Origin of the sequence: Bacillus sp. AFS073361, assembly GCF_002567005.1 — a bacterium.
GTDB lineage: Bacteria > Bacillota > Bacilli > Bacillales > Cytobacillaceae > Neobacillus.
Genome location: NZ_NUZU01000001.1, coordinates 57,672 through 173,014, shown reverse-complemented (window position 1 = coordinate 173,014; position 115,343 = coordinate 57,672). Strand labels below are relative to the sequence as shown.

At 40.3% G+C, this 115,343-nt stretch carries 101 protein-coding genes, 1 pseudogene and 2 riboswitches (2 of these 104 cut by a window edge); of the genes and pseudogenes, 79 read left to right on the top strand and 23 right to left on the bottom strand.

Annotation, left to right across the window (positions count from 1 at the left end; all coding sequences use genetic code 11):
- Window positions 1-1,134, top strand: partial view of a phosphoribosylamine--glycine ligase gene (gene purD / locus COJ96_RS00725; protein WP_098571080.1) — the 3' portion only. The gene continues 141 nt to the left of window position 1, outside the view; 1,134 of the gene's 1,275 nt are visible here — the last part of the coding sequence; its start codon lies beyond the left edge, outside the window; its stop codon occupies window positions 1,132-1,134.
- On the opposite strand, the gene COJ96_RS29530 is transcribed toward purD, so the two are convergent.
- Both COJ96_RS29530 and COJ96_RS00720 read right to left on the bottom strand, forming a co-directional pair.
- Window positions 1,131-1,244, bottom strand: a complete 114-nt coding sequence (locus COJ96_RS29530) for an EYxxD motif small membrane protein (protein WP_373561643.1) — start codon at window positions 1,242-1,244, stop codon at window positions 1,131-1,133. The two genes, purD and COJ96_RS29530, sit on opposite strands and share 4 nt — an antisense overlap.
- A gap of 67 nt (window positions 1,245-1,311) precedes the next feature.
- Entirely contained in the window at window positions 1,312-1,617 is a 306-nt protein-coding gene (locus COJ96_RS00720; protein WP_098571079.1) for a YgaP family membrane protein, read from the bottom strand.
- 171 nt (window positions 1,618-1,788) lie between these two features.
- Here COJ96_RS00720 and COJ96_RS00715 point away from each other — a divergent pair, with 171 nt between their 5' ends.
- The 8 genes from COJ96_RS00715 to pruA all read left to right on the top strand — a co-directional run bounded on the left by COJ96_RS00715 (window position 1,789) and on the right by pruA (window position 13,349).
- Window positions 1,789-3,534 (top strand): adenine deaminase C-terminal domain-containing protein, encoded by a 1,746-nt coding sequence (locus COJ96_RS00715; RefSeq protein ID WP_098571078.1) that lies wholly within the window; start codon window positions 1,789-1,791, stop codon window positions 3,532-3,534.
- Window positions 3,535-3,599: 65 nt separating this feature from the next.
- The gene (locus tag COJ96_RS00710) at window positions 3,600-4,652 is read left to right on the top strand and encodes a DUF3048 domain-containing protein (protein ID WP_098571108.1); all 1,053 of its coding nucleotides are present in this window, start codon (window positions 3,600-3,602) and stop codon (window positions 4,650-4,652) included.
- Between the two features lie 119 nt (window positions 4,653-4,771).
- Window positions 4,772-5,086, top strand: coding sequence for a YerC/YecD family TrpR-related protein (locus COJ96_RS00705; protein ID WP_098571077.1), 315 nt, complete (start codon window positions 4,772-4,774; stop codon window positions 5,084-5,086).
- A 199-nt stretch (window positions 5,087-5,285) separates the two neighbouring features.
- Window positions 5,286-5,969 carry a heptaprenylglyceryl phosphate synthase gene (gene pcrB, locus COJ96_RS00700; protein WP_098571076.1) on the top strand — a complete coding sequence of 228 codons (684 nt, stop codon included), beginning with the start codon at window positions 5,286-5,288 and terminating at the stop codon, window positions 5,967-5,969.
- Between the two features lie 71 nt (window positions 5,970-6,040).
- The gene (gene pcrA / locus COJ96_RS00695; RefSeq protein ID WP_098571075.1) at window positions 6,041-8,317 is read left to right on the top strand and encodes a DNA helicase PcrA; all 2,277 of its coding nucleotides are present in this window, start codon (window positions 6,041-6,043) and stop codon (window positions 8,315-8,317) included.
- Between the two features lie 71 nt (window positions 8,318-8,388).
- Window positions 8,389-10,398, top strand: coding sequence for an NAD-dependent DNA ligase LigA (ligA, locus tag COJ96_RS00690; protein WP_098571107.1), 2,010 nt, complete (start codon window positions 8,389-8,391; stop codon window positions 10,396-10,398).
- Window positions 10,399-10,411: 13 nt separating this feature from the next.
- On the top strand, window positions 10,412-11,569 hold the full coding sequence (locus COJ96_RS00685) for a CamS family sex pheromone protein (RefSeq protein ID WP_098571074.1): 1,158 nt from the start codon (window positions 10,412-10,414) through the stop codon (window positions 11,567-11,569).
- Window positions 11,570-11,801: 232 nt separating this feature from the next.
- Window positions 11,802-13,349, top strand: a complete 1,548-nt coding sequence (gene pruA, locus COJ96_RS00680) for an L-glutamate gamma-semialdehyde dehydrogenase (RefSeq protein ID WP_098571073.1) — start codon at window positions 11,802-11,804, stop codon at window positions 13,347-13,349.
- A 45-nt stretch (window positions 13,350-13,394) separates the two neighbouring features.
- On the opposite strand, the gene COJ96_RS00675 is transcribed toward pruA, so the two are convergent.
- Window positions 13,395-14,225 carry a hypothetical protein gene (locus COJ96_RS00675; RefSeq protein ID WP_257148364.1) on the bottom strand — a complete coding sequence of 277 codons (831 nt, stop codon included), beginning with the start codon at window positions 14,223-14,225 and terminating at the stop codon, window positions 13,395-13,397.
- 143 nt (window positions 14,226-14,368) lie between these two features.
- On the opposite strand from COJ96_RS00675, the gene COJ96_RS00670 reads away from it, so the two are divergent.
- From COJ96_RS00670 to COJ96_RS00630, 10 genes are all read left to right on the top strand, one after another.
- Window positions 14,369-14,596 (top strand): hypothetical protein, encoded by a 228-nt coding sequence (locus COJ96_RS00670; protein ID WP_098571072.1) that lies wholly within the window; start codon window positions 14,369-14,371, stop codon window positions 14,594-14,596.
- Window positions 14,597-14,619: 23 nt separating this feature from the next.
- On the top strand, window positions 14,620-15,606 hold the full coding sequence (locus tag COJ96_RS00665; RefSeq protein ID WP_142332947.1) for a hypothetical protein: 987 nt from the start codon (window positions 14,620-14,622) through the stop codon (window positions 15,604-15,606).
- A 198-nt stretch (window positions 15,607-15,804) separates the two neighbouring features.
- Window positions 15,805-18,219 carry a nitrite reductase large subunit NirB gene (nirB, locus tag COJ96_RS00660; protein WP_098571070.1) on the top strand — a complete coding sequence of 805 codons (2,415 nt, stop codon included), beginning with the start codon at window positions 15,805-15,807 and terminating at the stop codon, window positions 18,217-18,219.
- A 6-nt stretch (window positions 18,220-18,225) separates the two neighbouring features.
- The gene (gene nirD, locus COJ96_RS00655; protein WP_098571069.1) at window positions 18,226-18,546 is read left to right on the top strand and encodes a nitrite reductase small subunit NirD; all 321 of its coding nucleotides are present in this window, start codon (window positions 18,226-18,228) and stop codon (window positions 18,544-18,546) included.
- Between the two features lie 27 nt (window positions 18,547-18,573).
- On the top strand, window positions 18,574-20,022 hold the full coding sequence (gene cobA / locus COJ96_RS00650) for a uroporphyrinogen-III C-methyltransferase (protein ID WP_098571068.1): 1,449 nt from the start codon (window positions 18,574-18,576) through the stop codon (window positions 20,020-20,022).
- Window positions 20,023-20,664 carry a precorrin-2 dehydrogenase/sirohydrochlorin ferrochelatase family protein gene (locus COJ96_RS00645; RefSeq protein WP_257148363.1) on the top strand — a complete coding sequence of 214 codons (642 nt, stop codon included), beginning with the start codon at window positions 20,023-20,025 and terminating at the stop codon, window positions 20,662-20,664.
- 179 nt (window positions 20,665-20,843) lie between these two features.
- Entirely contained in the window at window positions 20,844-22,436 is a 1,593-nt protein-coding gene (gene aceB, locus COJ96_RS00640; RefSeq protein WP_098571067.1) for a malate synthase A, read from the top strand.
- 42 nt (window positions 22,437-22,478) lie between these two features.
- Window positions 22,479-23,762: an isocitrate lyase gene (aceA, locus tag COJ96_RS00635; protein ID WP_098571066.1), complete on the top strand. Its 1,284-nt coding sequence runs from the start codon at window positions 22,479-22,481 to the stop codon at window positions 23,760-23,762.
- Window positions 23,763-23,828: 66 nt separating this feature from the next.
- A complete protein-coding gene (locus COJ96_RS28165; RefSeq protein WP_142332946.1) occupies window positions 23,829-24,059 on the top strand; it encodes a hypothetical protein in 231 nt (76 codons plus the stop codon).
- A gap of 32 nt (window positions 24,060-24,091) precedes the next feature.
- A complete protein-coding gene (locus tag COJ96_RS00630; protein ID WP_180229935.1) occupies window positions 24,092-24,529 on the top strand; it encodes a YueI family protein in 438 nt (145 codons plus the stop codon).
- A gap of 80 nt (window positions 24,530-24,609) precedes the next feature.
- On the opposite strand, the gene COJ96_RS00625 is transcribed toward COJ96_RS00630, so the two are convergent.
- Window positions 24,610-25,062: an OsmC family protein gene (locus COJ96_RS00625; RefSeq protein WP_098571064.1), complete on the bottom strand. Its 453-nt coding sequence runs from the start codon at window positions 25,060-25,062 to the stop codon at window positions 24,610-24,612.
- A gap of 91 nt (window positions 25,063-25,153) precedes the next feature.
- Between COJ96_RS00625 and COJ96_RS00620 the strand changes: the two genes are divergently transcribed.
- Window positions 25,154-25,648, top strand: a complete 495-nt coding sequence (locus COJ96_RS00620; RefSeq protein WP_098571063.1) for a VanZ family protein — start codon at window positions 25,154-25,156, stop codon at window positions 25,646-25,648.
- An 18-nt stretch (window positions 25,649-25,666) separates the two neighbouring features.
- Here COJ96_RS00620 and COJ96_RS00615 read toward each other — a convergent pair whose 3' ends face one another.
- Window positions 25,667-26,323: a lysozyme family protein gene (locus COJ96_RS00615; protein ID WP_098571062.1), complete on the bottom strand. Its 657-nt coding sequence runs from the start codon at window positions 26,321-26,323 to the stop codon at window positions 25,667-25,669.
- 235 nt (window positions 26,324-26,558) lie between these two features.
- Here COJ96_RS00615 and gatC point away from each other — a divergent pair, with 235 nt between their 5' ends.
- From gatC to gatB, 3 genes are read left to right on the top strand one after another with little or no spacing between them, the layout of a single operon-like run.
- Window positions 26,559-26,858 (top strand): Asp-tRNA(Asn)/Glu-tRNA(Gln) amidotransferase subunit GatC, encoded by a 300-nt coding sequence (gene gatC / locus COJ96_RS00610; protein WP_026564693.1) that lies wholly within the window; start codon window positions 26,559-26,561, stop codon window positions 26,856-26,858.
- A gap of 3 nt (window positions 26,859-26,861) precedes the next feature.
- Window positions 26,862-28,319 (top strand): Asp-tRNA(Asn)/Glu-tRNA(Gln) amidotransferase subunit GatA, encoded by a 1,458-nt coding sequence (gene gatA, locus COJ96_RS00605; RefSeq protein ID WP_098571061.1) that lies wholly within the window; start codon window positions 26,862-26,864, stop codon window positions 28,317-28,319.
- Window positions 28,320-28,331: 12 nt separating this feature from the next.
- Entirely contained in the window at window positions 28,332-29,759 is a 1,428-nt protein-coding gene (gene gatB / locus COJ96_RS00600) for an Asp-tRNA(Asn)/Glu-tRNA(Gln) amidotransferase subunit GatB (RefSeq protein WP_098571060.1), read from the top strand.
- 419 nt (window positions 29,760-30,178) lie between these two features.
- Here gatB and COJ96_RS00595 read toward each other — a convergent pair whose 3' ends face one another.
- Both COJ96_RS00595 and putP read right to left on the bottom strand, forming a co-directional pair.
- On the bottom strand, window positions 30,179-30,610 hold the full coding sequence (locus COJ96_RS00595) for a VOC family protein (RefSeq protein WP_098571059.1): 432 nt from the start codon (window positions 30,608-30,610) through the stop codon (window positions 30,179-30,181).
- A 224-nt stretch (window positions 30,611-30,834) separates the two neighbouring features.
- Window positions 30,835-32,316 carry a sodium/proline symporter PutP gene (gene putP / locus COJ96_RS00590; protein WP_098571058.1) on the bottom strand — a complete coding sequence of 494 codons (1,482 nt, stop codon included), beginning with the start codon at window positions 32,314-32,316 and terminating at the stop codon, window positions 30,835-30,837.
- A gap of 226 nt (window positions 32,317-32,542) precedes the next feature.
- Between putP and COJ96_RS00585 the strand changes: the two genes are divergently transcribed.
- Window positions 32,543-33,097, top strand: a complete 555-nt coding sequence (locus COJ96_RS00585; protein WP_098571057.1) for a thioredoxin family protein — start codon at window positions 32,543-32,545, stop codon at window positions 33,095-33,097.
- Window positions 33,098-33,147: 50 nt separating this feature from the next.
- On the opposite strand, the gene plsY is transcribed toward COJ96_RS00585, so the two are convergent.
- Entirely contained in the window at window positions 33,148-33,774 is a 627-nt protein-coding gene (gene plsY / locus COJ96_RS00580; protein ID WP_098571056.1) for a glycerol-3-phosphate 1-O-acyltransferase PlsY, read from the bottom strand.
- A 257-nt stretch (window positions 33,775-34,031) separates the two neighbouring features.
- Here plsY and COJ96_RS00575 point away from each other — a divergent pair, with 257 nt between their 5' ends.
- The 7 genes from COJ96_RS00575 (at window position 34,032) to COJ96_RS00545 (ending at window position 40,203) form a co-directional block, all read left to right on the top strand.
- On the top strand, window positions 34,032-34,670 hold the full coding sequence (locus tag COJ96_RS00575) for a pentapeptide repeat-containing protein (protein WP_257148361.1): 639 nt from the start codon (window positions 34,032-34,034) through the stop codon (window positions 34,668-34,670).
- Between the two features lie 67 nt (window positions 34,671-34,737).
- Window positions 34,738-35,388 carry an RNA polymerase sigma factor gene (locus COJ96_RS00570; protein ID WP_257148360.1) on the top strand — a complete coding sequence of 217 codons (651 nt, stop codon included), beginning with the start codon at window positions 34,738-34,740 and terminating at the stop codon, window positions 35,386-35,388.
- Window positions 35,385-35,906, top strand: a complete 522-nt coding sequence (locus COJ96_RS00565) for an anti-sigma factor (RefSeq protein ID WP_098571055.1) — start codon at window positions 35,385-35,387, stop codon at window positions 35,904-35,906. The genes COJ96_RS00570 and COJ96_RS00565 overlap by 4 nt, the downstream gene beginning before the upstream one ends.
- A complete protein-coding gene (locus tag COJ96_RS00560) occupies window positions 35,903-36,982 on the top strand; it encodes a DUF6677 family protein (protein ID WP_098571054.1) in 1,080 nt (359 codons plus the stop codon). The genes COJ96_RS00565 and COJ96_RS00560 overlap by 4 nt, the downstream gene beginning before the upstream one ends.
- Window positions 36,983-37,066: 84 nt before the next feature.
- On the top strand, window positions 37,067-37,987 hold the full coding sequence (locus tag COJ96_RS00555) for a hypothetical protein (protein WP_098571053.1): 921 nt from the start codon (window positions 37,067-37,069) through the stop codon (window positions 37,985-37,987).
- 183 nt (window positions 37,988-38,170) lie between these two features.
- Complete coding sequence (locus tag COJ96_RS00550) at window positions 38,171-39,112, top strand: diacylglycerol kinase (RefSeq protein ID WP_098571052.1); 942 nt, start codon at window positions 38,171-38,173, stop codon at window positions 39,110-39,112.
- Window positions 39,113-39,315: 203 nt separating this feature from the next.
- Window positions 39,316-40,203, top strand: coding sequence for a cysteine hydrolase family protein (locus COJ96_RS00545; protein ID WP_098571051.1), 888 nt, complete (start codon window positions 39,316-39,318; stop codon window positions 40,201-40,203).
- A gap of 173 nt (window positions 40,204-40,376) precedes the next feature.
- On the opposite strand, the gene COJ96_RS00540 is transcribed toward COJ96_RS00545, so the two are convergent.
- The 4 genes from COJ96_RS00540 to COJ96_RS00525 all read right to left on the bottom strand — a co-directional run bounded on the left by COJ96_RS00540 (window position 40,377) and on the right by COJ96_RS00525 (window position 43,903).
- Window positions 40,377-41,615, bottom strand: coding sequence for an NAD(P)/FAD-dependent oxidoreductase (locus COJ96_RS00540; protein ID WP_098571050.1), 1,239 nt, complete (start codon window positions 41,613-41,615; stop codon window positions 40,377-40,379).
- Window positions 41,612-41,944, bottom strand: a complete 333-nt coding sequence (locus COJ96_RS00535) for a (2Fe-2S)-binding protein (protein WP_098571049.1) — start codon at window positions 41,942-41,944, stop codon at window positions 41,612-41,614. Before COJ96_RS00535 ends, COJ96_RS00540 begins: the two co-directional genes overlap by 4 nt.
- Window positions 41,937-42,212: a (2Fe-2S)-binding protein gene (locus COJ96_RS00530; protein ID WP_098571048.1), complete on the bottom strand. Its 276-nt coding sequence runs from the start codon at window positions 42,210-42,212 to the stop codon at window positions 41,937-41,939. Before COJ96_RS00530 ends, COJ96_RS00535 begins: the two co-directional genes overlap by 8 nt.
- 77 nt (window positions 42,213-42,289) lie before the next feature.
- Complete coding sequence (locus COJ96_RS00525; protein ID WP_098571047.1) at window positions 42,290-43,903, bottom strand: sigma-54 interaction domain-containing protein; 1,614 nt, start codon at window positions 43,901-43,903, stop codon at window positions 42,290-42,292.
- 214 nt (window positions 43,904-44,117) lie between these two features.
- Between COJ96_RS00525 and COJ96_RS00520 the strand changes: the two genes are divergently transcribed.
- The 7 genes from COJ96_RS00520 to COJ96_RS00490 all read left to right on the top strand — a co-directional run bounded on the left by COJ96_RS00520 (window position 44,118) and on the right by COJ96_RS00490 (window position 53,092).
- On the top strand, window positions 44,118-45,293 hold the full coding sequence (locus tag COJ96_RS00520; RefSeq protein WP_098571046.1) for an NAD(P)/FAD-dependent oxidoreductase: 1,176 nt from the start codon (window positions 44,118-44,120) through the stop codon (window positions 45,291-45,293).
- Window positions 45,293-46,330, top strand: a complete 1,038-nt coding sequence (locus tag COJ96_RS00515; RefSeq protein ID WP_098571045.1) for a proline racemase family protein — start codon at window positions 45,293-45,295, stop codon at window positions 46,328-46,330. The genes COJ96_RS00520 and COJ96_RS00515 overlap by 1 nt, the downstream gene beginning before the upstream one ends.
- Window positions 46,327-47,280: a proline racemase family protein gene (locus COJ96_RS00510; RefSeq protein WP_098571044.1), complete on the top strand. Its 954-nt coding sequence runs from the start codon at window positions 46,327-46,329 to the stop codon at window positions 47,278-47,280. Before COJ96_RS00515 ends, COJ96_RS00510 begins: the two co-directional genes overlap by 4 nt.
- Window positions 47,281-47,311: 31 nt before the next feature.
- The gene (gene dapA / locus COJ96_RS00505) at window positions 47,312-48,205 is read left to right on the top strand and encodes a 4-hydroxy-tetrahydrodipicolinate synthase (protein WP_098571043.1); all 894 of its coding nucleotides are present in this window, start codon (window positions 47,312-47,314) and stop codon (window positions 48,203-48,205) included.
- A gap of 24 nt (window positions 48,206-48,229) precedes the next feature.
- Window positions 48,230-49,732 carry an aldehyde dehydrogenase family protein gene (locus COJ96_RS00500; protein ID WP_098571042.1) on the top strand — a complete coding sequence of 501 codons (1,503 nt, stop codon included), beginning with the start codon at window positions 48,230-48,232 and terminating at the stop codon, window positions 49,730-49,732.
- Between the two features lie 156 nt (window positions 49,733-49,888).
- A complete protein-coding gene (locus COJ96_RS00495) occupies window positions 49,889-51,391 on the top strand; it encodes an alanine/glycine:cation symporter family protein (protein ID WP_098571041.1) in 1,503 nt (500 codons plus the stop codon).
- Window positions 51,392-51,610: 219 nt separating this feature from the next.
- Window positions 51,611-53,092 (top strand): nicotinate phosphoribosyltransferase, encoded by a 1,482-nt coding sequence (locus COJ96_RS00490; protein ID WP_098571040.1) that lies wholly within the window; start codon window positions 51,611-51,613, stop codon window positions 53,090-53,092.
- A 203-nt stretch (window positions 53,093-53,295) separates the two neighbouring features.
- On the opposite strand, the gene COJ96_RS00485 is transcribed toward COJ96_RS00490, so the two are convergent.
- Window positions 53,296-53,619: a hypothetical protein gene (locus COJ96_RS00485; protein WP_098571039.1), complete on the bottom strand. Its 324-nt coding sequence runs from the start codon at window positions 53,617-53,619 to the stop codon at window positions 53,296-53,298.
- Window positions 53,620-53,807: 188 nt separating this feature from the next.
- Between COJ96_RS00485 and rlmD the strand changes: the two genes are divergently transcribed.
- The 4 genes from rlmD (at window position 53,808) to COJ96_RS00465 (ending at window position 57,689) form a co-directional block, all read left to right on the top strand.
- Window positions 53,808-55,187 (top strand): 23S rRNA (uracil(1939)-C(5))-methyltransferase RlmD, encoded by a 1,380-nt coding sequence (rlmD, locus tag COJ96_RS00480; RefSeq protein ID WP_098571038.1) that lies wholly within the window; start codon window positions 53,808-53,810, stop codon window positions 55,185-55,187.
- A gap of 181 nt (window positions 55,188-55,368) precedes the next feature.
- A complete protein-coding gene (locus COJ96_RS00475; RefSeq protein WP_098571037.1) occupies window positions 55,369-55,908 on the top strand; it encodes a sigma-70 family RNA polymerase sigma factor in 540 nt (179 codons plus the stop codon).
- Entirely contained in the window at window positions 55,901-57,319 is a 1,419-nt protein-coding gene (locus COJ96_RS00470; protein ID WP_098571036.1) for a DUF4179 domain-containing protein, read from the top strand. Before COJ96_RS00475 ends, COJ96_RS00470 begins: the two co-directional genes overlap by 8 nt.
- Window positions 57,320-57,425: 106 nt before the next feature.
- On the top strand, window positions 57,426-57,689 hold the full coding sequence (locus COJ96_RS00465) for a hypothetical protein (protein ID WP_098571035.1): 264 nt from the start codon (window positions 57,426-57,428) through the stop codon (window positions 57,687-57,689).
- 70 nt (window positions 57,690-57,759) lie between these two features.
- On the opposite strand, the gene COJ96_RS00460 is transcribed toward COJ96_RS00465, so the two are convergent.
- Window positions 57,760-58,302, bottom strand: a complete 543-nt coding sequence (locus tag COJ96_RS00460; protein ID WP_098571034.1) for an RNA polymerase sigma factor — start codon at window positions 58,300-58,302, stop codon at window positions 57,760-57,762.
- Between the two features lie 863 nt (window positions 58,303-59,165).
- Here COJ96_RS00460 and COJ96_RS00455 point away from each other — a divergent pair.
- The 12 genes from COJ96_RS00455 to COJ96_RS00400 all read left to right on the top strand — a co-directional run bounded on the left by COJ96_RS00455 (window position 59,166) and on the right by COJ96_RS00400 (window position 75,134).
- Complete coding sequence (locus tag COJ96_RS00455) at window positions 59,166-59,495, top strand: hypothetical protein (RefSeq protein WP_180229934.1); 330 nt, start codon at window positions 59,166-59,168, stop codon at window positions 59,493-59,495.
- Between the two features lie 307 nt (window positions 59,496-59,802).
- Window positions 59,803-62,973 carry an ATP-binding cassette domain-containing protein gene (locus tag COJ96_RS00450; RefSeq protein ID WP_098571033.1) on the top strand — a complete coding sequence of 1,057 codons (3,171 nt, stop codon included), beginning with the start codon at window positions 59,803-59,805 and terminating at the stop codon, window positions 62,971-62,973.
- 79 nt (window positions 62,974-63,052) lie between these two features.
- Window positions 63,053-63,234, top strand: a riboswitch (cobalamin riboswitch).
- Between the two features lie 179 nt (window positions 63,235-63,413).
- Complete coding sequence (gene metE / locus COJ96_RS00445; RefSeq protein WP_098571032.1) at window positions 63,414-65,705, top strand: 5-methyltetrahydropteroyltriglutamate--homocysteine S-methyltransferase; 2,292 nt, start codon at window positions 63,414-63,416, stop codon at window positions 65,703-65,705.
- Window positions 65,706-65,825: 120 nt separating this feature from the next.
- Entirely contained in the window at window positions 65,826-67,994 is a 2,169-nt protein-coding gene (locus COJ96_RS00440; RefSeq protein ID WP_098571031.1) for an outer membrane protein assembly factor BamB family protein, read from the top strand.
- A gap of 122 nt (window positions 67,995-68,116) precedes the next feature.
- A riboswitch (TPP riboswitch) is annotated at window positions 68,117-68,225 on the top strand.
- 110 nt (window positions 68,226-68,335) lie between these two features.
- A complete protein-coding gene (gene tenI, locus COJ96_RS00435; RefSeq protein ID WP_257148359.1) occupies window positions 68,336-68,980 on the top strand; it encodes a thiazole tautomerase TenI in 645 nt (214 codons plus the stop codon).
- Window positions 68,964-70,094, top strand: coding sequence for a glycine oxidase ThiO (thiO, locus tag COJ96_RS00430; RefSeq protein WP_373561642.1), 1,131 nt, complete (start codon window positions 68,964-68,966; stop codon window positions 70,092-70,094). The genes tenI and thiO overlap by 17 nt, the downstream gene beginning before the upstream one ends.
- 10 nt (window positions 70,095-70,104) lie before the next feature.
- The gene (gene thiS / locus COJ96_RS00425; protein ID WP_098571028.1) at window positions 70,105-70,308 is read left to right on the top strand and encodes a sulfur carrier protein ThiS; all 204 of its coding nucleotides are present in this window, start codon (window positions 70,105-70,107) and stop codon (window positions 70,306-70,308) included.
- Window position 70,309: 1 nt separating this feature from the next.
- A complete protein-coding gene (locus COJ96_RS00420) occupies window positions 70,310-71,077 on the top strand; it encodes a thiazole synthase (protein ID WP_098571027.1) in 768 nt (255 codons plus the stop codon).
- A complete protein-coding gene (locus COJ96_RS00415) occupies window positions 71,074-72,093 on the top strand; it encodes a thiazole biosynthesis adenylyltransferase ThiF (RefSeq protein WP_098571026.1) in 1,020 nt (339 codons plus the stop codon). Before COJ96_RS00420 ends, COJ96_RS00415 begins: the two co-directional genes overlap by 4 nt.
- 255 nt (window positions 72,094-72,348) lie before the next feature.
- A complete protein-coding gene (locus COJ96_RS00410; RefSeq protein ID WP_180229933.1) occupies window positions 72,349-73,425 on the top strand; it encodes an ATP-binding protein in 1,077 nt (358 codons plus the stop codon).
- Window positions 73,426-73,639: 214 nt separating this feature from the next.
- Entirely contained in the window at window positions 73,640-74,335 is a 696-nt protein-coding gene (locus tag COJ96_RS00405; protein ID WP_098571024.1) for a Na-translocating system protein MpsC family protein, read from the top strand.
- Between the two features lie 118 nt (window positions 74,336-74,453).
- Entirely contained in the window at window positions 74,454-75,134 is a 681-nt protein-coding gene (locus tag COJ96_RS00400; protein ID WP_098571023.1) for a Na-translocating system protein MpsC family protein, read from the top strand.
- Window positions 75,135-75,213: 79 nt separating this feature from the next.
- Here the strand turns inward: COJ96_RS00400 and COJ96_RS00395 are convergent, their stop codons facing one another.
- From COJ96_RS00395 to COJ96_RS00380, 4 genes are all read right to left on the bottom strand, one after another.
- On the bottom strand, window positions 75,214-75,963 hold the full coding sequence (locus tag COJ96_RS00395; protein ID WP_098571022.1) for an amino acid ABC transporter ATP-binding protein: 750 nt from the start codon (window positions 75,961-75,963) through the stop codon (window positions 75,214-75,216).
- Between the two features lie 13 nt (window positions 75,964-75,976).
- The gene (locus COJ96_RS00390) at window positions 75,977-76,663 is read right to left on the bottom strand and encodes an amino acid ABC transporter permease (protein ID WP_098571021.1); all 687 of its coding nucleotides are present in this window, start codon (window positions 76,661-76,663) and stop codon (window positions 75,977-75,979) included.
- 14 nt (window positions 76,664-76,677) lie between these two features.
- Window positions 76,678-77,478: an amino acid ABC transporter substrate-binding protein gene (locus COJ96_RS00385; protein WP_098571020.1), complete on the bottom strand. Its 801-nt coding sequence runs from the start codon at window positions 77,476-77,478 to the stop codon at window positions 76,678-76,680.
- A 171-nt stretch (window positions 77,479-77,649) separates the two neighbouring features.
- The gene (locus tag COJ96_RS00380; RefSeq protein ID WP_098571019.1) at window positions 77,650-78,018 is read right to left on the bottom strand and encodes an SET domain-containing protein; all 369 of its coding nucleotides are present in this window, start codon (window positions 78,016-78,018) and stop codon (window positions 77,650-77,652) included.
- A gap of 221 nt (window positions 78,019-78,239) precedes the next feature.
- Between COJ96_RS00380 and COJ96_RS00375 the strand changes: the two genes are divergently transcribed.
- On the top strand, window positions 78,240-79,256 hold the full coding sequence (locus COJ96_RS00375) for a DUF418 domain-containing protein (protein ID WP_098571018.1): 1,017 nt from the start codon (window positions 78,240-78,242) through the stop codon (window positions 79,254-79,256).
- A gap of 75 nt (window positions 79,257-79,331) precedes the next feature.
- Here COJ96_RS00375 and COJ96_RS00370 read toward each other — a convergent pair whose 3' ends face one another.
- Complete coding sequence (locus COJ96_RS00370) at window positions 79,332-79,814, bottom strand: hypothetical protein (RefSeq protein WP_098571017.1); 483 nt, start codon at window positions 79,812-79,814, stop codon at window positions 79,332-79,334.
- 273 nt (window positions 79,815-80,087) lie between these two features.
- Here COJ96_RS00370 and COJ96_RS00365 point away from each other — a divergent pair, with 273 nt between their 5' ends.
- The 5 genes and pseudogenes from COJ96_RS00365 (at window position 80,088) to COJ96_RS00345 (ending at window position 85,661) form a co-directional block, all read left to right on the top strand.
- The gene (locus tag COJ96_RS00365; protein ID WP_098571101.1) at window positions 80,088-81,038 is read left to right on the top strand and encodes an ABC transporter permease; all 951 of its coding nucleotides are present in this window, start codon (window positions 80,088-80,090) and stop codon (window positions 81,036-81,038) included.
- Window positions 81,031-81,981, top strand: a complete 951-nt coding sequence (locus COJ96_RS00360; RefSeq protein ID WP_098571016.1) for an iron chelate uptake ABC transporter family permease subunit — start codon at window positions 81,031-81,033, stop codon at window positions 81,979-81,981. Before COJ96_RS00365 ends, COJ96_RS00360 begins: the two co-directional genes overlap by 8 nt.
- Window positions 81,978-82,746 (top strand): annotated as a pseudogene (locus tag COJ96_RS00355) (iron ABC transporter ATP-binding protein). Before COJ96_RS00360 ends, COJ96_RS00355 begins: the two are co-directional and overlap by 4 nt.
- Before the next feature lie 16 nt (window positions 82,747-82,762).
- Complete coding sequence (locus tag COJ96_RS00350) at window positions 82,763-83,713, top strand: siderophore ABC transporter substrate-binding protein (protein WP_098571015.1); 951 nt, start codon at window positions 82,763-82,765, stop codon at window positions 83,711-83,713.
- 487 nt (window positions 83,714-84,200) lie between these two features.
- The gene (locus tag COJ96_RS00345; RefSeq protein WP_098571014.1) at window positions 84,201-85,661 is read left to right on the top strand and encodes a PAS domain-containing sensor histidine kinase; all 1,461 of its coding nucleotides are present in this window, start codon (window positions 84,201-84,203) and stop codon (window positions 85,659-85,661) included.
- A 56-nt stretch (window positions 85,662-85,717) separates the two neighbouring features.
- On the opposite strand, the gene COJ96_RS00340 is transcribed toward COJ96_RS00345, so the two are convergent.
- A complete protein-coding gene (locus COJ96_RS00340) occupies window positions 85,718-86,254 on the bottom strand; it encodes a ribonuclease H-like YkuK family protein (RefSeq protein ID WP_098571013.1) in 537 nt (178 codons plus the stop codon).
- 896 nt (window positions 86,255-87,150) lie between these two features.
- Between COJ96_RS00340 and COJ96_RS00335 the strand changes: the two genes are divergently transcribed.
- Window positions 87,151-89,529: a M14 family zinc carboxypeptidase gene (locus COJ96_RS00335; RefSeq protein ID WP_098571012.1), complete on the top strand. Its 2,379-nt coding sequence runs from the start codon at window positions 87,151-87,153 to the stop codon at window positions 89,527-89,529.
- Between the two features lie 106 nt (window positions 89,530-89,635).
- Here the strand turns inward: COJ96_RS00335 and COJ96_RS00330 are convergent, their stop codons facing one another.
- Window positions 89,636-92,044 (bottom strand): M14 family metallopeptidase, encoded by a 2,409-nt coding sequence (locus COJ96_RS00330; RefSeq protein ID WP_218936489.1) that lies wholly within the window; start codon window positions 92,042-92,044, stop codon window positions 89,636-89,638.
- Between the two features lie 650 nt (window positions 92,045-92,694).
- Between COJ96_RS00330 and COJ96_RS00325 the strand changes: the two genes are divergently transcribed.
- The 3 genes from COJ96_RS00325 (at window position 92,695) to COJ96_RS00315 (ending at window position 95,076) form a co-directional block, all read left to right on the top strand.
- The gene (locus COJ96_RS00325) at window positions 92,695-93,771 is read left to right on the top strand and encodes a DUF2157 domain-containing protein (RefSeq protein ID WP_098571011.1); all 1,077 of its coding nucleotides are present in this window, start codon (window positions 92,695-92,697) and stop codon (window positions 93,769-93,771) included.
- The gene (locus COJ96_RS00320; protein WP_180229932.1) at window positions 93,764-94,294 is read left to right on the top strand and encodes a GDYXXLXY domain-containing protein; all 531 of its coding nucleotides are present in this window, start codon (window positions 93,764-93,766) and stop codon (window positions 94,292-94,294) included. The genes COJ96_RS00325 and COJ96_RS00320 overlap by 8 nt, the downstream gene beginning before the upstream one ends.
- A 185-nt stretch (window positions 94,295-94,479) precedes the next feature.
- Window positions 94,480-95,076 carry a biotin transporter BioY gene (locus tag COJ96_RS00315; protein WP_098571009.1) on the top strand — a complete coding sequence of 199 codons (597 nt, stop codon included), beginning with the start codon at window positions 94,480-94,482 and terminating at the stop codon, window positions 95,074-95,076.
- 216 nt (window positions 95,077-95,292) lie between these two features.
- On the opposite strand, the gene COJ96_RS00310 is transcribed toward COJ96_RS00315, so the two are convergent.
- Window positions 95,293-96,240 (bottom strand): iron-hydroxamate ABC transporter substrate-binding protein, encoded by a 948-nt coding sequence (locus COJ96_RS00310; protein ID WP_098571008.1) that lies wholly within the window; start codon window positions 96,238-96,240, stop codon window positions 95,293-95,295.
- A 375-nt stretch (window positions 96,241-96,615) separates the two neighbouring features.
- Here COJ96_RS00310 and COJ96_RS00305 point away from each other — a divergent pair, with 375 nt between their 5' ends.
- Genes COJ96_RS00305 through COJ96_RS00290 form a run of 4 tightly spaced genes read left to right on the top strand, consistent with a single transcriptional unit; the run spans window position 96,616 to window position 100,448 of the window.
- Entirely contained in the window at window positions 96,616-97,572 is a 957-nt protein-coding gene (locus COJ96_RS00305) for a FecCD family ABC transporter permease (protein WP_098571099.1), read from the top strand.
- Entirely contained in the window at window positions 97,572-98,591 is a 1,020-nt protein-coding gene (locus tag COJ96_RS00300) for a FecCD family ABC transporter permease (protein WP_098571007.1), read from the top strand. The genes COJ96_RS00305 and COJ96_RS00300 overlap by 1 nt, the downstream gene beginning before the upstream one ends.
- A gap of 18 nt (window positions 98,592-98,609) precedes the next feature.
- Entirely contained in the window at window positions 98,610-99,434 is an 825-nt protein-coding gene (locus tag COJ96_RS00295; RefSeq protein ID WP_098571006.1) for an ABC transporter ATP-binding protein, read from the top strand.
- Window positions 99,435-99,452: 18 nt separating this feature from the next.
- Window positions 99,453-100,448 (top strand): NAD(P)/FAD-dependent oxidoreductase, encoded by a 996-nt coding sequence (locus COJ96_RS00290; protein WP_098571005.1) that lies wholly within the window; start codon window positions 99,453-99,455, stop codon window positions 100,446-100,448.
- A gap of 123 nt (window positions 100,449-100,571) precedes the next feature.
- Here the strand turns inward: COJ96_RS00290 and COJ96_RS00285 are convergent, their stop codons facing one another.
- The gene (locus COJ96_RS00285; protein WP_098571004.1) at window positions 100,572-101,774 is read right to left on the bottom strand and encodes an MFS transporter; all 1,203 of its coding nucleotides are present in this window, start codon (window positions 101,772-101,774) and stop codon (window positions 100,572-100,574) included.
- 276 nt (window positions 101,775-102,050) lie between these two features.
- Here COJ96_RS00285 and COJ96_RS00280 point away from each other — a divergent pair, with 276 nt between their 5' ends.
- The 11 genes from COJ96_RS00280 to COJ96_RS00230 all read left to right on the top strand — a co-directional run.
- Window positions 102,051-102,431 carry a GntR family transcriptional regulator gene (locus COJ96_RS00280; protein ID WP_098571003.1) on the top strand — a complete coding sequence of 127 codons (381 nt, stop codon included), beginning with the start codon at window positions 102,051-102,053 and terminating at the stop codon, window positions 102,429-102,431.
- Window positions 102,428-103,330 (top strand): ATP-binding cassette domain-containing protein, encoded by a 903-nt coding sequence (locus COJ96_RS00275; RefSeq protein ID WP_098571002.1) that lies wholly within the window; start codon window positions 102,428-102,430, stop codon window positions 103,328-103,330. The genes COJ96_RS00280 and COJ96_RS00275 overlap by 4 nt, the downstream gene beginning before the upstream one ends.
- Window positions 103,308-104,060, top strand: coding sequence for a hypothetical protein (locus COJ96_RS00270; protein ID WP_180229931.1), 753 nt, complete (start codon window positions 103,308-103,310; stop codon window positions 104,058-104,060). Before COJ96_RS00275 ends, COJ96_RS00270 begins: the two co-directional genes overlap by 23 nt.
- A gap of 2 nt (window positions 104,061-104,062) precedes the next feature.
- The gene (locus tag COJ96_RS00265; RefSeq protein ID WP_098571000.1) at window positions 104,063-104,782 is read left to right on the top strand and encodes a hypothetical protein; all 720 of its coding nucleotides are present in this window, start codon (window positions 104,063-104,065) and stop codon (window positions 104,780-104,782) included.
- Window positions 104,783-104,945: 163 nt separating this feature from the next.
- Window positions 104,946-106,505 (top strand): response regulator transcription factor, encoded by a 1,560-nt coding sequence (locus tag COJ96_RS00260; protein ID WP_098570999.1) that lies wholly within the window; start codon window positions 104,946-104,948, stop codon window positions 106,503-106,505.
- Between the two features lie 13 nt (window positions 106,506-106,518).
- Window positions 106,519-108,282, top strand: a complete 1,764-nt coding sequence (locus COJ96_RS00255; RefSeq protein ID WP_098570998.1) for a sensor histidine kinase — start codon at window positions 106,519-106,521, stop codon at window positions 108,280-108,282.
- 176 nt (window positions 108,283-108,458) lie between these two features.
- Window positions 108,459-109,745 (top strand): ABC transporter substrate-binding protein, encoded by a 1,287-nt coding sequence (locus COJ96_RS00250; protein WP_098570997.1) that lies wholly within the window; start codon window positions 108,459-108,461, stop codon window positions 109,743-109,745.
- A 225-nt stretch (window positions 109,746-109,970) separates the two neighbouring features.
- Window positions 109,971-110,834, top strand: a complete 864-nt coding sequence (locus COJ96_RS00245) for a carbohydrate ABC transporter permease (protein WP_285851361.1) — start codon at window positions 109,971-109,973, stop codon at window positions 110,832-110,834.
- Window positions 110,827-111,651 (top strand): carbohydrate ABC transporter permease, encoded by an 825-nt coding sequence (locus COJ96_RS00240; RefSeq protein WP_098570995.1) that lies wholly within the window; start codon window positions 110,827-110,829, stop codon window positions 111,649-111,651. The genes COJ96_RS00245 and COJ96_RS00240 overlap by 8 nt, the downstream gene beginning before the upstream one ends.
- A 40-nt stretch (window positions 111,652-111,691) precedes the next feature.
- Window positions 111,692-114,727 (top strand): beta-galactosidase, LacZ type, encoded by a 3,036-nt coding sequence (gene lacZ, locus COJ96_RS00235; protein WP_373561644.1) that lies wholly within the window; start codon window positions 111,692-111,694, stop codon window positions 114,725-114,727.
- A gap of 94 nt (window positions 114,728-114,821) precedes the next feature.
- Window positions 114,822-115,343, top strand: the 5' portion of a protein-coding gene (locus COJ96_RS00230; RefSeq protein WP_098571098.1) for an alpha-galactosidase. The gene runs 1,722 nt beyond the window's last position; only the first 522 of its 2,244 coding nucleotides appear in the window; its start codon is at window positions 114,822-114,824; the stop codon falls past the right edge of the window.

Below are 115,343 nucleotides of genomic sequence, written 5' to 3'. Positions count from 1 at the left end.
GAGTCAGCACATGAATTACTGCTTCAATTTGCCAAGGAAAACCGTGTCGGCTTGACGATCATTGGACCTGAAGTTCCTTTGCTTGAAGGTTTGGCGGACAAATTTGAAGCAGCTGGTTTGGCTGTATTCGGTCCGCGTGCTAACGCAGCCGAGATTGAAGGCAGTAAGTCATTTGCAAAAGAACTAATGGAGAAATATCAAATTCCTACCGCTGACTATGCTGTGTTCACTAACTATGAGGAAGCCCGTAACTATATCGAAGAAAAAGGGGCACCGATTGTCATTAAGGCAGACGGATTGGCAGCGGGAAAAGGTGTCACGGTTGCGCTTACGAAAGAAGAAGCGCTTTCCAGCATAGAAGAAATGCTCGTTGATGCAAAATTTGGGGCTGCCTCTTCTCGGGTGGTAATTGAAGAGTTTTTAGCAGGTGAAGAATTTTCATTGATGGCATTTGTAAATGGAGAAGTAGTCGTTCCACTTGAAATTGCTCAGGACCACAAACGGGCCTATGATGGGGACCTTGGTCCAAATACAGGCGGAATGGGAGCCTATTCCCCTGTTCCTCAGATAGGTGCGGAAACGATTCAAACGGCGGTTGAAACGGTCCTTCTTCCCGCAGCTAAAGCGATGGTCGAAGAAGGAAGAAGTTTTTGTGGAGTCCTTTATGCCGGCTTGATCAAAACTAAATCTGGGCCAAAGGTAATTGAATTTAATGCTCGTTTTGGTGACCCAGAAACACAAGTTGTTTTACCTAGATTAAAATCGGATCTTGTTCAAGTCATCTTAGAATTATTAGCTGGTAAAACACCGGTTTTAGAATGGGATGAGCAAACAATGATTGGTACAGTAGTTGCTGCAAAAGGGTACCCTGAGGCTTATGAAAAAGGGGCAGTGCTAACTGGATTGACTGATTTCAATTCCGCTGAGGTGTTTACTTTTCATGCTGGAACCGCCAGAAATGAAGAAGGTGAGTTTGTAACTGCAGGAGGCAGGGTGCTTCTAGTTGGGGCTAAGGCTGAAAGCTTAGTGGAAGCACGTGAAAAAGTGTATCATGAACTTGAAAAGTTAACGTCACAGGATGTTTTTTATAGAAAAGATATCGGGGCAAAAGCAATTCACCCCGTGAAGAGTTAACGAGCTCGTCTTTTACTAGTTCGCCGGATAAATGTATAAAGAAGTGCCACGATGCTGCCAATTATGGCAATTAAAATGAACGACATATCCGTTAGATACTCCCAAAACATGAATACTCAACTCCTATGAAGGGCTGACCACTGAGGGTCAGCCCTTTAGAATAACCGCTAATTCACTTTAAGTTGGATTATAAGGCAACATTTCATCGCCATTTTGGCTAGTTAATCCTTCCATCCCATCCATTGAATCCATTGCCTGATCATGCTCAGAAATCATGCATTGGCATTTTTCAAATAAGGCAGTAAGGGGACAAAAACGGACAATTCCTTCCGCCACCTTCATAGCCCCGCACATAGCAACAAATAAATAAGAATCGCGCCAAGGGTGTTTGACAAGCTTGGAGGTAGTCCAAGAAAGAATTGTTAATCCAAGGGTGATACGAATTAAAGCATTAATAATACTAATATTTGGTCTCACATTCATTTTGTTCACTCCTTCACAAAATATTTACCATTCTTAGCAATTCTTTAATGCGTTAAACAGCAAAATATGATAGTATAGTATCTAAAGAATTTTTTGTAAGGGCTTTCTTTAGTGTTAATTCAACTTATTCTTATATAGATTAGAAAGTTTTTTGAAAAGGGAGGAAGACGTATGCTAGAACAACGCTACCGCTGGAAAAATAAACACTTACGCATGCATGTTTCCATTTTAGATGGAAAAGCGTCTCCAACCATTTTATTGAAAAACGCCTTGTACTTAAATCAGACGTTTCGAAAGTGGTTGAGAGCGAATATTTGGATATATGAAGATCGGATTATTTATGTGGGCGAAAACTTACCAGCTCAACTTGATAACTGTGAAATCATCGATTGTACCAATGAGATTCTTGTTCCCGGTTATATCGAACCACACGCTCATCCGTTTCAATTATATAATCCCCTAACGCTTGCAGCATATGCATCCCAGTTTGGGACGACAACATTAATCAATGATAATATGGCTCTTATTTTACATTTAAATAAAACGAAAGCGTTTTCATTACTGAAGGATCTTCGTTCAATTCCAACAACGATGTTTTGGTGGAGCCGTTTTGATTCTCAAACTGAAATTTTGAATGAAGAAGAAATCTTTTCACATAGTAATGTTAAATCATGGCTCGAGCACGATGCGGTTCTGCAGGGCGGGGAATTGACAGGCTGGCCGAAACTGCTTGATGGCGATGATATGATGCTCCATTGGATTCAAGAAGCGAAACGGATGCGCAAGCAAATTGAAGGACATTTCCCTGGAGCTTCGGAAAAAACATTGGCAAAAATGATGCTGCTTGGGGCAGACAGTGACCACGAAGCGATGACGGGTGAAGAGGTATACAATCGCTTAATGCAGGGGTATATGGTGTCCTTAAGGCATTCCTCGATTCGACCGGATTTACCAAATATATTAGACGATATGAAGCGTATGGGTATTGATGCTTATGATCGATTAATGCTAAATACAGACGGTGCTTCCTCGACTTTTTACGAGCAGGGAGTCACCGATATGACGATTCGTATTGCCATTGAAAAAGGTGTTCCAGTCATTGATGCCTATAATATGGCCACGGTTAATATTGCTCAATATTACAAGATTGAGCATCTCCATGGTACAATTGCGACTGGCCGGGTGGCCAATATTAACTTTTTAACGAGTATTGAGGATCCAACACCTAAATCCGTTCTCGCAAAAGGGAAATGGGTGAAAAGGGATGGAAATTCAATTTTGGATGCCTATCCTCCAATTACATGGGACGAATATGGACTAAAACCATTGGAAGTGGATTGGGACTTGACGTTAGATGATTTGCAATTTTCAATGCCCTTTGGAATCAAGATGGAAAATGCGGTCATCACAAAGCCCTATTCGATTTCAATCGATGCTTCAGGAGATGAATTATCATCGAATCATGATGAATGCTATTTTACCTTGATGGACCGAAATGGGAAGTGGAGAATTAATACTTTATTAAAAGGATTTGCTAACAATTTATCGGCTTTGGCAAGTTCCTATTCCAACACAGGGGATATTATTTTAATAGGTAAAAATAAACAAGATATGCTTCATGCTTTTAATAGAATAAAAGAATTAGGCGGCGGTATTGTGATGGTTGAGAATAGTCACGTAGTTTGCGAGCTGCCATTAACTTTACATGGAATTATGTCAAACGTTCCGATTGAAGAGCTAATCTGCCAAGAAAAGCAGCTGCTGATTGAGTTAAGAGAGCGGGGCTATGGATTTTCTGATCCTATTTATAGTCTTGCCTTCTTTTCTGCGACACATTTGCCGTACATTCGGATTACTCCACAGGGAATGTACGATGTAATGAATAAAACAGTACTCTTTCCGTCAATAATGCGTTAAACTGTAAGTGAGTAAAGGGTTAAAGTGTGAAAGTGAAAAGAAAGTAAATAGGGGTGTTCATGAAAATGAAAAAATGGACTGTTTTCATGTTAGTTTTCCTGTTACTACTTTCTGGATGTAGTAACAAGGAAAAGGAAAAGAAACCTGTTGAGAAGGAAAAAACAGTGACACAAACAGAAACAGAGAAAGAGCAGCCAGAAGAGAAACCAGTTGCCCCCTATTCCTATCCATTAACCGGGGTAGGATCTGAAACAAGTACTGATACAAGAGCTGTAGCTGTTATGATTAATAATCACCCAAAAGCAAGACCGCAATCAGGTCTAACCAAAGCAGATCTCATTTATGAAATTCTTGCAGAAGGGGATATTACACGCTTCCTAGCCGTCTTTCAGAGTGAAAAACCTAAGAATATCGGTCCTGTAAGGAGTGCGAGGGACTATTATATTTTCTTGGCCAAGGGACTTAACGCTCTCTACATTGCTCATGGATATAGCCCGGAGGCAAAGAAACTCCTTAATAGGAACTATATTGATAACCTAAATGGAATCGTCTATGACGGTACGCTCTTTAAACGTTCGAAGACCCGTAAAGCACCTCATAATTCCTATATTACGTATGAAAATATTTTAAAAGGTGCAAAGCAGAAGAAATATTCCATGGAAAAAGGTCCAGCCCCATTTACTTTTTTGACAGAGGATGAATTGAAGAATATCACAGGTTCCGATGCAAAATCTGTGAAAATTAAATATTCAAATGGCGGCATTTCTAACTCCAAGTTTGAATTTGATGCAGCCACTGGCAAATATAAGCGGTTTTCAGGAGATGAGCAAACGATCGATTTAGAAACAAAAGAGCCTGTGTTAGTGGATAATATCTTTATTGTTGAAGCTAAGCATCGATTTATCGATTCGTATGGGCGTAGGGAAATTGATCTTGAATCTGGCGGCAAAGCCTATCTGCTGCAAAAGGGGAAGGTTAACCAAGTGGAATGGAAGAATAAGAACGGAGAAATTGTTCCCGTCAAAAATGGCGCAGATGTTCCACTGGTACAAGGAAAAACATGGATCAACGTAATTCCAACCAATCCAGGTCTAGAGAAAAGCATCTCGCTTGATTAGAACTAAATATAAGAACTTTTCTAATTTTATAAACATGTTGATTTTTGCGGAAAGCGAAGCTCCTGGAGTGAAAATCAACAGACATTTAAAACACAGTCAACAACTAAAGGAGTAATAAAATGCAAATTAATAAATTACGTGGAAAAGAACTTGACCAGTTATTTCAGGCAGTTCTTTCATTAAAAGATCTTGAAGAATGCTATCGTTTTTTTGATGATTTGTGCACGATAAATGAAATACAATCATTAGCACAGCGTCTGGATGTGGCAAGAATGCTTCGCGAAGGGAATACGTATCATAAAATTGAAACAGAAACTGGAGCAAGCACAGCTACCATTTCTAGGGTAAAGCGGTGTTTAAACTATGGAAATGATACCTACGAAATGGTGCTAGAACGTGTGAAAAATGAAAAAGTACAAACTGAACAAGAATAAACAAGCCGGAGAGAATGCTCTTCGGTTTTTCTTTTTTGGAATCTAGCTACAGCGCCAGGGGCTCGGGTCATAAGCCCCTGGTCTAGGCGCTTCCGCTTTTTAATTTGGTTAAATTTAGATTTAATGTATTGTTTTTTTATCGATTCGGCTAGTGCTATAATGGTGTAATGGAATTGATGAGTGTGGGAGGATTTTTTTGATGTATGATTTTCGCGAGTGGCGGCATGTGTTCAAACTCGACCCAAATAAAGAACTATCGGATGATCATCTAGAAATCATCTGTGAGTCTGGAACGGACGCAATAATTGTAGGGGGGACAGATGGGATTACACTTGAAAATGTCCTCGATTTAATGGCGAGAATTCGTAGATATTCAGTGCCGTGTGTCCTTGAGGTTTCAACAATTGAGACAGTTACACCAGGGTTCGACCTTTATTTTATTCCAACCATATTAAATAGCAGGGATGCTAAATGGATTACGGGACTACACCATCAAGCAGTTAGTGAATTTGGTGAGATTATGGATTGGGAAGAAATTGTCATGGAAGGTTATTGCATATTGAACGATGACTGCAAAGCTGCAAAACTGACAAATGCGAATGCCAACTTAACTAATGAAGAGGTAAATGCCTACGCCATTATGGCAGAAAAAATGTTTCATCTGCCCATTTTTTATATCGAATATAGCGGCAAATATGGGGATGTTAACTTGATTGCTGACGTGAAAAAGTCGCTTGAAAAGACGGTTCTTTTTTATGGAGGCGGAATAACAACGATTGAACAGGCTGCAGAAATGGCCAAACATGCAGACGTGATTGTCGTGGGTAATGTAATTTATGAAAATTTTGATCTAGCGCTAGAAACCGTAAAGGTCAATCGATAGATCATTGCTTATATAGCTGAAAAAAGTTATGATAAAAATAAGAACAAATGTTTGTATTGGTGGTGGATAATATGCAATATTTAAGTGATAAGCTATTAAACGGACTGAATCCAGAACAGCAAAGTGCTGTGAAAACAACCGATGGGCCGCTGTTACTAATGGCTGGAGCCGGAAGTGGCAAGACTAGGGTGCTTACTCATCGAATTGGATATTTAATCGTAGAAAAACGGGTGAATCCTTATAATATTTTGGCAATTACATTTACAAATAAAGCCGCTCGAGAGATGAGAGAACGGATTGGAAAAATGATGGGCGGAGCTGCCGAAGAAATATGGATTTCCACTTTTCACTCGATGTGTGTAAGAATTTTACGCAGGGATATCGACCGAATTGGTTTCAACCGGAATTTTACGATTCTTGATTCTACCGATCAGCAATCCGTGGTGAAGACAATCCTAAAGGAAAAAAATATTGATCCGAAGAAATTTGATCCCCGTGCGATTCTAGGATCAATCAGTTCAGCTAAAAATGAGTTGATTGACCCGGAAGAATATAAGAAAGCAGGCGGAGGCTATTTTGAGGATGTCGTCGCTAAGGTGTACGAAGAATACCAAAAGAGATTGCGAAAAAATCAGGCACTCGACTTTGATGACCTCATTATGATGACGATTCAATTATTCAAACGCGTTCCGGATGTTCTGGAATATTACCAGCGTAAATTTCAATATATCCATGTTGATGAGTATCAGGATACGAACAAAGCCCAGTATCTGCTCGTAAAGCAGCTGGCTAGTCGTTTTAGAAATTTATGCGTAGTCGGGGATTCGGACCAATCTATTTACCGATGGCGCGGTGCGGATATTGCTAATATCCTTTCATTCGAAAAAGACTATCCGAATGCAACCGTTATTTTACTAGAGCAAAACTACCGCTCTACAAAAAGAATCCTTCTAGCTGCCAACAAAGTGATCGAAAACAACCTGAACCGAAAAGCGAAGAATCTTTGGACCGAAAACCCAGAAGGAAACAAACTGGTTTATTACCGAGCCGACAGCGAGCAGAGTGAAGCGCAATTTGTTGCTGGGAAAATTAAAGAATTAACTCGGAATAATGAGCACAAATTGACCGACATTGCCATTCTTTATCGTACGAATGCTCAATCCCGTGTGATGGAGGAAGTCCTTCTTAAATCGAATATCGAATACTCCATCGTCGGCGGAACAAAGTTCTATGACAGAAAAGAAATTAAGGACATGCTTGCTTATTTACGGTTAATTTCGAATCCTGATGATGATATCAGTTTACGCAGAATTATCAATGTGCCAAAACGCGGAATAGGATCAAGCTCACTCGATAAAATCGCCAATTTTGCTGATATGCATGATATATCCATTTATCAAGCACTTGAATCTGTTGAATTGTTAGGACTAAGCCCGAAAATCACGAAGGCAGCACGGGAATTTCGTGATTTAATTGGTAATTATACGAACATGCAAGAGTATCTTTCTGTTACAGAACTCGTTGAAGAAGTTCTAGATAAAACAGGGTACCGTGAAATGCTGAAGGCGGAAAAATCGCTGGAAGCACAAAGCCGTCTTGAAAACCTTGAGGAATTATTGTCAGTAACAAAAAGCTTTGAAGATGCAAGTGAAGACAAGAGTCTAGTCGCCTTTTTAACTGATTTGGCCCTTGTTGCTGATATTGATGCCCTTGATGAAGATACCCAAGAAAAGGTTGATTCGATTACGCTGATGACCCTTCACTCGGCAAAAGGTCTTGAATTCCCAGTAGTCTTCTTAATCGGAATGGAAGAAGGAGTCTTCCCGCATAGCCGTTCGTTGATGGAAGAAGTAGAAATGGAAGAGGAGCGCCGTCTTGCCTATGTAGGAATCACTAGAGCGGAGCAAACACTGTTCCTGACCAATGCCCAAATGCGGACATTATTTGGACGGACCAATATGAACCCGCCTTCCCGCTTTATTAAGGAAATCCCTGCGGACCTGATAGAGGGAGTTGAACCGGCAGAGAAAAAGCTGAGTTCGCCATTTGGATCAACTGGTAAATCATTTGGTTCTGCGCGAAGCGCCTCATTCGGAATGCCGAAGACCTCATTTAGTACACCGGCTTCGGCAAGAAAACCAGTTATGCGGCCTGTTTCCGCTGCGTCTGCTGGAGGAGAGGAACTCGGCTGGAAGGTGGGCGATAAAGCCCAGCACGGAAAATGGGGCACAGGAACCGTTGTCAGTGTAAAAGGACAAGGGGAGGGAACGGAGCTCGATATTGCTTTTCCGAGTCCGGTTGGAATCAAACGTCTGTTAGCTAAATTTGCTCCGATTACGAAAGCATAAATACCTAGAGAAAAATTTCATGAGCCGCTCGGGAGCTGCTCATGAAAATCCTTTTAGAAAGGACTGGATATATGGACCTTCAAACTGCAGAAAAGAGAATTGCAGAAATAAGCAGCCTGCTAAACCACTATGGCTATGAATATTATGTGTTAGACAAACCTTCCGTACCAGATGCTGAATATGACCAATTAATGCAAGAGTTATTGGAGCTTGAGGAAAAGTTCCCACAATTAAAAACAGCTGATTCCCCGTCAGTACGGGTTGGCGGTGCCGTACTCGATTTGTTTGAAAAAGTCGAGCACCGTACCCCGATGCTTAGTCTCGGCAATGCCTTTAATGAACAAGACTTAAAGGATTTTGACCGCCGTACACGTCAAGCGGTCGGTGAGGATTCTTCCTATGTATGTGAGTTGAAAATAGACGGTCTTGCTGTCTCTTTACGGTATGAGGATGGGCTCTTTATCCAAGGTGCAACCCGTGGAGATGGGACCATTGGTGAAGATATCACGGCTAATATAAAAACGATTAAGTCTGTCCCGCTGCGTTTGCGTGAAAATGTGTCCATGGAAGTACGCGGGGAAGCCTTTATGCCAAAACGTTCGTTTGAGGCCTTGAATCAGGCGCGAGCAGAACGCGGTGAGGAGTTGTTTGCGAATCCAAGGAACGCAGCGGCAGGGTCGCTGAGACAACTGGATCCTAAAATAGCAGCATCTAGAAGGCTGGATGTCTTTTTATATGGAATCGGTAATATTAGTGAAAGCAGTGGAATCGATTCACATAGCGAAGGTCTAGATTACCTAGATCGTCTCGGGTTTAAAACCAATCAAGAGCGAAAAAAATGTGCTTCCATTGATGAAGTCATTGAATATGTAAACAGCTGGGTGGAGAAGCGTCCGCATCTTGCTTATGAAATAGACGGGATTGTTATTAAAGTAGATTCCTATGCCCATCAAACAGCACTCGGAACGACTGCAAAAAGCCCGCGTTGGGCAATTGCATATAAATTCCCTGCAGAAGAAGTGGTCACCACCCTTTTAAATATCGAGTTAAGTGTAGGCAGAACCGGTGTGATTACTCCAACGGCGATTCTTGAGCCTGTTAAAGTGGCAGGAACAACCGTTCAACGTGCCTCTCTGCATAACGAAGATTTAATCCGTGAAAAAGATATTAAACTAGGTGACAAAGTCGTTGTTAAAAAAGCAGGCGATATTATACCAGAGGTGGTCAATGTTTTGGCAGATCAGCGTACGGGCGAAGAAGTGGAATTCCACATGCCAACGCATTGTCCGGAGTGTGAAAGTGAACTGGTCCGTTTGGAAGGCGAAGTAGCCTTGCGTTGTATCAATCCTAAGTGCCCGGCACAACTTCGGGAAGGCTTAATTCATTTTGTTTCAAGAGTCGCTATGAACATCGATGGCCTTGGTGAAAAAGTAATTAGCCAGCTTTTTGCCGAAAAATTAGTTGAAGATGTTGCTGACATTTATAAACTGACCCGTGAACAGCTGTTAGCCCTTGAAAGAATGGGGGAGAAATCTGCAACGAATCTAATCAAAGCGATCGAAATTTCAAAAGCAAATTCACTAGAAAAACTTTTATTTGGATTAGGGATTCGTCATGTAGGGGCCAAAGCTGCAAAGACGCTCGCGCAGCAATTTGGTACAATGGACAAACTTGCACAGGCATCTAAAGATGATTTACTGGCCATTAATGAAATCGGTGATAAAATGGCGGATTCGATTGTTGCCTATTTTGAAAAAGAAGAAGCAGTCGAGTTAATCAACGAATTAGCCGCAGCCGGTGTCAATATGGAATATAAGGGTGCAAGGCCCGTTGCTGCGGATGAGTCTGATTCCATTTTTGCAGGTAAGACAGTGGTTCTCACTGGAAAGCTCGAACAATTATCCAGAAATGAAGCGAAGGATAAAATCGAAGCGCTTGGTGGAAATGTGGCTGGCAGTGTCAGCAAAAAGACACATCTGGTTATTGCAGGTGAGGATGCAGGATCTAAATTAACCAAAGCACAAGAACTAGGAATTGAAGTGTGGGACGAGGAGAAACTCCTAGCTGAATTAAATAAATAAGAGGTGTATCAACGTGAGAAAATTCTCATTGCTCGCTCTCTCCCTTGTCTTTTTTCTGAGTGCCTGTGCACCAAATTTTGAGAAGCAAAATGAAACGGTGCAAACAAAGGAGAAAGTGGAAGGGAAGGCAATTATTCCAAAATATAATATTTCAGACAGCTATTATCGGACAATATTGCCGTTTGAACCAGGGGAAGCGCGCGGATTGGTCGTAAATAATATAAATACAAGATATGACTTAAACGAGTTTGAAATGGGCCTCATGCGAATTGCCCAAAATTCGTTTGATACGGAAAAATATTTATTTCGAGAAGGACAGGAAATCAAGGAAGATGAAATACGACGTTGGTTAAACCGTAAATATACAAAAGCACAGTTAACAGACAAGAAAATTAAAGAGGCCAAAAATACCGGCCTAAACCCTGTTGACACAGGTAAAAAAGGTGAACCGAGCTCGCCGATTTATTTAGCTCATATATTAGAGCACGACTATTTAATAAAAAATGATAAAGGGAATGTAACGCTCGGTGGTGTTACGATTGGTCTTGCCTTAAATTCCGTTTATTATTATAAAAAAACAGCAGACGGGGATACCTTTGAGCAAAAAATTCCTCATTCAGAACTCGTCAGGGAAGGAAAGAAAATTGCAGCAGAAGTAGTAAAGCGCATGAGGAACATGAAAAACTTAAAGAATGTTCCGATTACGATTGCCCTGTTTGAACAGGCAAGCAAATCATCTGTTGTTCCTGGTAACTTCATTACTTATGCCACTATCGACGAAGGCAGTGCGGCCTTAAACAGCTGGGAAAAGGTAAATGAAAAGTACTTTCTTTTTCCCTCCAACGAAGCAAAGAATGCACACCGTGATGACCTGACTGCATTTTTAAACTTTAAGCAGGATGTGGAAGAGTACTTTCCTAATTATAATGGCGTAATCGGAAGGGCCTTTTATATCGGAGATCAACTGCAGGATTTGAATATTAATATCCCGATTCAATTCTATGGAAAAACGGAAGGGATTGGCTTTGCTCAATATGTCACCGGACTTGTCATGGAACATTTTCCTAAGTATTTATCCGTTACGGTAAGTGTTACATCAGTAGACGGACCAGAAGCCTTGATTGTACGCAAGGCGAATGAAACCGAACCATTTGTCCATATTTATCAATAAGATCCGGCATTATGCTGGTTCTTTTTTTATTTCCAAGCATGGATAAAGAAACTAATCAAACGATTGATTAAATGTACATGGAAAAATAACAAAATTTGAGGAAAATCCACTGCCTTTTGTGCAAGGAAAGCCTTCTATTTTTAGAATTGACTATCAATTGCTACAAAGAAAAGAAACATGTTAGAATGAAAAGTGGATTGTAAACGTTTTTAATACATAGGAGGTTTAAGAAATGGTCCAACCTTACAAACACGAACCCTTTACAGATTTTACAATTGAGGAAAACCGCCAGGCCTATCTAAAAGGATTAGAAACAGTTGAAAGTTATTTAGGTCAGGATTACGATCTAGTTATTGGCGGAGAAAGAATTAAAACTGAAGATAAAATCGTTTCCTATAACCCTTCCAATACGCAAGAAATCATTGGCAGCGTGTCAAAAGCCAGCCAAGATCTAGCTGAAAAAGCGATGCAAGCAGCCGTTGAAGCATTTAAAACTTGGAAAAAAACAAAAGCAGAAGTTCGCGCAGATGTGCTTTTTAAAGCAGCAACGATCATTCGCCGCCGCAAGCATGAGTTTTCTGCTCTTTTAACAAAAGAAGCAGGTAAGCCATGGAGAGAAGCAGATGCGGATACAGCTGAAGCGATTGACTTCCTTGAATATTATGGACGCCAAATGCTGGCCATTAAAGATGGTGTGCCAGTAAATAGCCGTCCAAACGAATTTAACCGTTACAATTATATTCCACTAGGCGTGGGAATTATTATTTCACCTTGGAACTTCCCATTAGCGATTATGGCTGGTACGACAGTGGCAGCGATTGTAGCTGGGAACACAGTTCTATTAAAACCAGCTTCTACTACTCCAGTGGTTGCAGCGAAGTTTGTGGAAGTAATGGAAGAGGCAGGTCTTCCTAAGGGCGTCTTAAACTTTGTACCAGGCAGTGGTGCGGAAGTGGGCGATTATTTAGTTGACCACAAAGATACTCGCTTTATCAGCTTCACTGGATCACGTGATGTTGGACTTCGCATTTTCGAACGTTCTTCAAAAGTGAACCCAGGTCAAGTATGGATGAAGCGTTTAATCGCTGAAATGGGCGGTAAAGATACGATCGTCGTTGACAGTGAAGCAGATCTTGAGCTTGCAGCACAATCTATCGTTGCCGGTGCATTTGGTTTCTCAGGTCAAAAATGTTCAGCATGTTCACGTGCAGTTATCGTTGAGGATGTTTATGATACTGTCTTGAACCGTGTGGTTGAATTAACGAACCAATTAACAGTTGGAGATCCAACCGAGCAAGCAACATTCATGGGTCCTGTGAACGATAATAATGCGTTCAAAAAAATTATGGAATACGTTGAAATCGGCAAGCAAGAAGGTAAGTTAATGGCTGGCGGAGAAGGAGATAATTCGAAAGGTTACTTCATCAAACCAACCGTTATTGCGGATCTTGCTCCAGATGCACGCATCATGCAGGAAGAAATTTTTGGCCCAGTTGTTGGTTTTACTAAAGCAAAGGATTTCACTCATGCTATTGAAATTGCCAACAACACAGAGTATGGCTTAACTGGTGCTGTAATCACGACGAACCGTGAACACCTAGAGCAAGCTCGTGAAGACTTCCATGTTGGGAACCTATACTTCAACCGTTCTTGTACTGGAGCGATTGTTGGTTATCAGCCATTTGGCGGTTTCAACATGTCCGGTACTGACTCCAAAGCAGGCGGTCCTGACTACTTATTGCTTCATATGCAGGCAAAAACAACTTCTGAAATGTATTAATAATAAAAGTGAAACCCCTTCTCGAGAACGAGAAGGGGTTTGTTTTTACTTTGCCACATCTATCACAAACGGAACGGTAAATACTTTCCCATCCTGTTGAAACTGGCCCCACACCTTATAGATCCCCTTTTCAGGAAACACGGTCATAAAGGTGACCTTTGGACCGTTTCCTTCCGTTGTCATCGGATGGATGTGCAAATATTTTTCCACATCATCACTTATGGCAACGGCATGCCCCAAGGCGCCTAAATAAGGCTGTAAGTTTTTAATCGGTTGGCCGCTGGCAGCGTCACTTATTGTAAAATTCATGTGAACCGTCATTCCTGCCATCAAATGGTCAAAGGAAAGCGCCACTTTTTTTCCATCGACGACTTTGGTCAGCTTCTGATCCGGGACGAGGGGCTGCTCTTTTGTGGTCTTCCCCTCAATTTCGACCCAATGACTTTCTACGCTAGGGTCCCCTCCACCCTTAGGAGTAAATTCAGACAGAAGCATATAATCTCCGCCGGCAGGGAACTTTGTGGTAAAAGCAAATTCGCCTTTCCCCTTATAATTTGGATGGATGTGAGAAAAATAAGCTAAATCCTTACTAAAAATAAAGAGATGCATTTTTTTCTCATGAACCGTATCAAACGATTGAATTGGTTTATTTGATTCATCCTTAATGAACACTGAAATGGGTATTTCCTTGTTTGCGTTGGGATGATCCTCGATTTTCCATTCAGACTTTGTGGGAATGACATCAGTTGGAGTGGCACTCATTCCATGGTCCATCCCCGACGACTTCGGGACTCTAATCGGATTACAAGCAGATAAAAGTGCCATGTACAAAAGGGAAATAACGATTATGGACTTTTTCAGTTGGAATTCCTCCATTCATAAACAAACTTACTTTCTATAAAATACATTACCTAATTCAACCATTGCAAGAATTTTATGTAATTAGTAAGTTCCTTAGCATATAAATAATGATAAAATAGGAGTAGGCAAAAGGAAGTAAAGTATGGGGGATTATAGAATTGATTCCATTGTATCTATTTCACGTCACAACCGTCGAACACAGTGAAAGTTTACTGTGGACCTTTTTACTCTGTAATGTTTTTGTTGTTACAGCAGGGATTGTATTTATTTATAAATTATTTCGACAGAAGCCTGTTCGAGCCTCGGGAATAACGTTTGCAATTGCTTTAGCCATCAATTATATCCTAATTGCCATCTTTGGGGATATATTCGACCTGCTTGGATGAGGGAAAGAGGGGAGATGTTATCATTGAAATATTACCGTTTGTGGGTACTTGCCTTTCTATTGAAATTCATAGGATCTGCATGGGATGCTTCCTATCATTTTAGATATTTATTTGAGGAATACTCTATTCCCCATATTGTCAATACGATTGGATTTATCTTAGGGGCCTTTTTGTTATTACAAGAGTGGCGGAGTCCACACTTTATGGACCGATTTTCAAGGAATCTTATTACAATTGGATATGTTTTATTTCTAATTGGCATTCCCTTAGATTTTACGTACCATATTGCGTATGGAATTGATTTAACTACCTGGAGTCCGACTCATTTTATTTATTATATCGGAACGAGTATGATGATCATCGGCGTATGGCGCGGGTATTTTATCCATACGAGAGAAATTCAACCGTCATGGAAGTCCCTTCATACTTGGTTTGCGATGTATCTCCTTGAATGCTTAATGTTTCCGAATATGCAGCAGGAAAATGGTGCGATCTCCTATGATCAATACATTCATGGAAGGTCAATTGCTTCAAAAGAAATCCTTGAATTAATCTCAGACCCGGCCTCCCAGATTTTTGGCGGCATTCCAGAATGGGTATATCCGATCTATTCCATCCTAATGGTTGCTCTCCTAACGATTTTAATTATTCGCTTTTGCCGGGATTATACGATCCCAGTTATGGCGACAGCACTATATATCTTATTTCGATTTGTCGGAAAAGCCATTTTTTACTCCGTTGGTTACCCTACCTCCTATGTTCCAATCACGCTATTATTCATTCCATTAAGCTTCTTATTAATTAGAAAATACTCTCGATTAGCCGGGGTTGTGGGCAGCATCGCTTACTTTATCGCCCTGTATCTGATTCATATCTCAGGAATACTCATCACACCGCCGCTGGAATTATGGGAACTTGTTCCGGTCGCTGTCATTGGAGTACTGGTACCATCAATAAATTTATGGGTTAAACCATACCCTTTACAAAAAACAGAGAAAAAAGTTGTTTAACCAAAATAGCATACAATGTGTGCTATTTTTTTTTGTTTACAGCGAGATTTTGACAGTTATGTGAATTTATTCACAAGTTAAAGTTAGAATGTGACGTACTTCACAATTTTTATCAACACTAGCCTTTACAATGTAACTATAAAGAAAATCTTATAATATTTAAAAATATAGATTTAACATATAAGGAGCGATCCAAAAATGAAAAAACTAGTGATGATCGGGAACGGGATGGCAGGAGTTAGAACAATTGAGGAGATTCTAAAAGTATCTGCTGAACCCTTAGAGATCACAATTTTTGGCCAAGAGCCGTATCCAAACTATAATCGGATCAAACTATCAAATATCCTTCAAGGGGATATAAACTTTGAAGATATCATTATTAATCCAATAGATTGGTATAAAGAAAATAATATTCAATTATACACTGGCGAATCCATTGTTAGCATTGATGTGGACACAAAACGAGTAATTAGTCATCTTGGCCGGAAAGTCGAGTATGATGATTTGATCATTGCTACTGGCTCGAATTCTTTTATTCTGCCAATTGCAGGCGCAGACAAACAAGGTGTGACAGGGTTTCGTGATATCCATGATTGTGAAATGATGATCAAAGCAGCGCAGCAATATAAAAAGGCTGTCGTCATCGGCGGAGGACTACTCGGACTAGAAGCTGCAAGAGGCTTGCTGAACTTAGGAATGACCGTTGATGTAGTTCATCTAATGCCGCATCTAATGGAGCGCCAGTTGGACCCAGTTGCATCCTCACTACTTAAGGCGGAACTTGAAGGACAAGGCATGAATTTCTTAATGGAAAAGGAAACGGTGGAAATTCTCGGTGACGAGCGTGTTACTGGCCTCCGCTTTAAGGATGGCTCACAAGTGGAAGCAGACTTGGTTGTCATGGCGATTGGAATTAAGTCGAATACGGAAGTGGCAAAAAACAGCGGAATCTATGTAAATCGCGGCATTGTCGTCAATGACTTTATGGAAACGAGTGTCCCACATGTGTATGCAGTCGGAGAATGTGCGGAGCATCGGGAAATTGTTTATGGTTTGGTTGCGCCTTTATATGAACAAGGAAAAATCCTTGCCAGCCGCATTTGTGGTGCCGAAACGAACCCATATGAAGGCTCTGTTACAGGTACTCAGTTAAAGGTAGCGGGCGTTGATCTTTTCTCTGCTGGAGAAATCTTTGAGGATGGTACAACCAAATCGATCATGATCTACAATGAGTACGAAGGTCTCTATAAACGAGTGCTTACTAGAAACAACTTGATTGTAGGGATCGTCCTATATGGTGACACAAAAGATAGTACTAGACTATACCGGATGCTGACTAAAAAGGAAGATATCAGCGGCGTGTCAATTTTCCATACAGTATGCAGTGCAGAAGGCGGCAGTGACGATGTGGCTTCCATGCCGAATGATGAATTAGTCTGCGGCTGTAATGGAGTCACAAAAGGTGCCATTGTTGAAGCGATTAAAACACAGGGCTTAACCACTTTAGACCAAGTGAGTCATTGTACGAATGCCGGACGCTCTTGCGGCCGTTGTAAACCAATGGTCAGCAGTATTCTGGCTCACACACTTGGAGACCAATTTGATGAGGCAGCTGCACAGAAGACTAGCCTTTGCGGTTGTACAACCCTAAGTCGTGATGAAGTAGTGGCTGAAATCAAAGAAAAAGGCTTAACAAGTGTGAAAGAAGTCATGAACGTACTGGAATGGAACAATGAGGAAGGCTGTACCAAATGCCGTCCTGCCATTAACTACTACTTAGGTATGATTCATATGGATGAATACAAAGATGATCGTGACTCTCGTCTCGTCAATGAAAAAATGCATGCTAACATCCAAAAAGATGGAACTTATTCTGTTGTCCCAAGGATGTATGGCGGGGTAACAACGGCAGCTGATTTGAAGAAAATTGCTGAGATTGCCGAAAAGTATGAAGTACCACTCGTGAAATTGACAGGCGGGCAGCGAATTGGCTTGTTCGGGGTGAAAAAAGAAGACCTGCCAGCCATGTGGGAAGAGTTGGACATGCCATCAGGTTATGCCTATGGAAAAACACTTCGTACGGTGAAAACTTGTGTCGGCGCGCAATTCTGCCGCTATGGCACACAAGATTCCATGGCCCTTGGAATTGAATTAGAAAAGAAATTTGAACGCCTCGATACCCCGCATAAAGTCAAAATGGGCGTATCTGCCTGTCCGCGAAACTGTTCCGAAGCAGGCATTAAAGACATTGGCTTTGTCGGCATTGATGGCGGCTGGGAGATTTATGTGGCTGGTAACGGCGGGGTTGACCTCCGTGCTGGTGACCTGTTATGTACGGTGAAAACACAGGACGAAGTGATGGAAATGACAGGTGCTTATATTCAATATTACCGTGAAACGGCCAATTACTTGGAGCGTACGTCAAAATGGGTAGAACGTGTTGGTTTAGAACATGTCAGAGAAGTGCTCGCTAACGAAGAAACGCGAAGGGCTTTAAACGAGCGCATGGATAAAACATTGAAAAAATATATTGAGCCTTGGAATGAAGCGATTCAAAGTGAGGAAATCCAAGATAAATATTATGCACAACATACAATCAAGGTGGGGGAGTGATTCATTATGCTTCAAACAATAACTCGGATTCCAGTAGCAAACTATTCAAATATTAAGGTTCGGTCAGGCTATTCGCTTAAGATCGATAATATTGATATCGCGCTTTTTAAAGTAACGAGCGGAGAAGTTTATGCGATCGAAAATCGGAGCCCACATCCGAAAGGCGGTGTTCTTTCAGAAGGTCTTGTTAGCGGTGAATATGTATATTGCCCTGTTTATGATTGGAAAATTTCTTTAAAAGATGGTAAAGTACAGGCACCGGATGAAGGTCAAGTGCGGACATTTAAGGTAGAATTAGAGGACGATATCGTGTTTATTGTCAGATAAGAAGGAAATGGGAAGGATTGCTGCAGAATGAAGACAGGAAAAGTATTTTTAGTAGGAGCAGGGCCAGGGGACGTACGTTTAATCACTTTAAAAGGCATGGAGGCCATTAAACAAGCAGAGGTCATATTATATGATCGGCTTGCCAATCCAAAATTGTTGGAATATGCTCCAGCCGATTGCGAACTGATTTACTGCGGAAAATTACCGAATCGCCATATTATCCGCCAAGGAAATATCAATGAACTATTGGTGGAGAAGGCGCTGGAAGGTCATCGGGTGGTCCGCTTAAAAGGCGGAGACCCTGGTGTGTTTGGCAGAGTGGGCGAAGAAGCAGCAGCCCTGGCCCAACATGAGATTCCTTTTGAAATCATTCCTGGTATTACATCGGGGATTGCTGCCCCTCTTTATGCAGGCATTCCTGTTACCCACCGTGAATATGCGGAATCATTTGCAGTCGTCACTGCCCATGATAAATCGAAAGAGGGAAAACCAGTGCTCGACTGGGAAGGACTGGCCCGTGGTGTCGATACGATCGCATTTTATATGGGCGTCGGCAACTTACCATTTATTTGCGAAAATCTCATCACGTACGGGAAACCATCGTCGACCCCTGTTATTTTGATTCAATGGGGTACATTTGGCCGGCAAAAAACATTGCAAGGGACGCTGGCTGATATTTCTGAAAAGGTCGTAGAGGCTAAGTTTAGTAATCCGTCGATTATTCTGGTAGGTAAAGTCATATCCCTCCGTGAAAAAATCAGTTGGTTTGAAAAATTGCCCCTGTATGGCAGGCAAATTCTGCTGGCCCGTACAAGTGAGGGCTCTAGTGAATTAGCAAAAGCATTAATGGATGGTGGAGCTGATGTCATAGAGTTTCCAAAATGGAAAAAAACCGTGCTGCCAGTTGATTTAACCAAGGTGGCTTCTTACGAAAAAATTCTCTTCACTTCTCCAGAAAGTGTCGATGAATTTTTTACTGCGGTAGTCAATCATGGAGTCGATATCCGAACCATTCGTGCGGACTTCTATGGAGCTTCTCTTAAATCGAAAAATGCACTTAAGAAGCATGGTTTTATAGCCGCCCATGCAGAGGAGATGCAAGAATCCAGCTCATTGCTTATTGTCGGAGATGATAGCATTTTGAAAAAAAAGACGGATGCGAGAGACGTCATGGTGACCAGCAAAAAAGAGCTAGATGAGCAGTTTTTGCCTCTTTTTAAAAGAATGTTAGATGAAGCAGAGTTGAATACGATGATATTCCCGAGCAGTGCCTCGGTTGAATTGTTTATAAACGCGTTACGAGAGTGTGATTTGAATGCCTTTGAACTATTGAAAGGGCTGCAGGTGGTCAGTATGGGAAGACAAACGGAAAAGGCCGTTGTCAGTTCAGGCCTTCCTTCACACGGCATGCCGGCATTCGCAACGAAGGAAGCTTTGGTTGAATATTTAGCCGAACGACCTGTTGGGGAAGTGTAAATGGTGAAAACAGGCTATCCAGTGATCTTAAGATTAGAAGGGAAAAGCGTAGTGGTGGCAGGAGGCGGGAAAGTAGCCGAACGGAAAGTGGTTGGCCTGCTAGGAACAGGTGCTGAAGTGGTTGTTATCAGCCCGGATGCAACAGATGAAATCCAAAGGCTTAGTCATGAGGGAAGAATCACATGGAAACAAAAGACCTTCTCGGCCAGTGACATTGCCAATGCCTTCCTAATTTTTGCGGCAACAAATAGTCGGGAGATCAATCAGTCGATTCAGGAGTCAGCAGGTACCCATCAATTGGTAACTATTGCTGATGATCCAGCTGGCTCCAATTTTCATGTCCCCGCACACGTTCAACGAGGGTCTTTGAGCATTGCTATCTCAACAGGCGGGGCGAGTCCAACCCTGGCGAGCCAAATTCGAGACCAGCTCGAGCAGCAGTTTGATGCTTCCTATGAGGGCTATCTTGACTTTCTCGCCTCGAAACGAAAATGGATTTTGAAGGAAGTAGCTAATCCATCTTTGAAGAGAGAGCTCTTAAAATCTATAGTGAGCCCGGAGTTCTTAACTAGTGTTCATCGGGAAGAGGATTTTATCCGATTATATGAAGCATGTTGTAAAGAAACGCATAATAGCAATTAAAAGAATGTCTGCGGACGTTCTTTTTTTTTTTAGGCTTTTATCCTTTTGGTACAAGCCTTAGGTAGTTTTTACCTATTTTTATAAAAATTATCAGAAAAGTAGTTCCATTTTTGAAAGTTGTGTTATATAATACAAAACGTAGATTGTTTCTGTATTATAACAAAGAGGTGATGTAGTTCATGTCGACGCAAACAACAGGTATTGAAGTGGTAGGGGCAATGAAAGCCCAGTACGAAGAGATTTTAACAGCTGAGGCATTAAATTTTATTGAAGAGTTGGAGCGAAAGTTTGGCGGACGAAGAGTTGAACTGTTACAGTACAGGCAAAAACGCCAAGCGGAAATAAATAATGGAACATTACCTGATTTCCTCCCGGAGACAAAGCATATACGAAACGGGGACTGGACGATTGCTCCTTTGCCTGATGATCTCCAAGATCGCCGGGTAGAAATTACCGGACCGACTGAACGGAAAATGGTAATCAACGCTTTGAACTCGGGCGCAAAAGTATTTATGGCCGATTGCGAGGACGCCACTTCACCAACCTGGGAAAACATCGTCGAAGGACAAATCAACTTAAGAGATGCGGTAAATCGGACGATATCTTTTGAAAATGCCAATGGCAAGAAGTATGAACTAAAGGGCGAGACAGCCGTGCTGTTTGTGAGACCACGCGGCCTTCATTTAGAAGAAAAGCATATTTTGCTAGATAGCAAGCCTATTTCAGGAAGTTTCTTTGATTTTGGCATGTACTTTTTCCATAATGTGAACCAACTGCTTGCGAGGGGAACAGGTCCGTATTTTTACCTGCCAAAGCTGGAAAGTCACTTGGAAGCAAAGCTTTGGAATGATGTATTTGTTTTTGCACAAGAGAAACTGGGGATTCCGAATGGAACCATTAAAGCGACAGTATTACTAGAAACCATCATGGGTGCCTTTGAGATGAATGAGATTTTATTTGAGCTAAAAGACCACTCCGCAGGCTTGAATTGCGGAAGATGGGATTATATTTTCAGTTACCTGAAAAAACTGCGTCAACACAAGGATATTATTTTACCCGATCGCTCACAGGTAACGATGACCGTCCCGTTTATGCGTTCGTATTCGTTACTAACGATTCAAACCTGTCACCGCCGCAATGCACCAGCAATTGGCGGGATGGCTGCCCAAATTCCAATTCGCAATAACCCGGCTGCTAATGAAGAAGCCTTTGCTAAGGTTCGTGCTGATAAAGAGCGCGAAGCCCGTGACGGTCATGATGGTACATGGGTTGCGCATCCAGGCCTGGTCCCAGTTGCTCTGGAGGTATTTAACCGCGAAATGCCGATGGCCAACCAAATCCATACGAGTAAACAACAGAAGATTACCGTGACCGCTCAAGATTTGCTTGAGTCACCAGGAGGGACGATTACAGAAGAGGGAGTTCGTTTGAACATCAATGTCGGGATTCAATATGTAGCTTCGTGGCTTAGAGGCAATGGTGCAGCCCCGATTCACAACTTGATGGAGGATGCCGCAACCGCTGAGATTTCAAGGGCCCAGCTGTGGCAGTGGATTCGCCACCCCAAAGGGATTCTGAACGACGGACGGAAAGTCACAGTGGAAATGTATGAGAAATATAAACTGGAGGAATTAGAAAAAATTAAACAGGAAATGGGTGAACCGGCATTTGAGGGCGGCCGATTCGACGAAGCTGTTGAATTGTTTGATCGGTTGATTCTGAATGAGGAGTTTGCTGAATTTTTAACTTTGTCTGGGTATAAGCTTATCTAGTTTTAAAAATATACTTAATAGATTAATAGGGGGAATATGAAAATGACAAATTCAAGAGCTGCGCAATTACAAGAAAGCTGGGAAATGGATAGCCGGTGGAAAGGGATTACGAGGCCTTACACTGCTGAGGATGTTATCAAACTCAGAGGGTCGATTGATATTGAGCACACATTGGCTCGAAAAGGGTCCGAAAAGCTTTGGAAGCTATTAAATGAGGAAGACTATGTAAATGCGCTAGGTGCGTTAACCGGTAATCAAGCGGTTCAGCAAGTAAAAGCTGGGCTAAAAGCCATCTACTTAAGCGGCTGGCAGGTAGCAGCTGATGCCAATCTGTCTGGACACATGTACCCTGACCAAAGCTTATACCCAGCCAACAGTGTACCAAATGTGGTCAAAAAGATTAACCAGGCCTTGCAGCGTGCAGATCAAATCCACCATGCAGAAGGCGATCACTCAGTCGATTGGTTCGCCCCGATTGTCGCTGATGCAGAAGCAGGTTTTGGCGGCCAATTAAACTGTTTCGAGTTAATGAAAGGCATGATTGAAGCAGGTGCATCAGGCGTCCATTTTGAAGACCAGCTTTCTTCTGAGAAAAAATGTGGTCACTTAGGCGGGAAGGTATTGCTGCCAACACAAACAGCGGTTCGCAACCTGATTGCTGCTCGTCTCGCTGCTGATGTTATGGGGGTTCCAACCGTACTCGTTGCCCGGACTGACGCTAACGCAGCCGACTTAATCACCAGTGATATTGATATGAATGATGCCCCGTTTATTACGGGTGAACGTACAGGCGAAGGTTTCTTCCGCGTGAAAGCGGGGATTGACCAAGCGATCTCCCGTGGGCTGGCTTATGCGCCATATGCAGATCTTGTTTGGTGCGAAACGTCAGAGCCGAATCTTGAGGAAGCAAGACAATTTGCAGAAGCCATTCATGAACAGTTCCCAGGTAAGCTGCTGGCATATAACTGTTCACCATCCTTCAACTGGAAAAAGAAACTCGATCAAGAAACAATTGCAAAATTCCAAGTCGAGCTTGGTAAAATGGGCTACAAGTTCCAGTTCGTTACTCTTGCCGGCTTCCATGCTCTAAACCACGGCATGTTTGAGTTGGCCCGCGGTTATAAAGAGCGCGGCATGGCAGCATACTCCGAATTGCAGCAAGCTGAATTTGACAGCGAAAAATACGGCTACACGGCCACACGTCACCAACGTGAGGTAGGTACAGGATACTTTGACCAAGTTTCCATGGTTATTACAGGCGGGACTTCATCAACAACCGCATTAAAAGGCTCAACGGAAGCCGAACAGTTTACGGGCAAAAACTAAGAGTCGATCCTTCTCTCCTTTTTGGGGGGGAAGGATTTTTTGCTGGGTTCACTTTAGCGGTGATGGATGAGCTTACTGTCGGATAAGGAGTGGTTACTAGCGGATGGGGTGGGTTTACTGTCGGATAAGCCAAGTTTACTAGCGGATGGGGTGGGTTTACTGTCGGATAAGCCAAGTTTACTAGCGGATGGGCTGAATTTACTGGCGGATAAGCCAAATTTACTCTCGAATAGACTAATTTGCCTGCCTCGAACCCCCCTTTTTTGGTATGGAACGTTTTTTGGGGTATCATCATAGTTAATAATAGTATTTATATGGAGTTGATTTATTTGAAAAAGCAAACCGTTGACGAGGTTTTACAGCAGGGAATCTATGGACCGCTACAAACAAAACCAGATGAGCGGCGGAAATTCTTAGGTACACTCCGAGAGCGGATTGTCTTAGCTCTGACAAAAAGCCAAGTAGCAGAAGCAAACGTATATCCCCAAGTTGAGAAGCAGATGAAGGAAAAACCGCAGTCCCGCCTTTTCTTAAATGGAAATATGAGCTATGAAACCCTTTCGAAATACGTAAAGCTAGCCACAAAATATAAAGTTGAACATACTCTGGTGACCAATAAAGACCACGACTCGGAAATCGGCTTAGTATTAGCCATGGACCACGCGATTGATAAGGAAGATATATATATTACTAACAAGGAACCAAAAATAATCAAGGATGAAGGTAAAAAGAGCAAGGGATTCTTTTCAAAATTATTTAACCGCTGAAACGATGGTCCTCATGTGGTAGTCATGGGGACCAAAAGCCACGTCCTAGAGAACAAACTATTTTTATCACTTCACTTTTTTCACTCAACTGCCACATCCACCGCAGCCTGCAGCTCAATCTCCACATTCCCCTGAATCGCGCGGCTGATCATGCAGGATGTCTCCGCCTTTTTGGCGAGCCTCACAGCCATCTCGACATCTTTCTTCGCTGCACCTGATTTCAGGACAAGATACGGACGATGAATAATCTTTTTGTAGGTAAAAACCCCCTTGGTAACATCGACGATGCCCTCCGACTCCATTGTTAGGCTTTCCTTCATTAAACTGCTCCGTTCCAGCATCGCAGCAAGGGTGATAATATAGCAGGTCGCGGCAGCCCCCAGCAGCATCTCATCTGGATTTGTGCCAATACCAGGTCCATCCATTTCTGGCGGTATGGAAATCTTTGTGACCAAATTCCCTGCCTCAATCTCTCCAACATCGTTCCGTAAACCTGGCCAGTTCGCCTTTAAGTGAAATATATGCTCTGCCATTCTAAATTCCTCCAATTCCAGTTTTGACCCCACGACGCATAAAAAATATGGTAAGGTTATTTTTGATATGTAATAAATGGAGCAGTGATGAATGAAAATTATTTATAAAATGACCCTTTTCCTAATTCTTTGTTTATATTTAGCGATTCTTTCGAAATTAATTTTGTTTAAATACATACCGTTATCTGAGATTATAAATCATTTCAACTTTACTTATGATGAATATCATTGGCGGTCGAATAATTTCGTCCCTTTTAAAACGATTAATTTTTACCTTTTCTTAGCGGACATCAATTTAATTATTCGGATTGAAAACCTGGCAGGGAATATCATTGGTTTTATGCCGTTTGGATTTATCCTACCATTGCTGGCGAAGAGGTTTCAAAAACTTAGCGCCGTCATGCTTGCCACCTTCGGCTTAAGTCTGGCATTTGAATTCCTGCAGCTGATATTTGAATTCGGCAGCTTTGATGTAGACGATTTAATATTAAATACACTAGGTGGAATCCTAGGGCTTTTTCCAATTAAACTTGTTCTTCTGTTCAGCCGCTTTAAAAAGAAGAATATGACCGAAAATATCAATTAAAAAACCACTGATGAATCCTTAAAACGATTCACCCGTGGTTTTTTCTTCACCCGTAACAGGAATGCTGTCTGCTAACAGTTGAATATTTTTGGTTACCTTTGTGCTATAGGTGAAATCACCATAACAGTACGGGTAGCGGAAATTATTTTTATTGCCGCCACATGTATAAATGGTCGGCTTTTCTTTTACCTGCTGGAGAGAAAATTCCTTCGCTAACGTCTCACTATGCTTTCCTCCATGCTGGGCTACAAAGTCAATGTAGCCAATTCCCATGTTATAGGACTGGATAATGGCCTGGAAATCTACTTTTTTCTTATTCCCATAACTGAGGACGCGCTGAAAATGTTTCACACCAACCTGAATACTTTTTTGCGGATCTGTTATTGTATTTCTTGCCAACCCTGCCGATTCGGACGCCTGCATAGGGTCCCCGCCTTTGCCGCGGCTTTCCTGCTGCATTAGAGCGACAACAACTGTTGTATGATTTTCGAGATGATATTTCGCTAATTCATCATGTATGAGGGGTTGATATTTTTTTACATCAGCAAATGGATCGTTATTCACTATATCAAGGGAGCCTTGTTGTTGAAAATAATTTTGGAACCAAGCTAACGCGCAAAAAAGGATGAACAGCACAAAAAAGGTTTTGAATTTCTTTCGTTTACGTTTTTTCATTCAGAAGCCCTCCCATCCATGACCATTATAAGGGAAGTTGCCAAGAAAGTCTGTGATAAACTTTTTAGAAAAAATTTGCATTATTAAGAGAAAAATAGACTGAAATTTCAAGAATTATGAACAAAAATTCATTCCCTTGCCCATACTGATGAAGGAATCATTGCGGTGAAGCGGAAAAGTTTGGTATCATCATTAGTATTGATATGACAAGATTGAAGGGATAGGGGGTTATACTATGTCACGAATTTCAAAGGATCAGGTAAAGCATGTAGCCAATCTGGCACGATTGGCCATAACCGAAGAAGAAACAGACATGTTTACGAAGCAACTGGATGCGATTATTACCTTTGCTGAGCAGTTAAATGAATTGGACACGGAAAATGTGGAGCCTACATACCATGTGCTGGATATGAAAAATGTCTTGCGTGAAGATAAATCCAAACCTGGATTATCACGTGAAGAGGTACTAAAAAATGCACCTCTGCATCAGGACGGACAAATTAAAGTACCATCGATTATGGGGAAGGAGGATTAAAAGGTGAGTTTATTTGATTATAAAGTTTCAGATCTACATGAACTTTTTACAAAGAAGGAACTAAAAGTTTCCGATCTTGTCGATGAATCCTATAAGAGAATTGGACAAGTTGAAGATAAGGTTCAGGCGTTTTTAACATTAGATGAAGAGCGGGCACGTCTATCAGCGAAAGCATTAGATGAGAAAATCAATAGTGAGGCTGCCAAAGGTTTGCTATTTGGGATGCCGATTGGCTTAAAAGATAACTTAGTTACAAAGGGACTTCGGACAACTTGTGCGAGTAAAATCCTTGAAAACTTTGATCCGATTTATGATGCGACCGTTGTTCAGAAACTGCAACAAGCAGAAACAGTAACGATTGGGAAGTTAAATATGGATGAGTTTGCCATGGGGTCTTCCAACGAAAATTCCCATTACCAAACGACACGTAATCCATGGAATCTTGAGACAGTTCCAGGCGGCTCTTCAGGCGGTTCAGCGGCAGCTGTAGCAGCAGGAGAGGTCCTATTTTCGCTTGGTTCTGATACGGGCGGTTCGATCCGTCAGCCAGCTTCTTTTTGTGGTGTCGTAGGATTGAAACCAACCTATGGACGTGTTTCCCGGTTTGGTCTCGTTGCCTTTGCTTCATCCCTTGATCAAATTGGACCAATTACTAGAACTGTGGAGGACAATGCCTACCTGCTTCAAGCCATTTCCGGCCTTGATCCGATGGATTCGACCTCTGCAAATGTGGATGTACCAAACTTTGCGAGTGGTTTAACTGGTGATGTGAAGGGCCTCAAAATTGCTGTACCAAAAGAGTATCTTGGTGAAGGTGTCAGCGAATCAGTAAAACAGTCCGTCTTAAATGCCTTAAAAGTACTCGAGGGTCTTGGTGCAACATGGGAAGAGGTTTCCTTGCCGCACTCGAAGTATGCACTGGCTGCTTACTATTTGCTGTCTTCCTCAGAAGCATCAGCCAACCTTGCTCGTTTCGACGGAGTCCGTTACGGCTACCGCTCAAGGGATGCTGAAACATTAATCGATTTATATAAAAAATCCCGTGCAGAAGGTTTTGGTGATGAAGTAAAACGCCGGATTATGCTTGGTACATTTGCATTAAGCTCAGGGTACTATGATGCTTATTACAAAAAAGCACAGCAGGTACGGACATTGATCAAGCAAGACTTTGAAAATATCTTTGCAAAATATGATGTGATCGTCGGACCTACGACACCAACACCTGCTTTTAAAATTGGTGAAAATATTGAAGACCCATTAACGATGTACATTAATGATATTTTAACCATTCCTCTTAATCTTGCAGGCTTACCGGGAATATCAGTTCCATGCGGCTTTGATGGCGGGTTACCGTTAGGATTACAAATCATCGGCAAGTATTTTGATGAAACAACGATTTATCGTACAGCACACGCATTTGAACAGGCAACAGACTTTCATAAAGAAAAGCCGGAATTATAGGGGGTGAAGAAAATGGAATTTGAAACAGTGATTGGACTTGAGGTCCATGTAGAGTTAAAAACAGAATCTAAGATTTTCTCGTCGAGCCCAAATCATTTTGGGGCTGAACCGAATACAAATACAAGCGTGATCGACCTTGGCTACCCTGGTGTATTACCAGTCCTTAATAAAAAAGCGGTAGAGTTCGGGATCAAAGCAGCGATGGCGATTAATTGCGAGGTTGCTACTCATACGAAGTTTGACCGGAAGAACTACTTTTATCCGGATAATCCTAAGGCCTATCAGATTTCCCAATTTGATAAGCCAATTGGGGAACATGGCTATATTGATATCGAGGTAAATGGCTATACCAAACGAATTGGCATTACGCGCATCCACTTGGAAGAAGATGCCGGGAAGCTGAACCATGGCAAAGGGTATTCACTATGTGATTACAACCGTCAGGGCACTCCGCTTGTAGAGATTGTTTCCGAACCGGATATCCGCACACCTGATGAAGCTTATGCGTATCTTGAAAAATTAAAATCGATTATTCAATATACAGGTGTTTCCGATTGTAAAATGGAAGAGGGCTCACTCCGTTGTGATGCGAATATTTCGATTCGTCCCGTGGGACAAAAAGAATTCGGAACAAAAACAGAACTGAAAAACCTTAACTCCTTTAATTTTGTCCGCAAAGGTCTTGAATTTGAAGAGAAGCGTCAACGAGAAGTAGTTTCTGCAGGTGGGACGATTGAGCAGGAAACACGCCGTTTTGATGAAGCAACGGGGGCTACTCTGTTGATGAGGGTTAAAGAAGGTTCGGATGATTATCGTTACTTCCCTGAGCCGGATTTAATGGATTTGTACATTGATGAGGACTGGAAAGCCCGCATTCGTGCGGAAATTCCAGAGCTGCCGGATCAACGTCAAAAGCGTTATATAGACGAACTTGGACTACCAGTTTACGATGCAAAGGTATTAACGGTTACGAAAGAAATGGCGGATTTCTTCGAAGCGACCGTTAATGGCGGAGCGGATGCAAAGCTTGCATCGAACTGGATCATGGGAGATGTTTCTGCCTACTTGAACGCAGAGCAAAAGGAACTTCACCAAGTAGCCTTAACTCCAGAAGGTCTAGCTAGCATGATTAAGTTGATCGAGAACGGCACGATTTCTTCGAAAATTGCTAAAACTGTTTTTAAGGAATTAATTGAAAACGGCGGCGATGCGGAGCAAATTGTGAAGGACAAGGGACTTGTTCAAATTTCTGATGAAGGCACCCTTCTTAAAGTCATTTCAGAGGTATTGGATGCGAATCCGCAATCAATTGAAGACTTTAAGAATGGAAAAAATAAAGCTGTTGGTTTCTTAGTAGGGCAGTTAATGAAAGCTACGAAGGGTCAGGCCAACCCACAAATTGTTAATAAGTTGTTGCAGCAAGAACTACAAAAACGTTAATACGAAAGCTGGCAGAATACAGTCTGCCAGCTTTTTATTTTGGTGAGCAGAATTCGACATTCTTTTCTCGATTTCCCGGGAAAAAGCCTATATCTTAAAAGGGTTTATCCTGTATCTAATCAAACGTTTGGTTAGTAAGGAATTATCAGGAATGGTGTCGAAACAAAAGAATTTCCCTAAGGAAATCTTAGTATCGACAAGTTTTTTATTTTTGGTGTGAAAAATGATAACTGGTTCGACAAAGGTTTTTCACAATAATGGGCTGAAACTCTTTAGTTATATGTCTTCGCGGCTAACTAATCAAACGTTTGGTTAGTTTAGAATGTTACTAATCAAACGTTTGATTAACTTTGCTATTAACCCCGGTATAATGGGGTTTTTTCAAAATAAACGCTGAAAAGTTTGTAGAATGATAGAAATTAAAAAGATATCATCGCACCGCGCTCATCAAAAGTGGCTGTAGGGTTCCAAGCAACTTCCCAGAGGTTATTTTCGGGGTCAGCGAAATAGGCAATCCGTCCGCCCCAGAAGACATCACTTGGCTCCCGCAGTATTTTTGCCCCTGCTGAGCGAATGGTTTCTATCGTTGTATCAACTTGTTCCTGTTGATCTACGTTTATGGAATAGGTCACCCCATGAAAGCTCTCAGGAGAGCGTGTGAATTCAATGCCGGCATCCTTTGCTAACTCGGCAATCGGGTATAACGAAAGCAAGACGCCCGCCGTTTTAAAGACAGCAAATTGGTCCGAGCTTATTTCCGTTTCCTCCCATCCTAACGTTTGATAAAATTTCCTAAGTACAGGCAAATCATATGCGCCAATTGTAAGCAAACTAACTCTTTGTGGAACCATGAGCAAATCCCTCCATAAAAAATGATTATCTATCTAATTTTCTCCCAATGACTCATATTATCCTTCAAACCGGGGAATAGTTGATAGTTTAAAGCAACGAATAAATGGTAAGATTTTAGGAAGGTGAATATCTAAAAAAGTGAGGTACACGGATGACCATGTATATTGCACTGCTGCGAGGTATTAATTAAATACGCTCGGATCAATGGGATCCGAGCGTATTATTATTTTTCGCTTTTTAACAAGCGAACACTTTCCGTAAATTCCTTTTCAATCTCATCATTTTTTCGATACGTCAGTAAACTCACAATGTAAGCGACAATAAGGTTGAAAACAAAGCCAGGGACAATTTCATAAAGCGTGTCACCAAGGCCGACATTCTTCCAAATGATAACGGTAAGCGCTCCGACGATCATCCCGAAAAGGGCACCCCAATTCGTGATCTTTTTCCAGAATAAACTTAGCAAGATCACTGGTCCGAAGGAAGCACCAAAGCCTGCCCATGCATATGCGACAAGATCTAAAATAGTGCTATTTTGCTTGAATGCTAGTGCCGCAGCAATGACTGAAACGAGAAGGACGGCCATTCTTCCTAAGAAGACCAGTTGCTTGTCTTTTGCATTTTTGTTCATGACCATTTTGTATAAATCTTCTACCAGTGCACTGGAAGTGACGATTAATTGGGAAGAAATCGTACTCATAATCGCTGCAAGAATGGCAGCTAAAGCAAATCCTGCGAATAGAGGGTGGAATAAAATTTGGCTTAATTCAATGAAAACTGCTTCTGGATTCTTTAAGACATGCTCAGGATTATTATGGAAAAAGGCAATACCAATAAATCCTGTAAAGATCGTACCAATAAGCGAGATAATCATCCAGCCCATTCCAATCCGGCGGGCGCTTTTTGTTTCTTTAATTGTTTTGATTGCCATAAAGCGGACAATGATGTGAGGCTGTCCAAAATAGCCAAGCCCCCAGGCCATTGCTGAAATAATGCCTAAAAAGGTTGTCCCTTTTAATAAATCAAGTTTTGTTGGGTCTATCGCGCGAATCGTTTCCATCGTTTCAGCAGGGCCTCCTGTGTGGAAGATACCAATTGCTGGAACAAGAGCAAGGGCGATCAACATCATTAAACCTTGAATAAAGTCTGTATAGCTTACCGCCAAGAATCCACCAAATAAGGTGTAGGCAACCGTAACACCGCCAACAATAAGAAGTCCGGTATGGTAGCTTGTGCCAAATGAACTTTCAAAAAAGACAGATCCAGAAACCATTCCTGATGAAACATAGAAAGTAAAGAAAATAAGAATAACAATACCTGAAACAATACGGAGTAGTTTTGTGTTGTCTTTAAAACGGTTCTCTAGGTAGCTTGGAATCGTGATTGAATCATTGGCCACTTGTGTGTAAGAACGCAAGCGAGGTGCCACCAATAGCCAGTTAAGATAAGCTCCAATTGTTAAGCCAACGGCAATCCACGCATCTGCTAAACCGGTTACATAAATTCCGCCGGGTAATCCCATTAGAAGCCATCCGCTCATATCAGCTGCCCCTGCACTTAAAGCAGTTACAGCGGGTCCTAAAGACCGCCCTCCAAGCATGTAGTCTGTAAGATTGCTAGTCTTTCGATAAGAGTACCAACCGATAAAAAGCATAGCGGCAATATAGATTCCAATCGAAAGTAGTTGTAGTGATTCATTAGACATAGGTTTCCTCCTTGATTGTCTTATCGTAGAAAATATTTATAATAATATTTCCTATATATAAAATATTCTATCAACTATAAATTTCTATTACTAGTGTAAAAATATAGTTTTTTTGAAATAGGAAAAAATGCTTGTAGTATAACAATGGTGTTTTCCATAAGCAGTTCTATTGTAACAAGTTCTTAAAACGACTATCATAGGAGAAAATGAGAGAGGTGCAGAAAAAATGGATTTAAACCAATGGTTTCAAAAAGGATTGACTGTTGATGGGTACATAAATGCTATGACTACCAATAAAGAGGAAATGCTTACGATCTATGAGGGCTTCACCTTAACGGAAGAGGATAAGAATCGGCTCGAGGCATTAAGGCCGCAAAACTTACGTGCGATTGTTCTATCAGAAGATTGGTGCGGCGATGCGATGCTGAATAACCCCATTTTGCTGAAAATAGCTGAAGCGGCTGGGATAGAAGTTCGTTTTGTGCTCCGCGACTCGAATTTGGAGTTAATGGACCAATACTTAACCAATGGCACGTCGAGAGCCATTCCTATTTTTATTTTTATTAATGAAGAAGGAAATGAGGTTGGTGTCTGGGGGCCAAGAGCACCTGAGTTGCAGGCTTTCGTAATGGAAAAGCGTGCTGCCTTGCCAGAAAAGGACGCAGAGGATTTTCAAGCGAAACAAACAGAATTGTTTAAGAGCCTTAGAGCAACCTATCAAAGAGATGCCTCCATTTGGCAAACCGTTGCCAATAGTATCCTAGCGACACTTTTAAAATAAAAAAGAGGATCCCCTGGTCATTGTATCTTGACTCGAGGGGATCTTTTTAATTACATTTTAAAGCCGCCGCCTTTTGGCGGGATACGGTCATTGATCAAATTTTTATCATTTATTTTGGGCTCGATGCCCAAAATAAAATTGCGGATGTTGGAGCGATGCAAATAAATCAAGAATAGCGAGAAAAATATAAAGATAAGTTCCATTTCGAGCTTAGAAGATACTAAAGAATAGATGAGAAGACTAATGCCAACCGTAATGGAGCCAAAGAATACATACTTAGTTAAAAAGATAACTAAAAAGAAAGCAACATACGCGATGATCAGGAGATAGACATTGGCGATTAACAAAGCCCCGGCGGTGGTTGCGATTGCCTTTCCGCCTTTGAAGCCCGCAAAAATTGGAAAGCAATGACCAACAACAGCTGTTAGACCAAAATAAAGGGGATTTGCGTCTAAGTCAAAGTACATAGGCAAGGATGCTGCCAAAGCCCCTTTTGCAATATCAATAATCAGGACGAAAATGGCAGATTTCTTACCAAGAACCCTTAGGGTATTGGTAGCCCCTGGATTTTTGCTGCCATGTTCGCGGATATCCACACCAAAGATCAACTTGCCCACAATCAAAGCTGTGGGAACGCTTCCGATTAAATAGGAAGCCAAAAGCAACAACCACAACATATGCATCATTCCCTTGGCTATTATTTAAGTAAAATTGCATTATTAATAGATTTTATCATATATCAGTGGTAGTATTTTGTTGAATTCTCAGTTTCTGTAAAGAAAAGGGAGCATTTGAGAGATGGTATAGATTTATTTCGGCCAAGTTGCTAATACTTATGCAAGTTCTTGAGCAGATATTCCGGTGGCCTTAATGGGCCGTCTAGTTCTTCTATTGAGATGAAATACCTTTAATACCCATGAAAAGGATGATCGATTTGAGTCAGAAGCTAAAAATTCAAAAACCGAAAATGCCCTCCAATTTAACTCCATTTGATTATAACGATAGAGAAGATTCATATATTAACATGGCGATCATTAGCGACTGTTCGATCTCCCAAGAGGAGGTTGAAAAAGTGAGATTCGAAGAGGTGGTATTTAAAAATGTGACCTTCCTCGATGGATCGTTTCGCTTTGTTCAATTAACCGATGTGATTTTTGAACGATGCGATCTATCCAATGTGGATTTTACGGATGGAATCATCCATCGGGTCGAGTTTCGTGACTGCAAACTATTAGGATTAAATCTTGCAGATGCTACCCTTAGAAATGTCTTGTTTGAAAACTGCAATCTGAATATGGGTTCGTTTGGTTATGCCGACTTGAAGGAAATGAAGTTTGAGAATTGCTCCCTTCGCAGTGCAGATTTTTACGAAGCTAAATTTAATAAACTTGACTTTAAAGATTGCGATCTAGATGATGTGAACTTTACTGGAACGACATTGTCTGGTGTGGACCTGAGTACTTGTACGTTTAACCGTTTAAATCTATCACTGGATAGTGTGGCCGGTTGCAAGGTTTCTGCCGATCAGGCGATAGGATTTGCGAGGCTGTTAGGATTGGAAATTAAAGAGTAATCTCCTTTTATATATGATAACACCGTGCGGGCGCTGCCCGCACGGTTTTTAGGTTCAATCTCATGGTATGATGAAGAGAATTGAAAAAAATTTTTTTAAAAATAGTGTAGGGGTAGGTTTCGATCCTCTCGTCTATTATGTAGAAACAAAAAAAAGAAAGGGGGAGAGAACGATTAATGATACAGCCTTAATAGAAAATGTGCTGGACGGCAGTGACCAGGCTTTTCGACTTTTGGTTGAGAAATACAGCAACGATGTGTTCCGGACCATCTTTGCTGTGCTTCGTGACCAAAAGGAAGCAGAAGATGCTGCACAGGAAGTATTTATGAAAATCTATACTTCTCTCCCCCAATACCAAAATCAAGGATTTAAAACGTGGATAACGCGAATTGCGGTTAATCATGCGATAGATGTAAAAAGAAAACAGGTGAGAAGACGAGAGGAAGTGGCAGAAGACCTCGAGCAGCAGTCAGCAGGGTCGCCGAAAGACAGTGTGGAGAAAGAGATTTTCGAACTAGACCGGAGAAGGCTCGTTAGGAAAAAGCTTGATGAACTGCCCGAAAATTACCGTGATGTGATATACGGATTTTACATCGCTGAAAAGAGCTATCAGCAAATGGCTGACGAACAAAATGTACAGGTGAAAACAATTGAAACGAAGCTGTACCGGGCCCGCCATTGGATGAGAAAGAATTGGAAGGAGGATGATTTTTCATGAAGCATTACAGTTTTGAAGAGTGGTTGCAATACGTTAATGACGAAGTCAATGAGAAGACCAAAGAGGACTTAGAAAACCATTTATACACGTGTGATCAATGCCTTACCCAATATTTACTAGCTGTAGAAGCCGGTGAACCATCCCTTCCAACTCTCTCAGACAGCAGTGGCTTTACCGAATTGGTCATGGCAGAGGTTTCGAAGCAGAAAACTATGGTGCCTGACACCGTTAGAAACCTAAACACTATCTCAATAGTTCCTTCGGTGCCTGACACCAAAATTGACACCAAAATGAAGGAAAAACCTTTTTATCAGCAAGCGGTGTTTCATTATTTATTGGCCGCGGCTGCGACATTATTATTAACTTTTTCAGGGGTCTTTCAGTCGCTAGCGGCGTATGCGAATTCGATTGATAAGCTGCAAATTCAGGAAAAGAAGCCTTCGGTGACGGAGGGCGTTATTAATAAAACTTTTGCATGGATGGATTCACTAGAAAAAAAGGAGGCAAATAAGAAATGAAAAATCCGACAAAGGCATTGACCTTGTCCCTATTTCCGGGTCTAGGCCATATTTATTTCGGTAATATGTTTCGCGGCGTACTTTATCTATTGACTGTGATTGGCTTGGCGTTCGTCACTGTTATTGGGTTATTAACAAATAACGAGGAAGTTGCTATCGTGACCTTTATGTTAGGAATATTCCTTTATCTTGTCAGTTTTATTGATATGGGGGTGCAGGTTTCCAAGCATAAGAAGGCTCTGAAGTCAGTTAATCTAGAAGGGCAGCCGAACCAGGCTACCCAAGATTCAGAACGGTTTTATACGATTGTTCTATCATTTATACCGGGCTTAGGCCACTTCCAAATTGGATTAATGACCAGGGGATTAACGCTTTTGGCGACATTCCTAGGATTAGGAGTCATGGTCATATTTGTGACAGCCTTATCCAACCGAGCTGAATTTATGGTCTTTCTGGCCGCTCTCCCAATTATCTGGGTGTATGGATTTTTTGATGCCGTCCAGCAGGTAAACAAAAAACAACGCGGAGAGGAACTTGTTGACCGTACAATATTTGAAGACTTTGAGATGCGCCGTGAAGATGGTAAAAAGAGCAAATCGATTGCCACCTTTCTTGCCATTTTTCCAGGAGCAGGACATTTGTATCTTGGCTTACAGCGCCGCGGAATCCAATTAATGGCCGCGTTTCTGTTTTCTATTTATATTTTAGATACGTTACGACTTGGGATCTTCTTATTTTTAATTCCGATTATCTGGTTTTATAGTTTTTTTGATGCGATGCAAAAGGTATCAAGGTACGGCGAAGAAACGATTGAAGATGTCCCAATTATTGCGTATTTCATTAATCATCAAAAATGGGTTGGGATTGGCCTAGTCTTAATGGGGCTTTACTATCTAGTGATGAACGTCTTGCTGCCTGCCTTTTCATCCTTCCTTAACAGGCTGGTAAAAATCGATGTAATGTATTGGGTACAAGGATATCTTCAAACAGGGCTTGTTTGTATCTTGTTGATTGGCGGGGGAATTAAGCTTTTATCTGGGAGCAAACAAAAACGGGAGGCAAAAAAGCATGAGTAAGTGGGGAAAAGCCATTGCTGGCGCAGCAATCATCGGATTGGGGATTGGGTTCCTTTTTAGAAAAAGAAAGGGTGGGATTGAAGCATGAGAACTTGGCGTGTTGGGACATTTTCAATGGGGGCCTCGCTTGTATTTCTTGGCCTCTTTCTCTTCTTTTCAAAGTTTTTGGGATTAGAACTTGTCCAAGTGATGACGGCTTGGTGGCCGCTATTATTGGTCGTGCTCGGGATAGAGATTCTCCTTTACCTATTTTTGTCGCGACAGGAAAAGCCGGTGCTAAAGTATGATTTCCTTAGTATCTTCTTTGTAGGTGTCATCGGAATGGCGGGAATTGCATTTGCTATCGTCAGTACGACAGGCATCTTGGATAAAGCGGAAGAAGTGATGGCAAGGGAAGAGCGCTCGTTTGAATTGCCTGCTTTTTCCTATCAAATGAATGATAGTATCAAACGAGTGGTGGTTAGGACGGTTGACCATCAGATGACGGTCGAGTCCACTAATGAAAAACAGGTTTCGATGTTCGGCACCTATCGGGTGCAAACCTCCAAAAAAGGAGAACTTTTAAAAAATGCAGAGGATATGGTTTCCGCTAATCAAAAGGGGGATACACTTTATTTAAGCATGAAGTCACTTCCTAACGAAATTGGTCCATTCCATGCAAATGGAGAGGTTGCGGCGACGCTGTTGATTCCAAATGATGTGAAGCTTGAAGTGATCGGCAGTGATAATTCACTTATCTTAAAACCACGCTCTCTTGTGAACGATTGGAGTATCGAGAGAGCTTCATCCCTTGCGATTGATGTACCCGCAAAAAGTAATTTAAAGATTGCTGCAGTGGGTGTGGGTGAGGTAAGAGGGAAAGATGGAGACTGGAAAGTGTCAGAGGTGAAGACGGCTGATGGAATAGATAACGGCCGGAAAGATGCTGTTTATCAGTCTGGCGAAGGAAAGTACCACATCAGTATTACGGATGCCTATGATATTAGTCTGCAAACGAATCAGTAAAAAAATCTTGAGTCTATTTTTGCAAATTTATAAAAAAACGTTATGATATAAGATGGATGTTTGAAGGTAATTTAGTATATACGCATGTCTTGAAGTTTGTAAGTAAGAATAATAATTGGTAGAATATTGAAGTGAGCGGATAGCTATTACCGATGTTGATTTCAAAAATAGGATGATGAAACGATGAAAAGAGCAAGACTGATTTACAATCCTACCTCAGGACGTGAAATTCTAAAGCGGAATCTTCCAGAGATTCTTCAAAAGCTAGAAATGGCTGGATATGAAGCATCATGTCACGCGACTACAGGTGCAGGGGATGCGACGGAAGCAGCACGGATAGCTGTTGAGCGAAAGTATGATATTGTTATTGCAGCTGGCGGTGACGGAACTATTCATGAAGTGGTTAACGGTCTCGCTGAGCAGGAATATCGTCCAAAATTAGGGATTATTCCTGCAGGAACGACGAATGATTTTGCCCGTGCTCTGCAAATTCCAAGAGAAATTGGAGCGGCAGTAGATATCATTACTAAAGGGGAAATGATTCCAGTCGATATTGGGCGCATCAATGATCGGTATTTTATTAATATTGCTGGCGGCGGTAGAATCACCGAGATTACATACGAAGTACCAAGTAAATTAAAAACAATGCTCGGTCAATTGGCTTATTATTTAAAAGGGATGGAAATGCTTCCTTCCATTAAACCGTCGAAGGTGTCGATTGAGTATGATGGGAAGTTATTTGAAGGCGAAGCGATGCTGTTTCTTGTCGGGCTGACCAATTCCATTGGCGGCTTTGAAAAACTAGCACCCGATGCCTCCATTAACGATGGATTATTTTCGCTTCTGATCTTGAAGAAGACAAATCTTGCTGAATTTATTCGGATAGCGACCTTAGCTCTTCGAGGGGAGCATATTCATGATCCAAATGTCATTTATACACAGGCAAACCGGATTAAAGTTCATGCGACGGAAAAAGTTCAGTTAAACTTGGATGGGGAATTTGGCGGATTGTTACCGGCTGAGTTTGAAAACCTCTATCGCCACCTAGAGGTGTTTGTGCCACTTGAAGATATTCGCCCGAATGACCGCCCAACAGATTGGGAAGCAGGGAAAAGATATAGTTAAGAAAGTTCGTTCCATTGGGACGGGCTTTTTCTTTTAAAAGGACGCTATAATATTGCAATCAACAAACAGTTATAACAAAGCTTTTTAAAAAGGAAAAAGTGTAAGAGCCCTAGAATATTTTGTATCATGGGCAAAAAATTTGTTGAAGGGCGGCGCAAAGTGAAGAAGTTAATAACATTGGGTTTTTAAGGAGAGTGAACTAATTGAATATTTTATTTGAAGAAATATTTGATGTTAACCTAGTAGGGAAAGCGAATACAAATAAACCGAATTTAGCACGTTTAAAGTCTCATCCAACAATTAATAAAGAAGTGGCTGTAATAGGTATTGATTTTCAAAATGATTTCTTGGAAGAAGGGAATTTAGGTGTTGCAAACTCTTATCAAGACGTAAGAAACTTTGCCAAGTTTGTTTATGAATATATTGATGTGATTGATGACATATTTATGAGCTTAGATATTCATCAGCCGAAGCAAATATTTCATCCTGCTTGGTGGGTGAATGATAAAGGACAGAACCCAGAGCCCTTTACTGTTATTACCTATCAAGATGTGTTGGAAGGTAATTGGAGCCCCCTTTACCAAGAAAAAGAAAGTATAGAGTATCTACGTGAACTTGAGGCAACTGGAAAGAAATCCTTAATCATTTGGAGTTACCATTGTCTCCAAGGTACATTTGGTGCTGCAATTGAAACGCAATTATCTAATTTGTTATTTGCTTTTTCTTTGTACAAAGAGAGGGATGTACACTACGTGACAAAAGGGTTAAATCCTATATCCGAAATGTATGGAATAGTGAAACCCGAATATTCAAAAACAGATTTAACAGACAAAAATTTGCTAAGTCAATTGCAGAATTATAAAAGGATAGTTATTGGTGGGGAGGCAAAGTCTCACTGTGTTCTAGAGACGGTTAAACAGATTGTAGAAGAGTTTGAGAAGGTCAATCACAATGATTATATAATTTATGTTTTAGAAGATTGTACATCGTCCATAGCAGGTTTTGAAGAAGTTACAGAAGATGAATACAAAAAATTAGCTGTAAGATACCCAATCAAACTAACAACTACAAAAGAACTTAAGTTTTATTAGAGAAAGACATCCTCTTGTACATTCTTCTAAAAACAAAATGACCCACCTTTGTCCGCATTGTTAAGAGGCGTGGTGGGTTCTGTTAATTTTAACTATGTCGGTTAGATTGTTTTGTCAGCGGGCAGGAGAGAAGCAATGGTAAGTATATGCTCGTAATTCCAGAATCACTTTATTCATCCGATCTCCTGTAAGGAATCCTGTTCATTCCTATAAAGATCGTCCCAAAGCTCATAGATTTTCCTGCGTCCTTTTGCAATTTCAGGATTAAATTGGATGGCAGCGTTTTGACGGACAGTATGAACGTTCTTCATTGCCTGTTCAAGCTTTTCGTTGATAACTGTGCTACCTTTTCCAGCGTGTTTTGCAATAGAAATGCCAGCTGTTGTTCCTTGGGCCATGGCAATTTTCCCACTTTCAATTCCTGTGATATTTCCAGCAACAAATAATCCTTCGAGTGGAGTTTCCATTTTTTCAGAATGATGCGGAACATGTCCACCTAGTTCCGGAATGTATTCGAATGGGCAACCCGCAACCGCTGTAAGCTCTGCTAATGGGTACAAGCCGCCTGCGATACATACGAAATCGGCTTCATATACTTTTTCTGTACCTTTGATTACATTTCCATTCTCATCAATATCTGCAGTGAGGACGCCTTCTACGTGCTCCTTGCCAAGAATTTCAAGAGCTGCTTTTCTAAGTTGCAATGGTGTGCCATTTACCTTAACACCGCTCTTAGGGAAAAACTTCATTGCTAATTTGCGGAATCCTTCATTCTTCATAAAGCCGCTGCCAAAACGCAACATTGCTGACGGAGCAAGATGGGCTGCATTTAGAAGCGACTTCATGACTTCCTCTGGTTCTCCGGCATTTTTGCTTAGCGGGCTCTTTTCAGGTAAAACAATGCGTTCCACATTAATTCCAGCTAATTGCAGCTCGTTTAAAATCGCAAATGCTAGAATGTTTGCACCAATGATGATGCCTTTTTTTCCGACCTCGACACGATGTACATTGGTCATGACCTGTGCAGCGCCAATGGACATAACGCCTGGCAGAGTCCAACCTGGCACAGGAATTGGAAACTCAGCTGCACCAGTTGCCACTAGCACATAAGGAGCTGTTAGTGTTCCTATATTGGTATGAACATTCCATGAAACCTCATCTTTTTCTAGGTTGTATACAGAAACGCCGCAGCGGATATCTACTGATAGTTTTTGAGCTTCATTGTGCAGACGCTCTGATTCTTTTATTCCATTCCACCATTCACCAGACGGTTCCTGGTGTAATTGGCCGAGTAATCTGCCACCTGGTCTAACAAATTCATCAATGACGGTTACTTTTAAGCCATTTTCAGCACAGGATATGGCACCAGCTAAACCAGCTGGTCCAGCTCCAATTACGATTACATCTATCATTGCTTCTCCACCATCCTTTTAACAATATTAGGATGCTGTTTCCCACTGTTAATAACCATATTTTCCTTCACAACAGTTAAACAAGCTCTTACATTGGCCTGACCGTTTACATTTACACGGCATTCCATGCAATGACCGATATTGCAGTAGAACCCTCTTGGTGTTCCGCCTTCCTCATGAACACGCAGTGTTCTCACACCGTTTGCCAGAATGGCTGCTGCGATTGTTTCATTTTCATGTGCTTCATATTCTTTTCCATCAAATGAGAAAGGAATCTTTTTTCTATCGTCTAATTTTCCTAAAATAGGATGATCTATAATTCTAGTCATTATTTTCACCTACTGTTCCAAAAGTTACAGGGCGAATTGGAGGCTGATATTTAAGTGGGATTTCGGCTTCTTTTTTATCCGGTACGACACTATCAATGATCCGATCGACCGTTACTCGGCAAGTACGTCCTCCGCAGAAACCCATTCCTGCTCTTGTTCTAAGCTTTAGTTCCCTGGCTGTGCATTGATATTCATCCGCTGTTACGAAGAGCTTCCCATAGGTAACTTCTTCACAACGACAGATCACAAGTGCTTCTTTGTTAGTCATTTGGAAAATCCCCCTCTTTAATTATATGTAAAAATATAATGCAAGAATCGTACCAACTTTGAAGCTCTTATTTAAAATTAGCCTAAGCCGAGGCGTTTTAGACGATTGTAGAGGGTCGCTCGGGTGATTCTCAGTTTTTTCGCGCATTCTAATTTGTTGCCATGGGTTAATGTCAATGCTTTTTCAAGCACCTGCTTCTCATACTGGTCCATTTCCTCCTGAAGCGGCAAAATCTCTGTGTCCACTTCCATATAGTTTTCCTGAGTGTCCTTATCAGCCCCAGCCGAGTGGATCAATCCCGAATGAAATGGTAAATATTCTTTTCGAATGACGCCATCTGTAGCAAAAACAACAAGACGTTCTACGACATTACGCAGCTCCCGGACATTGCCTGGCCAATCATATTGAAACAATTCCTTCATCACTTCCTGTGGAAACTGATGGATAGGGCGCTGATAGCGCAGTGAAAAATCTTTTAAAAAATAATGAATCAGTTCAACGATATCCTCGTTGCGTTCTCTTAATGGAGGAAGCTTTAAGCTGACAACATTGAGCCGATAATATAAATCCTCGCGAAATTGACCTTCTTTTATTGATTCCTTTAAATCCCTATTGGTTGCGGCAATGACCCGGAAATCAGCTTCCAGTTCCTTTTCGCCGCCAACTTTGTAATACTTTCTTTCCTGAAGCACTCGAAGCATTTTGACCTGCATGTCTAAAGGCATTTCGCCAACTTCATCAAGAAATAGAGTGCCGCCTTTTGCGAGTTCAATTTTTCCTTTTTTTCCTCTATGATCAGCACCGGAAAAGGCACCGCGTTCATAGCCGAATAATTCGCTTTCAAATAACGTTTCAGGAATAGCTCCGCAGTTGATAGAAATAAATGGTGCGTCAGCCCCTTCGGTTGTCTCATGAATAGCTTTAGCAAAGACCTCCTTACCGACCCCGCTTTCTCCTAAGATCAATACAGTTGACCGAACTGTGCACACCTTTTTCGCCAGTTGCACCGTTTTCTCCATCACAGTACTTTTCCCTTTAATGCTATTAAAGGGATCTGAAGGCTTGTATTTCGCCATCTCCTGTTCTAATCGGCGAACTTCTGTTGACATATTAAACAATTTTTCATTTAGAACAACTTGGCTTGTCACATCGGTTTCGGAAACAACTGCCCCAATAATACTTTCATTAAAGTAAACAGGGTTTGCATTTATAAGAACAAATAGATTAGATCTTGCCTGGTGGTACTTTCCCCGAATTCTTTTCCCCTTGTGTAAGGATTCCAAGATTTCTAGATTTTTATGTTCAAAGAATTCTATGATTGGTTTGCCCATAATCTCATCTTTTTTAACAGAGAAAATTTTTTCTGCTCCTTGTGTCCATGTGCGGACACGTTCACCAGCATCAACCACTGTGACAGAAGCATCCATCGTGTCAATCACCGTTTCATAGAAAGCCTTTAATTGATTGTAGGAATCATGCAAAAAACCAATGATTTGTTCACTTTTGATACAGCCAAGCGTTTGACCGTATGAGTCCTTGACGGCAACAGCCGGATATTGCTTGAATGCCTCAACTAATACAGCGAAGGGATCATTTAAATAAACCGCCGCTAAGGCGTCTTCATTATCTGCTTGGTTTAGATGGATAAAATGATTTTCAATTATTTCTTTGACTGACGGTAATTCAAACATAGCAGTCTCCTTGAAGTGTAAAAATATTTTTACACTGTTTAATATTTTATACACTAGTTTATCAATAAATTTGACATTTGCAAACGGATACAAAGTAAATATTCCGAATAATTGTAAAAACAGCTTGGGTTTTGTTGTTTTTAAACATTTACAAAAGTTGGCACGCAATTTGCATTAATAAAATCATGTATAGAGACGAAGGGAGGTTGGTATTGTGAGACATCATTGTGATGTTCTGGTTATAGGCGGGGGAATCATTGGCTGTGCAATTGCCTATTATACTTCTAAATCTGGACGAGATGTAACCGTTATAGAAAAAGGAGAATTTGTCAGTGGGACTTCATCCCGCTGTGATGGAAATATTTTAGCAATTGATAAAGATCCTGGGTTTGACAGTCAAATGTCACTTGTCAGCCAGAAATTAGTAGATGAATTAAGCAGAGAATTGAAACAACCTTTTGATTACCGCGCGCCTGGAAGCATCCTTGTCTGTGAAACAGAAGAAGAAATGGAAGCCGCGCAAAAATGGGTTGACCGTCAGAAAGAGGCCGGTTTGCCGTTCAGGATGTTGGATCGTCAGGACATCCGCCAAGATTCAAAGTATTTTGCTGATGATTTATTAGGCGGTTTAGAGTGTGCAACAGATTCAACAGTTAACCCATATCTTCTTGCCTTTAACCTTCTAGATGGTGCAAAGAAAATGGGTGCTAAAGCCCATAAACAAACTGAGGTTACTGGAATGAGAAGGGAGCCGGACGGTACATTTACTGTCGAAACATCTAATGGAGTTTTTACCGCTAACCATGTTATTAATGCTGCAGGTGTATGGGCTCCATATATTGGCGAGATGCTGGATCTGTCCATTCCAATTAAACCAAGAAAAGGCCACATCATTGTCGCATCACGCCAGGAATTTGTCGGGCCAAGAAAAGTGATGGAATTTGGCTATTTAATATCAAAATTTGGCGGTAAGCGCCAGGTGGATCCGATTACTGAAAAATATGGCGTGGCCCTTGTTTTCGAACCAACAGAAAGTCAAAACTTCTTGATTGGAAGCAGCCGTGAATTTGTTGGATTTAATACAAAAGTCAACAATGAAATTATTAAATGCATTGCCAATCGTGCCATACGATTTTATCCGAAAATGGCTGACATGATGGTTATACGGTCCTATGCAGGTTTACGCCCCTGGACGGAGGATCATTTACCGATTGTGTCAGAAGTTGAAGGGGTTCCAAATTATTACATTGCAGCCGGTCATGAAGGAGACGGAATTAGTCTTGCTGCTGTAACTGGTAAAGTCATAGAGGAAATGCTGAATAAAAAGGAGACTTGCATCCCAATTGAACCGCTAAAATTTTCCCGATTTAAGGAAAGGGTGCTGAGCTGATGAAAGCAAAACGAGTTTTTACAACGATTGATACACACACGGGTGGAAATCCGACAAGGACATTGATTAGTGGACTCCCAGAGCTAAAAGGAGCAACAATGTCCGAAAAAATGTTACATATGCAAAAGGAATATGACTGGATTCGTAAGGTGCTGATGAATGAACCAAGAGGACATGATGTGATGTCAGGTGCGTTGTTGACAGATCCATGCCATCCGGAAGCAGATATCGGTGTGATCTATATCGAAACCGGCGGATATTTGCCCATGTGCGGTCATGACACGATCGGTGTCTGTACAGCATTAGTTGAAGCGGGACTAATCCCTGTTCAAGAACCAGTGACTTCAATCAAACTTGATACACCAGCAGGCCTTGTGGAGGCTGAGATTAAGGTAGAGAACGGAAAGGCAAAAGAAGTTTCCTTCTGTAATGTCCCTGCCTTCCTGTTAAAGAATGTGTCAGTTAAGGTCGAGGGAATTGGAATCGTTGAAGCAGACATTGCCTATGGCGGTAATTTCTATGGAATTATTGATGCCGCATCTGTTGGATTAGAGCTGATTCCGGAGAATGCATCAAAAATTATTGAAAAAGCCATCAAAATTAGGAATACGATTAACGAAACAACGGATATCGTTCATCCGGAGTATCCATTTATACGCGGCTTGACTCATATTGAGTTTTTTACTGAGCCAACTCATGAGGAAGCAGATGTGAAAAATGCAGTGATCGTTCCTCCAGGCGGGATTGATCGTTCACCATGCGGTACAGGTACATCGGCCAAATTATCTGTCCTCTATTCCAAAAAGGAGATAGGTATGGACGAAGAATTTGTGCATGAGAGTATTGTAGGCTCTTTATTCCGTGGACGAGTCCTTGAAACAACACACGTTCAGGGTGTGGAGGCTGTTATTACAAGAATCGTTGGTTCAGCATGGCTAATGGGTATGCACCGGTTCTTTTATAACGAGGAGGATCCGCTTAAAGAAGGCTTTTTACTTATTCCCCCAATGGAACATGAAATGGAGGATGTGAAATGAAAATTCAAAAGACTTATACAGCAACCGATGTACACGTAGCGGGCGAGGCTTATCGTATGATTAAGGATGCGCCATTTGTTCATTATCAAAGTTTAAAAGAGCTGAATGAGCAATTTCCGCTTGTCTATGAGGAGGAAATTAAACTTCTATTAAATGAGCCCCGCGGATTTGCCGGACTGAATGGCTGTTTGGTCGTTCCGCCTTTTAAAAGCGGCGCCGATGTAGCTGTTGTCTTTTTCGATCATAACGGAACCGTTCCAATGCAATATGGTGGAATTGTTGCTGTCATAACCGCATTGCTGGAGTGCGGCCAATTAAAGGCAAAGCCTTCAAATGAATACAGTATTGAAACAGTCTGTGGTGTTGTTACTGTTACTGCTGTTTTGGAAGACGATGAAGTGAAATTAGTTGAGTTAAAAAGCGAGCCATACCAGGTTGTACAGACCCATGTGGCAGTGTCTTATTTAGATTTACAGACAGACGTTGCTCTTGTTCAAGCCGATCAGCTTTATGCGATTTTTGATAAAGTAGAGCTGCCTTTTGAGATTGAAATGGAGAACCTTACTGACATTAATCAATGGGGACAAAAAGCGATTAAAGCCTTAGAAGGCCAACATGCTGTCAGCCGAGTGATCCTGCTGGATCATTCGCAAAAAAGTGAAGGCAAAATCAAAACGGTAACATTCCGTCCGGATCGTTATATTGTGCGTTCTCCAGGATTTGGAACTGTAGCTGCCTGCAGTACCTATTTATTAGGAAATGGCGATATATCTGCAGATAACCCAATTGAAAATGAAAGCATTTTTAATGGGAAATTGACAGCAGAACTTTCAGAACAAATTGAAACCGGTTACAAGTTTAGGTTTTCAGCCCGTGGATTTATTACGGGTATGCAGACATATGTATTAGACCCGACAGATCCATTATCAGCAGGGTTTTTACTAAAATAAAAAACTATTAACTAATCAGGAGGAAATTAAAATGACTACAATTAGAGGAGCTTATCCAGTATTAATTACACCAATGACACAGGAGCAAGAAATCGATTGGGGCGGAGTAAAGAATAATGTTAATTACTTCGTGAATCAAGGTGTGGCAGGTATCGTCATCAATGGGAGTACTGGTGAATTTGTCAGTCTATCAAAAGAAGAAAAATACCAAATGGTAGAAACTGTTATGAAGGAAGTCAACGGCCGCATCTCTGTTATTGTGGGTACTGCTGCTGAAACAACAAAAGAAACAATCGAGAATACAAAGCAGGCTGAAGCACATGGAGCTGATGGTGCTCTAATCATTAACCCTTATTACATGAAGCCAAAGGAAAATGAAATCTACCATCATTTCAAAGAAGTATCTAGTGCTGTTAATCTACCAATCATGCTTTATAACAACCCATTTACTTCTGGCGTTAATATGAGCACAGATTTAATGCTTCAGATCGGTAGAGATTGTGAGAATGTGACCCACATTAAGGAATCAAGCGGTGAAATTGGCAAGGTAAGAGATCTTGCAAGAAAAGGCAAGGGAGACTTTGAAGTATTCTGTGGCGCTGAAGAGCTTGTAATGGAGTCTTACTTAGTTGGAGCAACTGGATGGATTTCTGTTGCAGGAAATATCGTGCCAAAGCTGGTTACAGACATGTATAACCATTTCCAAAACGATGAGTTAAAAGAAGCATGGGCAATCAATGATCGAATTTTACCGCTTTGTGCGTTCCTTGAAGGATCTGGAAAGTATGTGCAGATTGTGAAGAGAGCCATGGAATTAGCTGGTCAGGCTGGAGGACCTGCGCGTTACCCTCGTTTAGGTCTATCGCCTGAGGAAGATCAAAAGCTAAAAAGCCTACTTGCAAGTTTAGAAACAGTAAATAACTAAAATAGTGAAGGAGAGAGAACATACATGCAAACGACAAACTACAAATTAAAACCAAAAGTGCAGGAATTTTTAGAAGGTGTAAAAGGACTATATATAAATGGTGAATATGTTCCAGCGATTGGAGGTAAAACGTTTTCCGTCGTTAATCCTGCAAATGAAGAGGTCATTGCGGAAGTATGTGAGGCGCAAGAGGAAGATATTAATGTTGCGGTAGCTGCTGCAAGAAAGGCATTTGATGAAGGGGAATGGACAAAAATGGATGCGGCTGAGCGCTCCCATCTAATCTATAAATTTTCCGATCTATTAGAAGAGAACCGAGAAGAGCTTGCACAGCTAGAATCATTGGATAACGGAAAGCCATATACAGTCGCTCTGTCAGATGACGTCGACGGAACGATCCAGCATTTTAGATATTATGCCGGCTGGGCAACGAAACTATTAGGTAAGACAACTCCTATTTCAAAGGATTATGTAACCTATACTGTACATGAGCCGGTTGGGGTTGTTGGCCAAATTATTCCATGGAACTTTCCACTTGCCATGGCTGCTTGGAAGCTCGGATCCGCACTTGCTGTTGGCTGTACGGTTGTTATTAAGCCAGCAACTGAAACACCGCTATCTCTTCTATACGTAGGAAAGTTATTTAAAGAAGCTGGTTTTCCAGATGGTGTTGTGAATATTGTGCCAGGAGCAGGTAGAATTGTGGGAGAAGCAATCATCACTCATAAAGATGTTGATAAAGTAGCATTTACTGGTTCAACAGCTGTCGGAAAAGAAGTCATGAAAAAGGCTGCAGATCAAATTAAAGGCGTTACGCTAGAGCTTGGCGGAAAATCACCAGCCATTATTTTAGAAGATGCCAATCTTGAAGAAGCAATTGAAGGGGCCTTTAACGGAACGATGTACAATCATGGGCAAAACTGTAGTGCTTGTACACGTGTATTTGTACAGCGAAGCATTTATGATCGTGTCGTAGAAGCTTTATCAGAGCGGGCAGAATCCCTGAAGGTTGGACCAGGTATGGATCCTGAAACAGAAATGGGGCCGCTCGTTTCAGCTAAACAGCAAAAGACCGTTCTTAATTATATTGAACAAGGGAAAAAAGAAGGGGCGCGCCTTGTGGCTGGCGGTGAAAAAGTATTTGAAAAAGGATATTTTGTACAGCCAACCATTTTCGCTGATGTGGAAGATCATATGGTTATTGCTCGTGAAGAAATCTTTGGTCCAGTCATGTCAATTTTCGTTTTCGACACGATTGAAGAGGTAATTAAACGGGCAAACGATAGTGACTATGGCTTAGCTGCAAGTGTCTGGACAGAAAGTATGAAAAAGGGCCATTATATTGCAAACAAGCTGCAATCAGGAACAGTCTGGATTAATGATTTTGGTCTTGAATGGGAAACTATGCCTTTCGGTGGCTACAAACAATCAGGAATCGGCCGCGAAATGGGTGGAGAGTATGGCTTACAAAACTATACAGAAGTGAAAAGTGTATTTGTTAGCATCAAACAGGATGGATCAATTTAAGAAACAATGGGACAAGTGTATAAATGAATGGGAGCGGGACAGCAAGTCTGTCCCATGTCCCTTTCCACAACTTTTTCTGTCTGAAAATTATTAATGTTATAAAAACTAAAAAGTAATACAACTATTTTTTTGAATCGCTTACATAGGAGGGGTAAGATGGAAGAATTGGTGAATAAAGCGTCGGGTATGGTTTGGAGTCTGGGGTTGGTAGCATTTGCACTTGGTGCTGGATTATTCTTTTCTATTATTACGCGTTTTGTGCAAATTAGATATTTTAAGGAAATGATTAAGCTTCTTTTTGATAAGGGTGAACCGGAATCTGGTGTGTCCTCTTTCCAGGCGTTTTGTATGGCTTTAGCTGGTCGGGTCGGTATTGGAAATATCGCTGGAGTTGCTACTGCGATTGCATTTGGCGGTCCGGGAGCAGTTTTCTGGATGTGGATCATGGCTTTATTGGGAGGAGCAAGTGCTTTTGTTGAATCTACTCTTGCTCAGGTCTATAAAGTAAAAGATGGTAACCAATACCGAGGCGGAACTCCTTATTTTATTGAAAAAGGTTTAAAAATGAAGTGGTTCGGGGTGTTGGTTGCGATTGTTGTTACACTGTGTTACGGAATATTAGTTCCAGGTATTCAGGCTAACACGATTGCTGTTGGATTTGAGAACACAATCGGTCTCAATAAAAGCATCACTGGTATCATTCTTGTGGCATTACTTGGCATCATTATTTTTGGCGGTGTTAAGCGAATCGCGTCTGTTGCAGATAAAGTTGTACCTTTCATGGCTTTAGGATATGTGATTGTCACGTTCGTTCTTTTAATTGCTAATGCATCAGAAATTCCAGCAATGTTTGGATTAATCATTTCAAGTGCATTTGGAGCAAATGAAATGTTTGGCGGTATGTTCGGTGCAGCGATTGCCTGGGGTGTTAAGAGAGCTGTATTTTCCAACGTTGCTGGTGTAGGGGAAGGAACTTATAGTTCAGCCGCCGCTGCTGTATCTCATCCGGCAAAACAAGGCCTTGTTCAAGCATTCTCTGTTTATATTGATACGATCGTTGTTTGTACAGCTACAGCACTTATGATTTTAATCACCGGCATGTACAACATTACTCCAGAAGGACAGTCTTCGATTGTTGACAACATCCCAGGTGTGGAGGCTGGTCCGATGTGGACACAAGCTGCTGTAGAAAGCGTTATCCCTGGATTTGGTGGATTGTTTGTTGCGATTGCGATCTTCTTCTTTGCCTTTACAACGCTAATGGCTTACTACTATATTTCTGAAACAACCCTCTTTTACCTTGGAAGAAATAGAAATTTAAAAGGGTTTAAAGCAGGCTTAATGATTCTTTTCTTAGGAATGATATATATTGGAAGTGTTGAAAACGCATCCCTATTATGGGGACTTGGTGACTTTGGCTTCGGAAGCATGGCTTGGCTAAACCTAGTGGCTATTTTAATGCTAACGAAAACGGCCTTAAAAGTATTTAAAGATTATGAACAACAAAGGAAAGCGGGAATTGAACCAGTCTTCGATCCTGTTAAACTCGGCATTAAAGGTGCTGATTTTTGGGAGGAGAAATTAAAAGAAAGTAATTCAAAAGGTAAGAGGAATATAGAGGAAAGGAAAGTAGGGGCAGGAAATACCTTCCACCTATAAATCGAAAATTCCCTTATATCGGTTGGGACTAGTAAATTAAAAATTTACTGGTCCTTTTCTCGTATGGGATTGTGAATCTAATCCAAAAAAATCAGGCAGGTCACGAATGGGCACTTGGACATTTTGAACAATCGCTAGGAGCCCAAGTTAAATAGACTTCCAGGTGCATTATTGGTTATAATGATGAAAAAGCTGAAATAGTACTTCGGAGGTCAGATGATGAAACACTTTTACCAAGATGATAGTTTAACTCTGCATACGGATCTATATCAGATCAACATGGTGGAAACGTATTGGAGAGATGGAATACATAATAAACGAGCGGTCTTCGAACTATTTTTCCGTAAGCTTCCGTTCGGGAACGGTTATGCTGTATTTGCTGGATTGGAGAAAGTGATTCAGTTTATTAAAGGCTTCCGCTTTAGCGAGGAAGATCTTGAATATTTGAAAAATGAAGTGGGTTATCAGGAGGATTTCATTCAATATCTTAAAGATATCCGATTTACAGGAACTATATGTGCCATGGAAGAAGGCGAGCTTGTTTTCGGCAATGAGCCGATCATCAGGGTGGAAGCCCCCCTTGCAGAAGCTCAATTGATTGAAACAGCTTTGCTTAATATTGTGAATTACCAAACATTAATTGCGACCAAAGCATCGCGTATCAAGCAAGTGGTAGGCGATGAAGTAGCGATGGAATTTGGCACAAGACGGGCACAGGAAATGGATGCGGCGATTTGGGGAACCCGAGCAGCCTATCTTGCCGGTTTTGAATCAACAAGTAATGTCAGAGCGGGAAAGCTGTTCGGTATTCCTGTATCGGGAACGCATGCCCATTCGATGGTCCAAGCATATAAAGATGAATATACGGCCTTCATTAAATATGCCCAAACACATAAGGATTGTGTCTTTCTAGTAGATACATATGATACACTCCGTCTCGGTGTTCCAAATGCAATCAAAGTGGCTAAGGAGCTTGGAGATAATATTAATTTTATCGGAATCCGCCTTGACAGCGGTGACCTTGCTTACCTTTCGAAAGAAGCACGCAAATTGCTCGATGAGGCTGGATTTACTGATGCAAAGATTGTTGCCTCCAGTGATTTAGATGAGTATACGATTATGAGTTTGAAATCACAGGGTGCCAAAATTGACAGCTGGGGGGTAGGGACCAAACTGATTACAGCTTACGATCAAGCTGCGCTTGGGGCGGTTTATAAAATTGTATCCATTGAGGACAATAACGGAAAAATGGAAGATACGATTAAAATCTCATCCAATCCGGAAAAGGTGACAACACCAGGATTAAAGAGGATTTATCGAATTATCAATAATACGAACAACCACGCCGAAGGGGATTATATTGCACTAGCCGATGAAAGGCTCCCTGAAAAACGGCTGCGAATGTTCCATCCAACCCATACGTTCATGAACAAAGTGGTGACCAACTTTACTGCAAAAGAATTACATGTGAGAATTTTTTCTGAGGGGGAACTTGTTTATGAAGTACCTTGCTTGGAAGAATCCCGTGATTATTTAAAGCAAAACCTCGTTGCCCTTTGGGATGAGTATAAGCGGATTACCAATCCGGCAGAGTATCCGGTTGACTTAAGTCAAAAATGCTGGGATAACAAAATGAGGAATATTGAAGAGGTCAAAGATAAAGTTGCGGCCATGAAAGGCGATCAAGAAGAGAGCTTTTAATTAAAAAGGGCAGACTCCTAAGGGGGAGTAATTAATCCCCGCCGGAGGCTGCCCTTCGGTTATTTATGCTTAAAGAAATCTGTAAAGGCATGGAAGATTTCAATTCCCTGGTAGGTAAGCATGCTTGCGGCTGATATGGAAAAAAAGCCAATAATAACAAAGCGTATCCACATTATAATTTCCTCCCTTATCATTGATTGTTATCAGAATGATTCGGGAGCGTCGATCACATAGTTGGATTGATGAAATTTCGGTATCAGAAAAATAAAGCTTCTGATAAAAATGATGGATAGATAAACAAGGGGAGCGGCAACCGCAGCTAGGATGACCGGCAGGACAAAAAGAATGGGTATGTCCATGGGCAGCTTCTTGTCATCGTCCCATTGCCCTTTCACCTTGGCATCATCTAGGTTGATGATGGCCTTGAAATTGGTATGAGAGTGGGAAAGTGAATATGAAAAGTGAAGAAAGGTGAAAGCAAGGAAGGCAAGGAGCAACGGAATGGTGAGGTTATTTTTCATCTTCATCAATATCCACTCCTTCCAATAATGAGATTGTTTTAATCATATACACTTTTATTATATTTGAAAATAAAAACATTCTGACAAATTTCTTGGTTTTTTTGAAAAAAAGGCGCTTGCCACGGCCAAGTTTCGCAATCAACCATGCTTTGTGTTACAATCTTAGCAGTCAAAATGTGAAAAGGAAGAAACGAATGAGCAGAATCTTACCGGTTAATAAAAATGATTTTATAGATGTAGTGTTTGAAGATCTAACCCATGATGGGGCGGGTGTGGCCAAGGTTGATGGGTACCCGTTATTTGTTCCCAACGGACTGCCGGGCGAAAAGGCAAAAGTGAAGGTTATTAAGACGGGCAAAGGGTATGGCTTTGGTCGGTTGGTGGAGTTTTATGAAAAAAGCCCTGATCGAGTCGAGATTGACAGCCGAGATTTCCATAAATATGGAGGCTGTCAGCTCGAGCACCTTAGTTATGAAGGTCAGCTAAGGTATAAGGTAAACCAAGTTCGTCAGGTACTTACACGGATTGGTAAATTAGAGGATGTCGTTGTACATCCCATATTAGGAATGGATCAGCCCTTTCATTACCGCAACAAGGCACAGGTGCCGGTGGGGGAAAAGGATGGTAAATTGATTGCGGGCTTTTTTAAACCAAGGAGCCATGAAATTGTTGATACGAACGAAAGTGTCATTCAACTGCCTGAAATAAATGAAGCAGTTCAGACGGTGAAGGAAATTTGCAGTGAGTTAGGGATTCCTGCCTATCATGAGGAATCACATAAAGGTGTACTCAGACATATTATGGCCCGTTATGGTCAGCAAACAGGCGAACTCATGGTGGTCATTATCACAAGGACGACAGACCTTCCCCAAAAAGACAAGCTAGTGGAGCAAATCGTTGCGCGGCTCCCAAAGATCAAGTCGATTATCCATAATGTGAATTCCAAACGGACGAACGTGATTATGGGGGCGACAACGAACGTTTTATGGGGCAACGAAGTCATTTATGACTATATTGGCGATGTGAAATTTGCAATTTCCGCCCTGTCCTTTTATCAGGTTAATCCTGTTCAAACAAAGGTTTTATATGATAAGGCGCTTGAATACGCGGACCTTAGCGGAGAAGAAAGCGTGATTGATGCCTACTGTGGGATCGGAACGATTTCTTTATTTTTAGCACAAAAAGCACGGAAGGTATTTGGTGTAGAGGTAGTTCCAGAGGCGATTGAGGATGCGAAGCGGAATGCCGCATTAAACGGAATGGAAAATACCGAGTTTGCTGCAGGGGAAGCCGAGGTTGTGATTCCGAAGTGGTATAAAGAAGGAAATGCCGCGGATGTCTTGGTCGTTGATCCACCGCGTAAAGGCTGCGATGAAGCTTTGCTTCAAACAATCATCGAGATGAAGCCGAAAAAAGTCGTTTATGTATCCTGTAATCCAGCTACCCTAGCGAGGGATTTGCGGATATTGGAGGACGGAGGATACAAAACGGTGGAAGTGCAGCCGGTTGATTTGTTTCCGATGACGACGCATGTGGAGTGTGTCGCACAACTCATTTTAAAGGAAGGCAACTAACCCTTTGGGCGTTGGGACATTCTAAAATAGATTGAAATTGGCAGAAACCAAGTATGGTTTCTGTTATTTTTTTGAACTTAGGATTCTATTTGCATGATATGCTTTTCTTTAAAAAAACTTTAACTTTTTGAAACTTTTTTTGAGTATACATTCCACTAATTAGTAAAGGGGGTCATAGAAGATGGAAACGGAAAGCCACCGGCTAGTAAAAAAAGCAATCAAGGGTAATAAGGGCGCCTTTGAAAAGTTAGTTCAAGAGCATTATGAAAGAATCTATCGGACTGCATATCTTTATGTACATAACGAAGAAGATGCGTTGGATGTTGTCCAGGAGGCAACCTATCAGGCCTTTACATCTATTCATTCGTTAAAAAATCCAGAGTATTTTTCGACCTGGTTTACCAGGATTGTCATTCGTTGTTCAGGCAGGGTTCTAAAGAGAAAGAACAATGTTGTTCCGCTGAGTGATGAAATATTGTCGAATCTGCCTGGCCAAGCAAATGTATACATTGAAGAATCCTTACATCTGCTAAATGCAATTAAGGAGCTGAAAGAGAATTACCGTACAGCGATAATACTTTTTTACTATTACGATTACTCAATTAAAACGATTAGCAGTGTCATGGAGATTCCTGAAAGTACCGTAAAAACATATTTAAGCAGAGGGAAAGCCGAATTAAAAAAGTCTTATAACGAGGAGGAGGGCAAGTGCCATGGATAATAAGGAAATGAAGGCAGCAATTGAACAAATACCTGTGCCAAAAGAAAAAGTGTTTGAAGCAATTGATAAGGGCCTCACAAAAGCAAGCCAGGGTAGACATTCGAAGAAAAAGAAGGTTCTGGCAGGTTCGGCCACTGCGGCTGCGCTTCTTGGGATTACGCTTGCATCAGGCTTTATCAACCCAACTATGAACAAAGTATTAGCAAATGCACCTTTAATAGGCGCCCTCTTTCAAGAATTTGACGATTCAACGGGTGTAAATCTGGCAAATCAGGATGCTGTTACTGTATTAAATCAATCCCAAACGAAGAACGGAGTAACAGTGAAACTGACCAGTTCTTATTTTGACGGCAACATTATTTCCATTACCGGATTTGTCGATGAGGGTGTTGAAAGGGGACATAACGAAAAAGGGGAAGTCAGCTTTGATGTAAACTTTGAGGGAAATAAAGGGGATCGCGATCCATGGCTGGGAATGTCGTACGATATCAGAAAGGTGAAAAACGGATACAACTTTCAATGGAAAACAGAATATCCATATGGAAAAATACGAGACCAGTTTACTCTCCCGGTCACCATACATTCTATCAACGGAATTAAGGGTGAATGGAACTTTGATATTCCATTTCAGCAGGACAAAAACACTACACTGGCGATCGAACAGGAACAGGGCTACCCCGATGATGGGGTGAAAATCAAGTTGGAAAAAATACTAACCGCAAAAGCGTCCTCGGCTCTTACTTATGAAATAGTAAAGAAATACCAGGACGATGACATCTATATTTATAAAGCCGTGGATGATAAAGGAAAGGTGTACCGGTTTGACAATGGAACAAAGCTTTCCGAATCTACAGAGAAGGATGGGTTACATAGTACTATCCGAAGAGGAATGACGATTGTGGATAAGGATATCTCTTCTCTAACATTGTATCCGACACTATCGATTGCGGACCCTAAAGTTCAACAGCTATTGGATAAAAAATCTTTTACATTAAATAGTAAACGACTTGGTTTAGGCATGCAGGTAAATGACATTACACAAAAAGAAAATAAACTCATAATCGATTATCAATTCACCGGGCTGTCAATCTCAAAGGGATTAAGCAAGCACCAGCTTGAGTTGTTTCAAAATAACCTGCAGTATGAGTTGCTGTTGGTAGATAAGGATTATATCCGGAAAATTGATCCTAAAAATCCAGTGCCGCCTGAAAATCATAGTATCCGTTTGAATAAAGTTAAAACCATTGATAAGAAGACAGCACACTTCCAATCTACCTTCTATTTAAACGGGGAAGAAAAAATAAAGAGCTTCAAGCTTGAAAATACAATCTTGCAATTCGATTTCTCAAGCTTTGTCCCAGCTAAGGAATTACAACCGTTCACTGTTGAACTCCCCGGGGAAAAAGAATAAACTTATCAATAAATGATTGGAATATAGTTCTCCTTGAAAGTGCTGTTTACTGAAATATCATTTATGGTTTATTATGGAAATTAAGGATATGAAGGGGTGTTTTTAATTGAAGACTATTATTCAATCATTAGTTATTTCTTTTGTAATTCATTTAATCTATATAGCTGGAACCTTGGTAGTTGGCTATATTAAAACAAGGAGTTATAAGCCCGTTATTGATAATAAGTGGGAAAATATAGAAACGCTTCAAAATGAGGTGGCTTTCGGGGCAGTAGGATCTCCGGTGTATTTCCTATTTACCTTCATCGTGGTAGCATTGATTTGCGGATTAACAATTATATCCTATGGGAAAATTGTTGGGTTAAAATAATCAAATTTATACAAGAACAAGATAGGAGAACCTACAATGATTGTAGCTTCTCTTTATTTTATTTTTCAACTTATTCAAATTGCAATGCATGTAAGTTGTTTTTTAATAGTAGTTTCCCTCTATGTAATCTTGTTTTTATCGTACTATAATTTACCTTTAAACTATTGCTTATTTCCTTATAGCTTAAGTCATCTAAATAATAAAGAGTTATTACTTCTTTATAGATTTCAGGTAATTGGTTGATTTCAGTAATAATTTCCAGTATTAAATTCTTATTCAATACTACAAATTCTGGTGTGAATTCCATTGAAGGCATATTTTCAACTAACGAAGAAGCAATTAACGACTGTTTATACGATCTTTTCCTTAGAACATCTATGCATTTGTTTGCAGTAATTCGATAGATCCAAGGTTTAATAGAATCACCTCTTAAGGTATGTAGTTGCTTATAACAGGTTAAAAAGACTTCTTGCGAAATATCTTTTGCACTCTCAATATCTTTCATATAATAATAGGCTAATCTTTTTACATCATTTTCATATTTCTCAATAAGCCAAGTTGCTATTTCCTCTTTATCTTTAAGGTTATTTCCTATCAAAATATTTCCTTGCATAATAAATTCCCTTTCTTGCTGAGCAAACAGGTCTAAAGTGGTTTATTACCCTTTAACTATTCTAACATAAAACAAATGGAATTTATGTATTATTTTTACAATTATGGGTTTAATGCTCAACTAGGTAACTACTTTTCATTTCTATTAGCGAATGATAAAAGGAAGCTATTAAAAAATCAGATAGCAAAGGTAAAATAAGCGGAGAATTTCCGGCTATATGCAGAATGGAGCTCGTTTCAGGGTAAATAAGGGAAGGTTTTCCGCTTATGCGAGGAAAAATCCCCCATTTTCACGTATTTCAAGTAAATAGGCGGAATTTCTCCGTCTATTATTGCTTTTTTTAATAATAATTTCTAATTAAGCGGAATATTTCCGTCTATTTATCAGTTCAGTTGCTTAACCTGATCCCCAACCGAAAAGTGAGGACCCTCTTAATCCTAGATGCGGGAATCAGCAGCTTAAGGATCTTGAATTAAGAAAGCGTTCACACAATTGTAGAAAACCTTTTGAAAAGACTAAAATTAAGAGAATTCTAATGTGATATTATTTTATCTGTAGGAGGTAGCAAATGGAGGTATGAATTTTGTTACTTCAATCCTTCATAATTTTCCCCATCAAAACAATGATCCCCTGAAATCCTTAAAGAATGATAACAACTAATTAATTATCCAACGTTTCTGCACACCTCTTAATCGCATCTTCACATTTTTCTTCCTGACCATTCTTTTTCCATCCTTATGTTTCAGCCAAAATATCTCAATCTATAAACAAACTTGAAAGGAGTGGTAAGCAATGTAAACTTCTTATTTACATTTATAAGCTTTCTATGTTTACAAATTAATATTTAAAAGGAGACTAAATAAATGGGCCACGATATATCAGGATACAATAAAGCAGGAGAAGAAATTGCTTATGCACGTTTTAGCATGGGGAATTATAATGCAACCATACTGTATAGTTTACTTGATGCAAATCATTACTATGCAGGAGTTAGTGGGTCTGGCGGCAGTGCTACTTTTTCAATACAACAAATTGAAAAGGCTCTGAATGCCTACAAGAAATTATATAATAATGACGATTCCAAATCAGAAAGTGATTTGATCAATTGGGATCAAAACCAAATCAAGAACTTTATACTAAACTGTTTAGCAACAGCACGAAAAGAAAAGAATGTAAGAGTGTATTTTGGCTAAAATTTTTTAAGCCTGTTTTCTGAATTCCTCCATTTCGCGACTAATACTACTTCCATATTTAACAATATGCATGCATCTCCAGCCCATTTTCAGAATTTCTTTTATCCCACAAAAAACACCTACTAAACTTAGACATTTAAAGATCATCCCATCTAATCAAAGGGCGCTTTTCTTGAAGAAAGAAGGCGTCTTTTTGTATGCCCCAAATTAATTTAAGAGGATAATAAACGACAAAATGAATAGAATGTTCATTTGAAGTTGTGCTAATATGGCAATACTAGATTTAGAGAAGGGGGTTGGAAATCCGATGAAGATAAATCAATTGATTGCCAACAATATTAACCGTTTAGATGCTGTCTTGCCGGAAGATCAGACGCTCGGAATTGCTGGTTTGTCCGGATCTGGTAAAACCACTTTTTGTCAAACCATTGGTGAAGAATCTAAGAAGCGGCTCGTGTCCTTATTGCCTAAGGCTGAATACCAGTATTTATTTCCTAATATAATGGAAACGAATTTTAGTGCCATCAAGATGGAAGACATGCCTTTAGTTCTTTTTTTAGGGAAATCATCGATTTCTTCTAATCCGCGTTCAACGATTGGCACACATACGGGCGTTTTTAAAGATATTCGCGTTAGGCTTGCTGAAAAATTTCATCTTTCGCCAGAAGTTTTTTCCTTTAATAATGCACTAGGCTGGTGTCCTGAGTGTAAAGGACGCGGTACCACGAAAAATGTTGAATGTAAAAAGTGTGAGGGCAGGCGTTATAATCCGGAAGTTGAGCAAAAAAGAATAGAATTATGGAATAAACCACATAGTATTTCCGATATCAACAACTTAAGCATTGAATCGATTTTTTCCCTTTCAGAGGAATTACATATTAGCGAAGCGAAACAACATATTCTTAAAAATATTATCAATATGAATATTGGATATTTAACATTAAATCGGATCATGGGTACCTTGTCAGGTGGGGAAATAACACGGCTCTACTTGGCTGAATTCATGGCAGCTAGTGAAAATACTGTGATTATTATTGATGAAATTTCTGTTGGTCTTGATCATCAAACCCTTTTGAAAATTTTAAAACAGATTAAACAATTGGGCTATAAGAATCAGATTTGGCTCATTGATCATTCTGATACGGTGCTAGATACGGCTGATGAGCAATTGTTCTTTGGACCTGGCAGTGGTAAATACGGCGGGAAAATAGTCGAAGAATCACCTCGTCCCAAACCTGTTTTTTGGGAACGAAATCAGGCAATGCCAATAGATTACTATCAATTTCAAAACCTTTACTGTCGTAATATTCAAATGGCTGAAATTCAGATTCCGAAAAATAGACTTGTAACCTTTACGGGTGAGTCTGGATGTGGTAAATCGACCCTTGTCAATGAGTGTATCTCTAAGGATTTTCTAAAGCGATATCCAAAAGATAAACTGGTCATGGTAGGGCAGGATCGAAATCAATCGATTACCAGCCGGTCAACCGTTGCGACGTTTCTTGATATTAAAAGGAAACTCACGAAATACAGCGACGAAATTGATGATATTTTTCAGCGCTCCATTGAAGACATTATTGAGGACCTTCCAAATGAAGACATCGCTCATAAACGCTTGAGCTTATTAATCAAACTTGGACTTGGGTATTTGACACTAGAAAGGAAAACACAGTCCTTATCGACCGGTGAATTTCAATGTGTTCATTTAGTTTCTGAGCTGTTTTCAAACGCAAGAAACCCACATACCCTGTTTATTTTTGACGAGCCTTCAAAGGGGTTATCACAAAATATTTTAAACCAATTCATTGATAGTATCAGGGGAATACTAAAAGATGAATCTATCTCCATCATGATGATTGAACATAATGCCTATATGCTAGAAAGCTCTGATTTTATCGTTGATTTTGGGAAAAGACAGCTGGAACCTGTCAGGTATCTAGATGTCATCAGTCATGATGATTATTTTCGTCAACATAATTGGACAAATAGTGTTTCTTCCTTGCATATTTCTTCAACACTAGATTCAAAGAAGGGCATTAACTACTTAAAAGAAAATCATATTAGCTATTTTAAAAACGCAGAAAACGTCTATAAAGGCGGTATCTTGAAAAGCTTATCATCAATGGCCCGTTTGATTTATGGTGAATATGAATCTGATAAAATCGCACCCGTTATCGCGATTGACCTTGAAAGACATTTGTATAGTCAATATAGTTTTCTCTATGAAATCGGTGGATTGATCAACCATATTGTGGCTGCACATCCAACCATTAAAGATACAAGGAGCTTCGATTTCTTTAGTCAAGAAAATCACTGTCCAAGCTGTTCGGGTCGCCTAGAAATCGAAAGGTTTGATTTTGATGTGGTCATTCAAGACAAAACAGTGCCATTTTGGGAAGGCTTATTACATCCAGATGTAATGGAAGTTTTAAAATATTATCAATATCCGAAATTGCAATTCCTTTTTGATGAGATCAAGAATGAACTTGGTCATGATATTAGTAAAAGCTACAATGAGATGACAGAAGCTGAAAGACATACTTTTTTATACGGCTATTGGGAAAAGTCATTTTATGATAAAGCAGGCAAGACGCAGAGAAAATGGGAAGGCTTCAATATCATCATTGGGCGGTATATGTTCATTTCGAAATCCATTATTAAAGAGCATATGAAAGCATCAAAAGAGATGATTGCCTGTCCAATCTGTCAAGGAACCGTGCTAAACCACCATAAAAAACTAAAGTTTGGTGACACGGATATTCGCGAGATTATTCATCAACCTATTGATCAGGTCATTAAAACAGTAGGGAAGTTACCAGAGTTTGAAAAACTAAAAGCAATTGTTGGCGGCGATATGGCACTTACGGAAGATGTCTCCTTACTTCCTAGGGAAACACAAGTATCGCTGAAAATGCTTGAATTAGAACTAGCAAGCTTCGCCGGTTATGAAATGGTATTACAAAATGTTTTACCATTCTGGGATAGAATTAAAGGCAATATCGAGGCAATAAGCAGCAAAAATCTGATCACAATCTGTGATTTTGCCAATATTGACGAAACTAGAGAAACCATTATTGATAAGTATTTTGCCAATGGAAAATACAAAAAACTAACATATGTCTATGAAGCGTTTGGTTACAAAAAAATTGTCACCCAGATTAATAAGATTAAAGCAGGTCATCCGTGTCCATTCTGTAAAGGAAAGAAAGTAATTTCTGAAGATAATCTCCATGATGGCGTGTTTAAATTAACGATCCCATGTGTGAGTTGTCATGCGAGCGGCATCAATGAAGAGGGCCGAAAGGAAATAGTCGAGGGCATACAAGTACAAACATGGCTAACTGGTAACGTAAGTGATGTTGTTGCTGAAAGTTTATGTACGGAGGCAGTTGCAGATATTCCTATTTTTAATCGTATTCGTGAGTTGAATAAGCGAGAAATGATGGCGGTTTATCAATGTCTAGAGCAAAATAATTAAATTCTAAGCATGTTAATCTGACCCTTTTTCAGAAAATTATGTACACCAAATTTATAATATGTTATAGTTAGTGAAAATTCCATATCGTGTAAGAATTGGTGCCAAGCTAAGGCTTGGCTTAAAAGGGAAGAACGGTGTAATTCCGTCGCTGTCCCGCAACTGTAAATCGGAGTGAATCACAAATACCACTGTCTATTCGACGGGAAGGTGTGAGGAACTATGATGATGAGCCAGGAGACCTGCCAAATTCCAGTACACACCAAATACCTACGTGGAAATAGGTGGTGACATTCATTTGTACGACAAACGAGTTATGAGTATCAATGTTTTTGCATGTCATTTAAACATAACTTTAACTTGATTGTAGAGCCATTTCCATTTTGCGGAGATGGCTTTTTTGTATTTGGGAATTTTGTAAAAATAATAAGGAGGAATGAAGAATGAATTTAGTAAGTACAGCGATTGGTTACCCGTACATTGGTGATAACCGGGAGTGGAAACGGTGTGTAGAATCTTATTGGAAGTCCGCGATATCAGAGGAGCAATTTAGTTTAGAGATGAAAACGATTCGATTAAATAATTTGAAACGCCAGCAATCATTAGGCTTGGATTTACTAACAGTTGGTGATTTTACCTTTTATGACCGGATGCTAGACCATGCGGCAATGTTCGGAATGGTTCCAAATCGTTATCAGTGGACAGGCAATGAAGTAAATCTATCAACCTATTACGCAATGGCACGCGGGGGAAAGAATGTAGTAGCATGTGAAATGACAAAGTGGTTTAACACCAACTATCACTACATCGTTCCTGAGTATGAAGGCCAGTCATTAAGATTAACGAAGAATTACATCTTAGATTATTTCTTAGAAGCCAAACAGGAATTAGGTCTAATGACAAAGCCTACTTTAATCGGTCCTTTTACTTTTGTGAAATTAGCGAAAGGATACGATGCCAAATCGAAAGCATTGTTTATTTTAAAACTTCTACCGCTCTATGCACAAGTATTGCAGCAACTTGTAAATGCAGGTGCTCAGTGGATTCAAGTGGAAGAACCCGCTTTGGTCCTTTCACTTACAGCAGATGATGTAAAACTAGTCCAGGAGATTTACAAACAATTAGCAGAACAAGTACCAGCTGCCCGAATCATGTTACAAACCTATTTTGAAGGACTATCAGTGTATGAAGAGCTATCTCATTTACCGGTTGCGGGGATTGGACTTGATTTCATCCATGGTTCTGAAGAGAATATGGCTTCACTTCGAAAACACGGCTTCCCACAAGACAAAGTATTAGGAATTGGCATCGTAAATGGACGGGATATTTGGCGTGCAAATTTGGCTGAAAAAGTATTCAATATAAAAGCTGCTTTATTATTAAGCGGTGTAAAAGAAGCTTGGATCCAGTCTTCATGTAGTTTACAGCATGTACCTGTGACAACGAAGGCAGAAACTCGTTTAGATGCCACTTTAAAAAATGCTCTATCATTTGCTGATGAGAAAATTGTAGAGCTAACACAGTTAACAGCCTATGTGTGTGACGAGGGGTGGGCAGGAAATAAGAGTGTGTCACAAAGTATGGAAGCGACCCAAGCATTAGCGCAGCATGAGGCGAGGAAAAATACACGGGTAAAGGGGCTTGAATTACAAGTAAAACCCGAACATTTTGCCCGTCCATTGACATTTAATGAACGCCAGCCTCTACAGAAGGCGGCATTAAATTTACCAGATTTTCCAACCACAACGATTGGCAGTTTCCCTCAGTCGGATCAGGTAAAACGTACACGCACGGCCTGGCGGAAAAAGGAACTCACTGACGCTGAATACGCAGCGTTCTTGAAGGGTGAAACAGCTCGTTGGATTCAAATTCAAGAAGAGATTGGACTGGATGTTTTCGTCCATGGTGAATTTGAGCGAACGGATATGGTTGAGTATTTTGGAGAAAAACTAGAAGGGTTTGCTTTTACAGAAAAGGCATGGGTGGTATCCTATGGTTCACGCTGCGTAAAACCACCAATTATTTTTGGTGATGTCGAGTGGGTCGCTCCAATGACCGTGAAGGAGGTAGAAGCGGCACAGCAATTAACGTCTAAGTATGTGAAAGGGATGTTAACAGGTCCTGTCACCATCTTAAATTGGTCTTTTGTCCGTGATGATATTTCACGTGAACAAGTAGCCAGCCAACTCGCCTTAGCGCTGAGAGAAGAGATTCAAGCGTTAGAAGATGCAGGCATTGCGATAATTCAAGTCGATGAACCTGCATTGCGTGAAGGATTGCCATTACGTAAAGAAAAATGGTCGGAATATTTGGCGTGGGCGGTTAATGCCTTTAAGTTAGCCACCTCCAGTGTGAAAAATGAAACGCAAATTCATACCCATATGTGTTATTGCGAGTTTAATGACTTTATTGAGCCTATTCGTGCCCTTGATGCAGATGTTATTTCCATCGAAACGTCTAGAAGTCATGGAGAGTTGATTCAATCTCTTAAGCATAATCCATACGAACTTGGGATTGGTTTAGGAGTGTACGATATTCATAGTCCACGAGTTCCAGGTGTGGAAGAAATCAGTGCGATATTAGAAGATAGTGTCGAGGTTATTCCGAAAGAACAGTTCTGGGTGAATCCTGATTGTGGTTTAAAAACACGTCATGAAGAAGAAACCATTGCATCGCTTAAAAATTTGGTGACAGCAGCCCGGAAACTCCGCCAACAGCAGCATCAAACGATTTAAACTGTAAGAGCCTTTTCCATTTTTGGGAAAGGCTCTTTGGGTTGTTTAATTAAACATCACCACCTAGGCAAATGTGCATAAAATGATGCAAGCACAATAATGGAGGTGTGATGTTCCCAAATGATGTTCCATCATGATTATAGAAATAATTCTTCAGATATTTATAGACAATACAAGCAATTACAGGCTCAAAATGAACAATTAAGAAAAAGAATAAAAGAATTAAAGGGACTTCTAAGGAATCAGAACCTAAGGGCAGATGACCAAAACTGGGAAATGCATTTAGCTGACCAAGGAAATACCAATTATTCTAGTGCCGCCTTGCCTGCTGATTTGACGTTATTGACGTTAAAGAAAGATCCCTTTAATAACGCTTCTGCGTTGTTTAGTGTAAATCGCAATCAGCTGTATTCGGCGGAACGGATTTCAAAAAAAGTACTCTCTGCCACTGACTTAGATACCTATAAAGAGAGATGGAATTTTTCAATAGAAGAGCAGAATGGGTTTCTTGACTTGATAGCAAGAGACGGAGTGATTTACACTTCAACGATGACTAAAATTTATGCGATACAGGATAACGGTACCTCTCCACAGACACTTTGGACCGTTGATAGCTTTGCGAATCGTCTCTTAATTGACCAGAATACCTTATATTATTTAACGAGAACTACCGAAGGTTTCGATGCAATTGGTACGGTAGATGTAACTACGGGTAAAAATAGATGGAGTTATCCCCTTAAATTCCAAGAGCGGTTGGAAGGGGTTTTCGCTGCTGGTGATAATCGACTGTTTGCAAATATACGGAATCCAGTTCAAATGACATCCAAAATGTATGCATTCGATGCATCGACGGGCACGGTGCTTTGGACATTTGATCTGGATTCAAGCCTCCCTATTTATGGGGCCCCAGTCTATAAAGATGGAAAGCTTTACTTCGAAACGAAACCGGCGGCAACAAGAAATATTTGGGCATTAGATGCTGCAAGTGGAAGAACATTATGGAAGTTTAGCCCTACGGGTATGTTTACACAGCCTCTTTCTGTAGTGAGTGATTCTTTAATTGTTCTTGATGAGGCCAATATTATCGCGGTAGACAAAAATACCGGAGTACAGAAATGGAAGACCTTGTATGCAGAACAGTTTGTTGCTGGTGGACTTCAGACCATTAAAGGGGCAAGTGGAATGGTCGTAGCCTCCGATAGAATTATTTTGGGAAATTACAACAAAATTAAATTCTTTAATAGCGCAAATGGTCAGCTTATATATTCCACTCTTCAACTAACACCTACTACAGGCGCGTCTGGCTTGCGCCCAATCGGCGTCATCAAGGACACCATTTTTGTAACAGAGACGAATCAATTTCTATATACGTACGCTGTGCCAAAAACATCCCAGTTAGATACAGAAAAGCCAACAGCAACAATTGATTTGCAACCGGTTAACCAACTTACTCTTCAAGATGGAAAGAACCAAATTAGAATCCCCATTACCATAAGTGAAACGGCAGATATGGAGGTAACCATTGTTGATGAAAGCGGCTGGGTAGTTAAGACTTGGTTAGGACGCTACTTGAAGGGGACAGCGAATTTTTATTGGGATGGAAAAAACAGCCGTGGCTTTAATGTAATCCGTGGAAATTACTATCCAATTGTAAAACTCACCGATCTAGCTGGGAATAAGAATGAATATACAGCACGTGACAAATCCATTCTGATTACAGAAGGTTTCGGTTTAACCTTGAAAAATTCCAACTTACGCTCGGCAGCCACCACTCAAAGCACCATCCTAACAACAATCCCTGCTGGTTCAGAAGTGGTGATAACGGGAGAAACGGGTGATTGGTATCAAATTGAGTACAGGATTATCAGTGCGGTTCTGAAAGGATATGTCTCCAAACCATTAATTAAAGTTCCATCCAATCAGGAGATTCAAGCAATCGAAAAGGCGAGGACAAGGACAAACGTCAATGTTAGAACCAATCCTGGAACTCAGTATGATACAAAGATTGTGCTTCCGATGAATACAGATATAAAAATTTATTCCGCAATCGGAGACTGGTATTCAATCGAATACAAGAAAGACAGCAGTACTTTGGATTCTGGGTATGTAGCAAAATTTACTGTAACCCTCCCAACGGTATCAACTGTTGTTTACACCGTTGTTGCGGGCGATTCTCTCTGGAAAATTGCCCAGAAGAATGGGGTTACGATTGACTCCATCGTTAAAGCCAATAACCTCGATCCTAATCAACCAATCTACATTGGCCAAAAACTAACCATAGTAAAATAATCCTTTTCCATGCATAGGTGAGAGATCAGAATATATGAAAGGTATAAAAAGAATTTATTTGACATTTCTAATCGACGTGTTAACATTATCCATGCAAGGGAATTTTTAAAAATGAATAGATAACAATCCGCTAGAGGTGCCTTTTTAAAGGGCTGAGATTGAAGTGATACTTCGGGACTCTATGAACCTGATCTGGGTTATACCAGCGTAGGGAAGTGGAAACATGGATATTTGAAGGATCATGTTTATATTTCAAATTATCAACCACTTTCTTATCAAAAGGAAGTGGTTTTTTGTTTTTCACTTTATTTCATTGAGCTTCAGATTCTGGATTATAGGGGGTGACTTGTATTTTAACTAGTGTTAAAGAGTTACATATTATATCCAATGGTCAAATGCCGATCGAGCAGCTATGTGAAATTGTCATGGATATTCATCCGTATGTAACCGCGATTCACTTACGCGAAAAACAAAAAACAGCGAGGGAACTTTTTCAAGCAGTGGAACTTCTAACAATGACAAACCTGCCGTTATTAAAGATTATCATCAATGATCGTGTGGATGTTGCCTTAGTTACAAAGGCTGGCGGGGTTCAATTAGCTTTTCATAGTTTAGATGCAGCCATTGTCAAAGGGAATTTTCCTCAGCTTAGGGTAGGAAGTTCCATCCATTCCTACGTGGAGGGACAAAAAGCAAAAGAAAAGGGTGCTGATTACGTCCTTTTCGGTCATGTCTTCCCTTCGCAATCAAAACCAGGAATGCCCCCTAGAGGTCTTGATGAATTATCAAGGATTACACAATTAGAGGTTCCGGTTATTGCCATTGGAGGCATAACTCCCGAGAATACAGGGCGGGTACTAGATGCTGGGGCAAAAGGAATCGCTGTCATGTCAGGAGTATTAGAAGCTCGCGATCCATTAGTAGCAGTAAAGGCTTATTTAAATGTATTAAGAGATGGAGATGGAACAAGTGGGAAATTCATTTGATGTTGCCATTATCGGAGGGGGGATTAACGGATCCTCTATTGCCTATCAACTATCAAAAATGGGCAAAAAAGTAATCATAATTGAGAAGGATAGATTGGCTTGCCAAGCTTCCAGTGCGGCGGCTGGTATGCTGGCAGCACAAGCGGAGATTGAACAAGATGGTCCTTTATTCCAATTGGCATTAAAGAGTCAAGCAATGTTTTCTACACTATCAAGTGAGTTATATGAATATACAGGAATTGATATCGAGTTTGTGAATAAAGGAATGCTGAAGATTGCAGAAACGGAAGAAATAGCAATAGAAGTAAAAAAACAGGTCAACTATCAAAGGAATTGGGATCCAATGATAAAATGGCTGGATTCAACGGAATTACTAGAAATGGAACCGTCTTTGGCACCAAGTGTTGTTGGAGGTATGTATCTCCCTAACGATGGACATGTGCAGCCAGCAAAGTTAACAAAAGCGTTTGCAAATGCGGCTGTTTATTTCGGAGCGGAAATTCGTCAAAATACGGAGGTTCTTTCATTTATTTTTGAAAACGGTCAGGTTAAAGGGGTTAAAACGACCAATGGTGTCATACATAGTGAACAAGTTGTCGTGGCCACCGGAGCTTGGGCAGCGAAATTAATGCGTGAATCGGGGCTGGACATTAGCGTGTATCCTGTTAAAGGAGAATGCTTTTCCGTTCGAACGGAGGAGCCGATTATTAACACGACTATTTTTTCCGACAAACGCTGTTATCTGGTACCAAAACGCAATGGGGAAATTTATATTGGTGCTACCATGATTGAAAATACCTTTGATAACAAGGTTACCCCCGAAGGGATTGCTTCATTAATAGAAAGAGCGACTCAACTAGTCCCTCAGATTAAGGAAGCAGCATGGGAGCGAGTGTGGTCAGGATTCAGACCGCAGACAGGCGATGGAATCCCTTATATTGGCGAGCATCCAAGCTGTAAGGGATTGTTCGTTGCAGCAGGGCATTTTCGAAATGGGATTTTATTAAGCCCTATTACAGGGAAGCTAGTAGCTGACCTATTAGCAGGTAGACAGCAAGATGAGGCACTTCTCGCAGCTTTTCACCTTGAAAGACACAAAGAGACAGTTGGTTAGGAGATTAAAAATGGAAGTAATATTAAATGGCGAGTATATCCAATTACCAGAGCATGTTGTATTTGTTTCAGATGTTCTCAGGCATTATGAAATCCAGGATAAGGTCATTGTTGTGGAAGTAAATGGTGAAATCTTAACCAAAATAGATCACCAAAGTACTAGATTAGCAGATAAAGATCGAATTGAAATAGTCCATTTTGTAGGAGGCGGTTGACATGTTAAAAATAGGTTCATTATCCTTTCAATCTCGTTTGTTTCTAGGAACAGGAAAGTATCCAAGCTACGACATCCAAAAGGAAGCAGTGGAAGTTTCCAAAGCAGAAATCCTCACGTTCGCGGTAAGACGAATGAATATTTTTGAATCAAGTCAGCCCAATTTTTTAGAACAGCTAGACACCAATAAATATACGCTGCTGCCAAATACAGCAGGTGCGAAAACAGCGGCAGAGGCCGTCCGTATCGCAAAATTAGCAAAAGCATCTGGCCTCTGCGATATGATTAAGGTGGAAGTGATTGGCTGTGATCAAACATTACTTCCTGACCCGATTGAAACCCTAAAGGCGACAGAAGAATTAGTAAAGGAAGGATTTATTGTCCTCCCTTATACCTCAGATGATGTTGTTTTAGCTAGGAAACTTCAAGAAGCAGGCTGTCATGCTGTCATGCCAGGGGCCTCGCCAATTGGATCTGGTCAAGGTATCATCAATCCCGTAAACCTTAGCTTTATTATCGAACAGGCTGTCGTCCCTGTTATTGTGGATGCTGGGATTGGCTCACCAGCCGATGCGGCTTTAGCGATGGAATTAGGAGCCGACGGCGTCTTATTAAATACGGCTGTGTCAGCGGCTAAGGATCCGGTAAAAATGGCAAAAGCAATGAGACTAGCGATTGAAGCTGGACGTTTAGGCTATGAGGCTGGCCGAATCGAGAAAAAGAGATATGCTTCAGCAAGCAGTCCAAAGGAAGGAATGAGTATCGGGTGATTAATCGGTACTCACGACAAGAACTTTTTTCACCCATTGGAAAAGACGGGCAGCAGCGAATTTCCGATAAACATGTACTCATAATTGGAATGGGAGCACTCGGATCAGCATGTGCCGAAGCACTTGCCCGCGCTGGGATTGGTAAACTAACCATTGTTGATCGTGATTATGTAGAATGGTCCAATTTACAGCGGCAGCAGTTATATACAGAGGAAGATGCCAAAAATCGAATTCCTAAAGTAATAGCGGCCAAAAACCGCTTAACAGCGATAAACTCTTCTGTGAAAATAGAGGCAATCATTGCGGATGCCTCTGTGTCAGAGCTGGAAGACTGGGCCAAAAACGTTGATCTTATTATGGATGCAACGGATAATTTCGAAACAAGAATGATCATTAACGATGTATCCCAAATGTATGGTGTCCCCTGGATTTACGGTGCTTGCGTTGGAAGTTATGGAATCTCCTACACGATCATTCCTGAGAAAACACCTTGCCTTTCTTGTTTAGTAGAGACCGTTCCTCTAGGAGGATTAACCTGTGATACAGCTGGAATTATTAGTCCAGCTGTGAACATGGTCGTTTCTTTTCAAATAAGTGAAGCATTGAAAATCTTGGTGAGTGACTTGGATTCATTGCGAAATAAACTTGTTTCTTTTGATTTATGGAAAAACCAATATAGTTCCATACAAGTAGATAAGTTGAAAAAGAGGGATTGTCCTTCTTGCGGGGAAGAACGTACTTACCCTTATTTATCATTCGAAAATCAAACAAAGACAGCCGTCCTATGTGGAAGAGATTCAGTTCAGATTCGTCCTGCGATTCCAATGGTTCGTGATTTGGAGGCTTTAGAAAAATTATTTGCGATTCGAGGAGGAGCCGTGGAGCGAAATCCCTACCTTTTATCGTATACTGTGAATCCTCACCGATTAGTAGTTTTTAGAGACGGAAGGGTTTTAGTGCATGGAACGAAGGATATTTCCACAGCAAAGGCTCTATACCATAAATATTTGGGTTAATAAAAAAGCAAATAGACTAAACAGAAAAAATTAATTGAATATTTTTACAAATGGGTATAGTATTAAAGGTGGATATAGGGATATATGCTCTAGTCTACTTGTGAGTGTTAGAAAAAGGTCAGTGAACTCTTTTTATAGGCAATGAATCTCTAGACCTATTGATGCTAGAATTTAAGCCAAAATAAGCCGTAGAAACTATACGCTTATTTTGGCTTTTTGATTTTTTATATGAGAATTAAAGAGAGGTGGGGGAAAATGGAGAGGGATGAGATAAAACGTCTAAACTTTCTGCTTCAAATATATATCGATGTCAATGTGGATAAGGATTTCTCTGTTTTATCAAAAAATGCAGACCCATTCTTTATACTAAATATGGATGGGCGATTGGTGTATGTGAATGATGTTTGCGAAACTCTCTTAGGTTGCTCCATACCTGAATTATTACAGATGAGGTTGAGTCATATATTCCTCTCCAAATGTTTGAATGAATCACAAACGTTCTTCTTCGAAAAGAGCCGGGAAAAACTAACAAATTTTGATGCAAAGATTAATATGAGACCCGAATTATTAATGGATGTAAATGTTACTACATTTCCAATCCTCTTTAATAAGGAAGTGGTGGGGTCTTATGTGGTTTTAAAAGATATCACTCTAATTAAAAAAGAAAGACAATTACTATCGGAAAAGCAAGCGGTTGCAGGCCAATTAGCGGCAGGAATTGCCCACGAGATACGAAATCCGATCACAGCGATAAAAGGATTTTTACATTTAATGGCTAGGGATTATCATGGGGAGTCTATGTATTTTGATATTGTAGAGTCAGAGGTTACGCGTATTGAAGTAATTCTCAAGGAACTAATGGTACTGGCAACACCGATCAAAAAAAAGTATGAAAAATTGCCGATTAAGTCCTTATTGGATCAAGTCCTATCATTAATGGAATCACAAATGTTATTAAATAATATTCAAGTTGAAAAAAAGTTCTGCTTCCTCGAAGAATCCATTTTAGGGGATGGAAATCAATTAAAACAAGTATTTATCAATTATATTAAGAATGCAATTGAGGCTATGCCAGATGGCGGCAGGATTTTAATAGAAGGGTCCATTACCAAGGGGAAGCGTGTTCAGATTCGAATCATCGACCAAGGATGCGGCATCCCTCCCGAAATGATTAACCGAATAAATGAACCATTTTATACAACGAAGGAACATGGGACGGGGCTCGGAATGCCGGTAAGTTTTCAAATTATTGAGGAGCATAAGGGGAAAATTCATATTACCAGCAGCAATAAGGGAACCTGTATCGAAGTAAGTTTACCAATGTTGTCTTAAATTAAATGATTGCTAGTTGGGGAAATATCGTGTTAAAATGTTAGGGTCTAATGTCTTGCAGTCATTAGTTATGGCAGTTATATATAACCAGCACAAATATATCCTAATCACTTGTATGGTAAATGGAAGAAACTATAAAAATAGTCGTCTTAGCCGTGACCTAACTTCTTTTCCTAGAAGTTAGGTCTTTTTATTTTCCTGAAAGGAGAAGTTAATGAGTAAATCTACACAAGAGAATTTGCTATATCTTAGCAGTACATTTAGTAAGCTCCTCAAGCGCAGATTTGGTAAGGGTCCAGAAACTTGTACGATGATGTCAAAAGGAAACCGATTATATATATACATGCGAAACTTTATTACGCCGGCAGAGGAAGTCTTGTTGGAAAATGATCAGTTGATGTTGGTCCATAATTTTCGTTCAGCCGTAATCAATGCGGTCATCAATGAGTTTAAACATGAAGTTTCGAAAGTATTTGGAGGGGGAATTGATCATTTTTTCCATGATTGGAATTATGATTCGAATACAGGAATTATTCTGTTAGAAAATGTTCCATCTAGTGATGAAGTTAAAATGGAAGAAGACTTTGAGAAGACTCTGTTTAACTTGATTGATTTTGTAGGGACCCGTTATCATAAACGACCGGTTGGTTTAAAGGTAGTAAAGTTTACACAAAATATTTGTGCGATTGAAGCGAGAGATGTCCTCTTGCAACTAGAGAGCTTAGCATATGAACAAGGAAATCTCGATCTGCTGTTTCATCAAGCAAGGGAAATCAAAAGCGGTTATTTGAAAAATAAGAGTATATTTGAGGATCTGTTTAATCGCATCATTGAAGATATATTCATTGTTTGGGATTATGAAAAGAACCGAAACTATCTCATTTTTGTTTTTTACAAAGAATATCAATGAATCGAAAACATGTGGCAAAAGGATTTTCCTGCTTGCCGCATGTTTTTTTTTAACAAGTTGAGCCTTGGTACATAATAAATGATGAATTGATTTGTATCTGCTTAAGGAGTAGAAATGGATGATTAACCAAAACAAGGAAGAATTTATTAGTAGTTATATTAGTAAGTTGTTAAGAAAAAATTTTGGAAAAGGCCCGCAGACGTGTCGGACCACCCTGTCTAAAAATCACCTCGTCACGTATATTCGCGGGTTTTTAACCCCAATGGAAGAAATCTTGTTACAACAGGGACAGAATAGGTATGTTGGCGATATAAGAGCAGCTATTATTAACCATGTCTTGGATGAAATAACAGGGGTAGTAAAAGTGACTCTGGAAGTCAATGTAGAAGAATACTATCATGATTGGAACTTCCCAAATAATACGGGCATTCTTATTTTTGTATTAGAAGAAATGATAGGTCAGGTTAGTCAAGCGGATATAGATATGCAAAGGTTAGAATCGGAGGTTGGGCGGCTAAGCTGCTTAGTTGAAAAAGTACCTGATCATATCCATACCTATCCCATTTCACCAACCGTTTATTTAGTTGAAAGAAGCGGTATACTTGTCCCTATTGAAAAGGCACTTATTGAAAAAGGGTTTGAAAAAGAACTTAGATTCACAAAAGATGAGTTAGAAAAAGTATATTTCCACCGTGAAGGCAGATTTGAGGACATTTTTAAAAAATCAGTACGAGACATCTTTATTGATTGGAATTTTAAAGAAGATAAATCATTAATGGCCTTCATGCTTGGATCATAAGGATATGTAAATAAAAAGGCTCTTCCTAATTTTCATTAGGGAGAGCCTCTTGTGTAAAGGATTAGCAACCGTATTTCTGCTATGATCGTGAAGCGACCTTATTCAAGAACTGTAAAGTCCGTTGATTTTGGGTGTTCTCAAATACCTCTTCAGGAGTTCCTTTTTCTACGATAACTCCCTGGTCCATGAAAATGACTTGGTCGGCCACATCTTTAGCAAAGTTCATTTCATGGGTTACAATGACCATTGTCATATTTTCCTTGGATAAATCTTTCATAACCTTTAAAACTTCGCCAACTAACTCTGGATCTAATGCAGAAGTAGGTTCATCAAAAAGCAGAACTTTAGGTTCCATAGCCATAGCTCTGGCGATCCCCACACGTTGTTGCTGTCCGCCAGATAATTGATGAGGATACATCTCGGCACGTTCTTTCAGACCAACTTTATCTAGAAGGGTTCTTGCTTTCGTTTCTGCTTCTGCTTTTGACCTTTTAAGAACAGTGGTCTGACCTTCCATTACATTTTCAAGAGCGGTCAAATGTGGAAAAAGATTGTAGTTTTGAAAGACCATACCCGTATTTTTACGAAAAGAAACAAGTTCCTTTGCCTTCATTTTATGGTTTTGCTCAAAATTTATCGATTGTTCCCCAAGTTTAATCGAACCTTGATTAGGCACTTCCAACAGGTTAAGGCAACGCAGTAACGTTGTTTTTCCAGAACCGGAAGGACCAATAATCACGGCTGTTTTTCCTGTTGGGATGGTCAAATCAATCCCTTTTAATACCTCAAGCTGTCCAAAACTTTTATGCAAATTGTCTATGTGAATCATTGGAACACCTCCATTATTTAGCGACACTTCGCTCAAATCTAATCTCCATCTTAGTCTGGAAATAAGAAAGAACGGTACTGAAGATTAAATAGATAAAGGCAACTTCAATATAAATCCACAGTGGTTCATAGGTAGCAGCCGCGATTTGTTGACCCTTTTGGAATAGTTCAGTAACCGTAATGGTTGCTGCTAAGGAGGTGTCTTTTACTAAACTAATAAAAGAGTTACCGAGCGGCGGCAATGATACACGAATGGCCTGAGGAATAATAATGCGTCTCATCGCCTGAGATTTGGTCATTCCAATTGAAAAAGCGGCTTCCCATTGCCCCTTTGGAATGGAAAGTATCGCTGCCCGGATAATTTCTGAACTGTAAGCACCTTTATTTAACGTAAAAGCAATGACTGCAGCCGGAAATGGATCAAGTGTTATTCCCATACTAGGTAATCCGTAAAATAGAATAAAGATTTGTACGAGTAAAGGAGTACCGCGAAAGATCCAAACATAAAATTTGGCGACAGCGTTTAAGCCTTTTAGATTGGATAGCCGTGCAAGTGCAATAAAAAAGGCTAAAATCAGCCCTAGAATAAAGGTGATAATTGTTAATGGTATCGTAAACTGAATTCCCGCTTTTAAAATAGGAAAAAAGGAATCACTAAGGATTCCTATAATTCGATCTATTCGTTCTTGGTCTGCAAACATATTGTTCCATTCCTTTACTTAGATACGTCCTCATTAAACCATTTTTTAGAGATTGCTAGGTACGTACCATCTTTTTTCATATCTGCAAGAGCGCCATTTATCGCATCAACTAGTTCTTTATTTCCTTTACGGAAAAGAAAGGCATTGCTTGTTGCGTCAGCTTCTTCATAAACCTTTTTAATAGGAAGATCTGGACGCTGTTTCTTTAAGTCTAGGTATGAAAGGCTATCGTTAATTGTTGCATCAATACGTTTTGAAGTGATTAGGTCGATGGCTTGATTAAATCCTTCAACAACTGTATTGGTTGCGCCATGTGCTTCAGCAATTTTACGGTAGTTACTGTCTAATGATTGTCCAACTTTTTTACCCTTTAAGTCATCAAGTGTCTTAATATCGTTATTGTTCTCATGTACAACAAGAACTGCTTTTGAGACAATATACGGTTCGGACATATCGTATTTCTCTAAACGGTCAGGTCGAACAGCCACTTCATTTGCAACCATGTCATAACGCTTAGCATCAAGACCAGCGATCATGCCATCCCACTTTGTTTCAACGAAAACGGGTTTAATATCTAATCTTTTAAATACTTCTTCAGCAATTTCTATATCAAAGCCTGTTAGCTTTTGAGAGTCATCATGAAAAGTAAAAGGAGCATACGTACCTTCTGTGCCAATCGTAATTTCACCTTTTGCTTTAATCTGCTCATAAAGGTTTTTACTCTTAGCAGAACTTACCTTTTCCTCTTTGCTGCTACAAGCGCCTAAAGCAACGGTAAGAAGGAGGGCTAAAAAAAGTAGTGCGAATTTCTTCATGTTTCTTACATCTCCTAGTATTTTTATAGGTTTTATATAAATAGCTTTACTAGAATAATATAATTCAAAATGAATGTCAATTTAAAAGGGGGAAATATGTCCTAAATAAATGAGTCCAATCCCTTTTTTAATTAGGAACTGGACTCGCTCTCGATATCTGAAAAGTGTGTTTTATTTTTCCTCAAACCATAATCGCGTTTTGTCTTCAGGGTCACCATTGTAATTAATGCGAATCTCCTCGCCAGCTGCTATGTCGGTGTAGGCATAGAAGTTAATGGTGCTTTTTTTTAGCTTTCTTTTAAAGATCGCGTTCGGTTGGCTGGAATGGTTAAAAAGCGAACCAATTCCAAGTGCTAATGCACATTCATCAAAATCTTTCCCCCACCAGAAGACATAGTCGATTAAAGTTGTTTTCTCCAAATACTTAAACTCTTCCTTCGGGAAAATGATAACAGGTGATACCTCTAATAACTCATCTTTCTTGATATCACGTGTAGCAAAAATCCCTCGCCCATGTTGAGATTGCCTTAGCTCCAACATAACTCTGTATACCTCCAGTTTCCTTTCTAACATTTTCTGCTTATTTATTAAGGTATGAAAAAGGAATATGTTTGGTATAGGTTATTTAGGTCGGAGTAAAATAAAATAAAGTCAACATGCGAAAAATAGTAAGGCTGACACATTGTTTTGTGTCAGCCTTTATCTAATTTCAATAGGTGAAAGGAGGATAAACAGTTATAATGATGGTGGAGTTGATATAGATGAATTCGAAGGAAATCAACCAGCGGATTGATGTACTTGATTATTTACGTGGCTTTGCCCTCATGGGAATTATGTTGGTTAATATTATTCCATTATTATCAGTGAGACTACCCCTTTCCAGTACCAGCGATGCAACGTATTGGAGGTTTTTATACTTATTTGTGGAGGGGCGCTTTTATACGATTTTTACTTTTTTGTTTGGTGTGGGGTTCTATATTTTTATCTCGAGAGCAATGGCGAAGGGGAAAAATGGGTATGTGTTGTTTTTGCGAAGAATGGTCGTGTTATTTTTACTAGGTGCCGTCCATTTGCATTTCCAGCCTGGGGAAGCATTAGCGATCTATGCTGTGTGCGGACTGATTATTTTACCTTTTTATAGAGTGAACAAGGTTGTGAACCTTGTTTTTGGACTGGCTATGTTGCTCGTCATAAGTTTGTATGGTGAAAAAATATTTATGGTAGTTCCGTTGATGATGTTGGGAATTGCTGCCGGGCAGTTTCGTTTATTTGAACGGATGACAAATCACTGGAAAGCGACCACTTTTTTTACAGGAGTGATGTTTGTTTTAAGTGTGGCAGTGCTTATTTATCAATATCAGCTTGCACCGCATCCCGTCGGAACAGGTGGTGAGTCACAAGAAACGCAGCAGTTCTTAAGGATTGGAATCATGATCGGTCCGATTGTATCTGCCTTTTATGTTGGACTGTTGCTTGTTCTTCTGAACTTTCCCGTCATCCAGTCGATTCTCTCACCCTTAAAAAGTTACGGACGGATGGCACTGACCAATTATGTATCACAAACAGCATTAATCCTGCTCGCAGGTGAAGTTTTTGAGTTATCCAATCAATTGACGTATATCCAATCTCTTTATCTATGTGTGGCGATTTATGTCGTCCAGCTTATTTTTAGTACAATGTGGCTTCGGTTCTTTAGATTCGGGCCATTGGAATGGGTATGGCGCTTGTTAACTTATTTCGAATTACCTCTCATGCGAAAAGTTCCGTCATCAGAATAGGTCAGTCCTCTAGTGTTGAATAAAAGCTAAAGGACTGCCCTTATTTTTGTTTATGGAATATATCGGAGAGGATGGTTATTTTCCAATTTCTACATCATGCTCCTTAGCTAATTTATTCAATTTAGTTTGATATTCTCGAAGATGTTTTCGTGCATCCGCCAACATGTCATTAGCTTTTTGAATCAGGTTAGCATCCTGTTCTTCTATCGCCTGTTTAATGATAGCAAAGGCATTAAATTGTATATCTGCCCCTTCAATATATATTTCATGAATTTCTCTTACCTCATCGGTCTCAATCTTAACAGACTCTAATTCTTTAATAAATTCGTTGTAATTGGGAATGACATCACGATTTAAGACATCGTACATGGTCTGGTCATCCTGATAGTTTGTACCCGAAACCCCTTCATAGGCCGAAACGGCAGTTTTTTCTAATTTCGCCGCTTCCTTCATTTCTTTATTTACATAATTAAGTAAATCATCCTGAACAGGATCGCTGGAACATCCAGACAAAAGAATCAAAATGGGCAAAAATATTGCCACCAGCCATTTTTTCACTTCACTCACCTCCTAATGCCCAATTTATGAGGGTCAGGAAGTCCAATATGAGTATGGAACCGATAATTTTATTATTCGGTAGGTATGAAGGTTTAGGAATTAAAATCTGGGACAATGTATGATTTTGGCATTTTAATTGAAAAAAGTTCTCAATTAGTATTGACTTAAAATTTCTGAATGTTATAATCAACTTCAAAAATAGGTGATAATGATTTTCATTATCATTGTAGTTAACGAGAGATCGCTAGAATGATAGAAATGATGGGGATAGTTATGAAGAAACGATATTTATTATTAGCATTAATAATCTTATCCGCAATCTCGCTATTTGTTGGTGTGAGCAGTCTATCGCCATTAGACCTGCTGGACTTTCAAACAGAGGAGACGCAAATTTTCTTGGTGAGCAGGGTGCCGAGACTCGCTGCAATCCTACTCGCGGGGGCAGGAATGAGTATAGCTGGATTAATTATGCACCAGTTGAGTCGAAACAAATTTGTTTCACCGACCACAGCTGGAACCTTGGATGCAACTCGACTTGGAATTCTTGTCTCTATGTTGTTATTTGCAAATGCTACTATGCTGGAAAAAATGGCAGTAGCCTTTGTCTTTGCACTTGGGGGAACCTTTTTATTTATGCAGATTCTCGACCGAATCAAGTTTAAAGATGCGATTTATATTCCGCTGATTGGCTTAATGTTCGGTAATATTTTGTCTTCGGTTACCACATTTTTTGCTTACCGAGCAGACGTTATTCAAAATATGTCGGCCTGGCTCCAAGGGGATTTTTCAATGATTATGAAAGGTCGATATGAGCTCCTCTACATAAGTATCCCAATTTTAGTCATTGCCTATTTTTATGCCAACCGCTTTACCGTGGCCGGTATGGGTGAAGACTTTTCGAAAAATCTAGGCCTTGCCTACCGAAGTGTAGTAAATATCGGGCTGATACTCGTTGCTCTAATTACAACTTCCGTTGTCCTGACCGTTGGGATCATTCCATTTCTCGGCTTAATTATTCCTAATATCATCTCTATTTTTAAAGGAGACCATTTACAAAAAACGCTGCCGCATACAGCCATTCTAGGGGCGATTTTCCTTCTAGTTTGTGATATTTTAGGCCGGTTGCTCATTTATCCATATGAGATTTCAATCAGTCTCATGGTTGGTGTGATCGGCAGCGGCACATTCTTATATCTGCTATCTCGGAGGAAGGCCTATGCGTAATCCGTTGAGAATGGCCTGTCTCGTATTGATTGCTGCGGGATGCTGTGCCATATACCTAATTCATGATTTAAATGGAAGTTTTGATTATGCGCTGCCAAGGAGGGTAACAAAAGTTCTTGCAATGCTGTTAACGGGCTTTACCATCGCCTATGCCACCGTGGTTTTTCAAACAATTACACATAACCGAATTTTAACACCGAGCATCATGGGACTAGATGCCTTGTACCTATTATTACAAACGGTGATTATTTTCTTCCTTGGTTCATCCCATCTGATTGTCGTCAATAAACAAATAAACTTTTTACTTGCCGTTGCCGTGATGATTGTGTTTGCCCTTTTCTTATATCGTTTCTTGTTTAAAAAGGGCAGTCAGCCAATCTACTTTTTATTGCTGATTGGAATTATTGTTGGGACATTCTTTTCGAGTATCTCCACATTTTTACAAGTGCTGATTGATCCGAACGAGTTTCAGATTGTCCAAGATCGGATGTTTGCTAGTTTCAATAATATCAACTCAGACTTAGTGTGGCTGGCGATTGTTATCGTAGTACTTGTGCTGATTTATGCATGGCGGTATATGAAGTATCTCGATGTTTTATCACTGGGGCGGGAGACGGCAATTAATCTAGGGGTTCCCTATGATTCCCTTGTGAAACAAATGCTTGTCATTGTTGCCATCTTTATTTCAATTTCGACCGCATTAGTGGGACCGATAACATTTTTTGGATTAATTGTTGCCAACTTGTCCTATCAATTTTTTCATACATACAAGCACAAAACTTTGATAAGCGGTGCGGTTCTCATGAGTATCATCGCACTTGTCGGGGGACAGTGGTTTGTTGAACGGGTCTTTACTTTTTCGACGACATTAAGTGTCATTATCAACTTTATCGGTGGTGTCTATTTTATCTATTTACTGCTAAAGGAGAGGAAAACTGCATGATAACAGTGAGGTCATTGTCAAAGTTTTACGGCAAGAAACCGGTGGTAAAAGATGTCACGATCAATATTCAACCTGGAAAAATAACATCCTTTATTGGTCCTAATGGCGCGGGGAAATCCACACTCTTGTCAATGGTCAGCCGTTTGTTCGATGCCGATACGGGTGAAGTGCTGATTGATCAATCGGATGTTCGCCGGATGAAATCGAGTGATTTTGCCAAGCGGGTCTCAATTTTAAAGCAGTCGAATTACATGAACGTCCGCCTCACGATCCGAGAACTTGTTTCCTTTGGGAGGTTCCCTTATTCAAAGGGGAGGTTAACGGAGGACGATGAACGAATTGTCAACCAATCGCTTGAGTATATGGTATATGCATTTAACTGAAATGCAGGATAGCTTTTTAGATGAATTATCTGGTGGTCAGCGCCAGCGTGCTTTTATTGCGATGGTGATTGCCCAAGATACAGAGTATATTCTTCTCGATGAGCCGTTAAATAATTTGGATATGAAGCACTCTGTTCAGATAATGAAAATCTTACGGAGATTGGTCGATGAACTTGGCAAGACCGTCGTTATTGTTCTCCATGATATAAACTTTGCATCGGTCTATTCTGACCGGATTGTCGCCATGAAGGATGGTATGGTCGTGAAGGATGGGCCAACCGAGGAGATTATTCAATCACAGGCATTAAGTGAGATTTACGATATGGAAATTCCAATCCAGGAAATGAATAACTGCAGAATCTGTGTTTATTTTAATTCATAATAAAGGAGAGTTTTAAATGAACAAATGGAGTTTATTTACGCTAGTGTTTGCAATGATTCTTGTGTTAGCAGCATGTGGTGGTTCAAAGGAAAAGGGGCAAACTGAAACGGCATCTGCCAGCAAGGGACCAGCAGAGAAAATGACGATTAAGCATCAATATGGAGAGGCAGAAGTGAAGAAGAACCCTGAAAAAGTAGTCGTGTTTGATTTTGGTGTCCTAGATACTCTAGATGAGTTAGGTATCGATGTCACAGGAGTACCACAAACTGCGATTCCAGGGTATTTGAAAAAATATGAGGATAAGAAATATACGAATGTCGGCAGTTTAAAAGAGCCGGACTTCGAAGCTATTCATGAGACGCAGCCAGATGTCATTTTTATTTCAGGACGCCAAGCAGAATTATACGATCAGTTTGCTGAGATTGCACCAACAGTCTATGTTGGCATCGATTATGCAAATTACATGGAATCCTTTGAGAAAAACATGAATCTTATTGGTGGGCTATTTGGGAAAGAAGACAAGGTAGCAAGCGAATTAAAAGATATTAATGCTAGTATTGAGAAGTTAAATCAACAAGCTTCGGCTTCTAATAAGAAAGGTCTTATTCTGCTAGCAAATGAAGGAAAAGTCAGTGCATACGGACCAAGTTCCCGTTTCGGCGTAGTCCACGACGTCTTTGGGTTTGGAGCAGCCGATAAAGATATCGAAGTATCCACACATGGACAGAGCATTACATTTGAGTACATTATGGAGAAGAATCCTGACGTATTATTTGTGATCGACCGTGCGACAGCAGTTGGCGGTGAAATTGGTGCAAAACAAATTATTGAAAATGAATTAGTTAAAAAAACAACGGCCTTTAAGAATGATAAGATTGTCTATCTTGATGCAGACACCTGGTACCTAAGCGGTGGAGGCTTAAAATCTATCAAATCTATGGCTAAAGAAATCGAGAGTGCCTTATAATTGTTTTGAAAGAAAGCTAATAGAATGTAAGCACGCAGTTTGATAGATAGAAAAATCTGTCTAAACTGTGTGCTTATTCTTTGTTAGGATTTTGTCATTTTACGTAAAATAATGAGGATTTATCCGATCTTTGGAAAGAGTAATGCGAAATATGTATAGTTTCCTCGGAAATAAGCGAATTGTCGGCATGCAAGACCAGGTTGTTTAAGTATTTGACTATGAATTTGGGGACCGCCCAGTCGATTAATCCAATTCAAAACAGTCTTTCATAAAAAGAAAAAGACACTACCACCCCCCAGTGGGCCAAGCGTTCTTTTGTGTATCACCACCTCCTTGTAGTTGTCCATGTCTGGAGGACGAAATGAACAAAGTGTCTTTTGATGGTGCCTGACACCATAAATGACACCAAAAAATTCTTCTTTTCTTTATTGAAAAACTCTGTAAAATGGAGATTAAGAGTATAATTGATGTGTTTGGAGAGATCTCTATGTCAAAGTTTTTCCCGATTTTTAGGAATGAGAAGGATTCTGTGGTGTATAATCCGGATGATTTAATTGACTTATTTTTAGAGTGTACGGCAGACGGGATTTGTATGGTTGATATGGAGAATCGGTTTATTCGTGTGAACCATGTATATACGAAAATATTTGGCTATACAGAGGATGACGTAATAGGTAGGAAAATTGATGAATTTCCTAATCCGGACATAGTGAATGAAACGATAGAGCTAGTTAAGCGTGGTGAAGCATTTTCCGATATGGTTACTCAACAATACCATAAAGACGGAACCATTCTTGATATCGCCGTTTCGTATTCTCCCTTTCGAAATCGTTGTGGGGAAATTATTGCCGTCCTGGCAATCTTTCGGGATATTACGGAGCATATTAATATTGAAAGACAATTAAAAAGAACACGTGAGTTGTACAAGTTAATTACTGAAAATACTACGGATATGATAAAGGTGTATACAATAGAAGGAAAGGTCATATATGCCTCTCCATCCCATGAAAAAGGGATTGGGTACACTCCTGACCAATTATTAGGTAAAAACGTCTATGACCTTATCGTACCAGAGGAAATTGACCATTTTGCAAAAGTGTGTCAGCGCCTGATAGAAACAAAGGAACCTCAATTGCTCCAAACGCAGGTCCGAACTGGTGATAATGACGTGATCTATTCAGAGACAATGATTTCTCCCATCTTTAATGAAGAAGGAGAAGTTGACTCGTATGTCACGGTTGGAAGAAATATTACGGACCGAGTTAAAAATGATGATGCCCTTCGAAATTTAGATCGGCTTTCAATTATCGGCCAATTAGCTGCAGGAGTTGCTCATGAGATCCGGAATCCTTTGACTTCATTAAAGGGATTTTCAAAGCTGTTGAAAGAGACCATCACAAAAACTAAACAAGATGAATATTTATCAATCATCATGAACGAACTAGATCGTATTGATATCATCGTTAATGAATTTATGTCGTTGGCGAAGCCACAGGCGATTCAGTTTGAAAAAGAATGTCTACATACGATCTTAGAGAGTACCGTAAATATTTTACATCCACAAGCATTGTTGCATAATGTTCAGATAAAAAACCATTACCTGAAAAAGGATATTTTTTTAAATTGTAATCCCAATCAATTAAAACAGGTTTTTGTTAATTTTTTAAAGAATGCGATTGAATCGATGCCATTTGGAGGCAATGTTAATATCCAAGTCCAAAGAGTTGCAGACAATCGTGTGCAGATACGCTTTTCAGATGAAGGGATTGGAATTGATAACGAACTTATGCGCTTTTTGGGAACACCGTTCTATACCACAAAGGACAAGGGAATCGGACTGGGCCTAACCGTTAGCAATAAAATCATCCAGGAACATAATGGTACCATGAATATCGAAAGTAAAATAGGCAAAGGCACGACAGTGAAAGTAGAACTGGAGTGTTATTAAAAATACAAATAAAAAAGGGTGTCAGGCACCACATTGTTTTGTGATGTCTGATACCCTTATTTTGTGTATCGATTTGCGTAGCTGGAAGCAACAAAGGCGTTTGGTTTGATTTTTGGTTCAACGCCCATCGATTCGATTCTGGTGACCATTTCTTTCACAAACTCACTCGTCTTGTTCCGCTTTCCTTCACCAATATCAATATGCCCCTCCATGGTGAAGGTTGCTCCTTGGTAGATATAGGGAAGGACAAGATTGATTAACTCATTTTTCCTTTCATCGGTAAACATTGTAACAATTTCCTCGGTCAACGATAGTTCAAGAGATATCCGCTCATGCAAGTGTGTCATTTTCCTTGGGATGACTACCTTCCTTATGCACGCCCAAACACCTTTCCCCTTATTCTGAATGACAATCCCGGTAATAAAGACAGTCGTAGATCTATGGACTTGAGAATCTGTGCCGACCATTAGTTTATAGTTTCCATTAGGATCTACCTTCATGAATGATACAATTCGTTCAAAAACCTGCTCGAATGACATCCCATTTTCTTGGAGATTTTGAAACGAATCGTGATAAGCTCTGTTTTTTTTCATATTGAAGCACCACATCTTTCCTTTCCATTTGAAAAAGTTTAGTCCCGCCTCTTATTCCTATCTTATGGAAAGTGTTACATAGTCGTGCAGCCATTGAAATAAATGATCTTCTTAGAAATGTATGTAGAAAGGCAAGTAAAAATGCCTAATGGTTGTCTAGGGCGTCAGTGAGCAATGATATAGAATGATTCAATTTGGTGGATTCTTTTAGTGATGTAGGGGTGTCTTGTAAGGGTGTCAGGCACCGCTCGTGGACAAATGCCTTACTTTTACCAAAACGAATATTTGAGCAATCTTTTTTCTAAAAACAATTATATGCCTAACAATATTTATGCCAGTCCATCATTAGATAAAGAAAAGAATCTATTAAGAATAGGGATGGATGGAGATGGCAAAGAGAAACAGAGGAAAAACAATAAGCTACCTGCCTTCAAATGGGCGCGGAACATGCCCGATATGTGAAAGAACTAGAATCAAACTACTATATCCACATCAAACAGAAACAAACCAAACCATCAAAGTTTGCAAATTTTGCCGTGATAAAAAATATTAACAAACTAATGGTGTCAGGCACCACTCGTGGACATTTGTCTTTTTCAAGTGGAGCGTTGAACACAAATATATAATGAGAAAACAAAGGCACCCTTATAAAATAGAGGTGCCTTTTGTTCCTTAAACTGACGAACCGAGTCCGCGTGGAATGGACAAATTATTGAGAGTGTCTTTTTGTGGTGCCTGACACCAAAACAGGGCTTTTTACCCACAATTGGTAATGTATGGGTTCCTTTGTTTGGTAGTTTGGTAGGATAGGATTATTTCAGTTTTCGTAATAAAATTAATTCCACATAATAAAAATACATAAAAACTAATAATGATACATAAGCGGAGGTTTACAAATGAAGAAAAAGAAAACAGTTGCGGGCCTATTGGCGGTAGGCTTGCTAACGTCGGGTCCATGGACAGTTGGATTTGCGGAGGGACCAAAATGGACAAACGCGAATGCATATGAAGAACAAAATGGGAGCTTGTTTAATAGTGAGAACTACGACTTTGTTAAATTTTCACAAATCGGTGCAAAGTTAAATGCCATCCAAAAGCAGTCTAATAGAGTTAAAGTGGAGGTACGTGGAAAATCAGCGGATGGCCATCCTCTATATGTTGTAACGATTGCAGATCCAACTACGCAAGGGAAATTTGGTAAAATTCAATCCCTAAGAAAACAAATGTTTAAAAACCCTGGTAAGGCGCAAGATTGGATTGCCAATAATCCGGGCTTTAAAGTTCCGGTTATGATAAACGGCTCCATTCATGGAACAGAATTTGTAGGGTCCGACGCACTTCTTCAGCTCATTGAACGCTTTGCAACACAAAATGACAAAGAGACTAAAAGTATTTTAGAAAGTAATATTCTTATCTTCAATGTTGTACAAAATCCTGATGGACGTGTGAATGCTACTCGTTTTAATGGAGAGGGTATCGACTTGAATCGTGACTTTATTACACAGTCACAACCAGAAACGAAGGAAACGGTTGAACTCATTAAAGAATGGAATCCGATGGTATTCCTTGATACTCACGGATACGTAAGTGGTTATGGTCCTAACTTACAAGGATTAATCGAACCTTGTACACCGCCGCATAACCCTAACTATGAGTATGATCTTTATAATAAGTGGGCTTACAAACAAGCGGAAGCTATGGAAGCCTCAATCATGGCTGATCAGGATAGTTACACTGGAAACAAGTATAAAACCATGGAAGGTGTTTACGTTCCACAACGTGATGATGATGCTGGATGGGATGATTATCCGCCAATCTTTACACCAATGTATGCCATGTACCATGGGGCATACGGACATACATTAGAGGCACCGACGAATGACTTAGATGGTGTGCGCTGGCAATATAATGCCATATTAGGCGCGTTAAAATTTGCAACAGAAAATAAACAAGGCATGATCACAGACCAAATCGAAATGTTCAAACGCGGGATTAACTTTGACCATCCATTCCATCAAGATGGTTTCTTCCCGAAAGCCTATATCCTACCAGTTGACGAGAAGGACCCAACTGTAACGAATAAGGCTGTTAATCACTTAATCAATAATGATATTGATGTGGTTCAAGCGACGAAAGCTTTTACCGCAGATGGTAAGACTTATCCAAAAGGTACCTATCTTGTTCAGATGGACCAAGCAAAGGCTGGTCTAGCCAATACGATGCTGTGGGATGGGGAAGATATCTCTAACGATACGACAGCTATGTATGATATTTCTGCTTGGAGTTTACCAGAACTTTGGGGCTTTGAAGCAGTGCCAACACAAAGTACGGTTGATGTAGTAGCAACTAAGGTTAACCAAATCACAGGCCAAGGATCTGTTTCTGGTAAGGGGCCATTCTTGATTCCAAACAGCTCCGTTAAAGCTGTTAATCTAGCAAATACATTGTTACAACAAGGTGTTCGTGTAAAGCGTGATGCAGCTGGGAACTTCTACACAGAAGCAGCGGCAAATCAAATTTCAGCAGCAGTTAAAGCTTCGGGATTACAGGTTGCATCTACAGATAAGGTGCCAGCTGATGCAGTGGGGTTAACCAAATTGAAGGTAGCCATTTTGAAGGATGGCGGAATGGGCAAAGTCCAGTCACACAGCGGAACGAAGCTTGCCTTGAAACGACTTGGCTTTGATGTGACAGAAGTGACACCAGTGGAAGTCGCAGAAAAAGGGCTAGGCGGATTCGATACATTTATATACAGTGGCACAGAAAATTTAATTGCTACTAAACTATCAGCCGCAAACCAAGAATTCGGCCTCCAAAATGCTGGGCAGTTTGATTTGTTTAAGGAAAATGTTAATGATTTTGTCAGCAAGGGCGGCAAGTATATTGCTGTGGGGGCTGGTTCATCTAGAGCAACAAAAACACTTGGTTTGACAGATGATGTTATTAATTCTGGTGGGTCTAATAGCAACGGAATCGTAATGGTAGATTACTCGGGAACAGGTTTAACAGCAGGTTATAGTCAAGATGACATTGGTTTCGTCTACCGTCCAGCTTGGTATACTGGTACCGATAATGATGAAGTTGTAGCAACTCTTGAAAGCTCTGATAAATTCTTTGTGGCAGGTCACTGGAGGAATAATAGCAGTGCCGAGGGTCAAGCTGTAATGGTAAAAGAGAAGGATAAAGATGTAACGTTAATTGGATTAGAAGCAGGTTTCCGTGATCACACAGACTACCTATTCCGTCTATTATCGAATGCCATTTTTGAAAAATAACCTAAGCGAAGGCCTGGTTCAAGGAAATGAACCAGGCCTTTTTGTTGTACTTGATCCTAAGACAAATAAAAAAGAGCTGACCCCAAAAGGTCAGCCCATTCCTAAATTACTTGATTGTAATTGTAGCAGAATTATAGTTACTCTTATCTTTACTGATTGGGTTATAATTCTTCTCAATGTTTCCTGCTGCGTCCACAGAGAACCATTTCAAGGTTGTCGTTTTTGCAATTTTTAGAGCTTCGGCATCTTCACGAACTCCGCTTAAATTAATTTTAGCAGATTCAAAAGTAGGGCGTCTGCCGTCAAGGGTGTAATAAATAGTTGCAGGCTCACTAGTCTCGAAGGTAACATCTACTGGTCCAGTGAATTTCCCGCCGCCGGGTACAACTTTGGAAGTTGGACGCTGATGATCTTTCGACTGATTGTAAGCTACTTTAAACATACCTATTAAACCGTTGGCAAATTCCATGGCTTCTTCGTGACCTTCTTCAAAAGATGGCTGGAAGCCAACTGGTTTCCACTTTTGTGTTTCCTTATCCCATAAATCTGCTCCTACTTCGAAATCCCAAGCATAGATCCCTTTTTCATACCATAGGTAGTCAGCGGAATTTCCTGCTGCAGAGTAAAGAACATCTGGAACTGGGCCCGTACGGCTCGGTAGAATAACTGTACCTCGATAATCCTGAATATCGTTTAGAATCGTATCGGAAGCGGCCCAGTAGAAGGCTTCCTCACCGGCAGTTGGACGTGGCAGCGTGGTACGATTTGCATCGTAGGCACCAGGTGACCACATAAAGTAACCCCCATAGCTATGAATATTCATGGCAAATTTAATGTTAGGATTTTCATCGGCTAACCAAACTATGTTTTTAGCTTCTGGTTCGGAGGTTTCCGCAGGGCCTGCATAGGTTCCGCTAGTGCAATTTGTTGTAGATGCACCAATAAATCCATCAAAAGCAGACCCGACAGAATGGTTACGGTTAATATCGACTCCCCAATTGTTACGATTGTTAGGGTCCGATTGCGCAGGCCCACAATAATTGGTCATATTTTTTCGCTGCATATTGTAATCATAGAATGTGTAATGTGCACCGTCGGGATTGGTAGACGGCACTAGGAAAATATCCAAATTATCTACAAGCTTTTTTGTTTCGCCATCGTGAGCGTAGTTACGGAGTAACCGCTCGGCTGTTTCGATTGTAACGAGTGGTGTAACCCATTCTCGAGCGTGTTCTTGAGCATAACCCAATACTCCTGGCTTGGAGCCGTCACGATGTTTCCCGATACGAATCGCTTTTACTGTAAAAGGATCACGAGAAATATTTGCTGGTGCTTTTAAACCGTCCGTTAATTTCACAGTAGCGGATGAAACTGTTCCTGTCCCAGCGTTGCCGCGATATGTATTCGCGGTGATGAGTGCACTTGCAGAAGAATCAGCATTTATCGCATCCACCACTTGTTTTGCTGTACTAATAATCTGACCAGAAGAGTTAGTTGCTAAATCGACGAGAACTTTCTTCCCTTCGACATTAATTTTTAAGGACGAATCATTACTTCCGGGGTTCTTGAATTCAACTGAAATATCATTACCGCCTTCATGGCCCCATGCTTTGGATGTAACGACAACATAGTTTTCCTGAGTGCTGCCGATTTGGGCTTGTGCAAGGCGTCTGTATCCATTTGTTTTATTAGGCATTTCAATAATATCTACTAAATCAGGGAACTCTTTTGCTAGATTTTCAGCTCGTTCATATAATTCAGTTGGATCCATATAATGGTCAACAAAATCTTTAACATAGTGTGTTTGCGGATTCCCAGGCTTGTCCTTACCAAGCCATTCTGTAACTGCACTTGAAGCGGTTCCGCCAAGGCTGCTTTCTAACTTTACAGAGGCTGGAATCGTGCTTACGGGTACTTCAAGATAGTGATATAAGTATTCACCAGCATCTACCTTTCTGGAAAGTGTGGCCGACTTTTCAACGCCGTTCTCTGTCCAAGTGGCTGTTAATGCGGTGCTGGCTGAAGCACCTGCAGTTGATTTCGCCTCGATATAGAGGAAGGTTTCAGATTGGTTTGTGTAGTGATTGGCGCGAAGGATTTTAAGTGAATCTTCAGCAGCCGTCAAGTTTGTCTCTTGTTGTAAAGCGGCTTCTCTCTCCGCAACTCTGGTCTTCCACTGTTTTTCTGTGACCAGTGTGTCTTTCACCTTTATTCCGAATGTTTTTAACATGGCAATCTCTGTGGGTGTGACTACTGCATCCACTTCAAAAATTCCGTTGTTTTCACTGGCACGGTGAGTGAGGTCAATGCCAAGCTCCAATAGTTTATCCTTTGCATTCTGATTAGGAACCTCTAATTGAACAATTAAGAAGGATTCCTCCTTTGGCAGCGGTAGATCGGGTTGTCCAACTGCGCTGGTCGGTGTACTAAAGTCTGGATAAAATACCGAAAAGCCTAATCCGGTCATGGCAGTCATGACCATTAAATTCTTTTTCCATTTTTGTCTCTTTTTCACGGAATTACGACGCCTCCTGATTCATAACTAAATTTTGATGATACAAGCCAATATTAAAGTTAATTTTCAGAATACCTTGTCGAAATGCCTAAGTCGTATCCAAAATTCGTCCTACAAAAATTTCGTTGTTCGAAGAATTGAATGTTATATTAGTAGATTAATTATTTAGGAAAATTTATCCATTAAAAAAGTTTTAGGTCAAGGAGAAAACTGTCGATTTTAGGGGGGCCTATGAGTATAAGTGAACTATCGCATAATACTATTATGACAAAATCCCTCTTTATAATGATTTAATATCCTGTCTAATGTTGTCGTATCTTATAAGTTTTTGGAGATACTTTTTTGGCGATTCATAAGGAATTTTACATAAATGTAAATATTTAAACTATATAAAGAACTATACTAGACTTTATAAAAAAACAACCATACTTTAAATTTAATCCGGACTGTTTATTATCGAACGATAGGAATTATAGCAATGCCTTATTGATTCACCAATAAACAAGGACTTTCTTGTGTCACAAGTCGAGCACTATTTTTTAAAAGGATATAAATACTACTTGTCGAATAAACTTAATTGTATAGAAATTGTTTGGAAATAGCTGTAGGGGAGCAATTATAAAAAGTAGATACGAAAAGGGGTGGGATGGTTGACGAAGCGTATTATAAAACAAAATGAGTTGAATTTTTTAAAGCGTGAGCTTAAGTACCTAGAAGATTCAGAGATTCTGCCAGCAAGCATGGCCCATGAGATAGAAGAAATTTACGAGGTTCAAAAACTTTCATTTACGAAAACACTTTTGTATGTTGGAACGGTTTTAATTGGAGCTGGTGTGCTCAGTTTTATCGCAAGCAATTGGGATGAAATAGGAAGAACGGTGAAACTTCTTTTAATCATCGTTTTGTTTGCAGCCTGTAATCTTACGGGGTATAAAATGGAGAAGAACTTTCCAAAGACGTCAAGGAGCCTTTATTATTTAGGCTGTCTGGTATTTGGTGCGGGGATTTTTCTTGTCGAGCAAATGTTTCATCTCGGAACCAATTCTCAAAATGCCTTTTTATGGTGGTCGCTGGGGATCTTGCCATTGTCTTGGGTACTGCGGGATAAATGGATTCTTCTAGCATCTTCCCTTTTCGTCCTCAAATACATGCTTGATGGGCAATATCTTCAAGGTATAAATATTCCTTATTGGACACTGCTGTGGATTGCTGCAATATATATACTTAATGAAAAAATAGGTTTTTCAAAGTTGACTGGTTTTGTCAATGGCTTACTGTCGCTGGCACTTATCGGCACGATTATTAGTTACTTTATCAATCCGTATGATAATTATGATGATTTTGCCTACGTGTACGGTCTAATCTATTTGATCATTGGAGTCGCACTTGTCCTTTCGAAAGGGAAAGTTAAAGATACTTACGTTGTATTAGGATACCTCGTCCATGGTGCGGCCGCACTGTTGTTATCCTTTGAAGATAGCTGGCCGCTCGATTGGCTGTATATTCCTTTTTCTATCCTCTACCTGATTTATGTATTGTATTTAATCAATAGAGGAAGCCTGCTCAGTATCATTATACTCTGCGTAATGATTTTCCGTTTTTACCTTGATTTATCCCTTGAGTTTTTACCAAAATCGTTTGTCTTTATCATCGGAGGAATCCTGTTGCTAGGTTTCGGCTTTTATTTTGAAAAACAAAGGAAAAAAGGGGTGAATGTGCATGAATAAGCGGGCAAAACAGTTAGTATTAGCGTGTTGCGTGCCTGTGCTCATTCTATTAGGCATGTGCGTCAAGCCCCTTTATACCCTGTTAACGGGCGAAGAAATGATTCTTCAAACGAAACCATTGGATCCATCTGATGTATTTAGAGGCGATTATGTGACTCTAAGGTATGAAGCAGAAGAGGTGCCGATAAAATTGTTGGAACAATCAGTGCTCACAAGATTGCAGGACCGTGGTGGAGAGTTTGAGGTATACGTTCTAATGAAGAAAAAGAATGGGGTCCACACACCTATTAAAGTCACCCTTACTAAACCGAATAAGGGAGAATTCCTCAATGGAACGATCAGCTATATCGATAAAGACAACCAAGGCCAAGAAATTGCCATTATCCGATACGGTTTGGATAACTACTACCTTGAGGACAACACAGGCACAGAATGGGAAAAAGCCTCAGCAAAAGGAGAAATACTAGCAAACCTAAAAGTAAACAATGGCTACGCCATCCTGAAGGATATTACAACGAAGTAAATAAGTGTTGGAAGTGGGTGTCAGGCACCATGCGTGGACAAATCTAACATTTTGTCCGCGTGGAGAGGATAGTGAGCCTCTTTGGTGCCTGACACTTTTTATTGTTAACCTTAAATTAAAAGCAGTTGACAATATAGGGCGTCACCCTTTATTTTAAAGTTATAACAATTTATTGGGGTGGGAGTATGAATCGTAAATTAAGAGCGTTGGATTTAACGCTAGTGGGAATGTTTGTGGCGCTTATGGCAATAGGGGCTAACATCACCTCTTTGGTCCCCTTTATGGTGGTGGGCGGAGTTCCAATTACACTGCAAACTTTCTTTGCTATTTTAGCAGGTGCTATTTTGGGGAGCCGCTTAGGATCAATAGCTATGATTGTTTATATGCTAGTAGGACTTGTGGGCGTTCCTGTTTTTTCTAGATTTGGTGCAGGACCTTCCACATTTTTCAGTCCCACCTTCGGCTTTATTTTATCGTATATTTTCACAGCGTTTATTATTGGTAAAATCGTTGAAAAGAAGAAAACTGTGCCAGCCTTTATTATTGCGTCCCTAATCGGAATGGCTGTGAACTACCTCTTCGGTACCAATTGGATGTATTTTGCCTACAAGCTGTGGGCAGCTGCACCAGAAGGATTTACTTACAAAATGGCTTGGTTATGGATGATAGTGCCTCTGCCAAAGGACATCATCTTAGCAGTCTTAGCAGGAATCATGGCTCACCGGCTCGAAAAATCAGTACTATCCAAAGGGCAATTTAAACATTTAAAGCGTGTTTCCTAAGATGCATTGGCCCAATTCACAAACGTCCACCAAGTGTGGACGTTTGTATTTTTGTGGTGCCTGACACCCGCTGAAATACTCAGGGTTAAATTTCAGCTGCTTTGGATTTGGATTTTCGTTCCGTTGTCATTGATGAAGCTTAATATATTGGAGGATTGATAATAGGTAAAAGGCGTCATCCTAACATTGGATGACGCCTTTCTGGCATTTTGACTATTACTTTTTAAGGGCATTTACTACTTCATCAATTGTTTTTTCACTTGCTTTTAGACCGTTGATAGTCCAGTTGCTAGGGTCATTCATTTCATATACATGTCCATTTTTTACGGCATCAAGGCCGTTCCAGATGGAGCTTTTTGCTAAAATATCTAACCCAGCTTCGCCTTTTTTGCTGAGAAGGAAGATGTGGTCTGCTTTGATTTCTGGTAATTTTTCCAGAGCAATTGGATCCCACTGGATAGCAGCTCCGCCAAGACTTTCAACGAATGCAGGTTGTTTAATGCCTAAATCCCCATAAAGGACATTGGCACTGAAACGATTGTTTTCCATTAAATAAAACTTATCGGCCATAACCCAAAGAATAGCTGCTGATTCATCGCCAATAGCATCATGAACTTTTGTTTTCGCATCTGCTACTTTCGTATCGTAATTGGCTAAAGCCTCTTTTGCTTCTTTCTGTTTACTTAAGATTTCACCCATTTGGGTCAGTTGTTTACGCCAATCAGCATATACTTCGTCCTTATAAACGTAGGTAGGAGCGATTTTTTTATACTCTTCATATTGTCCTTTTTGAATGGCATTTGGAGAACTGAAGATAATTAAATCTGGGTTGTAGTTGATTACTTGTTCTAGAGGGAGATCCCAGCCGATTTTGGGCACTTCCTTTAACTCTGGCTGTAAATAATCTAAGACCGTATCACCTATTGACCATTGTGCAGCAGGTCTTACCCCTAATGCCACGAGTGAATCCTCTAAATAAGGAGCGATGATTCGTTTTGGATTAGCAGGGATTGTCACTTCACCCTTCGCATCCGTTAATGTCACCTCTGCATTTCCCTTTTCTGTAGTCTTTTCTGTTTTTGTATTATCAGAATTACTGCAAGCACTTACCAAAATTAACATCAGTAATAGCGTAAAAGATAAATAAAAGCGCTTTTTAAGCATGAATAAACCTCCTATGATCGTGAATACCTATTATAATGGTAATGATAATCATTTTCATTTGAAGTGTCAATCAACAAACCTCTTTAATATAGGTAAATTTGTGAAAAATGTTTGAAGGATAAATCTGGGAGTTGCTTTTATACTGTAAACGTATTGAAAAATAAGTGGTTACTCTCTATACTTAATGATAATGATTATCAATTCTTTTGCTATTTTTATTACCGATTTAATAATATACCCAATTTTTCGTTTTTTATCAGATAGAGGTGTTAGTTTTTGACTGGAAAAGCAAAGCAGCACGAAGGCGATTCGTTAGCTCTTCATCATAAAAGTTTAAGAACATCCATTAAAGGGACCTTCGTATTAATCGCCGGAATGATACTAATCCTAATTTCAATGGGATTATCTATTGCTTACGGTGCAGCGGATATAAAAATGGCTACTGTTTGGGAGGCTGTCTTCCATTTTAATCCTGACATGACCACACATCAAATTATTCAAGAAATTCGGATGCCAAGAGCGATCGGTGCTGTATTAGTTGGGGCATTCCTTGCTGTTTCGGGTGCGGTAATGCAAGGTTTAACACGTAATCCTCTCGCCTCTCCTTCCATCATGGGTGTGACAGATGGGGCAGCTTTTGCATTGGTCATCACCCTTGCCTTTATTCCAACCGCGACAATGATGGGGTTGACCTTTTCATCCTTTGTAGGGGCAGGTCTTGGCGTAATCCTCGTTTTTACGATTGGAGCTTTTTCAAAGGGAGGATTGACCCCAGTAAAACTCGCCCTGGCCGGGGTGGCAGTGGGTTCGATGCTAAGTGCATTCTCAAGCGCCATTGCTCTCCATACACAAGTGGCAAAGGACATGAGCTTTTGGTATGCAGGAGGATTAACAACGGTTACTTGGGAATCCGTTAAGATTCTATTGATCACAGGAGGATTTGGATTATTACTCGCCCTTTATATCTCAAGATCAATCACCATCCTAAGCCTAGGAGAAGAAGTTTCTAAAGGGCTTGGACAAAATACACTTTTAGTAAAATCACTTGGCGTGATTGTTGTATTAATACTAACCGGTGCTGCTGTATCGATAGCCGGTGCTATAGGTTTTATCGGACTGGTGATTCCACACATTACCCGATTCATTATAGGTTCAGATTACCGTTGGATTATTCCAATTTCCGCTGTACTTGGAGGATTGTTACTCGTTCTTGCTGATATTGCAGCAAGAATGGTGAATGCCCCGTTTGAAACACCTGTAGGAGCTGTAACGGCAATCATCGGTGTTCCTTTCTTTTTATACCTGGCTCGTGGGGAAAGGAGAGGGCTGTAATGAATCAATCGAAAGCAAAACAGAAAAAATTTATCGTCCTAATTAGTCTTTTATTTATCTTAACTATTATCACTTTTATCATAAGTTTAAACCTTGGAGTCGTACGGATTGCACCCATCGATGTTTTCAAGACATTAATGGGGCAGGGAACGGCCCGTGACCAACTCGTTTTAATTGATTTTAGGTTACCAAGAATGGTTTTGGCTCTATTAATTGGAGCAGGACTAGCAGTCTCTGGCGCTATTTTACAAGGTGTGACCAAAAATGAACTGGCGGATCCTGGAATATTAGGGATAAATACAGGAGCCGGATTCATGGTCATCTTATTTATCTACTTTTTTCAAGGCTCTATGAACAGTGTGAGCACACTCGGCATTTTCTTAATGCCATTGTTCGCCTTAGCAGGAGCCGTACTTGCGGCTTTTCTAATTTACGTATTGGCATGGAAAAAGGGAATTGATCCCGTTCGGTTAATTTTAGTCGGAATTGGTGTGAATTCAGGATTTGGTGCTGCCATTGTAATTTTTCAGCTCAAAATGAATCCACAAGACTTCATGCAGGCAGCTGTCTGGCTTTCTGGTGATATTTGGGGAACGAATTGGAAATTTGTCGCCATTCTCGCTCCGTTAATTTTGCTGCTTATTCCTTTTTCTTTATATAAAGGACACATCCTAAATATTATGAATTTAGGTGACCAGGTCGCGACGGGCTTAGGCATTCATGTAGAAAAAGAAAGAAGAATCTTGCTTCTAGCAGCAGTGGCGCTAGCAGGATTTAGTGTCGCGGCTGGGGGAGGAATTGCTTTTCTAGGCTTAGTTGCTCCGCATATTGCGAAACGATTAATTGGGCCAAAGCACCAGTTATTTTTGCCGCTTACTGCCGTTTTAGGGTCGTTTGTGCTTTTATTGGCAGACACCATAGGCAAAAACCTGCTTGCCCCAACCCAAATACCGGTTGGAATTGTAGTGGCAATATTTAGTGCACCATATTTTATTTTCTTACTTATGAAAGCCAAATAAAAAAAGGGGGAACGGATTGTGGTTTCACTTTCTACCGAGAATCTTCAGATTGGTTATGGAGACAAGATAATCGTTGAAAACTTGAATTTACACATAAAAAAAGGGGAGATTACCACGATTATTGGCGCCAATGGCTGTGGGAAATCTACCATATTAAAAACATTAGCACGTGTCCATGCAGCCAAATCTGGAATCGTCTATTTAGATGGAAAGATGATTCACAAGGTCCCAACAAAAGAAATCGCTAGGAAAATGGCTGTTCTTCCGCAAAGCCCCGAGGCACCCAATGGATTAACAGTCTATGAATTGATTTCATTTGGACGATCCCCACATCAAAGTGGCTTTGGCAGACTAACAGATAACGACAGACAGGTGATTGAATGGGCGCTAGAGGTTACCGGACTTGGTCAATTTGCTGACCATCCAGTTGATGCTCTTTCCGGCGGCCAGCGGCAGCGCGCTTGGATCGCCATGGCCATTGCCCAAGAAACGGATCTCTTGCTGCTTGATGAGCCAACCACTTACCTTGATATGGCGCACCAGCTAGAGATTTTACAGCTGCTAGAAAAATTAAATAAGGAACAAAGCCGGACAATTGTAATGGTCATTCACGATTTGAACCATGCGTCACGGTTTTCCCATCATATGGTTGCATTAAGTAAGGGAACAATTATCAAAGAGGGAACCGCAGACGAAGTCATGACACCTGATGTATTAAAAATGGTCTTTCAAATCGATGCTGAAATTGTTAAAGATCCACGGACGAAGAAACCAGTCTGTCTTTGCTATGATTTAATTGAAAAAGCGCCGGAGTTAGACAATCGAAAAATCATGAATTTCTAGTGAAATGGGATAGATGGGATGGGGGATGAAATGAAATTATACGATGTTACCATTATCGGTGGTGGCCCAGTTGGCTTATTTACCGCTTTTTATTGTGGAATGAGAGAGATGGAAACAAAAATAATTGAGTTTCTCCCATACTTAGGGGGAAAGGTTTCCTACTTCTATCCAGAAAAGGTGATCCGCGATATTGGCGGGATACCGGCTGTTTCAGGAGAAAACTTAATTAAACAGCTAGTAGAACAGGCGCAAACCTTTGATCCGACAATTGTTTTAAATCAACAAGTAGTCGGGTTAGAAAGGTTAGCAGATGGGACGTTCCTCTTAACAAGTCACAATGGTGAGAAACACCATACCAGGTCTATTATCTTAGCGACTGGATTCGGTACATTAAAAAGTGCCAAACTTGACGTAGAACATGCTGATCAATATGAAGGACGTAACCTGCGTTATGCAGTCGAAAAGCTCAATGACTACAAAGACAAACATGTGCTTATTTCTGGTGGTGGTAATTCGGCTGTTGATTGGGCGAACGAGCTGCTCCCGATTGCACGTCATATTACCGTGGTGCATCGAAGGCATGAGTTTTCTGGACTTGAGAGAAACATCAGTAACTTGCGGAAATCAACTGCGACCATCTTGACACCGCATGTTTTGGATGCGTTACATGGGGAGGACGGTCGAATTGAGAGTGTTACCGTAAAGGATATTGAAACAAACAACACTCAGATCATTGACGTGGACGAAGTTCTCGTCAATCATGGCTTCTGTATTGACCTAGGCCCTATCAAGGGATGGGGATTAGAATTCGAATACGGAAACATCAAGGTGGACAGTAGGATGCAAACCAATATCGAGGGTATTTTTGCAGCTGGAGACGTCGCAAACTACCAAAACAAACTACACCTGATAGCGGGCGGATTCTCCGAAGGCCCCACCGCCGTCAATAGCGCGAAAGCATACATAGAACCCGAAAAAGAACTAAAGCCCATCTATTCCACCACCCATTTTTAAACGGCTGATATAAGTGGAGTCATTAGTGGTGTCAGGCACCGCTTGTGGACATTTGTCCCCCCAGGGAGGACGTTTAGCTATAAGCAGGCAACATCCAATATGTCGGATGTTGCCTGTTTGTTGTTATGTGTTTTGTTTGACTGGGCGGCTTTGAAGGTATTTATGCCTGGTATAAAAGAGTGTGGTCATGATTATAGATATGCCGCCGAACAGTACGCACATAAGCTTAAGGCCGATTAGGTCTAGGAGAAAGCCGCTAATGAGCAGGACAATCTGAAAGGTAACACGGTCTAGCATGTTTCTAAATGAAAAAAAGCGGCCATGGAACTCCTTTGGTATCTTTGTTTGAAAAATGGTCGCAGCTGTCGGGAAAAAACAGCCGACAGAAAATCCAAAAAAGGCAAAAGCCACGACAGATAATACCGGTACATCAGCTAAATAGAGAAGCAGCTGGGAACCCCCAATCAAAAACGAACAGGCAAATAAGATAATGTAGGGGGATGTCCGGCCGCTTATCAACTTAATGAGAAAAGCGCCAAGCATAAAAGAGATTCCCTCTGTTGTGTAAATCCAGCCTTTTATGGCTGAACTGTCTTGGAGTTCACTAATGTTAATAACCACAAGGTTAAATCCACCAAGAAAGAGGACGGGGACGAGAGTCATGATAAGCGTCATCAAGACAATTGGCAGACCTTTAATAATTGGAAAAACGTCTTTAAAGCTTGTTTTTTCAGTGCGGCTATTCTTTGCTATCAAAAGATCCTTTGATTCATCAATATTTAAGAACCAAGTTAGGATAAATAAACCAATATACGCTACGAGAGAACCAACATAAAGCATCGATAAAGGCAGAATAACCAACAAAATTCCAGCTACCGCTGTGCCGATAATACGGGAAAGTGTTGAAACATTCATATGGATACCGTTTAGTTGAAGCAAATCCTTTTCGGACACGATAAGTGGCAGGGCTGCTTGTAGTGCTGGAAAATAAAATGCTGCAGAAATTTGCAGCAAGACAAGAAACACAACCATCCACCAGATCGAACCTGTTGCAATCGCAATTAACATGAAGACAACACTGACAGCCCTTACAAATCCTGCCAGAAGCATAACCGTTTTCTTACTTACTTGGTCGGTAAGTCTGCCTGCATAGGGGCCAAACGCAACCCCGGCAAGCAAGCCTGCAGCAAGAAGAAGCGATTTTAAGAAGTCTGATGGGAGCTTCTCTTGCATAAATTCCAAATTACCAATCACACCGAGCCACAAACCAAGCCCCGCAATAAATTCCCCTGTCAACAAAATCCAAACATTCTTATTCCGTAACATACGCAGTTTCCCTCAATCCTCTACTCAAATCGAACAATCTGAAAATATAATACTATCAAAAATAGTAACAGAAAAGGGTGTCAGGCACCACTCATAGACAAATGTCTTTTTATGGTGCCTGACACCAAACGATGACACTAAACGATGACACCAAACGATGACACCAAATGATTACACTAAATGAAAATATTGGTAATTAGCCCATTGTTTTTTATTTCTAATTATTATATACTACATTACAACACTAATGCACTATGTTGGGAGAGGGGTGATAGCTTGAATCTTAATTTGGATGGGACGAAGCCGATTTATCTACAGATATCGGAGTGGCTTGAGCGTGAGATTCTGAATGGTAATTTTGAAAGTGATCAAAAGATATACTCTCAATACCAACTGGCAGAAATCTTTAATATTAATCCAGCGACCGCTGCAAAAGGGCTCAACATATTAGCTGATGAAAATATCCTTTATAAAAAACGCGGTTTGGGCATGTTTGTAACCAGCGCTGCCAAAGAAATGATCCTGACCAAACGGAAGAATGAAACGTTAAAAAAGTTAGTTCAGGAAATTGTTCTTGAAGCGGAACGATTAAGCGTAAGTAATGGAGAATTAATTGAAATGATTAAAGCGGCAGACTTAGGGGGGGAAGAGAAATGAGTGTTATTACATGCAATGGGTTGACCAAAAAGTACGGAAGAAATAAGGCATTAAATAACCTGTCATTTAGTATCGAAGAAAATAAAATTACCGGTCTGATTGGAAGAAATGGATCAGGGAAAACAACACTGCTAAAAATCATTGCAGGCCATCTAAAGGAGACATCTGGCGAGATAAAGGTGTTCTCCGAAAAGCCATTTAATAATCTAATGGTTTCGGCCAACATTATCTTTATTCATGACCAAATGAATCTGCCTGCAGCATTAAATCTTAAGGAAATCCTAGTTGTCGCGGCAAACTTTTATGAAAATTGGAATTCAGAGTTAGCTAATCGTCTTTTTGACTATTTCTCTTTTAACCCATCACATTATTATCAAGACCTCTCAAAGGGAATGAAAAGTACCTTCAATAGCATCTTAGGATTGTCTGCCCGGTGCCCATTAACACTTTTTGATGAACCGACCACAGGGATGGATGCAGGAGTCAGACATGATTTTTACCGTGCTATGCTCAAAGACTATATCTCCTATCCACGCTCTATTATTATTTCAAGCCATCATTTAAATGAAGTTGAGGATTTACTTGAAGATATCCTTTTAATTAAAGAAGGAAAAGAGCATCTTCATCTCCTGTCAGAAGACTTTAAGGAGTGGTCGATTGGAATGCAAGGAAAGACAGCTATCATCAATGAATGGACAGTAGATAAAGAAATCATTCACACAAAGTCCATCGGTCTTGACCAATCGTATGTTGTCGTGAGGAATCAGTTTTCTGGGCAAGAAGTACAGAGGGCTCGTATCGCTGGGATTGAGCTTTCACCAGTTTCTGCTAGTGACTTGTGTGTCTATCTAACTAGTAAAACCGAAGGGGGAATTGATGATGTCTTTAACCACGGTTAGTCTAACTTCTATTGTGAAAAAACAATATTCCTATAAACTGAAAGCCTATGTTCAGGTATTTTGGAACCTTGTTTTTCTCCAACTGCTGGCAATCCTTTTTTCACTAAACGGCGTGGGCATGTCGGGATCAAGCAGTGAAACACTTGAGGTGGAGGTTCATTATTATTCGGCTGATTTGGTGGCTTTCTTCACCATGCTATGGGGGTTTATCATAGCGATCATCATTACGACAAAAGCGTATCGGAATGATGACTTCACCTTTGTCACTAACCGACTAAGCCATAACCTTTCTAATATACTGTTTTTGCTGACAGCAAGCATCATTGGCGGGCTGACAGCCATGCTGTCACCCAATTTACTGAAGGTGATAATGTATATCTTTGATCGTCAACTTATGGTTGCTAGTACAAGTCCAGCGGGTTCACTTAATGAATTTATATTAGGCATCTGCACAACAAGCCTTTATATTTTCCTATTTTGTGCGCTCGGATATTTGATCGGAACGCTTGTCCAGATTCATAAAGTATTCGTTGTCCTAGTGCCGGCGTTATTTTTCGGTGCCCTGTTTCTTGGCGGGGTTAGCGGGAATACAAGGATCGTGAGCAACTTCTTCGGATTTATCTTTACAGAATCTTCTATCCTATTATTTATGACCAAAATCATTATTAGTTGCACGCTGGTCTTTGCCAGTGCCCTTGTATTGTCAACCCGATTGGAGGTTAAACAATAACCATGATGAACATAGGGAGTCTATTACCCATTTTATTTATTCTCGTTATTATCTCCATCTTCACAGCCAAAGGTATAAGGAGGACAGTCAATAACAAGGGGAAATCTGTTTCCAGCTCTTGGGCCCGAAGGATTTTTGGAGGATATATATCACTATTACTCATCTGTACAATTGTGGTTCCGTTTATCAACGGAAAAGATATGACTGATTTAAAAAAAGCACCTATCGACGCTATAGAAAAAGAAGGGGCGACTTTATTCGATGCAGCTGCTGCAGGAAAAATTAATACCATCGGTAGAAACTCCATAGAGAAAAAATGGGATTTCGAGTATCGTGAGCCAAAACTTAATCTATCAGTTGGAACCGAAGAGTTTTTCGCGACACAGATTTTTGTAGAAAGAAAGAAAACGAATGATGATAAGATTGAAGCTGTGTACTATAGAACGAGATCAAGTGTAAATGACATGGATATCAGTAAGGTGATAAACCCAATCCGTCTGACATTAGCAGGGGATATATTAACTTTACACAATTCAAAGAAAGCTAAACTTAATTTCTCCATCTTTAATCAGATCTTTCCGGTTACCCAATTTACGGGTGAGCCTTCGTTATTTCAACATCAATCTAGTTTTTATGAGGGTCAAAGCATTCTCTATTTGCGAATTCCGAAAGATCTGGAATTGAATAGCAAATCTGAAGTGAATATTCAGTTTGTAGAGTAAATTGGGTAGCCGTTTAGGCTATCTTTTTTTGTTGTAACTAATCAAACGTTTAATTAAAGTGCAACTAATTGGTTCAATTTTTATGAAAAGGGATTGAGTTTGTTTATAGTATAATTAAAATATTGAAATCGAATTGTACAGGTCATCTTCTGGGGGGATTCCGTTGACAGTCGGGGAACTATGCCGAACACTTATTGTAGACGATGAAATGTTAATCAGACAAGGGATTAAGCACTATATCAATTGGGAACAAGAGGGTTTTATGATTGTTGGCGAGGCTTCAAACGGTCAAGAGGCCCTTGAATTAATCGAAGCTACCGATCCGCATATTATCATTACAGATATCGTGATGCCCATCATGGATGGGGAGGAATTAACCAGAATTGTGAAGGAAAGATATCCTCATAAAGAAATCATTATTTTAAGCAGTTTTGGCGAATTCGATTATGTCCGTTCCACCTTTCAAAGCGGTGTTGTTGATTATATATTAAAGCCGAAGCTTAACGCAGAAGGCCTTTTAAAGGCACTGAAAACGGCCGCTAATCGAATTCCTGCCTTTCAAAAAATGGACCAAAGATTAACAGGAAATCTCCCGATTGGGCAGATTATCGATAAACTTATTTCAGGATATGAAGTAAATTATAATCCAGATTTAGTATCTCAGGCTTTTCCGTTTAGCCACTTTTGTTTAATCGGAGTAGATTTAAGAAACCGCCATCAATCTAAAAAAAGTACAGAATTCAAAACTAGTATCAAGAGGGAAATCGAAGAGGCATTTCAGCATAACAAAAGCCAAGCTGTTCTCGAGCCCTTAAGTTTGGAAGAAAACATCATTGGATACTTAATGAATATGAATATAGAGAATTTTCCCGAGGTCATTAAAATGGCACGCCAACTTGATCAAAGCATTCCGGGAATTAGTCTTGTTTTGACGGAGGCGTTTACCGACCTTTCATTAGTAGGGAACATGTACAAGGAAGGTCTTATAAAATTGTTAGATTATCGCTTTTATTTTTTCAATCAACCATTGTTAATGGTGCAGGATCTCCCTAACCTGCCTTCTAAACCTGAAAAATTTAATTTGGATTGGTTTACCGAGGAGTTAAAGCGAAAACATTTTGACTCAGCCTTTCAGTATTTACAAGAACATATCCAAGTCATGTCTTCTTGTTATACGATGGACGTCCTTGAATATAAAGCTTTCTTTGGCAACATTATTTTCAACATTACCATTCTCCTAAGTAATATGAAATATGATGTATCAGATCTGGAAAATGCGAAGTATTCCTATTTTCGATCGATTGATGAAGCGCCTTCAGCAACGGCTACAGTTGAATTAATGAATCATTTTATTGAAGAAGCGAAAAAATGCATTTTTTCGGTGCAAAGCGAGCCGGAAGATATCAATATGAAAAAATTAATGGAGTATATTGGAGAATACTATGCCGAGCCGCTTACCTTAACAGGCGTGGCAAAGCATTTTCATTTTAATCCATCATACCTTTCTAACTATTTTTCAACACATAGTAGAGAAGGTTTCATCGAATATCTAAATCGAATCCGGATTGAGGAAGCGACGAAGCTGCTTATGGAGGGAACGGAATCGATCTCTGAAATTAGTGGAATGGTAGGTTACTCGGATCATAGCTATTTCTGTAAAGTTTTTAAGAAAATCAAGGGATTGTCTCCAAGCCAATACAAAAGACAGCAAAAACTAAGATAAGAGATGGTGAATTATGAGATTGATTCCCGAACGTTTTAAACATAACGGTTTATTTATCGTTATGTTTTTCATTACAGTTTTGATGATTATCACAGTTTCGATCACGATTACATGGACAACCATTCGGATGTCGGAGCAATTTTTTATTAAAAAGTTTAGCGTGACGAACTCAAAAGTAATGAATCAGGTAAAGGAGAGCTTCGAATCCTTTAATTATTCAGTCGTTCTTGCATCGAACAATCTCCTTCAAAGCACTACAATTAAAAAAGTTCTGATGTCGGAGGAATTCAGCAATAAAGAGAAGTTAAATGCCTATTTTAATACAGGTCAACAGTTAAAGCGGATCGAAACCAATTTAGATGCTTATGAGGAAAGCATTTTTGTTATGGGCAGAAACGGGTTCAGCTTTGCAACGGATCGTACGTACTGGCCAATTACGGATGAAGAGTTAAGGACTAGTGTCCTTACTAGTAATACGTTTAAGCAGCCGAAGAAGCTGATCTACCAATTGGACATGCGGAATGATGGAACGAATCGCCAGTTCATTGTTGCATCAAAGGTGCTAATGGAGCGAATCAACGGTACGGTTTATGGTTCAATGTTTTTTGCGTTTGATGAACGTGAATTTAGAAGGTTCTTCACAAGCTATACAGGCCCCGGCAATAATGTGTTTGTTGTAGACAAGCGGGGTGTCATTGTGTCGAGCAATCTGTCAAAGCTCATTGGACAAGCACCAAAGGGCTTTCTGAGCTATGCAACTAAAATTGAAAAGAGCTCAGACCGTTATATTATTGATTCCTTTATGGGAAAGGATCAAATTATCTCAATGGAGTACCTTCCTTCTTTTGATATGTACTTGTTTAATATCATTGACAAGCAAAAAGCAGTCGGAGACCTAATTGATAAAAAAGCTATTGTGCTCATTTCGATGGGAATTGTCTTTGCGGCATTAATCATTGTCCTGCTCGCCACAAGGAGATTGACCAATTCATTATCAAGTCTGGTGAAGCAGATTGAAGATGCCTCAAAACATAATTTCCATCAATATGTCTCTGCAAGCGGCACCTATGAAACCATGAAAATTGGCAATGCCTTTAATTCCATGCTGGATGAGCTCCATCAGTATGTCGACCAGCTGGTAGAATCTCAAAAGCAGAAGCGTAATGCGGAATTAGCAGCACTTCAACAGCAAATCAATCCACATTTTTTGTACAATACGCTGACTTCCATAAAATTTATGGTGCAGCAGGGTAGTAAAGAAGAAACCGAAGCGACCATTAATGCATTGATCTCTTTGCTTCAAAATACCATTGGCAATGTCAGTGAGACAAATACGATTGGACAAGAAGTCGATAATTTAAAAAATTATGTCCTAATTAATCAAAAACGGTACGGCAATCGGATTAAAGTGAACTATTTTATCGCGCCAGATTGTATAGAGTATCATGTGCCCAAGCTGATTTTGCAGCCTTTTATGGAAAATTCATTCTTCCACGGCTTCAATCATAAGCCTGGCGGGTACATCAATGTTCTTGTCTGGCAGGAGGAAAATGTATTAATCTGTGAAGTTGTTGATAATGGAGATGGTATGGAGGTTTCTTCTGAAAATAAACTCCCTAATACGAAGCGCAAACAACAAATGTTTTCCGGAATTGGCGTCCGGAATGTTCATGAGCGGATCCAACTTATTTACGGGGAACAGTATGGGGTCACGATATCCAGCGAATTAGGTGAAGGGACAAAGGTACGACTGGAGCTTCCGATTTCCATAAAGTAAAAATAGTCATAAAATCTAAAAATAATCCAAATGAATTAAATGGAAGCGTGTTCATGTTACAAAGATATTACCATCCAATAAAAATATCGTCCTAACGATTCAGTCCTTTTAGGTGATAACATTATATTTGTAAGTGGGATAACGCTTACATAAAATAGGATGTTGGGGGAATATCAATGAAAAAAGTACTAGCACTCTTTTTAGTTAGTATACTGATGCTAACTGCTTGTTCTTCGGGATCAAATAAAGAGACTTCCGACAAAGGCAAAGATACAAATGAAGTAACAGTTTGGGCATGGGATCCAAATTTCAACATTAAAGCAATGAATATAGCAAAAGACGCTTATAAGTCTGAAAATCCAGATGTAAACATTAAAGTAATTGAACATGCGCAAGATGACATTATTCAAAAGTTGAATACCAGCTTAAGTTCGGGGACTACAAAGGGATTACCGAATATTGTATTAATTGAAGATTATCGGGCGCAAAGCTTCCTTAAAGCGTATCCAGATATGTTCCATGAGTTAACGGGTTCTTTTAAAGCGGATGATTTCGCACAGTATAAAATTGCCCCTACCAGCTTGGATGGCAAAAATTATGGCCTTCCATTTGATACAGGTGTAACGGGACTTTATGTAAGAACTGACTATTTGGAAAAAGCGGGATACAAAGTCGCAGATTTACAAAACATGGACTGGAATAAATACATTGAAGTAGGTAAGAAGGTTAAAGAAGCAACTGGGAAAGCAATGCTTACACAGGATCCAAAAGACCTTGGTCTTATTCGTATGATGATTCAAACAAGCGGTTCTTGGTACTTAAAGAACGACGGCGTTACACCTGACTTAGCAGGAAACGCAGCTTTAAAGGAAGCATTCCAAACATATAAAGCGATTTTAGACGCAGATTTAGTAAAACCGGTTTCTGACTGGGGTCAATTTGTTGCAGGATTTAACAGCGGTGACGTGGCAACTGTTCCAACTGGTAACTGGATTACTCCATCCATCAAGGCTGAAGCATCACAAGCCGGCAAATGGGCGGTTCTTCCGATGCCAAAGCAATCTGGAATTGCAACTTCCGTGAACGCTTCTAACTTAGGTGGAAGCTCTTGGTACGTGTTAAACATCGATGGTAAAGAAAAGGCTGCGGACTTCTTAGGAAAAACATTTGGATCTAATGCAGATTTTTATCAGACATTAAATAAAGAAATGGGCGCTATTGGTACTTACAAGCCAGCTGCTGAAGGCGAAGCTTATAAAGCTGCGGATGATTTCTTCGGAGGACAAAAAGTAGTTTCTGACTTTGCTGCTTGGACAGAGAAAATTCCTCAAGTTAACTATGGTATGCACACATATGCTATTGAAGACATTTTAGCGGTTGGAATGCAAGATTACCTTAAAGGTAAAGATCTAGATAAAGTATTAGAGGATGCTCAAAAGCAAGCAGAAGAGCAAATTAAATAACACAACAAGCTAGAAAGTAACAATCTACTTTTAAAGAGATTATGCCTTAGAATTTCGCCGGCTCTGCCATTCATGTATTGGAGCTAACTGATGCATCAGGCGACTTTCTGAGGCGTTTTCTTTTCTTAAACTCACAATGTAAGGAGTTGACTAGAATTGATAACAGCGAAAGAAAACCACACTCAAGCCCTTCTAAAATCAAATTCCGGCGGCCGCAAAACTCGGCTGAAAAATAATATCATTGGCTGGTCATTTGTTATTATCGCTGCCGTAATGATTCTTTTATTTTACTTCTACCCAATGATTCAGGCTCTTATTTTATCCTTTCAAACAGGTGTTGGTGCAAATCTAACCTTTACAGGAATCGATAATTATACGCGGCTATTTAAAGACCCAACATTCCTAACCACGGTAAAAAATACAGTCATTTATCTAATCATTCAAGTACCGGTTATGATTTTACTAGCTTTATTTCTTTCGGTTCTACTAAATAATAAAGCGTTAAAGTTTAAGGGCTTTTTTCGTACAGCCATCTTCTTACCATGTGTAACCTCACTTGTTGCCTATTCCGTCATCTTTAAATATTTGTTTGGACAAGATGGAATTATTAATATGATGTTAATGAAAGTTGCAATCATTTCAGAACCCATCCAATGGCTTACCGATCCTTTTTGGGCGAAAATCGCGATTATTGTGGCAATTACTTGGCGTTGGACCGGTTACAACATGATTTTCTATTTATCTGCTCTTCAAAACGTTGATGAGTCCATCTATGAAGCAGCTAGAATCGATGGCGCTTCGCCAGTTCAACAGTTTTTCAAAATAACCATTCCAATGTTGAAGCCGATTATTCTATTTACATCAATCACTTCAACGATTGGTACACTGCAGTTATTTGACGAGGTCATGAATATTACTAAGGGTGGTCCGGGTAATGCAACAATGACTATTTCTCAGTATATCTATAACTTATCGTTTAAATATACTCCGGACTTTGGGTATGCAGCCACCGTCTCTTATGCAATCGTAATTATGATTGTTATCTTCTCGATCATTCAGTTTAAAGCGGCAGGTGATAAAAATGAGTAGACTAAAAAATACATTCAGTTATACCGTTCTAGCCATCGCAGCGATTGTCTCTGTGTTTCCATTTTTATGGATGATTGTAAGCTCGACAAACAAGTCTGTTGATGTAACGCAAGGAAGGATGCTTCCCGGCAGTCACTTTATGGAGAACCTTCGCAATCTTCTGGACACTGTTGATCTTGTGCCTGCATTAATCAATTCAACTAAAATCTCGGTATTAACAACCATCCTTGCGATGCTGATTGCATCTTTGGCGGGATATGGATTTGAAATTTATAAAAGTAAATCAAAGGATTTTGTGTTTAATATATTACTAGTTTCAATGATGATTCCTTTTGCGGCTTTGATGGTACCGCTCTTTAGAATGTTTGCTTCCATCTCACAATCCTTCTCGATCATTGGGATTGATACAATCGCAGCTGTCATTTTGCCGACCGTTACAACCGCCTACCTGATCTTTTTCTTTAGACAAAGCACGAAAATGTTTCCAAAAGAAATTCTTGAAGCTGGAAGAATTGATGGCCTCTCGGAATTAGGATGTTTCTTTAAGATTTATGTTCCTACCATGAAAACCACTTACGCTGCTGCGGCGATCATAACCTTTATGGCAAGCTGGAACAGTTATTTATGGCCGCTGGTTGTATTGCAGTCACCTGAAAACCAGACGATCCCACTATTAATTTCAAACTTAGGTTCAAGCTACTCACCTGACTTTGGAATGATTATGACAGCAATTGTAATAGCAACCTTACCAGCAGCACTAATCTTCTTTATCATGCAAAAGCATTTCGTTGCCGGTATGATGGGATCTGTTAAATAGTAGGTACTTGGAAAAATAGAAATAGAAAAGAGTGATCATGATGTCAACAATTCCAAAACTAGATTGGCTTACGGATGTGAATGTGTTTGCTGTGAATCGACTGCCTGCACATTCCGATCACATATATTACGAAACGCTGGAACAAGCAAAACTTGAAGGTCCAATGGCTTTGCGCTATGACCTAAACGGAAATTGGAAATTTAGCTATAGCGTTAATCCGAACAATCGTCCGGAGAATTTTTACCAGGAGAACTTTAATTGCTCTGGCTGGGGGGACATCACCGTTCCTGGGCATATCCAGCTTCAGGGGTATGGAAAACCTCAATATGTGAATACCATGTACCCATGGGACGGCCTAAACGAGATTCGTCCGCCAGAAATTCCACAAGACCATAATCCGGTGGGCAGTTATGTGAAGATGTTTACTGTACCAGAAAACATGAACAATAAGCCGGTGTATATTTCTTTTCAGGGAGTAGAATCAGCGTTTTATGTGTGGCTAAACGGAAAGTTCGTCGGCTATAGCGAGGACTCCTTCACGCCAGCTGAGTTTGACATTACCCCATTTGTAACTAAAGGTGAAAATAAATTAGCGGTCGAAGTTTACCAGCGAAGCACAGGAAGCTGGCTGGAAGATCAAGATTTCTGGCGTTTTTCAGGAATATTCCGTGATGTCTATCTCTATACTGTACCAGAGATTCATGTCTATGATGCAGATGTTCGTGCGGAATTGAATGATGCTTTTACGCAAGGTACGCTTAAAGTAGACCTCAAGCTATTGTCTGGCAGCTCTTCACCTTCAAAAATTGTAACAGAGTTGTACGATCGAGAAGGCAGCCTAGTATCTACTTGTACGATTGAATCTGGTGACGGAAAATGGTCAACAGCAATGGATGTTGAGGGTCCAAAATTATGGAGCGCAGAAAGACCGAATTTATACAAGCTTTATATACAGGTTTATAACGAAAAAGGCAATTTAGTAGAAGTGATTCCACAGAAAGTGGGCTTCCGTAGATTTGAACTTATCGATAAAATTATGCATCTTAACGGTGAACGGATTGTATTCAAGGGCGTAAATCGCCATGAATTTAATTGCCGGACCGGCCGTGCGATTACCAAGGAAGACATGCTCTGGGACATTAAAACACTGAAACAAAATAACATTAATGCAGTCCGGACGTCTCATTATCCGAATCAGAGTTATTGGTACGATTTATGTGATGAATACGGTGTCTATGTTATCGATGAAATGAACCTGGAAACGCACGGATCATGGCAAAAGATGGGGGCAGTCGAGCCGTCCTGGAACATTCCCGGGAATAAGCCGGAATGGGAGAATATTGTAATGGATCGGGCTGTTTCTATGGTTGAACGGGATAAAAATCATCCGTCCATCCTGATATGGTCGTGCGGGAATGAATCTTATGCGGGTGAGGTCATTCTTAACGTGTCTAAATATTTCAAAAGAGTGGACCCAAGCCGCTTGGTTCATTACGAAGGTGTATTTCATGCCCGCGAATATAATGATACTAGTGATATGGAGAGCCGCATGTATGCCAAGCCGGCTGATATTGAGGAGTATTTGAATGCAAATCCCGAGAAACCATACATTAGCTGTGAGTATATGCATGCCATGGGAAATTCACTTGGCGGGATGTACAAATATACAGATCTAGAGAAGAAGTATCCAATGTATCAAGGCGGTTTTATTTGGGATTATATTGACCAGTCCCTTATCAAAAAGGATCGCTATGGAAATGAATTTTTTGCCACCGGCGGTGACTTTGAAGACCGTCCAACCGATTACGGCTTCAGTACAAATGGTATCGTTTATTCCAATCGAGAACTTTCACCTAAGATGCAGGAAGTCAAATATCTATATCAAAACTTTAAGTTAAACCCAGATCAGACCGGGGTATTAATTATTAATGACAGCCTTTTCGCTGATCTAACTGATTATGAATTAGAATACGCCCTTTATCTTGAGGGCAAGGAATTGTATCGAAACAAGCTAGAGGTTAATGTAGGACCTCAATGTTCAGGAAGAGCTGAATTTAAGCTGCCTGCTGATATCACGAGTGCTTCTGGGGAGTATTGTATTCAAACCTCCTTGGTCTTAAAGGAAAACACACTCTGGGCTGATGCTGGTTATGAGATTGCATTTGGACAATTTGTGTTTCAGGTAAAGGCGGAAGAAAAGTCTGCCGCAGTTCAGGGAGAGTTAAGAGTCGTCGAAGGCGATGTCAATATAGGTGTCCATGGCAGGGACTTTACGATCCTGTTCTCGAAACAGGCGGGCAGTCTCATGTCGCTTAATTACGCCGGGAAAGAGATGATTGCTCTGCCGCCAGCACCATTATTCTGGCGGGCAACGACAGATAATGACCGCGGCTACTCCCAAGGTTTCCATTCGGGGCTTTGGTACGCAGCCAGTCTGACCAGAAGATGTGTTGCTATTGATCTTAAAAATGACAAAGGTCAGGTGACCGTTGCCTTTACTTATAAATTATCAATAAGTGAAGAAGTGGTAGTGAAAATAAGCTATACGGTTTTTGCTGATGGCAGTGTCCGTGTGAAATCGGTCTATCATGGCGCAAACCATCTTCCGCAGATGCCGATTTTTGCCGTATCCTTTAAGGTGCCTGCAGATTATGATCAATTAGAATGGTACGCCATGGGTCCTGAAGAGAACTACTCAGACCGTGCGATGGGTGCAAGACTGGGCATCTTTAAAAATCAAGTATCAGATAATTTGTCCGGATATGTGATGCCGCAAGAGTCTGGCAACCGAACTGGAGTACGTCGTGTTAGGGTAACAAATAAACAGGGACAGGGAATAAAAATATCGGCGGAGGCTGAACCATTAGAATGCAACTTTTCGCCATATACAGCTTTTGAACTCGAGAATGCTCAACATCATTATGAGTTGCCAAATGTTCATTACACCGTTGTGACGGTCGCAGGCAAGCAAATGGGCGTTGGCGGAGACGACAGCTGGGGTGCACCGGTGCATGATGAACACCTGATTTATGCTGACAAAGACATGGAATTCGAATTTGTGATCAATAGAATTTAATCAATATATTTAACACTTACAAGGGAAAGAGTCTGGGTTTACAGCTCTTTCCCTTGATATTAGAAAAGAGGTCAAAATGGTGAAGGAGAAAGCGATGCTTATTCATTTGAATCAAAAGGACAGGCAGTTTCATTTAACAAATGGCCAAGTAAGTTATATTTTTCATGTCATGAAAAATGGGCAGCTCGGCCATCTTTATTACGGTAAGGCATTACGCCACAGAGAAGACTTTTCCCATTTGCAAACGTATGATGTGCCAACAGGGGCAACTACGCATATATATGCTGACGACCCAGCATTTGGATTAGAGACGCTGCGTCAGGAATTCCCTGCCTACGGAAATTCAGATTTTCGCGAACCAGCAATCATCGTTAGTAAAACCACAGCAAATCATATTCCAAATTTCACATATGAATCGTATCAGATCCTTGAAGGGAAACCTCGTCTTGAAGGACTCCCAGCAACTTATACAGAGGACAATCAAGATGCAAGTACACTTCAAATTTTCTTAAAAGATGAGTTCCTGCAAGCGGAATTGCAGTTAAATTATACAATTTTCCTTGACAAACCTGTCATCACGAGAAGTGCTTCGATAAGAAATGCGGGTTCCGAAGAG

Coding starts and splice junctions, on each gene's coding strand:
- COJ96_RS00345 (WP_098571014.1), top strand. CDS start 84,201: ATGTCAAAGTTTTTCCCGATTTTTAGGAATGAGAAGGATTCTGTGGTG.
- COJ96_RS00340 (WP_098571013.1), bottom strand. CDS start 86,254: ATGAAAAAAAACAGAGCTTATCACGATTCGTTTCAAAATCTCCAAGAA.
- COJ96_RS00510 (WP_098571044.1), top strand. CDS start 46,327: ATGAAAATTCAAAAGACTTATACAGCAACCGATGTACACGTAGCGGGC.
- pcrA (WP_098571075.1), top strand. CDS start 6,041: ATGCAATATTTAAGTGATAAGCTATTAAACGGACTGAATCCAGAACAG.
- COJ96_RS00535 (WP_098571049.1), bottom strand. CDS start 41,944: ATGACTAGAATTATAGATCATCCTATTTTAGGAAAATTAGACGATAGA.
- COJ96_RS00470 (WP_098571036.1), top strand. CDS start 55,901: ATGGATAATAAGGAAATGAAGGCAGCAATTGAACAAATACCTGTGCCA.
- COJ96_RS00585 (WP_098571057.1), top strand. CDS start 32,543: ATGGATTTAAACCAATGGTTTCAAAAAGGATTGACTGTTGATGGGTAC.
- COJ96_RS00555 (WP_098571053.1), top strand. CDS start 37,067: ATGAGAACTTGGCGTGTTGGGACATTTTCAATGGGGGCCTCGCTTGTA.
- COJ96_RS00270 (WP_180229931.1), top strand. CDS start 103,308: ATGATGTCTTTAACCACGGTTAGTCTAACTTCTATTGTGAAAAAACAA.
- COJ96_RS00485 (WP_098571039.1), bottom strand. CDS start 53,619: ATGAAGATGAAAAATAACCTCACCATTCCGTTGCTCCTTGCCTTCCTT.
- lacZ (WP_373561644.1), top strand. CDS start 111,692: ATGTCAACAATTCCAAAACTAGATTGGCTTACGGATGTGAATGTGTTT.
- COJ96_RS28165 (WP_142332946.1), top strand. CDS start 23,829: ATGAGCTTACTGTCGGATAAGGAGTGGTTACTAGCGGATGGGGTGGGT.
- gatC (WP_026564693.1), top strand. CDS start 26,559: ATGTCACGAATTTCAAAGGATCAGGTAAAGCATGTAGCCAATCTGGCA.
- COJ96_RS00560 (WP_098571054.1), top strand. CDS start 35,903: ATGAAAAATCCGACAAAGGCATTGACCTTGTCCCTATTTCCGGGTCTA.
- COJ96_RS00320 (WP_180229932.1), top strand. CDS start 93,764: ATGAATAAGCGGGCAAAACAGTTAGTATTAGCGTGTTGCGTGCCTGTG.
- COJ96_RS00675 (WP_257148364.1), bottom strand. CDS start 14,225: ATGGAGGAATTCCAACTGAAAAAGTCCATAATCGTTATTTCCCTTTTG.
- aceA (WP_098571066.1), top strand. CDS start 22,479: ATGACAAATTCAAGAGCTGCGCAATTACAAGAAAGCTGGGAAATGGAT.
- COJ96_RS00275 (WP_098571002.1), top strand. CDS start 102,428: ATGAGTGTTATTACATGCAATGGGTTGACCAAAAAGTACGGAAGAAAT.
- COJ96_RS00525 (WP_098571047.1), bottom strand. CDS start 43,903: ATGTTTGAATTACCGTCAGTCAAAGAAATAATTGAAAATCATTTTATC.
- COJ96_RS00315 (WP_098571009.1), top strand. CDS start 94,480: ATGAATCGTAAATTAAGAGCGTTGGATTTAACGCTAGTGGGAATGTTT.
- COJ96_RS00450 (WP_098571033.1), top strand. CDS start 59,803: ATGAAGATAAATCAATTGATTGCCAACAATATTAACCGTTTAGATGCT.
- COJ96_RS00720 (WP_098571079.1), bottom strand. CDS start 1,617: ATGAATGTGAGACCAAATATTAGTATTATTAATGCTTTAATTCGTATC.
- COJ96_RS00645 (WP_257148363.1), top strand. CDS start 20,023: ATGGTGAAAACAGGCTATCCAGTGATCTTAAGATTAGAAGGGAAAAGC.
- pruA (WP_098571073.1), top strand. CDS start 11,802: ATGGTCCAACCTTACAAACACGAACCCTTTACAGATTTTACAATTGAG.
- COJ96_RS00290 (WP_098571005.1), top strand. CDS start 99,453: ATGGGGGATGAAATGAAATTATACGATGTTACCATTATCGGTGGTGGC.
- nirB (WP_098571070.1), top strand. CDS start 15,805: ATGAAAAAACTAGTGATGATCGGGAACGGGATGGCAGGAGTTAGAACA.
- COJ96_RS00570 (WP_257148360.1), top strand. CDS start 34,738: ATGATGAAGAGAATTGAAAAAAATTTTTTTAAAAATAGTGTAGGGGTA.
- COJ96_RS00615 (WP_098571062.1), bottom strand. CDS start 26,323: ATGAAAAAACGTAAACGAAAGAAATTCAAAACCTTTTTTGTGCTGTTC.
- COJ96_RS00715 (WP_098571078.1), top strand. CDS start 1,789: ATGCTAGAACAACGCTACCGCTGGAAAAATAAACACTTACGCATGCAT.
- COJ96_RS00385 (WP_098571020.1), bottom strand. CDS start 77,478: ATGAAGAAATTCGCACTACTTTTTTTAGCCCTCCTTCTTACCGTTGCT.
- COJ96_RS00455 (WP_180229934.1), top strand. CDS start 59,166: ATGGGCCACGATATATCAGGATACAATAAAGCAGGAGAAGAAATTGCT.
- cobA (WP_098571068.1), top strand. CDS start 18,574: ATGAAGACAGGAAAAGTATTTTTAGTAGGAGCAGGGCCAGGGGACGTA.
- COJ96_RS00255 (WP_098570998.1), top strand. CDS start 106,519: ATGAGATTGATTCCCGAACGTTTTAAACATAACGGTTTATTTATCGTT.
- COJ96_RS00265 (WP_098571000.1), top strand. CDS start 104,063: ATGATGAACATAGGGAGTCTATTACCCATTTTATTTATTCTCGTTATT.
- COJ96_RS00390 (WP_098571021.1), bottom strand. CDS start 76,663: ATGTTTGCAGACCAAGAACGAATAGATCGAATTATAGGAATCCTTAGT.
- dapA (WP_098571043.1), top strand. CDS start 47,312: ATGACTACAATTAGAGGAGCTTATCCAGTATTAATTACACCAATGACA.
- COJ96_RS00365 (WP_098571101.1), top strand. CDS start 80,088: ATGAAGAAACGATATTTATTATTAGCATTAATAATCTTATCCGCAATC.
- COJ96_RS00495 (WP_098571041.1), top strand. CDS start 49,889: ATGGAAGAATTGGTGAATAAAGCGTCGGGTATGGTTTGGAGTCTGGGG.
- COJ96_RS00350 (WP_098571015.1), top strand. CDS start 82,763: ATGAACAAATGGAGTTTATTTACGCTAGTGTTTGCAATGATTCTTGTG.
- COJ96_RS00395 (WP_098571022.1), bottom strand. CDS start 75,963: ATGATTCACATAGACAATTTGCATAAAAGTTTTGGACAGCTTGAGGTA.
- COJ96_RS00625 (WP_098571064.1), bottom strand. CDS start 25,062: ATGGCAGAGCATATATTTCACTTAAAGGCGAACTGGCCAGGTTTACGG.
- COJ96_RS00360 (WP_098571016.1), top strand. CDS start 81,031: ATGCGTAATCCGTTGAGAATGGCCTGTCTCGTATTGATTGCTGCGGGA.
- COJ96_RS00475 (WP_098571037.1), top strand. CDS start 55,369: ATGGAAACGGAAAGCCACCGGCTAGTAAAAAAAGCAATCAAGGGTAAT.
- ligA (WP_098571107.1), top strand. CDS start 8,389: ATGGACCTTCAAACTGCAGAAAAGAGAATTGCAGAAATAAGCAGCCTG.
- nirD (WP_098571069.1), top strand. CDS start 18,226: ATGCTTCAAACAATAACTCGGATTCCAGTAGCAAACTATTCAAATATT.
- COJ96_RS00550 (WP_098571052.1), top strand. CDS start 38,171: ATGAAAAGAGCAAGACTGATTTACAATCCTACCTCAGGACGTGAAATT.
- COJ96_RS00710 (WP_098571108.1), top strand. CDS start 3,600: ATGAAAAAATGGACTGTTTTCATGTTAGTTTTCCTGTTACTACTTTCT.
- COJ96_RS00530 (WP_098571048.1), bottom strand. CDS start 42,212: ATGACTAACAAAGAAGCACTTGTGATCTGTCGTTGTGAAGAAGTTACC.
- gatB (WP_098571060.1), top strand. CDS start 28,332: ATGGAATTTGAAACAGTGATTGGACTTGAGGTCCATGTAGAGTTAAAA.
- COJ96_RS00405 (WP_098571024.1), top strand. CDS start 73,640: ATGAGTAAATCTACACAAGAGAATTTGCTATATCTTAGCAGTACATTT.
- COJ96_RS00500 (WP_098571042.1), top strand. CDS start 48,230: ATGCAAACGACAAACTACAAATTAAAACCAAAAGTGCAGGAATTTTTA.
- COJ96_RS00460 (WP_098571034.1), bottom strand. CDS start 58,302: ATGCAAGGAAATATTTTGATAGGAAATAACCTTAAAGATAAAGAGGAA.
- COJ96_RS00420 (WP_098571027.1), top strand. CDS start 70,310: ATGTTAAAAATAGGTTCATTATCCTTTCAATCTCGTTTGTTTCTAGGA.
- COJ96_RS00705 (WP_098571077.1), top strand. CDS start 4,772: ATGCAAATTAATAAATTACGTGGAAAAGAACTTGACCAGTTATTTCAG.
- COJ96_RS00240 (WP_098570995.1), top strand. CDS start 110,827: ATGAGTAGACTAAAAAATACATTCAGTTATACCGTTCTAGCCATCGCA.
- COJ96_RS00300 (WP_098571007.1), top strand. CDS start 97,572: ATGAATCAATCGAAAGCAAAACAGAAAAAATTTATCGTCCTAATTAGT.
- aceB (WP_098571067.1), top strand. CDS start 20,844: ATGTCGACGCAAACAACAGGTATTGAAGTGGTAGGGGCAATGAAAGCC.
- COJ96_RS00620 (WP_098571063.1), top strand. CDS start 25,154: ATGAAAATTATTTATAAAATGACCCTTTTCCTAATTCTTTGTTTATAT.
- COJ96_RS00565 (WP_098571055.1), top strand. CDS start 35,385: ATGAAGCATTACAGTTTTGAAGAGTGGTTGCAATACGTTAATGACGAA.
- COJ96_RS00490 (WP_098571040.1), top strand. CDS start 51,611: ATGAAACACTTTTACCAAGATGATAGTTTAACTCTGCATACGGATCTA.
- COJ96_RS00285 (WP_098571004.1), bottom strand. CDS start 101,774: ATGTTACGGAATAAGAATGTTTGGATTTTGTTGACAGGGGAATTTATT.
- COJ96_RS00380 (WP_098571019.1), bottom strand. CDS start 78,018: ATGTTGGAGCTAAGGCAATCTCAACATGGGCGAGGGATTTTTGCTACA.
- COJ96_RS00310 (WP_098571008.1), bottom strand. CDS start 96,240: ATGCTTAAAAAGCGCTTTTATTTATCTTTTACGCTATTACTGATGTTA.
- COJ96_RS00440 (WP_098571031.1), top strand. CDS start 65,826: ATGATGTTCCATCATGATTATAGAAATAATTCTTCAGATATTTATAGA.
- rlmD (WP_098571038.1), top strand. CDS start 53,808: ATGAGCAGAATCTTACCGGTTAATAAAAATGATTTTATAGATGTAGTG.
- COJ96_RS00305 (WP_098571099.1), top strand. CDS start 96,616: ATGATACTAATCCTAATTTCAATGGGATTATCTATTGCTTACGGTGCA.
- COJ96_RS00515 (WP_098571045.1), top strand. CDS start 45,293: ATGAAAGCAAAACGAGTTTTTACAACGATTGATACACACACGGGTGGA.
- thiS (WP_098571028.1), top strand. CDS start 70,105: ATGGAAGTAATATTAAATGGCGAGTATATCCAATTACCAGAGCATGTT.
- COJ96_RS00540 (WP_098571050.1), bottom strand. CDS start 41,615: ATGATAGATGTAATCGTAATTGGAGCTGGACCAGCTGGTTTAGCTGGT.
- COJ96_RS00375 (WP_098571018.1), top strand. CDS start 78,240: ATGAATTCGAAGGAAATCAACCAGCGGATTGATGTACTTGATTATTTA.
- COJ96_RS00250 (WP_098570997.1), top strand. CDS start 108,459: ATGAAAAAAGTACTAGCACTCTTTTTAGTTAGTATACTGATGCTAACT.
- COJ96_RS00335 (WP_098571012.1), top strand. CDS start 87,151: ATGAAGAAAAAGAAAACAGTTGCGGGCCTATTGGCGGTAGGCTTGCTA.
- COJ96_RS00595 (WP_098571059.1), bottom strand. CDS start 30,610: ATGGTTCCACAAAGAGTTAGTTTGCTTACAATTGGCGCATATGATTTG.
- plsY (WP_098571056.1), bottom strand. CDS start 33,774: ATGTTGTGGTTGTTGCTTTTGGCTTCCTATTTAATCGGAAGCGTTCCC.
- COJ96_RS00410 (WP_180229933.1), top strand. CDS start 72,349: ATGGAGAGGGATGAGATAAAACGTCTAAACTTTCTGCTTCAAATATAT.
- COJ96_RS00400 (WP_098571023.1), top strand. CDS start 74,454: ATGATTAACCAAAACAAGGAAGAATTTATTAGTAGTTATATTAGTAAG.
- putP (WP_098571058.1), bottom strand. CDS start 32,316: ATGTCTAATGAATCACTACAACTACTTTCGATTGGAATCTATATTGCC.
- COJ96_RS29530 (WP_373561643.1), bottom strand. CDS start 1,244: ATGTTTTGGGAGTATCTAACGGATATGTCGTTCATTTTAATTGCCATA.
- metE (WP_098571032.1), top strand. CDS start 63,414: ATGAATTTAGTAAGTACAGCGATTGGTTACCCGTACATTGGTGATAAC.
- pcrB (WP_098571076.1), top strand. CDS start 5,286: ATGTATGATTTTCGCGAGTGGCGGCATGTGTTCAAACTCGACCCAAAT.